Here is a 115343-nt window from a genome sequence, read left to right as displayed (position 1 = left end):
AGGGACCGAATTGAAACCCGGGACGTTGAACAGGATAGAGGCAAGACGCGGCAGCTGAAATCCTTCCGTTGGGAGGGACCGAATTGAAACGGAGCGGATCATTCACCGACTGGAGGAAACGCAATCGCTGAAATCCTTCCGTTGGGAGGGACCGAATTGAAACATCGAGTTAGATCCTAGAGATAAATACCTTGTGTAGCTGAAATCCTTCCGTTGGGAGGGACCGAATTGAAACAAAGAGTCGCTGGAGCTGGGCGAGGAAGACAGGTTGCTGAAATCCTTCCGTTGGGAGGGACCGAATTGAAACTCATTGACAGGTTTTTTTTTACCTCAATGGGAGGCGCTGAAATCCTTCCGTTGGGAGGGACCGAATTGAAACTTTAGAGTTCCATCACTGAGCTTCACTCTAACTTTCGCTGAAATCCTTCCGTTGGGAGGGACCGAATTGAAACAGACGATATGGTAGCAACCCTCGATAAAGTAGCACCTGCTGAAATCCTTCCGTTGGGAGGGACCGAATTGAAACAAGGTTAAGCTTCTGTGTCATACCGCCCACTTCCGCGAGCTGAAATCCTTCCGATGGGAGGGACCGAATTGAAACTAAAAGCTGCTCAATCACTCGCTTAGCTTCTAGCTCGCTGAAATCCTTCCGTTGGGAGGGACCGAATTGAAACATGTTCATCTCCTTATAGCCCACGGTATCGGTGTAATGCTGAAATCCTTCCGTTGGGAGGGACCGAATTGAAACGATGAGTATCGAGGCTCTATCCATGAAGCATTGGGCGGCTGAAATCCTTCCGTTGGGAGGGACCGAATTGAAACCGGAGAATTGCCAATCTGTAGAAGGAATCAGTAAGCCGCTGAAATCCTTCCGTTGGGAGGGACCGAATTGAAACGTCATCCTCGCGTTGAATTGGTACAGCCCCGCTTTGCCGCTGAAATCCTTCCGTTGGGAGGGACCGAATTGAAACGCAGCAAATAATTTCAAGCCATGCCGATCAGAATGAGCTGAAATCCTTCCGTTGGGAGGGACCGAATTGAAACACAGTTCAGCGAGCCTTTGCTTCTTACGCCAGCCAGCTGAAATCCTTCCGATGGGAGGGACCGAATTGAAACATATTCCCAGTACCACTCGGGGGCTTCTAGGTTAAACCGCTGAAATCCTTCCGTTGGGAGGGACCGAATTGAAACAATCGAGGTAAGGGAGATCCCGTTAAACCCTCCGACGCTGAAATCCTTCCGATGGGAGGGACCGAATTGAAACAATGATTGCGAAGGCATTTGAGTACCAGCGGTTGAGCTGAAATCCTTCCGATGGGAGGGACCGAATTGAAACAACGGGGTGCTGAAAGCGAGAACCGCGATCACCGGGTTCACCGGCTGAAATCCTTCCGATGGGAGGGACCGAATTGAAACAGGACACTCAACACCCGGTCAATCTGGAGGAAGTCGCTGAAATCCTTCCGTTGGGAGGGACCGAATTGAAACAACCAGCATTGCCCCCCTGTCAATCATGATTAGAATTGCTAAAATCCTTCCGTTGGGAGGGACCGAATTGAAACCCGTCAGGTTTGTTGTAGTTACAAGGCTTGAGAGAGCTGAAATCCTTCCGATGGGAGGGACCGAATTGAAACGCTTTTACCACTGCTGCGGTGCCAAATATTAGGGTGCTGAAATCCTTCCGATGGGAGGGACCGAATTGAAACTTCTGTAAGAATCCTTCTCGTAACTTTTGGTGATACTCAGGCTGAAATCCTTCCGATGGGAGGGACCGAATTGAAACCTGAGTGTTGTGTATCCTTTAAGGGGCATAGAGCCTTGGGCTGAAATCCTTCCGTTGCGGGGGACCGAATTGAAACACCCAATTCATAACTTGGGTAACTCATATCAAGGTTTGCTAAAATCCTTCCATTGTGAGGGACTGAATTGAAACGAGAAGGAGGTTCAAGTACCAGTCAATACAAAGTGGTTGAAATCCTTCCGTTGCGAGGGGCCGAGTTGAACATGGCATCGACTTAACCATTGGGGCGGTAAGGATGCGATCGCTAAAATTTAATCTCTCTATTGTGGATTCTGGGCTAATCTCAGGGCCTAGCTTTTGTCTGAGCCGTGCAATCCGACTAAAACCTCATAGCTCTCACTCGCCCTCATTAACCCTAGAATTGGCAGGAATGATTTTTTAGACGAGGTCAGAGAAGCGATCGCAATCGCTAAATTACTGCTAACCGAACAAGGATAACTGTGATGTATTTGCTTTTCTATTGCGCTTTATCTTGCTGGCAGGTGCAGGTTTAACGTCCGTAACTAGCTTCACCTCAGAACCGTCTTTTGTATCTTCTTCCGTTTCTAGGGGAGTTCCATCACTAAAGACATCACCGTTGAGTACTGGATCATGACCTGTCCGGATACGGCTCTCATTGCGGGTGATGATCTTCCGCTCAAACAGATTACCTGCTACCTCGGCTTCTTCCTTCTCAGTTCGTGGTTCAGTATCAGCAAGAGCTAGGTGGAAGCCAGGTGCAAAGAAGTCAATCACTTCTATATCTAAATGCTCCTCAATGGTGGTTGCCATCGGTAAAATGGCATCACCAAAGGTGAAGTCTGCGGCAATACCCGCAGTAGCCCTATTGTCCGGTTCGGTGATGTTATAGTCGCGCGTCGTCAAATCGAAAGATAGCGCAATCATCCGTAGCAAGTATTCCGTGAATTTGGGATAAAGCTCTTCATCGTTCTTGGCTCCTAGTTCCGTCTTCTTTACAACACCACCAATGATGGGCACCTTGCCTTTTTGCTCAACGTCAGTTTCCCAATACTGGCGGAAAGACTCTACATCTTCTGGTGAAACATCATCACCCTCAATGCTAATCATGTAGCTTCGCACCGCCCGACTAGTTGTGTTCGACTGGTAGTCTCCGACCCCTAACCAAGCTTCAATCAAACGATAGGCAACTTCTAAGGGACTGGGAGGCACATATTCGTAACTGTTGGTCTCACTTTGAATGATGAACAAGTCCTTGCTCATCAGCGGCACACAGTCTTTGCCGGAACGACTGGAGGAACAATCATAGAACCGCGGCATAATTCCTTCAATCTCTGGCCGCCAATCACTATTTGCCTTAATGCCAGCTCCGTTGGCAATCCACAACCAGAATGGTTGAGTACCTTCTCTGCCTGGTTGCCGTTCCACCGCCGCAAATCCTAGTACCAACATCTCAGTGATGATGGCTCTAACCAGCTTTGAGTAAGTATTATGCTCAGCTCGATTTGGCTTGAGCAGAGCCTTCTTGAGCTCTTCAGCATAGTGCAGCGCATCGTCATCTTTTGCCAGTTCCTTGGGAGGTTGAATCACCCAAGGCATTGCCAGTACCCCGTTGGCAATGCGTCGAATCGCTTTGCGTACAGGAACTGTGCGACTGAAAGCACGCAACTTGTCGAGGGGAACTCGCTCTAGGTTGGAGAGCGATCGCTGCAAATGCCCGTGAACTTCAATGCGAGTATAAGAAGTCTTCAGCCCGCCGCCGGGACGGGCCGAGAAGGAACGAGTTTGCCGAGATGGGTGGACAAGAGCCAAGGTTTTTACTTTAAGTTAAAAAAATAGAGACCAAGGCCGTGCGACGGTGCCTTGGTCTCTGGGTTAGAGGTGACCCTTCCAATATTTGCTTGAAATCATTGTGGCATACGAGCGGGAAAATTCTTACTAGGACTGCGATCTCCCGTCATTCTCTACCTCTTCCGAAGTCAGCCACGCTTCCTTAGTAGTAAATACTTCCTCTATACTCCTGCCGTAAAGGCTGTTGTGTGGAAGACCTACAGGGCGATAGACAATTTCACCGTCAAATTGAAAGACGTCGTATAGTCCCTCTTCTAAGACGCTCTCAGGTTTAAGCTTTTCCAGCACAACTACAACCCCATCACCCCAGTTCTTGATCAATCTACGTCCGATCAACATACTTTCTAACGCCTCCATCTTTGTAGAAAATCGCGATCGCCTTGCTCAAAAATAAGCCCTCTCCTTGAGATGCTAAATCCATGAGGAGAGAGCTTAAGCAATTTTGGGTGTGATGCTAGCCAAACAAGCGGGTGGGAATCGAACCCAGCAGATACCTTCTGCCCCGCTCGAAGATTGATTATCTTATAGTAATAAAATTATTGAATAATTACAGCAACTGGCACTTATGGCTCTCAAGGTTGGTTCCTACGTGAGCTGGAAAGCTTCAGGCGGGGTGGCACGCGGTCGAATCAAGCAAATCGTGACCAATGATGAAGTTCCCAACATTGCTATCAAAATCACAGGGACCAACGCTAATCCAGCTGCTCAGGTTGAGATTTACAAGCAGAGTGGTGACGGCTGGGAGCCTAGCAACCTTTTAGTTGCGCATAGGCTATCAACCTTAACCGAAATCGAACCACTTAAAGCTCCGAGCAAGTCTTCTAGCAAAAAGGCTTCGATGTCCGCTGCTGCGACCCAGGTACAAATCTTGCAGGTGCAATTGGAAGCGTTGCGATCGCGGCTGCTTCTAGAAAGGTCATAGTTTGCTTTTTCAAATTCAGTTTTTGGATTGAGAAACATCATGCCTTTTACTGATTTTTTGGCAATGCTTTGTGCCCCCGACGATTGGACCAGCTTCCAGGCATGGAAACATGCATTCCTGCGAGACAATCCCGATTTCAAGTTTCAGCTCCAAAACCGCTCAGTCTCCATCCAAGAAGCACCTGAGTATTGGCTGCTCAATCACTTTAAGAGCGATCGCAGCTTGAATGACTACTGGCAAACCCCACTAGGACAACTTAACCGCTGGATCGTATTGTTCTGGGTACAAGTGAAGCGTCCAGAGCTCCGGATTTTGCTGTGGCAGGTGTCATGGAAGTGGCGAATGCGAGGTGGTCGCTGATGCAATTAATAATTGACGAACCGTACAGACACATCAAAACAGGTGGTAGTTATTGGGTGTTGGCGATCGCTAGCCCTGTCGAAACACTCCCAGACCTCCCCTCGTATTCTGTGATGCACTCCGAAACCGAGGAGATTTTCCAGGTGTATGGAGTAGGGGAGAACGCAGTTTTTGTTGGTGCCCCTGATTCACCCAAACGGGTTATCTATCAAGCGATCGGAGGGAAGTCCTCAAAAGCTGCTGCTGGCCGTTGGGGTAGGCCCTATGAGATGTTCTGCGATGGCAGGTTCGAGAAAATTGAGCTTGGTAATTACCCACCTCTTCGAGAAGGTCAACCGACCAATACTTTTGAGAGATCGGCTAAGTGGCAATGTACGTTCTCAATCGAGCGCGATAATCTTGCTCAAGGTTACTACCTTAGTTGCAACAACAGAGTTATCCAGGTGTTTCTTGACCAGGCTTATCAAAACGACTCAAAACAAAGCTTAGAAGCATGCCAAATTGAGTTTCACTACATCACTCAATCAGCTCAATCTAGTATTTTGAGCGGCTATCTAGCGCCTAGTATGCGTGAGGAAGAATCAGCCCCTCTTTTTGGATTTTCTTCTTAACCCTCTCTATTCTTCAATTTCAAAGGACACATAGTTGAGTGGGTCTCTCAGGGCAGTCGCTACGGCTGGAGGGACTCCAAACCGACCAATTGAGTCATCGACACGACTCATTACTGTTTGCGCTTCTGGTCTAGGTGTGCGACTAACTGGTTCTGGAACTTTAGGGGTGTAGAGCGGTAATGTTCCACCGCCGGTGGCAATGAGGGTGCGATCGCGGTAAAGAGTCTCACCCGTTGCATATTCATCTTCCTTACCAAAGCGCCAAGTTACCAACGTGTACTCTTCAACTTGGGCATAACCTGTTATTCGGTAAATTAAACCAGGCTTGAGACGTTCAGGATTGGGCATTTGGAAGAAAAAGGGATCTAGCACAGTAGTTCTACCGAAACGTTAAGAAGATAACGATAATAAGTCTGTACTAGTTCAGTGATGATCCTGAATTCTAGATCTGAAGTAGAGTCTAGAGTCATGTCATATTTCTCAACTGAGTACGTTACACACTCAAACTCTCTCAAGCTTAGGTAAATCCATGAAAACTCTACGTGACTACACGCTTAATGTCAGCCTAGGTGCTCCAGTAGCGATCGCAGCAATTGAAAGTAGACTGACTAATGGTTGGTATAGAAATAAAGAAAAGGAAAAATACGGTGATGAATTCATAAGCCACTATAGACCTGGAATTTTATCAATGTATTGTTTCTCATGCACTGAATTTGGCCCACGACAAGCCGCTACCCTCTGGCTTTATGAAACTGGTGGAGGCAAATTGTTCATGTCCGATATTTTTGCAGAAATGGATACAAAGCTATCGAGCGACGAATGTAACTGTATTGCAGAGGAGTTTTACCAACATTGCATTGTACCCGCAGCAGAAATTGTCAGCATGAGTGTTGACTGAAGTTTAGACTAACGGCAGGCAGAAGTAGCCCAATTCCTTGTAAGAGTTGAGCGAGGTAGAAAAGACCGAAGAACTCAGAGATTAAGCGGACTCTTTAGCTCCCACTTTGGGTTTCTTGAAGTGTTTTCTCACCGTTGGATAGCGAATCCGACGAGACCGGGGTTGTCCGGGTATCCACCCCGGCGACTTTCCTCGGGGTTTAGGAGGCGGAGCCGGGGAACCAATCACTGCTAAAACTGCGGCAAAGGCATTGGCTGTTCGACCCGGAGAGAGATTGGCAGAGGACCTTTGCCAAGGGAGTGGGGAGTCTTGGACCTCGCTTCGGGCTAACCAAAGCTGCCAGGTTAAAAGGGGCATTAAGTCGCTCCACCGCTCGGAGGATTCAGGGGTGGCTAACTGGGGCAATGTCCAGTGCAAGCGCTGCTATAGCCCTAACGGGCATTCAAGAAATGCAAAGCGATACCAATGATCAATGGCAAATCGACGCAAGTATTGTTTCCAGAGAGTTTCCAGGGGAGGGCGTTCCAACCCAACCCAAAGGAGCCATAAAGGTTTGAGGGAGGTCGTAGAAGAGTCAGGGAGCCGTTCCACTCGAATTAGAGACAACACCTGACTGGCAGCCTGCCTCAGATGGAGCGAATGCCACATCTGTAAGCGCAGGGTTCCCCACTTCACGTCCTCGACTGACATCTCCTCATCCGGGTGCCACCAAGTGGTCGCATCGTTGAGTTTGAACGGGTTGCCATGCCTTCGAGGTCGTCCTTTGCCAGAGTAGGCAGGAGGAGGACCGTAGAGGACGCGATTGGAGCGCAATCGAATCAGCTTGTCACAGGTGATGTCAGCTGTTTTCTGGAGGAAGGGAGCACACCCATATTCTGCATCCCATAAGGACAACGGACGAGTCGTCAATTTCTGACACACGTGACGCAATTGAGTCGCAGCCTTCTCCATCGGAGTTTCAGCACTGGTAATTCGTTCATGCCGGAGGGGTAAGGCCCAACTTCCTTGCTCTTCGGGAATCCAGGCAATCGTGCTATAGCCTTGTCCTAGCGTGATGGGCTTGGCTCCACTCATTGGATGGGCTTGGTGTTCATAGGTGCGCTCTCGCAGGGTCGCTGCCTGTAAGCGTGACCAGGCCGTATGGTCTCCTGCTAAAACCATTCGCTTTTCTGGGGCGATCTGCTCGATATAGAGTTCCAGGAGTTCCAGGCGAGGGGGTTCGCTATCTTGTAGTGCCTCATACAAACTCGGCCACTGCCGGCGAAAAACTGGCAACAAGGAAAGCTCTGCGAACGAGTAAATGCTCCGACTTACCAACACAGCATCCATCAGGTCGAATAAAGCATCTCGCCCATTTCTGAACAAGGCATAAGCTTCGTGCCGAAACGCTCGAAGCTTGTCAAAATTACTCATAGTCAAGATTTGATATGTCCTTGACTATTAAGCGGCAGATCGTCCGGTCTGTCCCCTTTTCTTCACCGATTAGTCTAAACCCCAGGTGTTGAGGTAAACGAAAAATCTATTAACATCAGAGACACATTGACGTCAACAACTTTTACTTTATTACTTACTTTCTCTTTAGCTGCCAACAAGTCAGCAGCAGCCTCACATCCCTTGGATCGACAGCGTTGGCATAGATTTGTTACTGCTGCACATAAAGAAAACGCTGACCTCGACTCTTTGATATTACAAAACTGGCTTATCAAAGATGAGAATTGGCCTGAAGGTTTAGCTCTAAAGTTATCTAATGAGTACGAATTAAGTAGAGATTTATTAGCATTCTACGATCAGCAGCAATGAGCACTTTTGGCTTCTCTTAATTGACAACTCGGTAAATTGCTTGGGTTGAACCACCATAATAAGAGTCCACTTCACTACGAGCATCTTCCCAAGCAAAAGCGGCTCTAGAGGAGGAGTTTGAAAGTACCCTAGTACATCCCTGTGTTGTGCAGATGCCAACGTGAGCCATATCGTAAGAGATCCAAATATCACCGGGGACCGCCTGAGAGGGGTCTACTTTTTTGCCACGTCCGCCGTCAAGTGCTTCTACCATTGAGGGCACATAGTCGGTATTGCTACCAATTGGCTTCAGACCCGCAGGCGCGATCGCGTACTTATTCACACACCATGCACAGGCCACATTCCCGCCCCCCGGCCCCGCTGCTGAACTTCTACCCTTATTTGATAGTGCCGCCTGGTAAATCTTCTGGGGAATCTCCCCTGCTGGAACATTGCTTATGATGTTTGACTGAGCAGGATTCAGCCCAGCCTGAGAGTCATGCAGAAATGCTTGTACGGGTGGAGCGTTGGGGTCAGGCTTGAAGGCGTGCAGTTCTGCAATCAGCCCCCGTTCGTCCAGAGGATAGAAAACGATTTCATCCGTTGTGAAAGTGCCATCTAAATCAGTTCCAAAACCTTTCACCTCAAACGTTTTCTGGGCATCTAGCTCCAATACTTCTGGCACACTCGCAAGGTTGAGAGTGGCATCAAACTTGTGAGAGCGATCGCGCTCCCTTAGATGCAGACCCAAAGCATAGGACAAGGCATCAGCTTGGGTGGTCGGGTTATGCACTCCCGTTAAGGTGCGACTGCTAGCAATACCCGGATCAGCACAGCCCAAGCCATAACTGCCATCTAGCGGAATCGATCCAATTGCCTTAGGGTCAATGCCTGACTTAAAGACTTGCAGGCCGCGTTCAACTGCTCCTAGGAATTTATCCAGGTGGCGGTAGCCTCCATTCACATGGAGGCGCACTCCCCGCCAATCTCCTTTTTCAGCCGGAATTGAGGGATTGTTACCAGTGTTGCCTTTCCAGAACCAGGTGAGAATCTTAGCAGCGAGATCTGGCTTGAGTGCGAGGTCTGGCTTGCCAACTAAATCAATCCCAAACTTTTTACTGGCTGCTTGGTAATTTGTTAAATGCGTCAGTTGAATAAATCCGCGTCCATAATAAGGAGCGTAGCCTAGCCCAGCACCTCTGCCGTACTCAGGGATCGGGGCAAAGGGAGTGGTTTCCACGTGGATCGTGGCAATAATCGCCACGAGCTGATTCTTGCTAATCAGCCCATCCGTTGCCATCGCCTTAAGGATTAGGGGCAGATAGTTCCTGACGTTGCTGATGTCTGCATCAGGGCAAACTTTCATCACCTCAGCAACTGTTGGAGAAGGGTCTGGAGGCTTAGGTGCAGTGACTTGACCGGGTTGAGTTTGAGGCTGAATAGCTCCCTTGGGCTGAGCTGGATTGTTGACTGGTGATGGAGTTTGAGCACTATTCATAATGGCGATCGCCTCTTACTGTTGGATCATCAATAGTTCCAACGTCTTCCGGGAGGGCCTAAATCGAGATGCATGAAGCCGCGATCGCCATGCTTCATCGCAACTCCGCCCTGCCAAGTGGGTTCTATTTGGCGAAATAAAGCTCTTTCAGAGCCGTTGATGTCATACCAGAAATCAACGGCATCTCCGTAGAGATGACGGCTGTTCGGCCTGCCTTGGGCATCTGCATTGGAAACCGGATCTCGATACCAACTGGTGATATTCCATTTGTTGCCCTTGCCGACCGATTTCTCGATGAGGGGCGTAATGGCTTGAGCGATCGCCGCAATTCGCCCCATAATTTCTTTTGTTGGTACACGGGCACCATTCTTGGTTGCGTCTGCCCAAGTGTAAGGACAACCTGGAAAGATGGGACTATCTAGCTTAATCTGCCCCCAGTCAGGCACCGCAATGATCCCGGTGGGATGCTCTGGTGCTGCCCCCTGCGTCACAACCGTAGCGCCAACAGTTTGCTTACCATTCACATCCCACCCTTTAACAGTGAGTGAGCCCAGACCACTCTGCAATTGCAAGCCAGTGCGCTTAAAAATAATGGGCTTGCCAATGAAGGCAGAGCGATTGCTGTTGTAATCCAACACCACACTGGAAGGATCTCCGGCACCGGGAGCAACTTGACGGACAGTATTGCCTCTCGTCACCACCGTATCTCCCTGCAAAGTTGCCTGCTGAGCCGCAGCCTGCATCTCTGTTTGCTGCACTCGCACTGAGCCAGCAGCACCTGTAGCGGATGGCGTACTCTTGGCAAACTTTAAGCCTAGATGTTTAGAGGCGAACTGCTCAGCCGCTGTAGTTGTTTTCTGGCCCGCCGTTGCAGCCTTACTCACCTGAGCCTGGAGAGCTTTAGGGTCTTTGGTGTTAAGGACATTGCTCTGGTTCTGGGATGGATCTAACTTAGGAACGGTGTCACCTTGAGCCGTTTGCTGAGTCGTTTGTGTTGCTGACTGATTTGGGTTAGCTGTCCCAGAATTTGTAGTAGTACTCGCCGCTTTAACATCGGGCGTTTTCTTCTCTCCAGGTTTCTCCACGGGTTGCTCAGCCGCAAATTGCACCGACGATCCCGTTTGTTGTTGCATCTGAAATGAAGGATCAACTGCTAGGATTTCGGTGCCATCAGGTGGACGACGGCCAATGCTATAGAGCTTGCCGACAAACACATTTTTGCGATCGCCATCCACAAATCCCAGCTCCACTTCCACATCTTGCTGCTTGGCGATTTCAGGACGTAACTTGTCATCCAGGTCGTTAATCACCACTTTGAGCTGAGAGTGCTGATAGGTTGAAAGGCGGATATAAGGCTGTCCCAGAAAGTCACCTTTCAAATTCAAAAACTCAAGCTTGCCAATCTTGACGCGAAACCAAACCTTATAGCGATCGCCATCCTCTTTTTGAGGAGGACTGTGCTTATCTTTGCCTCCCTCAGGAGACTTGGCTTGAGCAGGTTGAGCCTTTGACTGAGCTTTTGGATCAACCTTGAGAGACGGCAATACCTGGATGGGAGTGGTTGGGCTGGGCATATTTAAGACAAAAAAAACCAGAGCGATTAGCCCTGGTTTCCCCTTCGGAACGACCTACATGATATTCTCTGTGTTCTTGCTCTCCGCCTACGGCTTGGCAGGTGAAGCGGGCGGCTGCGGCTCTGGTGTCGTCTTGACGAAACTACCCCAAAGCTTATGCCCTACTATACCAGCACTGAGCTGAGAATTGTGAGCGATGAACTGCTCTTTGGATTGGTATGGAGCCCCGTTTTTGAGAGTTTTTACCTGGGCATCCGTTTGCAGTCCAAACCGCTTCCTGATCTCTTCATCCGATGGCTTTTCGTCACCCAAAACTTGTTGACTCGTAGAAGAACTTCAGGCTCATTTTTAATATTGGCTTCAGGTGCTCCTACTCGCCTCAGGTTGAGTCCACAAGCGCCGAATTGAGTTAGCCGTTCCGAGGCAGTGGGGTACTTGGTGCGATCGAACAGGGGACTCTGCTCATCCAGGGATTGGGTTTGAATTGCCTGCAAGAGCAAGTCATAGTCTGGCTTCGTCAGGTCTAGTTGCTGTTGCAAAGTGGGCTGTTGATTGGACCCAGGCAGGATACCTGTGAGCAGCCCCTCAGCAAACTTGCGAGCTAAGGTAGTACGGCCTACTCCGTCTTGATTCACTGCCATTTCTACCGCGAGGTCTCCTGCTAGCTTCGTCTGCAACTTTGGGTCTTGCAATAGAGAGGGGGAAAACATCCCGGCGATCGCGGCTTGTACAAAAGTAGGTGCATTCAGCTTGGCAATCTCTGCGGGGTCGCTCAGCTTGTTTTGTTCGATTAGCTTCTCCAGATCTGCGCTGCCTTCTGAACCGACACAGGGAGCAAAGAGGGTTTTGACGACATTCTGCAATCCCTTTTTTTGCCGCTCCGCTTCAGTGGCACGAGCCCGTTCATCGCCCAAGGGAGTGCTAGTTAAGGGGCCGCCAAGCGCATAGGAGCTGCTCTTGCCACCGCCTACTAGCAGTTTGATGTCTACATCTGCCCGCCGCAAGCCTTTGCGTTTGGGGTGAGGCTCTGAATACTTATCCTGGATCGAGGTACAAACACATTCAGTGGCCTGGATGCTGCCCTGGGTAAACAATAAAAGTGGGGGTCTGCTCTCACCCTCGGTAATCTCCTTGAGGTGCTTTAAATTTTCCACTAGATGTGAGACATCCTCAACCACACTGCAATAAGTCAAGGTGAGTGAGATATCACGGGGACTCAGACGCTTGAAGTTAATGCCAACCCTAATGCCATCTCCATCTTGACTTTCCCACTCTGCCGTCTCCGAGTGCATCACCTCGTTAATTGCCAATCCTAGATCCAGGGATTTACCTTTATAGGCACCGTTGAGAATGATGATTTGAACCGGAGTATAGTCCGGCTGCCCCCTGGTATCGCGATGCTGCTCTTTCAGGGGTGAGGGCTTTTGATTAATCTGAGGGATTTTGGAGCCTAGTGTTGGTTTGGCCGCAGGTTTAGCGGTGCTAGCGGGTGTTGCTGGGGCGGTAGAAGGCTGAGCCGTTGAGGCGGGCTGTGGAGGAGTGGGCTCAGTCGGCTTGATGGGGTCTCGCGCCATCGTATCTCCTAGTTCTCTACGGGTGGCATGGGAATGCAGAGCTAATGCTGATGATATCCTCTTTCCCTGAGTCCCTCAGATATCTTTTGGTTCTGGGACAATAGGATTTACAGTCGGAGTGTTGGGAGGGCGATCGCTTGGTGGCACACAACCTGCAAACTTTGAGATTTAAAGAATTTTCGATTTTAAGTTAGGTGCTCGGTAAGGTGTGATGCAATGAGAGCGATCACCGCTTAATCCTGCCTCAGCTAGCTGTCTTATTTTTTCGAGTTAACGTGGTAGCTCAGAAACTAAGGACAAAGCCCCCTTAAGGGAGATTTAAGTAATATTAAGAGTTTTGCTACTCATTTAACTCAGAACAGTAAGCAAGAACTTTTCACTTTATAAGTACTTAGATGGTAATAGTGACCAAGGCAGGAATTGCAGGCTATGGATGATCAATTAAAGACGAGTCTTCTTAGCCGAATAGAGCAGCTTCAAGATGCCTGGGAAGTCAAGTGGAAAGAAGCAGAACAAAGAATCTTTGACATCGTAGAGCCACTATTGTCTGATGGTGGCTATCAGGTGAGTTATAAGCAGCGCAAGGTTGGAGACAGCGGCTTCGATATATCTGCAATTCGTGAAGAAACTGATGACCTGTTACCCTACACCCTTGCTGTTGAGTACAAGCACTACAAAAAACCTGTTGGACTCGACGTTGTCAATGCTGCCATTGGTGCTGCAATCACCCAACGTATCAATCGGGTGATACTAATTACTTCTAGTCGTTTCACAAAAGATGCTCTTGAACTGGCAACTCGCGATCTTCCACTGGATCTAGAACTATTCGGTTTCGAAGAACTCAAAGCTTGGGTAGATCGTATCGATGTTGATGACCAAAATGACACTCGTGAAATTCAACAGATCCTAAGCTTTGTCAGCCGTCGATTCGCCGAACTTGTTGCAAAAAATCCACGTTGTCTTGATGAACTCGAATGGCGCGATCTTGAAAGATTGTTGTCTGAGGTATTTGATGCAATCGGGTTTTCTGTAGAACTCACACCAGGCTCAAAAGATGGTGGTAAAGACTTGATTCTGCAATGTGAGGTTGATGGGAATCACTGCACATACATCGTTGAAGTAAAGCACTGGCGTTCAGGTTCACGTGTAGGAAAAGATGCGACGAGAGACTTTCTAAATGTAATTGTGCACGAGGGGCATAACGGTGGGCTCTATCTATCAACGTATGGCTATACCAATACTGCATTTGAATCGCTTTCAGAAATAGAGCGGCGAACACTGCGATTTGGCGATGAGGAAAAAATAGTTAGCCTGTGTAAAACATATTACAAGCTGCGCTCTGGAATTTGGTCGCCTCCCAGTAAGCTCACTGATGTATTGTTTGATGGCACGGAATAAGCAAAACCTAGGTCAAGCCTTGCCATTCAGAAATTTCTGCTTCTTCTAGGCTGTCTTGATTCCATGTTTGCCAAGCAATTCTTACGGGATAATCTTTGTTAATCTCACCTAGCTGGTAAATGCGGTGATGATTCTTCCACCGGGTTAGAAGATTGACTGCCTGGCCTACAAACAAAATTCGGTGATTGGAATCGATCACGAAATAGATGGCCGTGCACCCAGGAAGTTTCCTCAGTTCGGATAGTTGAGCTGATGGCAGTTCTAAGGGCTCAACCAACACGGTTTTGCCAAAAAGCTTGAGCCGCCTACTCAAGGGTTAGATTTATTTAATCTAGGATGCCTAATATCAGCTTAAAGCAGCAGGCAGCGAGCGCAATACATCCTCAAGTAGAACGGGTACAATTTCATAATGAGTTGCAGATTAGCTTGGTCAAAAAACTATTGCCCTAAAAAGTACTGCTTGACAGCATATGAAGTTATTTCATATTTTTCTGAAGAATAAATGTTTATGGCTCTTTAACTAATTAATAGCTAAGATTAATTTTCCGAAGTTTTAATGAAGTCAAACTACTAGATGTATGAGTCTTGCAGGAAAACGTTCTAGCCAGGGTGACGAATATCAACTAAGAATTGCTCTGCATTGGCTCATTCGCCTTTTAGAAGATAATTCTATTCAGAGCATTCAAGTCAACTCAACAGGAATACCGGGGATGGATTTTCCGGTTACTGTTGATGACATAGTTATTTTATTCGAAGAAGAGCGAGTATGCTTTATTCAAGCAAAAAAGAATCAGACTGATCACGAAAGCTGGTCCCTTTCAGACCAAGCTCTATATAAAGAGTTGCAAAAAGCTTGTACACAATTGGAGTCCAGCCAGAATTCAGAAGTTAAGTTTTATTCTCGGTCTCCATTTGGAGAATTTAAATCTTTAGTAGAAGTCTGTAAAAACTTCCCTAACTACTCATCTTTTCTGCAAAGTGCACCAAAAAAGCAATTCGAAGCCTTAAAGCGCTTATCGAAAATCTTTGAGCGTTCGGAGGAAGTAGCTTTTAATTTAGTTCAAAGAATAGGCTTTGGTCCAACTAATGATTTTGAAGACTGGGATCAGCAAAACCAGACGGCTCTGGATCGACTTGTGCCACGATCTGAGCTTGCCATGCGTTTATTAGAACGTTATCTAGTAAGCCACGAAACTAATCTCAGGGATTCGAGGCACTTAATCACCCGTCAAGATATATTAGCTGAGTTGGGTAGACACGGCTTGAGCCCAACGCCCAAGCTAGGTGAAGCAGAAATTCGTAAAACTTTTGAGTTAGCTTCAACAATTGGTCGATATTGGCCGCGTACAATTGACAACAAATCCATTGCTCGGGCTGAGTTATCTCAAGTTATTGAATTAATTGAACGAGGAAGTCGAGCAATCTTACTAGCTGATCGCCCTGGTAGCGGTAAAACCTGTCTGTTGCTAGATCTAGCAGATTACATTGAACAACCGTCTTGTTCCTGGAGCTTGTTGTTTATCAAGGGTGATCAGTTTACTGAGGTGGATAATGAGCAGGAGCTTAATGCAAGAGGTTTGCCAGCTGATATTGTAGGCCAGTGTGCTCGCTTAGCAAGCTTTCGCCGAGTTGTTGTCATCATTGATTCGCTTGATGTTTTGTCTCTAAATCGACAGCATAGTGCTCTTAAGGTTTTTTTGGGGCTAATTGATCGCTTAGAAAAAGTTGATGGACTAACAGTAGTTGCTGGTTGCCGCAGCTTCGATTTGCAATATGATCCTTTGCTTAGAGGACGTTCATGGCAACACACAATTCATTTGCGGCCGCTTGATTTCAACAATGTGGTAAAAGCATTTCTGATTGATTGGGGGATTGATCCTGTTAGTGTTAGCCCTGAGCTTCAACAGTTATTGGAATTACCTCAAAACTTAAGAATGTATGAAAAATTAGCAAAGCTTGGCAGAGCATTATATCCCTCGTCAATTTATGAACTCTATGACAGCTTTCTTGAGGAGGTAGTAGTCCAAAATTCTAATCTAGGTGATGGTGTTATGACTGCATTGCAGGATATGGCAGGACACCTTGTGGAGCATAGAAGCCAATCCTGTCGGAAGGAAGTTTTTCGGTGTGGTGAGGATGTAATTAGGCAGCTAATCAGTCAAGAAGTTCTGTGGAATCCTATTCCTGGTGCTCTGTCTTTTAGTCATCAAACTTTAACAGATTGTCTCATTGTTCGAGCAACCTCAGTGCAGAGGAAAACTCTAGCACAATTCATTCTTGGATATACTCAACTTCCCTTTATTCGACCAATAGTTCGAGCATTCTTCTTCTTCCTACGTACTTATGAAGCAGGTATTTTTAGGCAGCAAGTATGGGAAGTGCTATCACACAAAGAAATTGCATATCACATTAAACGTTTAGTTTGTCAGTCTCTTACTGAAATTGAACCAGGGGCAGAAGATTGGCGACTATTACGCCGAATCTTTCGAAACTATCCCGATCTGTTCCGCCGGCTGCTTTCAAGTGTTTGTGGAAATGCTTGGTTCCAAATTCTTCAACAATACTGGTTGCCAGAAGTCAAAGCCTTGCAGGAACGAGAAGGCTGGTTGCGGCAGTTTTGCTGGCAGCTAGGTGTTTGGGCAAATCGATACCCAACTGAGGTAATTAAGCTATGGCAGGAAGCAATCCTATCTCAATGGGTAGACAACCAATACATTGTTGAAATCATTTGTCACGGCTTAGACAGATTTGATGCTTGGAGTGTCCAGGGTGTCCGAGCACTACTAGAAAGCTTAATTCAACACTCCAACAGCGATCGCGGCTCTTTGCTCGGCCAGTCCCTGAGTCAATGGGTGGAAGCTACGAACTCTGGAGATGATTTGCTATGGAGATATATTACTAAAGATATTTCCTCTGAATATGAAGAACACTTAGACCTGCGTAATAAATTGCGTTGCACGCCTCACATCTTTTGTAAGGAAAATTTCTTGGCAGAGCGCTTGGTCGTATCCGATGAGCTTCTAACGTTGGCTCTAGTTAGCTTAGAGGATTGGAGTACTAACCGCTCTATGAAATGCAATGAGGATAGTCTGCAAAATAAATTTTTGTGTGATACATCATGGATATATAAGCACAGCAGGCAAGATATCCACTTTGGAGACAATCTCAAGGTTCTGTTCAGTGCTTTAGAGAAGGCATTAAAGCAGAGAGCTCAGCAGAATGATGCTTGGTGGAAGGCAAACGAGCCAAACTTACGCGACAGTCAAGAAACCAGCATTCGTTACCTCTTGATTCAAGCTTATAAGGAAAATTCTGAAGAAAATATATCTGGGATAGAGGCTCAACTGCAAGATAAAGCGCTCCTTAACGAGAGCGATCTTAGTTACGAATTAGGGGAGTTAATGCAGATGGCTTACCCCTCCATCTCTGAGCCGGTACAGACAATTAACCAAGAGATAATTTCAGAATCATGCACTGAAACTATTGCCATATATTCTTCTCAATTTCCAACGGAGAGAGTTGACGTGGTAGCTTGGGCTTCTCGCAAGGCATATAATCTTTTCTCCTGGATTCCGTCAATATTTCGAACATCGACAACCCAAGCTTTTATCGACACTTGGGAAAATCATTTGGGCTATAGCCATCCTTCACCAACAATTAAAAGCTCTGGCGGCTTAGTGATGCCGCCATTCTCTTCTCAAGACTTGCTTAGGCTTTCGGATCAAGCTCTTTTGCGTTTATTGCACTACTATGAGCAATACCCAAGTCGAGAGCCGTTTGATCGAGACTTAGTGGGTGGGTTTAGTGAAATAAGAGGTGTTGTAAGTGAAGCCTGTTCACTTGAACCTATGCGCTTTTTAGGCTTATTTCCTTGGTTTATAGAGAAAAATCTGTGTCAGCAGTACATACATGCTCTTATTGAAGGTATTTCATTTCATCTGCGCTACCGATTCAGCAAGCTTAGGCCGAGTAAGCCGTGGGAACCTATAGAGCCATTACCCGAAGGAAGTATGCTTGCATCTGCTTTGCTTTGCTTACTAGAGCGGTATTCCATTATTTGGGAAGATCTTAAAGTAGTTAGTTCAGCCCTAGAAGCCTGCTGTGTCGTTCTAGAAGATTCGATCTCAGCTGAGCGCCTAACATTATTGCTCTTTTGGCTTCGCGCTAAGCTTCCTAGCGATAGGCAGACCAGTAATAATAGTCGAAATCTTCACTCCACGGCTATCAACTCACCTTGTGGTATTGCAGCTGAGAGTGCAATGATTCTTTGTAACAAGCTTTTAGAGCAAGAACAGGAACTACCTGAGTTACTACCATCTCTTCTACACCATTTTGCTCGCGATCCAGCAATCCATGCGCGTGTTCCTGTTCTCGAACGACTTCCTTTTCTTATGTATAAATATCCCAGTCTTGGATGGAGATTGTTAGCCGATGTCTTCCAAGAGCCACAACCTCGTCTGTGGGAGGAGGCAGAACTTTGTCTCTACTACCAATATCGAGAACATTTCAATCTAGTTGAACCATATTTGGAGCGTCTTTTACATGAAGGTATTGAAGAGGCTGGCAATACATGGGGTCGTCTTTCAGCATTAGTTAGCTTGGCAGGATACATTAGCCAAGAACAGCTCTTTAGTATTTTGAGAACAACTAATACTGAAGCTTGGAAGGGAGTTGCCCAGGTTTTCAAAGCTAATTTGGATGAGCGGGGGCATACAACATCCTGTCACTCCGGACTAATTAATATTTTACAACAAGATAATATATCGGACTTGGTTCTACAGGAGATTGAAGAATGCTTTGGCAAGGAGAGTAGTAGGGAAGTTATTCAGCACGAGTTAGCGCTTGCATTCCTGAATGCGTTACCAGTCCTTATAGAGAGACGCAATATTCATGGTTTTCTTGAATGGTTAAGCTATAAAGCCTACCGAAACCCGTTGTCTGCACTAGAATACCTGGAGATATTACTTAAAAAACTACAGGAAGCAAATAATTCTCATAAGATTTGGAATACAAAAGCTCTGATTACTGCGTTGAACGAAATTCTACGCGAAGCTGATGAAGCTAGCGATCCAGAGCTAATTCATCGAGTTATTAATTTGCAAGATGAGTTTTTAAGATTGGACATATCTGGGATAGAAGATTTTTTTATCAATGCTGAACAGCCTTAAATCTGCTACCCCATTCAGAGATGTTACTTCAGTCCAACCTAGGCCAAGAAGATGTCTGAATTCTGGAAAACTGGCAGCGATCGCGCTACTGACACAAATCTCAGGCCAAGATTTGAGATCCAGAAAACTTCTGATTTTGGGCTGAGTGCTTGGTTGGGTAGGGCGATCGCTCCGGTGAAGGGAAGAGAGGCCGAGGGGCGGTCGCGCCACCAAGTCTTTGCCTCCTTAGCCGTGCGATCGCCTTATCTCTAAAATGCCCTCCTGTTCCCACGAAAATTTCTTGAAGTACGTTGTTGCTTGCTGGTTAGGGTGTTTTTTCGTGAGTAAGGAAGTTGCTGGAATCGTGGGTGGAGCGGGCGATCGCGGCGTTGACCCAGCTTATAAACGCAACGCGAGAATCATTTTTCTCACATTGTTTCAGGGTTCTCCTGGAACTTATAACAGCGTCTCTGACGCGCCACCCCTTATGGCTCGCTTACCCGGCTGCTGGATTTCAAGAATGACAATCTAGACTACGACATGAACGCAGACGAGGGAGACGGCACGTGTATTGCAGAAATTATGATGCAGTTTAATGCAAATTTGAGTTGATTGTTGCGATCGCTGTTTGGCAACAAACTGAGAAAGCAGTTACCCTATCACCATTAACTTTTCAAGGATTAATAGGGGATGGCAAGACAGCTCTGGAAGGGTATCTGGAAATTCCTTAATACAGATATTCAATTGTTCTCAACCGAAACTGTAGCTAGTGGCGCTGAAACTGGCAAAGCAGTTTTAGATCTGGCAAAAGCGTTAGATGAACACAAGGCTCTTCCAGAGCTGGTTCCTTTGGTTGGAAACATATCTTCACTTTTAGATGTATTAAACTTGCCTTTAGTACAGGTGGCAGGCGCTACACTACCGTTTGTTTCACTTGCAACTGGAACTTTAAAGCTTTATTTGGAGCACGCGCAACAAGAGCCTTCTTTAGAAGAATGCGTAATGCTAGTGAGTCAAGCAGCTTACTTAGAAAGCTTTCAAGTGTTTCTCAATTCACCAGACAATCAAACTAGACGGGAGCAGCTGTTAGAAGCCCCTGCATCTAAAGCATTTACCAAGGAACTTAACAAGTTAGGTGAAAAGTTAGAGATCAATGGTCAGGAATTTGAATTTGATACTAGGGAAGCAGAAAAAACGTTAATTTGCTTTCATGAATCCAAGCTAGCTGAAGTTTTTAATCCCATCCTGAGCGATCGCCTACAAGAAGCAGGCCTTGATGGGGCTGAAGCTCACATTGCTACAGAGCGAATATCCTGTAGCACTCATCGCTATATGAAGCGAGCTTTTGCTGGCCTTAGAGATTCAGTGAAGCAACTTGCAGCTTTATATGGCTCTGAATGGACGCAGGAGTTAAAAACCTACGACAGCATTGATAGGTACTTAGAAGCTGTGATATCTCAAAAACCATTACAACAGGTTTTTGATGAAAGTTTCACCTTTAAAGATGTCTATGTACCTCTAAAAGTGAGGCCTATAAAGCCAGATGGCCGAACAGACAACCATACTGAGTCGTTGAATATTGAGAGCTGGGCTGAATCTCTGCTTCAAGACCCAAAAAAGCAAGGACAAGTGCTATTTATCGAAGGTGGGCCAGGACGCGGTAAAAGCGTGTTTTGTCGTATGTTTGCAGACCTGGTTCGGAGAAAACTGTATCCAATCTGGATTCCGATCCTAATTCGATTGCGAGACGTTAGAACCTTTGAGCTAAATTTTGAAAAGACGTTACAAGCTGCTGTAGGTTGGGACTTTGCAACTAGTGATAATGGTTGGTTGACCAACCCAAACACACGATTCCTATTCCTACTTGATGGTTTTGATGAGTTATTGCTAGAGAGAGGAATCAGCGATGAGCTAAAAGCATTCTTGCATCAAGTCGGATCATTCCAGTCACGTTGTAAAGAGAATAGCAGTGAGCGAGGACACCGAATCTTAATCACAGGTAGACCTTTTGCTTTGCACGGCATTGAGCGTTTAATGCCACCTAATTTAGAACGGGTAGAGATCATCCCAATGGATCGAGAGCTCCAGGGAAGGTGGTTTGCTAAGTGGGCGCAATTAGCAGGTACGGATACAGCCTTGACATTTCAGCAATTTCTAAAGGCTCCATCGTGTCCAAGTCAAGTACAGCAGTTAGCTCAGGAACCTCTACTGCTCTATTTACTCGCAGCTATGCATCGCGATAATCGCTTGAACCTAGAAATGTTTGAAGGAGCAAGCAGCGCTGGAGCAAAAATTCAAATTTACGAAGAAGCTCTAAATTGGGTGCTAACCAAACAACGAACTGACCAAGGCCATAATCTCAATTTAGAACTTACAAAGTTAGACATAGAAGACCTACGTAGTGTTCTGGCAGAAGCAGGACTTTGTGTGGTTCAAACCAGGCGTGAGTTAGCTCCAATATCTATGATTGAGGAGCGGCTGAAGCAAAAGGGAGATGAAGGTGCTACAGCACTACTTAAGGCAGCCCGTGATCAGCCAGAGGGTGGCTTAAAGAATGCATTAGCTACTTTTTACCTCAACTCTGTGCCTGGAGCAGAAAACTCAGTTGAGTTTCTTCATAAAAGCTTTGGTGAATTTTTATGTGCAGAGCGCTTGCTGGAAAGCTTAGAAGCCTGGACAGATAAAGGTCCACGAGGAAAGGGCTACAACATCACCCAGGAGATTATGAATGGGCAGATTTATGACCTTTTGGGTTACGGAAACCTAACAGAAGAGATCGTGGAATACTTGATGGCTTTGCTGGATAGGAGGCAAATTGACTTCATCATTCTATTTGAACGACTACATGACTTTTACCTGCTTTGGTGTAGTGGAGACTTTATCGATGATTCCAAGTACACCTTGCCTCAAGATAAATCCAGTAAGTTGCAGAAGTATGGCATCAACTTAGGACAAAGACAAGTAGACATTTTTACAGGGCTAAACATACTGATTTTGCTACTAAAGCTCAATAGTTTTGCTCAGCTTAGAGAAGATTTAAAGGGAAAAATTATTTTTTATCCCTGTGGTCAGGCTGGCACTGAAGATTTCGATCAACCTCGGCTATTGCACATTATCAGCTATAGCAACTGTCTGAATCCATCTGCTTTCAGTCAAACAGTAGGACCGTTTTTAGCTGATGCACAGCTTAGTAATGTAACTCTCATGAGTGTAATACTTGGGGGTGCTAACCTTAGCCGCGCCAACCTTAGTGGTGCATATCTAGCTAATGCAGATCTCAGTGGTGCGGACCTTAGCTCTGCAAATCTCACTAATGCTTACCTCAGAGGCGCATCTCTCGACGAGGCCTACCTCGCTGATGCAAATCTCAGCCACGCAGATCTTAGCCGAGTAGACTTATCTAATGCCTCCTTAGATAATGCTAAGTGTGTAGGGGTCGATCTTTCTAATGCAAAACTGACGGCTTTGGAAGCAATTGATGCAAACTTCAGAAATGCCAACCTGAGTGGAGCAGACTTAACTGACGCTACATTCGTAGGAAGTGACTTGAGTGAAGCTGATTGTGCTGGTAGTACTCTAGTTGGTATTTGTCTGCACGGTGCAAACCTAAGTAATGCGAATTTTAGAGATAGCAATTTGTGCTATGCCAGCTTTGATGCTCTTAGCCCACGCGATATAGATCTTAGTAATGCAGACTTTAGGAGTGCAAATTTCCGAGGGGCCATCTTTGATAACGTTTCATTTCGAGAAATTCTTTGGGATAAGTACACAAAATGGGCCCATGCAAGAGGATTGCACAGAGTTACTGATGTACCCGATGCCCTAGGGCAACAGCGAGAGTTTTCCTCAGCGGCCACCCTAAGTAGGGGACTCAGTTCAGCAACGATGGGTCAAATAGAAAAAGCGATCGCGCTTTACGAGGAAGCACAGCAGCTCGATCCTCAGTTAGAAATTGCTGCTGAGTTTTGGCATACTCTTTGTTGGTTCGGCAGTCTCTCTAATCATCCAGAGAAGGTCATTTTTGCGGGTGAGGCTGCTGTGACACTTGTTCCTGAAGACGGAGAGTATAGAGATAGCCTTGGATTAGCTAGGGCTCGGAGTGGGGACATTCAGGGTGCCATTGAAAGTTTGCAGGCGGCTGTAGATCTTGGACTTTCGAGCGAATCTCTACAAGTACAGCGTCAACATTGGATTAGAACCTTAAGGGCAGGTGGAAATCCTTTCACTCCTGAAGAGCTTGAGCTTCTGCACGATCAATATGACGGTCTACAGTTCAGGGAGTAGAGGTGTTGTTGTAGGATGCAGGCGGCACTCAAGAGAAATTATTAAGCCTGCTATAAGTTCATCACTTGTATGAGTAAGGCGATCGCTCTGGTGACACAAAACTGACGAGCTTTAATATTCCGAAAATCTTGGATTTGAGTTAGATGCTCAATGGAGCGATCGCACCACCAAGTTTTTGCCCTCTCAGCAGTGCGATCGCTTTACCTCTAAGGTGCCCTTCTGTCCCTAAGAACTGAAGTTTAGACTAACGGCAAACGAAAGTAGCTCAACTCCTTGCAGAAGTTGAGCGATGTCGGAAAAATCAAACAAGTTAGAGTTTAAGCAGACTTTTCAGCCCCTGCTTTGGGTTTGCGGAAGTGTTTTCTCACCGTTGGATAGCGAATGCGACGAGACCGGGGTTGCCCCGGTGTCCAACCGGGTGACTTTCCGCGAGGTTTGGGAGCAGGTGCAGGAGAACCAATCACTGCTAAAACGGCTGCAAAAGCATTAGCGGTTCGACCGGGAGAGAGAGTGGACGAAGACTTTTGCCAAGGCAGTGGAGAGTCTTGCACTTCGCTTCGAGCTAGCCAAAGTTGCCAGGTTAACAAGGGCATGAGGTCGCTCCAGCGCTGAGAAGCTTCGGGGGTTGCTAGCTGAGGCAAGGTCCAATGTAAACGCTGTTTTGCAAAGCGATACCAGTGGTCAATGGCAAATCGGCGCAAATATTGTTTCCAAAGACTTCCAATGGAGGGGTGTTCCAGCCCAACCCAGAGGAGCCACAACGGTTTAAGGGAAGTTGTAGAAGCCCCAGCGAGCCGTTCGACTCGAATGAGAGACAGCACCTGAGTTGCTGCTTGTCTGAGATGAAGTGAGCACCACATTTGTAAGCGCAATGCTCCCCAGTTTCCGTCCTCAACTTCCATTTCCTCATCAGCTTGCCACCAGGTAGTTGGATCGTTGAGCTTGAATGGTTCACCATGCTTGCGGGGTCGTCCTTTGCCAGAGTAGGTGGGAGGAGGGCCATAAAGGACACGATTGGAGCGCCAGCGGATCAACTTGTCACAAGCAATGTCCGCCGTCTTCTGGAGGAACGGGACGCATCCATACTCCGCATCCCATAGTGATAAGGGCCGAGTCGTTACTTGCTGACAGACCTGACGCAATTGAGCCGCAGCCTTTTCAATCGCAGTCTCAGCACTGGTGATGCGTTCATGCAGTAACGGTAAGGCCCAACTCCCTTGCGCTTCTGGAATCCAGGCAATCGTGCTATAGCCCTGTCCTAGGGTGATCGGCTTGGCTCCACTCATGGGGTTGGCTTGATGTTCATAGGTTCGCTCTCGTAAGGTCCGAGCTTGTAAGCGTGACCAAGCCGTATGGTCTCCTGCTAAAACCAGTTGGTTACTCTGATTAAGCTTCTCCAGGTAGAGTTCCATCAGTTTCAGCCGAGGTGGTTCACTATCTTGCAGCGACTCATACAAACTCGGCCACTGTCTGCGAAAGACGGGGGATAAGGAGAGCTCAGCAAACGAGTAAACGCTACGACTAACGAGAACAGCATCCATGAGGTCAAAGAGTGCATCGCGACCATTGCCTATTAACGCGTAGGCTTTGTGCCGAAATGCCTGAAGCTTGTCAAACTTACTCATAGTCAGGATTTGATATGTCCTTGACTATTAAGCGGTCAGATCATTTGGTCTGGCCGCTTTTCTTCACCGATTAGTCTAAAGTCCAGTAAGAAGATCCCTTGAAGTACCGTCGTTGCTGCTGATTGGGGTGGTTTTTGTGAGCGAGCTGCTGGGATTTTTGGTAGAGCGGGCGATCGGACTTTTGAATTGGTTTGAATTGGGCTTTAACCCTGTACAGGCGGAGTTCGGGGCAAAAGGGGCCAATTCAAAAATTGAGCAGGCGAGCTCTCAGCAATTAATGCCTTGAGCGTTTTCCCATTTTTAGGAAAAGATGAAAGCGCTTCTATGTAGGCTGTCTAAAACTTCGCAATCTGCTAAGATATCTTTGAGATGTGCAGTGTGGTACCGGCAAATCCAATGAATATTTCCCTAAGCCAACGTCTAAAGAAATACCCTCCTCCTTGGCATGCATATCATCACTCTTTCGAGGTTCAAGCAGTTCTACAAAGAGCATCCCAATGCTGAGCCAAGCTTACGAGCTTGGTACAAAATTGCCTCTAAAACACAATGGGGTAACTTTGTTGAGCTGCGTCAAACCTTTGCTTCCGCTGATCAAGTTGGCAGTTTGACCGTCTTCAACATTGGTGGAAACAACTATCGACTGATTACTTACATTGATTACGAAACTAAGAAAATTTTTATCCGGCACGTCCTAACTCATGCCGATTATGACAAGGGGCATTGGAAAGATGACCCGTGGTTCACGTAACCCTGCTTCCTACATGGAACTATTACAATCATTTCCTCCTCGACCGATTAAGTCTGAAGAGGAAATGTTAGCTGCCCAATTGGTGATTGACTCACTCATCGATTGTGGAGAGCTAACACCTGACGAACAAGACTATCTCAATGTCTTGGGCACGCTGGTTTATGAATACGAGCAAACCCAAGAACCAATTCCTGATATCTATGGAGTCGAACTGCTCAAGGTATTGATAGAAGAGCAAGACCTTCGCCAGAAGGACTTAGTCCCTATCTTCAAGACAGAATCTATTGTGTCTGCCGTCCTTAGCGGCCAGCGGAATTTGACGGTCCGCCACATTCAAGAACTGGCAGAATTCTTTCATGTTTCCCCTGCTGCCTTCTTTCCACATTAGAAAGCAGTCGTGAGCTAGCACTCATCTGAGGAGCGATCGCTCTTGATACTCTCTGTCCAAAGACAGCTATAATCGTGGCCCTGAACATGGAAAGTCTTTGAGGGTAACAAAATCTCGAGTTTTGAATTTCAAGGAAATGGAAATGGAAATGGAAGACATATATCAATCCTTTCGGGATGATGTAAAAAGTTCAATATTATTAGCTCATAGTCTGATAGCTATGGGATCTTATGGACAAGAAGGGATCTTGAAGCAAATAGAGCAGTATCCAGAAGCAGGGTATCAATTCGTTGTGCCCGTTCAAGGAACCACTGAAGTAGGCGCTGCCATTGTTAGCCATGCCAGCAATAAAGACATTTTGAGCACTTACTTAAGCAATCCAGGTGCTGTTCAAGAGTTAGTACATGCGCGTTTAGTTCAGCGGTGGTACGACTTTCTTAGCCAAATTTTTGAGCACTTATTTAAGTCTCACTTTCTAGGAACAAAACCTTGCCCATCCACAAGATCAATCAAGTTTGAGGTAGACTTAGATTTTTCTACAGACACGAGCGCAAACTTGATAGATAATCTTCAAGAACGTGCTGTAGAAGGGTTTCGCTTTTTTCAGTCCGAAAAGCAACTTGAAACAGTTGAAAAGATGCTTGGCACAAAAGTTGCTCCTGATTTCAAAAAAGATATCAAGAAACACATTGTTGTTCGAAATATTTTTCAACATGCTAATGGCATAGTACGACCTTCAGACCTTGCACTTTTGGGGTTGACGGGCAAAGGAATTTCCTTGATTGATGAATCAGCTAGAAGCAAAGAGTTTCAAGCCAAATCTCAGCTAAGAATCACCTTCTACGAGCTAGTTAAAGTAGGTAACGATTTTTGTGGAGCAGCCAAGCTTTTAACTACTTCCCCTAGAAGCAACACTAGCCCCTCCTAGGTCTTATCGTCTTATCAATCCTCCAACCTGAATATTTTGAAGAGTGAAGGCGACAACCTTTAATTAACAGTAAGGAGCAAGAGGCGATCGCTTCTTCGCGCTGTACAGGGCTTCAAATTAAAAAGAGCTTCTTGGAGATTAGATAAATTTGCGCCATCTCCACTAACCATTCAAAGTGGTTGCGCTTAAGCTTGGAGCGTTGGATGCTGCTAGCAAAAACGTGATCAGGAGTAGAGCGCTGTGGGATTATTCGATCGCATTAGCCGTGTAGTTCGAGCCGAGCTGAACTCTAGTAAAGGTGCTTACGGGCAAAACTATCTGAATGAAGGAAGGGCTTTAGTTGCTGGTGGAGCAGTTGCAGGTGCTTCGATTGGCAAGGCTGGAATCTTAGCAGGCGGGACAGGTTATAGCCTGGGTGCGGTTCCACTTGCTGCCCTTGGTGCGTTGTCAGGTGCCGCTCTTTACGAAGCCTTGCGATCGCTTCTGGAAAACGATGCTTCCTCTACAGGTGCTGCGGCGATCGGAGCAGTAGCAGGTGCAGCCACTTCAGCGACGATCGGAGGAGTTGGTGTAGCGGTTGGTGGCAGTGCGATTGGAGTTGGGATGGCTTCAATGGCAGCAGGTGGAGCCGTCGTCGGGCTGGGGCTAGTGGGCTTAAATCGCTTACTTCAGCAAGGCATCGATCCAGAGAAGCTTTTAGATAACGCCATCGAGCAGATGGAAGCAGACTCGCAGAAGGCGCGTCAAGCCGTCATCCAGGTAGTCGCTAGCCAAAAGCGACTTCAGCAGCAGTACGGACAGGCGCAGGCGGAAGCCAATCAAGAACCAGCTTCAATAAAAAATCTCAAGCGAAATCTAATCCTTTTAGATGGCAAAATCGCTGAAGCAAAAATGATGAGAACCAGCCTGAAGGCACGGATTGCGATCGCTAAGGTCAATGGGCAACTACCAAGCACAGCAAGTCAGATGAGTGCCGGAATGCCAATGGGTTCCTTTACGCGCAGAGAAGAGGAAGTGCTACAAATGGAGGCGCGATCGCAAGCAGCAGCAGAACTTGCTGGAGCCGATCTGGAAGACCTGCTTGACAGACTGGAGTCAGGCAGCGATGTTGATGATGAGTTGGCGGCAATGAAAGAGGCGTTATTGCAACCATCCCAGCCTCGGTTTCTTCCCGCTTCTCCCAGTTCTACGAACAACCCCCCTCGGGATGCAGCGGTAGATGAGGAACTGGAGGAGCTGAAACGACAGCTTGATTCCCTCTAACTTGCGACAGGTAATTGGGATCGTTAGCTAGCTCAATTGTAGACCTGACATCTGCCTGAGCCGTGCGACCGCTCAGCCGCAGCCAAGAAACCCCAAGACTCCCACTCATCTTCGTTGGTCAGTTGTTCCAATGTATGGTGTGTGGCGATCGCGCTACTGACACAAATCCCAGGCCAAGATTTGAGATTCAGAAAACTTCTGATTTTGGGCTGAGTGCTTGGTTGGGTAGGGCGGTTGGTTTTGGTGGTAGAGGTGGAGGGGCAAGAGGGGGCGATCGCGCCACCAAGTCTTTGCCTCCTTAGCCGTACGATCGCCTTACTCCTAAGGTGCCCTTATGGCCCCATGAAGATCCCTTGAATTGCCGATCTTAGTGCTGGGTGGGGTGGTTTTCGTGAGTGAGTTAGGTGCTGGGATGCTTAGTAGAGCGGGCGGTCGGATTTTTGAATTGGTTTGAATTGGGCTTTTTAGGCTTTGATCCCGTGTAAGTGGGGTTTGGGTTAAAAAAAGCCAATTCAAAAGTTGAGCAGGCGATCCCCTGTGGTCAGATGCTGTGCAGAGCTGTTAGAACCGAGGCAGTTCTAATTCAGCGTTATTTTTATGCTCCGCTCCTTCCTTGCCTACCCTGAGGTTGGAATTGATCCGGATAGTGTTTCTTTGGAGCTAAAGGACCAGGAAATTGTGGCGGTTGTCAGTACAAAACGCTTTGGTAGTCATACCACCACACTCTCGTCTGAACTACCGCTAGATGAGACAACTGCTGAGAAAGCCTATCTCCAAGCACTACAGTTTCGACCTGAAATCGTTTCTGTCTTGGTGCGCTCGGCTAATCCCTTGGACTATCCAAAGGTCGAACGAGAGCGGAGTGATGAAGCCGATGAAATCGCAAACCGAGTTTATGGCTATGGTTACAGTGCTAGACAGTGGAGTTGGGTAAATGACGAGGATGAAGATGATGACGATGACAAGGACGAATACTGGAGGTGAGAACTAGTTGGCTTTAATTAATGAGGTTACTAAACCACTTAGTGACTAAAGCTGTAATTACGTCATAGCCCCCATCTTTGTAAACAGCAGCAACTAAAGCTTCAAAGGTCTCTGCCAGAGCATAGGTAGTCTCATGAACTCCAATGATTCGCTCACCAATTCCTACGATTGGAGCAATACCCATTGTGCGAAGCATTTCGCCTAAAGTTTTTTCATCTTCTAATGTCTGCTTTTTTTGAGTAATGCTTCCACGAGTTGTACAACCGTTCTCAATCAGAAGGTCGGTCAGAATCGCCTTGAGGATTGCATCTCCAAGAGTACGAAAGACTTCTTGGTCCTCACATGATTGCCCTTGCTCACTTTGCTCTTTAGCCGCAGCCTTGCGAGTGAGTGCTCGAAGGAGTAGGCTTTTGTCTTTGAAGATATAGCCTAACCGCCTTTCAATTGCTTCGATGTCTTCTGGATTCATCGTTACTGCTGCCAAACATTGTCTAGAGACTAACGAGTTGTTTCAAGTTGATCAAGCCAGAGCTGAAGGGCGATCGCTCCTCAAAACCAAAACCACCTAAGCAAATGTCCGATTCTGGACAGCTGGTAGGGGCGCTCAGCAGTTTACTCACTTGGCTGCGTTCCCAAATTGGGGAAAAGCTGAAGGGGCGATCGCTCTGGTGACACAAGACCCAGACCAAGCTTTGAGAGTCAGAAAATTTCTGATTTTGAGCTGAGTGCTCGATAGGGCGATCGGGTTTGGTGATGGGAGGAAACCGCACTGAAAGCATCTGGAAATGCTCAACCATGCCTCTGTAGCTATGGATCACTAACCTTGCGATTTGGTGTAATTCAACAGCATGGATGAGTCTCATCAAGATCCGTCCTCGTCTTTATCGTTACAACAGCTGATCGAAGAGCTGGAAAACTTCACAGTCTTTGAATGTCAAAAGAACGGCAACCCTTGGATTAAAGTGACTAGACTCAGCGAGCTATTTTGTGAGAAGTATGGCGTGCTACCGGAAACTGTGGCAAACGCTCAAGGTTGTCGCGACGGTTTACGGAGTTTGATCAAAAGTAGCAAACGCTTTTCCATCTATGGCACTCCAATCCCTCAAGAGTTTTATGTCGCTCTTTTTCAGGTAGTAGCTCCTGCGTTGCAGCAATCTCAGAGCATTCCGCTTCATTGCAGAATCAAGCAACGCTCGGAAGCCGAAAGGCGTTTATCTGAGCCGTTGCAAGTTGGGGGTACTAGAGAAAATCAACTCGATCGAGATCAAAAGATCTCAGAACACCAAGCAAGCTCATTCCCTCCCATTCAATCAGTCAATGACTTGGAGGTCGCTTTGATAGCAATAGCTAAAAGTTTAGTAGCAAATAATCCGCAAAATTCTGTATCGATTGGGCAATTGAGCCAAAAGTTTTGCGACTATTATATGCAACCCATCCGAGTTGCGATGCGAAGCGTTTGCCCGGACTTAAAGCTGATTGAGCTACTTAAGGTGATTCCTAGTCTCCAGGTTCAAAAAGTGGAGGCTGACTGGCAAGTTACTGTAGAGGCTGATTCGATGGAGTGATGCATGAGACGGATGACGTCTACTTGCTTAATAGCTTACTAGTAGCTGTCGCAACCACGCGATCGCTCAGCAGCAGACAAAAAGCCCCAAGCCTCCCACTCATCTTCGTCGGTCAGTTGTCCTAATTTGGGATGTGTAACTTGGGACGTGTGGCGATCGCTCAGCAGGTCACTCACTTGGCTGCGTTCCCCAATTGGGGAAAAGTTGGAGGGGCGATCGCGCTACCAAGTCTTTGCCCCCTTAGTCGTGCGATCGCCTTATCTGTAAGGTGCCCAATCACGCCCTAACCTTAGAACCATACCAGAAGATGTCTGGATTCTGAACAACTGGCGCGATCGCTTTTTCTGAGCCTTGCTAATCATGAGTGCTACCATCGGGCATCTTGGTTCCTGTAAGAATTGCCCCTTGAAAATTTATGCCTTCCAACCTTAATCCCCTAAGATCTGCTCCACTCAGATTTGTGCCATTGAGATTGGCACCGCTTAAAAAGTTGTCGTGGTACCGCGTCCTAAGATCTGCTCCAGAGAAGTCAGCACCCCTGAGGTCAGCACCGCTAAGATCTACCTCGACAAGACTTGCCCCCTTAAGGTTGGCACCCCTGAGGTCAGCACCTTTCAAGCTAGCTCTACTTAGATTGGCCCCTTGCAAGTTAGCACCTATCAGAATTGCGTAGTCAATTGATTTCTCGCTAACGTCTGCTCTAGCTAAATTGGCTCCACTAAGGTTGACGTTTGTCAGCTGTGCTCGACTCAGGATCTCTGTGCCACTGAGATCCAACCCACTGAGATTCGCTCCTGCCAAATTGACTACCTCATGACGATTTCGACTTAAATCTGCATCTCTGAGGTTTGTTCCTCGCAAATCTGCTCCACTGAAATTGGCCTTGAGAATGGCTGTTACCTTGAGGTTTGCTCCGGTGAGCTTAGCTCCAGTGAGATCTACCCATGCTAGATCCGCCCCACTCAAGTCAGCACCAATCAGGTTTGCTCCGACAAGACTTGTGTTGCTAATACATGTACCTTGCCGAAATTTAGCCCTACCTAGGGTTGCTCCGATCAGATCGACTCCACTTAAGTTCGCTTCGCTTAAGTCTAGAGTGCTCAAGTCGGCTCTATTTAGATCTGGTCTTAGAGAGGGATGTTCATCCCTCCACCTATTCCAAGCCTCTACTTCCCGCTTCAATAAAGCTAGCTGTTGCTCCTCTGCCATCCATTCACTCCCTAGGACTTGAATCTCTCAGATCGGAAAGTTATTTTCTACTTTAATAGGCGATCGCTGCTTGCGCTTGAGCACAGCGATCGCTCAGGTTCTTGCCTGGTATAATTACCAAATTAGGTGGGGGCTGGTGCTCAAGCCCTCCCAAAACCTTGGTGATACGGGTGCTTCTAGAAGTACTCAAGGGTTGCTCAACAGTGCATGAATTGTCTCCGTTCCTGATAAATATCAAGGAGAAACTTATGATTGCACCTGTTATCTATACGATTGTCGGTTCATGCGGGGTAGCATTGCTGCGGAGGTCTGGTGACTACCCAAATGCGCTGAGAGCAACGTGAGTTATGGAAGAGGTTCCTTACCAGGATCGATGCTTGGGGGTTCGATTCCCCCACCCCGCACTCTTTTATTCACGCTGTATAACAATTTGGGTGTAGCAGATTGATCAAAGCCACTTGGGTGTCCAAAAAAAAGTTTTTGGCAACAGTTGCCCCGAACTGTTACTCAGCCTCCTCATGAAGCCAACATCTGCCTCAATCGCGCGATCGCGAAAGCAGCAGTCAAGAAACCCCAAAGCTCCCACTCGTCCTCATTGCGGCAAGCATTGCGTTTCAGGCGATGTACAAATTCTAGACCACTAGCAGGGATGAGCAGCGGTTCATTGATGAGGTTGCGTTCCCCAATGGGGAAAAGTTGGAAGGGCGATCGCACTTTGGGGTTCTGATCACTGAGCTATGTAAAGATCACATGTAAAGTATGCGACATGTGAAAGCTCAAACGCTGTGATTCTGACTCCAGAGCTTAGCTCTACCCCGCACCTATAAGCATTGACATGACAGATGCTCCGATTTCTGAACCGAGCCCAGCAATAAGAGTCTTGGTAGTTGAGGATGATGACTCTAATCGATTGCTAATGGATGACTACCTCACTCATCAAGGCTACCAAGTGCTGAGTTTGGCAGAGGGCAGCAGCTTTTTCTCAACTCTGGCTCAGTTTCAGCCGCATGTGGTTTTACTAGACTTGAAGTTACCCAACATCAGTGGCTACCAATTACTAGAAGGACTGCGACAGAATATAGAGTTTCAGCATTTGCCTGTCATCGTGCTTACGGCATCCGCCTTTCGAACCGAGCGTCAACAAGTACTGCAATTGGGAGTACAAGGTTATTTTGTCAAGCCGAGCCACCCAAAAGAGCTAATCGCGGCGATTGAAAAAGTTTGTGCTGGATAGTCTTCTCGCTATCAAGAGAGGCTCAGTTCTGGTCTTGGTCTCGTTTATGCTTTTCGGCAGTAATGAAGTTATCAATAACTTGAGTTAGCTCTTGCAGGCTTTGTCGGGTTGATTCGAGCTGTTGCTCTAGGTTTACAACTAAAAGCGTGACCGTTTGGAGTCGGTTGAGTCCAACTTCAAGCGCATCTTTTACCTGGACCTCAAACTCATCAAGGTTCATAGAGCAATTACGGTTTTTCTTTAGACTACCCAGTTGGGTATAAATTCATACACATACTCAAGGGTTAAACAACCGAAGAGCGATCGCCTTGCTCTAAAGTGCCCATCTGTTCCCATTACCTACCCTTTGCAGCAGCAAGCTAGCGATCGCTCCGTGACACAAAACTGACGAGCGTTGATACTGCGAACCTTTCGGATTTTGGGCTAACTGATTGGGGGTGTTGACAGAAATACCGATTCTAAAGACAAAGGCAAGGCAAAGAGCCAGCATCATCACTCCACATTTCCCCTAATAGCGTGATTGCTGAGGCTCAGCCAAAACACAAAGTCACGATTCCGTACTGCATCTGAGGCATTGAATGCCCAGAATTCTTAATCTTGAAGCATCAGGTTTTAGGGTGCTTTATGCTACGTTCTGTTTTTCTGGTGATGCTCATTACCCTAGTTGCTCTACCCGCTGTTGCAGGAGTCACACCTCCAGTCAAAGACGGTCCAGGTGGACGGACTCCGGGCGGGTCGCGAGTGTCTTCAGGGCTACTTGTTCAAAGTTTGGATATTCGGTAGGAGCGATCGCTCCTACCCAAGTACTGAAGCAAATTTGCTGGAGTTAGAAGGTAGTACAAGGCTGATTAACCCCGATAGGTAGGTATTCATTCAATGAGTCCTCAGCTTCAGAACAAGCACAAGGACGGAAAAGAGTTTGAACAGAAGAACTCTTAAAGGCAAGAACTGTAAAACCGTTGGCCCTCGTCATCGAGACCACGTCATCGGCAGCCTCTATGACTCGATACAAATGCCCAGCTTGCGAGAGTAAACATTCACCTGCTAACACAGCTATTTCCTACTTAACGAGCATTAAGTATATTTTTATACTTAATGCTCGTTAAGTAGCACTGTATTAACAAACTTCTCATTTCTCCATAGAAGTTAAGATTTTTTGAGCAACTACTGCGATCGCGCATCAATCTTCCTTTGCAGCACCTAATTCAGCCGCATCATCTGTGATTTGAGGCGCAGTGTAAGTGTCCAGCAATTCGTAGCCCGAATCGGTTTTTCGGACTGTATAGCCATATTTGCCAGCAATTCTGAGGAAAGAATTCCAGTCATCTGTCAGCCCAGTATATTTAGCTGCTAAGCGTAGGGCGAGACCATCGTCTTTCATCTTTAGCTTAAGCTTCGGACCTTCCTCAGTAAAAGTTGAGGAGATCTCAGCGATCGCCGCCACAGCTTCTTTCGGAACCTTGTTGAGATCTTTGATTGTGAGATCTCCATGTCGCCCTATGTCTGCGACATCAGTAATTCTTACCTCAAGTCGATCCTTTACTTTGCGAAGTACATAATCTAATGTCAATTCAACTCGCTCCGCTGCTTCCACAGATTTAGTGCGTAAATACTCTATAACTTGAGGTCTCTTAAGTAGAGCACTAGCACTAGCAGCTGCAACATTGTCATTTTTGGCAGTATATCCAGCTTCCTTGTAAGCTCGCGTGGCATTGAAATGAGTTAAATAAGCATTGCAAAAACTCCTTTGACGCTCAGTCAGACCTAAGGTTTCCGCCTTTAAAAGAGAGAGATACGCTTGGATCTTAGGATTTCTTAGAAGATTTTCCGCATCCGACGCAGCCTCGCGATCGCTCTTGATGACATAGCCAGCACGCTTGTATGCCTCTGTCGAATCAAAATCAACGAGATACTCCTGGCAAAATCGCTTCTGTTTATCGGTGAGCTTAGGAGGAGACTCAGACACGTTACTCAGGGGCAGCTTTTTGAATTAGCCGCTTGTAATTTATAACTTCCCAGAACTGAATCACCAACGACTACCTGACGCTTGGCCTTTGGGCTTTGCAGCGGCTGCATGCAACTCCGCACGGAGCCCAGTCAATCGGGCTCGAGAAAAGACAAATTTGAGCGTTGTATAGGTGTTCATAGCAATGACTGGAGCCAGATTGTCATACCAACGTTGAATTTCTTCTAGCGCCGTATTGATGCGAATCTCCAGATCGGAAGGGGGCAGTTTAAACTCTTCTGGCTCTATGCTCTTTAAGTCATTGCCATCAAAAACAACGTGGCCATTTTCATTGGAAACGATAGTTCTAACCCGTACGTGTCTGGGCTTTTCGAAAGTCAAAACTAGCTCAATCTCGCGAGGCTCTTGAGTTTGCACTACGGCATCCCTGGCATAGGGGGCGATCGCCTCCAACAGCCAGTTCCTTCGAGGTACAACCTTTACCAATTGTTGTGTCATAGGGTTGGGCAATCAGAACTGAATGGGTTGGTCAGACTACTTACGTTTAGACTTTCGATTCATCTTCTCCATTTCTTCCTTCTGAGTTTTGTACAGATCACTGAGTTTGGTGACCCAGGCTTCGCGTTCTTTTGGTGTAAGCGCATAAACCTCACTGACACTTTTAAACGGCGCTTGCTCGCCAACAGTGAGGAAAAACGCTTCATCCCGCAACCGTTCCTCGTTCTGCCGCCGTTCAGCTTCAGTCGTCGGAATCAGCAGAGAAATACAAAAATTCGCGAAAGGATAACCAAGGTAAGGGCTGCTCCCATGCGTTTTTGCACATTGGATTCACGCAATCCATTTCTATCCACATCGCTGGCCCAGGCTGAATTTTGTTAACTGCTTTGTACAAAGCATTTTTGTTGGGGCTAACCCGCCCACTGGGGCTGGTACAAAGGGCTCGATAAATACTCTCGTCAAAAACTTGTCCCCGAACATTCCGGTAGGCTTCAGAGTCTGGAATCCCTACAACCATTTGATAAATTTGGTCTAAATCCTTAGGATTACCACTCGTCGATTTGAGCAGGCGATCGAACTGGTAAAGTTTGAGTGGCTCCAGCCAGAGGCGGGTTACAGTATCATCAAAAACCTTAAAGCCCTCAGGTAAGGTCAGTTCAATCAAAGGTTTTTGGGTCAAATCCCGAATGACTTTGATTGTCACTGAGCTTAGGTCGTGATAACTCCGTCCTTTTTTAGGGTTATCCTCCGCTAGCGTTCCGCACTTGGGACACTTAGCAGCCATCGCAATTTCAAAACCTTGAGCTTGTAGGCGCAAGGCGAGAAACAACGTGGTCACGTCCCCCCAGTACATGCCTTCAATCAACCGAGAAGTTGATGTAGACAAGTTCTTCGCTAAATCTTTGATTGGCTGCCCGCCGATCGTATTGATGACGTAGGGTAGAAACTCCTTAATGACTTTAACTGGATCTTTAAGATTGCCTTCACGATCCGTATTTGACTCAACCAACCGACCCAAGGCAATTTCGTAATCAGCACTGTACGGATTGAGGGTGAAGTCTTTGAGGCACTCATCTCCACAGATGATACCAACGGGCAAAGTATTGCCCAAGTCGTGTAGTTCAATCTCCTCAATATTCAAATCCGTTAGGGGAATTGCATTGAGTGTAGAAGTACTGTCGTCCGCAGGAGCGATCGCTGAAGACCCAAAACCACCTGAATTTTTTGCTGCCATGTTTACCTACAAAGAGTAGAAAGCAAAAAAGACCAAGGCAAACTCAGCCCCGGTCTCTCTTTCGATTTAACCAGTTCGTCAATAGAAACGTTATTCTTTTTGCATTTTCGTAATTATATTATCGTTATAAGCTAAATCAGCAAGATTAATGGTCACCACAGCCAGTTATCCCTTCTTTGGCCCAGAAATCACCTGCCCCCTTTGCAATAGACCAATGTCAGGATTAGTTCTGACTGAAAGCTACGTGTGCCATTTACATGGCCAATTCGATGCTAAGCCAGACAATCAAGAACTGGAGTTTGCAGACACCAGGAAGTGCTGGCGACGGTTGGAAGACCAATGGTATCGGTGCCATAGACGGTTCGACACGTTGGAATATGAAATTGGTGAGGCTTTAAGTTACGGCAAGTTTAATGGTGGCCTTCACGCCCTTACCAAAAACCCAAAGCACGTCACCAAAATCGTGGTTTCTCGACGGTATGAATCGTTAGTGGAACCATACAGACAATTGCTTGAGGAGCAACGTCTACCTCTTACAATCTTCGGTATTCCAACCGAATTCAGCCCCGATCCTCAAGAAGAGCCTCGATGGAACTTTATAAATTTTGAGCTAGAGAGGCAAACTTCTAAAATTATTATCGAAGGATTGGACGGCTGGACCCAGGAAGAGTGGCAGGAGGCTGAAAAGTCAGGTCGCTTAGAGCTGAAGGTTTTTTACCTTGAGGAATCTAGACTTTGGTATGCAACCCTCAATCGTGACACCCCCAATACCTCTAACTGCACCGCAATGTGCGAAACCTTAGCTGGTGCTCTGGGAAGCTTAGCTAAGTGGGTTGAGCAGAAAACAGTTCCCGGATCAGGCGATCGCAACAATTCCACCAACTAAATCGCGGTTAACCGTTAATGCAGTCGCGATTTAAAGTTTTCACAGGGAATTATAAGTCTTATAAATCACCACTCTTGGAGGTCATAGGTGAAGGCTTTTAAAATCTCTGGTCTAGCAGCACTTACTTGTCTGTCGCTCGCAGTTGGTCAATCCGCTCAAGCTGAAATGCTCAATTTAGGAACAGCTTCTGGCGGGCAGTCGATCAAGCTCGACACCAACTCAATTCAGCGCAACGGACGAGGCATGAGTTGGGGAGCAGCCTTCACCTACTATCTTGGGGGCGAACAGATTAAAACTGGTGCTCACTGTGGCTTAGGCACTTGGGCAGTAGATGGTCAAACTTATAAGCCTCAGTCTCAAGCAACTCGCAACATGATCAGTGTTGTTTGTTCTGCAAGACATATTGACGAAAATAAAGAAGACACAGGCTACATGCTGGTCTTCGCTCCACCTTCTAATGTGCGTTCCTCCCCAGGGGGTTCAATCAAGTGCACACTCAAGAACATGCAAGTCGTTCCGGTCTACGTTGAACCTCGTGGCGACTGGTACTCTACAAGTGCGTGTGGCGATGGTTGGATTCACAAGAGCCAGGTTCGTGCCTTCCGGTAGGTTTTAAGCTGTTTTCTGTAAAACTGGCCACGTTTCCACCGTTGGTCGATTCCACCAATAATCAAATCGAGACTGTTCTACATAACCTTTCAGTTCTGGGTCAGGCCAAATGTGCAGGCGATCGCGCAATTGAGTGGCATCGGCGGCAGCTTCTAGCATGTCCCACTGCTCCACAAACCGACTGGCCCATGACTTTTGAGTCATTACAGACTTAGCCCACTCTAGCCCCGCTGCTAGCATTCGTTTCCCATTTGTCCCACGAGCATTGATCGGCTCCCAAAAAATGATCTCTGGGTTTAGTAGCGCGAGCTGCTCTAGATGATCATTGAAGTCAGAACTCTCCATCATGGGTGGAGTGGGGGCCATCGCAATAAACAATCGACAGCCAGCTCTCTGCCCCCTTGTCAGAGCTTTCAGGCGATCGCTAGGGAAAGGGGCACCGGGTTCGATTTGTCGGCTGAGTTCGTCACTGAGATGGGGCAATGACATGCCAACTGTGACATTGGGATGGACTAGGATATCTAGGTCATTCACCCAAAGGGGTGAGCGAGTCAAAATACGTACGCGCTTGTCGTACTTCAAAAGCACCTTAACGGCTTCGCGTGTGACCTGGGCACACTGGCGATTTTGGTAAGGGTCGGTCGTTGAGCAGAGTAGCACTACACCTTTGCCTGCCGCCGTCTCGTCCCAGCTCCGCTTGCGACTCAGCTTTTGGTCCAAAATTTCAGGAATGCCTTCTCTTACAAATAAGTACTGTCCCCAATCCATTTGTGGGTCCGCTACCCCGCGATCGCGAAGTACTTTTTCCCTCATGCGAATTGTTGGGGTTGAGGTGACATAGCAAAATTTACAACCATGAATGCATCCGGTCGCTACATTGATGACGTAGTCACAAAGCCCCTTCTTACTGAGATTGCTTCTACAGAGCGGATCGATAATAGACTCCTTTCCCTGAACAGCCATAAGCTAAATTAGCTAAAAACGTTATTTTTATAACGTTACTCTAAAAAGGTAAATCAAGTTGTACAGTTTTGATAAGTGAGTGGAGGGACTCACGATAGCGCTTTAGTGACTATCAGGATTAAGAACCGGTTTCTTTCCTAAGGTCCACCTGATCGGGCAAGTCATCTAAAGTGCATTCCAACACTTGACACAATTTTTTTATTTGTCGAAATGTTAGCTTCGGCTCCTCCCTTCCTTTTTCCCAATTACGAACAGTCGTATCTGTAACGCCAAGCAATTGCCCCAGCTTCCTTTGCGTAAGCTTTTGGCGAAGACGGAGTTGACGGAGAGTAGACCCACCATTTGAATTTGCTAGACTCATCAATCGTAAGCACAGTTACGCAAACTGGCTTACGACAAACTAGGGCTAGCCATCGCAAGACCACTTTGCGTTGGTAAACAACAACAACGGGGGTTGAGATTGCCGTCCACCCCCCGTTGCCAAGTATCTATCAGAATTTGCTCACGAGGAAATTCCAAGCCTTCTTTTCAGGAATAGGCTGTGAATCAGAAAGCGTTTTTTCTAAAAATATCATTTTGAAAACGTTATTGTTAATCTTATAATCCGAGCAAAACCTTTGAGCAGCGGTTGTACCCAGACTCGAAGGTTTCAGGCTCTAGGTGTGTCAGCTAACAACAATAGAGGTTTCTTCCCACAGATACTGAGCGGTATTTCGTTGCTTAACAAAGGGTATGCACTTACAAATTGAGGAACTTGTCCTCCAATCATTCATCTCTCTGTATAAAGAGCCACTATTCACATACCGAGGCATTTACCGTGGAGAAACAGCTCTGTGCTTTTCTTGTTTTCACCCAGACACCGTTCAGAATTTGTGGGAGAAACGCAGAGAAATTTCGGACAAAGTGCTGATGCTTGGGCTAGCTCAGTGGGTCATACTGTGCCTGAATGGAGAAATTTTTTGCCCACCGTGGCGAGTCACAGGATACTCTTCTAGAAAGATGATACAAGTAGCAAATTTAACATTGTCTGACGGTGACATTGCTAAACGCATTCTCGATAGCGGCGTAAGCTGTGGAGTTGTCGATTTCAAAACCAACATCCTGCTTTGCGCTAGCCAAGAAGTTATCAAAACTAGCGGACGAAAGGCCTTTTCGATTCAAGGCAAGGACCTAAACGATCTTTGGGACAAGCAAATTTTGGCCGATTTAAATCGGGATTTGCAGCAGCAAGGCAAACTGACCGATGCCTGCTACACAGCTAAAAGCTGGGCCAACAAAGAGGGTACCTGGCAAACAGAGGAGCACAGATTTCGTGCCCAGACTATTGAGGTTGTAAAGTTTCTAGGGCGCTGGTGCCGATTGACCTATGGAATAGAAATTAGCGACGACTAATTAACTCCGGTTTTTACCCAACGGTATGTCCATTGGGTTCTTCTGATTCGTCTGAGAAATCTGGTGGCAAGTCTCCACAAAGAGCATTCCACACATCTGAGTCGTAGATTTTGCCGTCCGGATCTCTCAGAACTCTAGACAAAGGAGCTAGCTCCTTATCAGTATTAATTTCACGGCCTGCCAAAATTTCGCGCAGAGCTTTAGCTGAGAGTCCTTCTTTTTTGGTTCGCTTCTCTAGCTCTTCCTGCGAGACCCCTTCACGCTCCATCCAAGCTTTAATAAAATCAACCAGGCTTTCATAGTCTGGCATGATGGCCTCATTTTGGTCACTATTGTCAGTAGGTTCCCAGTTCCGTAAAAGCGTCATCAAGGTTGAGAGGTAATACTCAAACGCCTCAGGGTGTTCCTCTCGCAATCCGATAATAATGTCTTGGACGCTAGTTGCCCTTAAGTTTTGGTTACCGTTTTTAAATCCTGATATCTGGCTTGAGCTGATTTTACCGATCTTGCTGGCTCGAACCGCAGCAGAGATATTAACTGCCAGTAATTCAGGGAAATTGTCAAACGTTCGTCGCAGAGCTATGCCAAAGAGCGTCAGATCCGACTTAGGCTTTCCATATGATTGCCTTGCAAAACGACGATCATTTAATGATTTTTGACGCACAGCAGCAACCATACTCTTCCCAGTAGTCTCACTAACTCAATAGTATTACCTTTTTTCCGCTTTCGTTAACAACATAACACTTTTAGCATATTGAAGGCTTCCCACTCTATGAGTGCTTGACGCTACAAACTTATTTAAATTTAGTGTGATGCTAGCCTATTTAGTCAAACTGATAATATGATTCGATAAATGTGATCATCTTAACGTTTAAAGTTTTATGCACTATGTGCAGATAAGCTACCAACACTTAAGGGAGGGAAATATCTCACTGCTGGCAGAGCTGACGGGCTTTAACAGTGTTCAGCTCTCAATGTGGTTTAACACCAGTCGGCAACCAAACCGGCAAAGCATTCAAAGGCTCAGTCGGACTACAGGGGTTCCTGAGGCTGATGTCATGCGAGCGATCGATGACCGTCGAGCCGATGTTGCAGCTGCTAAAGAAATTAACGAAGCAATCAGACGAGCTATTGCAGAAAGACAGCTTGCTAAAGCCAAGCATGCTACGGTTCACATCTAACTTTTGGAGTTGGCCACTCCAAAAAAATACCCCCACCGAGCGATCGGCGAGGGCAATTCAAAATTACTTATCTAAATTATGCCTCAAACCACAGAAAACTACAAATCCCGGCCTCACACTGGTCGGGAAATGTGGCTTCAGTTTAGGGTTCCCCCCACTGGAGCACGGACATGAAAATCAGCCAACTCCTAGAAGGGATTGGGAATTCAATCCAGTTCTATCCAGATCTAGTCCCCATCACTGGCAGCCACAACGCCACTACTTTTCTCGGCCAGCTCTGCTACTGGACAGGCAAGGAACGCAAGCCAGACGGTTGGATCTATAAAACCCAAGAAGAGTGGGAATTAGAAACGGAACTTTCACCCAAAGAACAACGGGTAGCTCGCAAGCTACTCAAAGAACGAGGTCTGATTGAAGACCGCTTTATCGGCATTCCTCGCCGGCTGGAATATCGCTTAATTCAAGAAGCTTTAGACACCGCCTGGGAAATGTGGATTCCCGCCATGCGGATTAAAGAACACTTGCGATCGCTCCTAGCTGAAGATGCAGCCCTACTCAAACACGGCATTGCAGATCCAGGTCTCAAAGAAAAAATTACAATCCTCCGCAATGCGCTAAAACGGGCCAGAACGAGTCCGGAAGAGGCTAAAACCATTGAAAAATCCATAAGTGACCAAACGGCACTTATGGAAGTGACTAAACGGCACAACAAGAAGAACCCTCAAGGAACAGCAAGTAGTGCCGATCAGGCACAGCTATCTATACAACCAATAGACTACTCAAAGACTACACAGGAGACTAATGACGCGCGCACGGAAAAAAATTTAGTAGGGGTGAAAACTCAAGAGGAACAGGAAGTAAGTTTGGCATCAACAGCTCCACCTCAAGATTTAAAGAAGCCCCCCTTGTCCAAGGCAACACAAACTGCCAATGACAATTCTTCCGCCCGCCCGTGCAGAAGCTCGAAAAAAACAGAATTGCTAGAATCTGAGCCCTACATACCCCAGTATTTTGCTGAAGAGTTTTGGAAGGCGTGGGAAAGGTATTGCGAATTTTGTGATGAAGTGGGCGCGGACGAAGGATTTTCTGAAATTGCAGCTCGTGTTTGGGATAAGCAGATTGAAGCAGGCGTCAGCGTTGATGACATGGTTGGGCGTGGTATGGACGCTTACATTGAGGGCAAGAAACTTAAAGCTGGTCGTAACGGGGGCCAGTACATTGGGGTTCCCAGGTTTGAAAATTACCTAGGGGCTCGACCCATGCCCTATTGGAAGCAAGCGCTGGAGTGGAAAGACCGTCATGAGTCTCGCCCAGAGCCTGCTGTTGCTAAACCTGTAGGCAAAGAGCCCACACCAGAATTTTTAGGACGGTTTGAGGAAGCCCGATCGCTATTGGGAGCTTCAGTGTCCTGGATGTGGGATGGTAAGCGCGATTGTCGGGTTGTCATCATTGGCGATCGCATTATTCCAGAGCGCGAATTTATGCAAATGCCTTTGGATGTCTATTTGCCGCGAACGTCAGAACAAGTCTTTGCTAGCCGAGTTGCTGTGCTGGGGGCAATGCATGACGAAGGCGATCAAGTGACGCTGCTGAAGCACCTGGATAATTGGTGGAGTGCTGGTTGGTGTGATGAAGTGCTTTCAATGCTTGAAGCCAACCCTCATTGGGGTGTACCACCTTTGCGCTACTTACCTGCTGAAGAAGACGTGTCAGCTCTAATTCAGGCTTCTTTGGCCGAGGCAGAGCAAGCCAACTCTCCGATCCCTCCAGAAACACTGGACTTAAGCGAAGTTATTTCCCAAATCCAAGCTCAGTACCAGCGGATTGGCTGGGGCAGTGATCAGCAAAAAGAGTTTTTGTATAAAAAATTCCGGGTGCGATCGCTTGGACGGTTAAGCGATAAAGATTTATGTTGCTTCTTGCAAGTCCTACGCGAGCAGCCTACAGCCGCAAAATGTGCGGAACTGGCCCACTAAGGTCTGTTCGGAGGTTGTCAATGAGAGCTGTTGTACAATCACAATTATTTGATTGTGATAACGTTATAAAAATAACGTTTCTAAATAAAACTGAGGTGTGCCTATGTTAGCCTCCGCTCGTCCAGCTAAAGAATCGGTGGCAGTTCTGATATCAAGGCAAGCTACTGCAATCCGCCAGGCTTTGGTGCAAAAGGGGTATCGATTCCGTAAATTTCCTAGCCAAGCTGCTTGGAGAATTTTTCTGGGGTCATCTGACGACGACTTTCTTCTCCTCAAGTATCTCGGCTCTGAAAATAGATGGGTGTTGTATAGAGGCAACACAGATCGAAGGAAACAGAAGGAGCTTTGGCAAATTATTCGTGGGGCGATCGCCTACTAGGGGAACTATGAGTGACTGCTACTGCACCTTAAGAGACGATATTCCTACGCCTTTGGATAACCTGCGGCATCTGTTTGAACTCAACCGCATTCCGGTTGTTACCCCTGTTCCGACAGCACTAGTTGATGAGCAGCCCTGTTACGAAATTGACGCTCAGCGGTTAACGGAAGCCCAAGTTCAGGCCTTGGCAGAGAACTTATGCCAGAAGTACAAAGATCATCCTGAGTTGCCAAGCCTTGAAGCTGCGATCGCTGTTGTGCAAGAGGGGTTGCCCATTGGAAAGCAATGGGTTGCTGGGGTTGGCGGAGGTGCTCAGAGCGCTGCTACATTGATGGATTTTGATGAGGATTGGTTCTCGGGAAGCTTTCAAGCCCTGGAATGGTTTGAAGCAGGAGACGAAGAACCCCCTGATTTTGGAGCGTGTTGTGCTTGCCGGCAGGAAGGTTCAACCGTGCGGAATTTTGTTAGCTTAACCAAACGAGCTCTTGTTCCAGGAACTGGGTGGGGCTGCATCGTTTGCAATTTGCCCTCCGACGGAGCGCTCGCGGTAATCTGTGACGAGTGTTTGGCAAAAAGCGCGGAAATTCAGGATACCTGTCATGGCTATGCAGCCACTAAAGAGCGCAGTCCTTTGGCTGCTTTAACAGAAGATTTTGACCACGATCATGCTCTTCATGAAGCAGAAATTGCCGCGTTTGTGGGAGCTGCTCATGACTCCTGAGCAAATCAATAGGCAAATGCAGCGCTGCGAAACGTTGCATGAAATTAAGCAGCTTCTAGAACAACTGCATCTCTCTGGTCTTTCTGCAGCTACTGAGTGTGGAGTGATCTCCATCAAAAACTTAGTTACAGGCGATCGCCTGATTGGTGGCACTCCTTTTCCAGAGGAGGCTTTAAGGATTATTCAAGATCAACTTTCAACCCAAAACCACCCTGATACTGCTCTGCAACAAGCTTGGATTGAGCTTGTTGCAGAGCAGTTTGTTTTGGAAGTACTTGAGCACTGTCATCTCGATCTTTTGGAACAGCGCCTAACTTATTGGCGCACCTTGTTCCAGGCCAGAACCTTTGATTGCACACCTAAGCATGGCAAAAACCAACCCTAGATCTTCCCAATGCCCCAGCACCATAGTGCGATCGCGTTGCATCTACCGGATTCGCGCGCTTAAAGGCAATAAACTTTCAGGACTTGGAAGGTTAGGCTCAAAGAGAGCGGGTGCTAAGCAGGCATAAGTACCTCCAGGACTTGCTGACACGATCGCCCTTGGGCAAACAACCCCTCAATCAGATGCAGCAATTGCTGGTAAGCCTCCCGTGTCAGACTGTAGAGCCGCTGTCCCACCGTTTGCTGATGCTTGGCAAACGCAAATCTTTCCGATTTCTTGCCCTGACAGGTGGCTTGCTGGAGGAGCGACTGCGCTACGCAACTTAAACGAAAGTGGCGTTTGACCGCTTCCTGATTGCGCACCTGAGCCGACTCGAAGCCTGTCACCTGAAGCGCAAAACTCATGAAAGATCTCGCAGGCCCAGCGGTAACTCCAGGTCTGAATCACTCGGGCACTTTCCCAATGCAGTGCATCACTGAGCAAGAAGCGCGGAGGGTCGCTGAGATCGGGTTGCTGATGCACAATGACGAGGCGTTTGCGTCCATAGCGCTTGAGCCGAAGGGTTTTGGTAAAGGCCCAAAAGAATTTGAGTTCTCCGTTGCGAGCGTGCACCTGAAGGGGACGAAAACTCTCTAGGTGCTGTTGGCGCAGTTCGGTGGCAACCGCATCCACCCGCCGCCATTGCCCGTTCCACAGAATGAGTCGAGAGCATTCAATCTCACTGACCCAATGCTTGCCGGAGGCCTCAATCAGCTGCGTCAATTCCAGGGTTAACACCCCATTGTCAAAGGCATAGTCAGCTTGGGGAAACTGCCCCTCTGCCTCAATTTGGCGCACGATGTCCACGACCATCTCGGTGCGCTTGCGATAGGCCAATCGGTTCTTGTGATAGTGCAACAACTCCAGCAACCGTTGCTTCACTTGTTCCATCTGCTCGTAACTGGGTTGAGCCGTCATGCGCAGGTATCCTCTCTCCGCCTCGCTAAAGTCTGGCAACTGCACCTCGACCGCAATCCCATCAATCTGCTGGCCATTCGCAATCACGCCAGTCACCACGCTTTGGTAGCGGCTCATGCAGTGGTTGACATAATCGTAGGCGCGCTTGACCCCATAGATGTGCTCGCCCTCTTCATGATGCGATAGGGTCCAGTCGAGACTAATGATTTCTCGCCCACATCCTTGATGCCGCAGACCGACTTGCCGCCGATGCTGCTGCATCAGAACCTCGCTATCCCATCGAGCCTCAAACACCGCCTCATGCATCGCTCGCCGACTGACGGCTTTGCCTTCCGGATACACCTGCTGAGCGTGAATGCCTTGCAGGGTCTTGTTCTGGCTCAGCAACAGTCCACTGATATAGCGACTGACATGCTCGAATCCGGCTTCCCGACAGAACACGTCTCGATAAGCACTCATCCCTTGGGCAATGGTGGCAGGAACACCGATGAGGGGAATCATTTGCTGCTCCGCTAGCGATTCACCATCACGATACCTTGCTAGCCTCCTCTCCTTCTACTCCTAACCTTCCAAGTCCTGAACTTTGTCTAACCGACCACATTCTAAAATTAATTGCAGTCTCGCCACCGGAGATCGTTAATCGTGGGATTCACTTCTTGGAGAATGCACTGCTGATTGCTGCAATCAAGCAAGACCAGGACGAGTGAACATGCTGAGATTCTTGCGATCGCTTCCGTTATTCTTCTCACCATCTCCCTGGTGGGAGCGCCACTGGATGCGATACAACGATCTAAATGATTTATTTCAAGGCTTAGATTACTTTCTGCTGTGGTGGCGGGAACACCACCCAGAGGATGCACGAGCAGACTCAGATATATTGCTTTCCGAGGACTTTGAGCAAGCGATCCACCAGCTCATGATCCGACATCCTTGGTACTCCCTGAAATGTCTCTTCCGTCAGACTTTTTGGCGCTTGCGAGTCTGGTTCTGGGAAGTCCAGAATTAGAAACTACAATTCAATTATCATGATAAGATAAACGCAATTCCAAAAAATTAGGGACGCGCCAACGTCCCGTTCAGTTAACCAAAAGGGATATTAGGTGGTTAACCGTGATTTCTATTGTAAAGCAAGATTTCACAGGAACAAGAGTTTCTGCTGATTTAGGGTTTGTTTTTCCAACTTCGCCGATCGAACGAAAGTTTGAGGTTGGCGATCGCGTAAAGTTTTTAGATTATTGTTTTGGGGAACGAAGGACGGCAACTGGTATTTTAGTCCAGAGCTACTTCTCAGTTCCTGCTTGTGACCTTGCTGAGCGACCTAGCAAAGGGAAGTGTAAAGGCCAGTACCTTCAAAGCCCTAACGGATTGATTGCAGAATACGAAGTTGTTCTACCTGCGATCGCCCAAATTGACCTCTCCTATCACAGTGCCTACCCCAAAGATGGGATTTTTCGGGGACGGTTAGTCGTTAATGAGTGGGCGAGGAAAAACTTTCAACTAATTACGGCTGCACCCCAGCAACCAGCACCCGGAACTCTAGTGCGAGTTTGCAAAGCTGAGATTGGGCTTGAAGACGACCTTGATCGCCAAGGAACGGTGCAACCTGCTTCTGTTGTACCTGAGTTGCAAGGAGAAGTCAGGGTGCTCTTGCAAGGAGATACTTGTGTTCGGCGCTTTGACCTCAATCAGTTAGAGGTTGTGAATGCTAAGTCGGAGATGGCTGAGCCATTTTTGCTAGAGTCGCAGGAATTTGCCCAGGCTGAACCCATTAAAGTAGGCGATCGCGTGCGGGTGATTGGTGAAACTCCTGAAGGCTATGTATTTGGGAATGTAGGGACAGTGAGACAGGTGCGAGTTGAGGATTGGCAATCCCGAAAGCGCACGGCATCTGTTGAACTTGATAACCCAACAGGCGGGGTGGCAATTCAAGCGAGTTTGCCACTCAGTGCCATTGAAAAGATTGAAAAACCGCCTGTAATTTTCAATTACCCAGAACCAATTTTGACAGAAGCACAGCGGCAAGCGATCGCTGCTTGGGAAGCGCAGGGGTGGACAGTAACTCAGCAGCCAGAGCATGAGCACCGAATGCCGAGCGAGATGGCCATTCAAATTTCCAGGCAAGATGACAGCAGTAAAGGAACTCTCACAATTGAGCGGGTTCTCTTTATTGCAGGTGATGGCTGGACCAACACTGAGCAGCAGCGCCAAACCATCATGAGTTGGTATAACGATGGTTGGACGGTAACCCAACGAGCAGCTCAGCACGGATTGCCGTTAGAGATTGAAGTAGAACTGTCCAAGGCAGTGGAATTGCCTTACGGAGAGTTGCGTCAACTGTATCTGCTCTCTAGTATCGGTTGGGCTTGTTTGCTCAGTCAGCCAGCGGATGGAGCTTACTGTCGTTGGCCTAAAGTTGAACCCGTAACGCCTGAACTCACGGTAATTGAAGGTGCTCCATTAGAACGGCGACGGCAAGCTCTACTCATTCAGAGACGGCACGTAGAAGCTGATCTGATTGAGCTGAAAGCGGAGCAAGCAGTAGCGGTACGGGCGGGCGGCATGGTATGGCCAAAGGAATGGGCCAGCGCTGGGATTGAAGACTATACCGTTGTCAAAAAGCTACAGAAGACAGGGTTCTATACCAAGTTCTGGTATCACCGACTTTACGCACCAACCAAGCTTTTTGCGGCTAAACGCACTACTAAGGATGACAGCGGTAAAACCAATCGTCACCATTTAACGAAGGTGGAGTATGCCCGCTACAGAGCCGCAAAGTATCGCTATGACCGTATCCAAGCGCTGGAGTCTCAGCTAGATCAAGCCTCGCAGGCGATCGCGGATATTGAGCGCGGCAAGCAGCACCGCAAACCCAGCGCTGAGGGCAAGGTTGAGGGGCAGTGGGAGATTTGGGATACTCGCAATACTTATGCGCCTGGTTCCTATCCCAGCAAAACCTTTGCTTTCATCGTTTACCAGTGGGTATTCAAGAACGGGCGGCTACAATGCCGATCTCAAAAACGCTTTGGAGAGATCCCCGTAGACGAACCTGCTGCAATCGAACGGGCTCATGCACGAGCTGAGCAATGGCTAGAGAAAAATGGTAACTAATGCGATCGCCGATCCTTGAAACAACTCCGCCTCGTCCGTTTTTGAAGTGGGCTGGAGGCAAAGGCCAACTGATTGCAAAATATTTGCCCTACCAGCCGCAAAAATTTCAAACTTACTATGAGCCATTTCTGGGCGGTGGGGCAGTCTTCTTTCATCTCCTGCCAAAGCGTGCAGTGTTAAGTGACATCAATCCTGAGCTGATCAATGTTTATCACTGTGTCCGTGAGCAAGTGGAGCTGCTTATCGAGCACTTATCTATACATCAGCAAAAACATAGCCGTGATTACTTCCACCAAGTACGGGCGAAACCAGGGACGACTGACTTGGAGCGGGCAGCTCGCTTTGTCTATTTGAACCGGGTTTGCTTCAACGGTCTCTGGCGCGAAAACTCCAAAGGAGAATTTAATACTTCCTTCGGTCGTTACAAGAATCCGCTGATTTGCAATGCAGAATTGCTGCGATCGGTATCGGCAGCGCTACAACCTGTGGTCCTCAAAGCTCAACCTTTTGAATCGGTCTTAGATGCTGCTGACAATGACTTTGTCTACCTCGATCCGCCCTATCATCCGCTCAATCCAACCAGCAGTTTTACTTCTTATAGCCGTAATGGTTTTACCGAGCATGACCAAATCAGACTCAGAGAGCTATTTGTGAACTTAGCTGAGCGTGGGGTTCAGGTAACGCTTTCAAACTCTGATTGTCCTTTTATTCGTGAGCTTTATAGCGATTTCCGAGTCTACACTGTTCCTGCTAGAAGAGCGATTAATTCGAAGGCTAACAATCGAGGTGAGGTCAACGAGGTTTTGATTGTGTCATAGGTTGAGCGATCGCTCTGCTCTCAAAATTAGAAGCATGTGAGAGACTGTAGTACAAGGGATCTATTAGTGCCGTTTTTATGAATCCTCCTCTAACTCCACCACAGCAAGAACTTCTGGAGTGGCTTGAGTCCTACATTCAAGAGCATCAGACTTGTCCATCCTACCGAGAGATGACAGTAGCAATGGGGTTAAGGTCTGCGGCTCCAGTTCAACAAAGGCTGGCTCAACTTCGGGATAAAGGGTATGTGACTTGGAAGCAAGGCTGTGCGCGATCGCTGCGGGTTTTAAAGCCATTGAAGCCCAAGGGTATCCCTATTGTGGGTGCGATCGCGGCAGGGGAGGTGGTAACACCTTTTGCTGATGTAGTTGAGCACTTAGACCTGGCTGGAATTGCGCTTCAACCCGGTTGCTTTGCTCTCCAAGTGCGAGGAGATAGCATGATCGGGGCCATGATCAACAATGGTGATGTCGTCATTATGATGCCAGTACCCGATCCACAAGCCTTGAAGAACGGTGCGATCGTGGCAGCTTTGGTGCAGGGGGAGGGCACAACCCTCAAATACTTTCATCGAGACGGTAAGCAAGTGGTTCTCAAGCCTGCCAACCCACGTTATGAACCTATCCGAGTTCTTGCCTCTGACGTAGTGCTGCAAGGTCTATTAGTTGGGGTTTGGCGAGGTTGCTTGAGCTAGGCTGGGTTAGTAAAAAATAGCTGAATTGGAAGAAGAAACTCAGTATGTTACTTAACGGTAAACCCATAAGCTCACTCACTGAGGCTGATCTTCAGGCATTAATAGACAACGCCAATGCCTTTCCTGAGGGGAAGATCATTGATTATAAGAGAGATCGCCTAGCTAGCAGCGATGAGAAAAAGAAAGAATTTCTTTATGATGTTTCCTCGTTCGCCAATACAGTAGGTGGGCATCTAATCTTCGGAATGGGTGAAGATGCGGGGCTACCTACTCAGCTCTGCGGCTTAGAGCTCGACAATCCAGATGCAGAAAAGCTCAGAATGGAGAACATGATTCGGGATGGGATTTCTCCTAGAATTCCAGGACTGAATATTGAGGTTGTTACTCTTCAAAACCAGCGAGTGGTTATAGTTCTACAAATACCTAGAAGCTGGGTAGCACCTCATATGGTGACCTTTGGAAACGCTGCAAGATTCTATGTTCGCAATTCAGGGGGAAAGCACCAAATGGATGTAGGAGAAATTCGGGCTGCTTTCAGCCGCTCAGAGTCCCTTGTAGAACGTATTAGATCTTTTCGCCGAGAGCGGCTTGATTTGATTTCGTCTGATGAAAGCCCAGTACCCATGATATCTGGAGCAAAATTAGTGTTTCACATTATTCCACTTGAGGCGTTTGACCTAGTAAACCAGCTTGATGTGATGCTGCTAGAAAATAAAACGCCAGGACCATTGGGAAGTTCCGGCTGGGATGGCAGGTACAACCTTGACGGATATCTAACTTCTGTAAGTGCCTTGAGGAATCGACAAGAGAAACATGCTTTCGGCTATCTTCAGTTTTTTAGAAACGGGATTTTTGAAATTGTTGATGCTTCTACAGTAGCGCCGCAGCCTGATGAGAGCTTATATATTCGTCCTTACTACGAAGGAGAGCTCATCAAGAAATTGGAACGAATTTTTGATATTCAGCAAGAGCTTGGTATAGAACCACCATTAGTGCTCATGCTAAGTTTTGTCGGTGTGAAAGGTTATCAGATCATCTCTAATTCTTACGGACCTTCTGGACGTGTGCATCCCATTGATAGGAATAGGCTTTTAATTCCAGAAATCTTAGTTGATAGTTTTGATGTTCACCTTCTTTCAATTATGAAACCAGCGTTTGATGCGGTTTGGAATGCAGGGGGCTGGAGTGGATCGCAAAACTATGACGAGCAGGGAAGTTGGATTGGTAGCAACCGATAGGTTACTGATGGAAATCTTGATCGTTTTTCCTAAAAGACTTCCGTTTTGGGACTAAAATCCTTTTCAATCTCCATTAAAGTTGGCACGTCCCTAACCGTTTCACCCTCAGTCATGTTAAGCAGGACCACCCGTAAAGTGAGGGTGATCAAGTTATTTTGCTCCAACACGTCACCTGAGCGAATGCCTTGAGTCAGGTGCAGGGGAATTTCTAGGGCTGAAGGAGGTGCGTCAATGTGCCCCATAGAACTGACCCGCTGCATGAGTTGGTTGGCGATCGCCCTTGCATCTTCCATTTCTGATGCAATTACCAGCACTTCAAGAGGCTGATTATAGAGATAAGTTGTTTGCCATAGCCGCGATTGACCATCTGGCAGGCGAATAGAATCTTCAGCGGTCATACGACGATAGTTCGTGCCGTCGAGTAAGCGCAGAACGATGCAAGGTAGCTCAGTAATTTGATAAACCCCTGGCTGGTGCGCAGCCTTGGGTTTGAACTTGAAGATTAGGCGGCTAGGCTGTTGGGGGATCGGGTTGCTGAGTGTGATTCTAGGGGTTGGCGTGGTGACCACTGTTCCGGGTTGTGGTCTCAGTTCTGGGGAAAGAACTTTTACGCTCGACAAGCGATCGGGTGTGAAGCTGGAGGGAAGTGGTACCGATAGACCGTCTGGCGAAGGACGTACCCAGCGGGTGAGCTGCACGGGCACTGAGAAGAAGTTGGGCAGGGCAATATCTATTAAGTAGCTAAGGCGATCGCCTGGTACCTCATACCCCACCTTTAGCTCCTGCAATTTTGGAGACTCGCCGTTGCTATAGCGTTGCAGCCTCAAGCGGAATTGTAGAGGGCCAGCCCAAGCAGATAAGGTTTGGCGAATTTGGTCAGGTGTGTAGAACGTTGGGTCGGGACTAGGCACCCAACTGTTGCCATTAAAGCTATAGGAATGATTGGGAGACCGGTGCAGTGCCACAGTGATGTTCTGCTCATTAGGCCGTAACTCAAACCCTAAGTAGTCGCTTGCCATACGCGGTGTTAGCAAAGGAGTCAGCAGCTCACCTTGAGATTGGTCAGCAACGATCACCAATGCACCTTGCGATCGCACAATATTGTTCACTTCTGGTAAAGCTGTTTTGCGGCTGAGTTCTAGGGTTTGAATGATGAACACTGGTGACATACTCCCACGCTCTATGCGTCAGTATAGGACGTGGGCTTCTCAGTGACTCCTGCTACTGCATCGGACGTTACCTGAGCTTTATTGACGGAATGCCCTACCGCCAAATGTTTGATGTTGATTGCTGCATTATGGTCACGGTCAATCGTTAGCTCACACTTAGGACAGGCGTGAAGTCTGTCCTTTAATGTTTTTGGAACTTTCGTGCCGCATCCAGAACAGTTCTGACTTGTGCCACTTGGATTCACTGCAATTGCCATCAACCCAGCTCTTTCAGCCTTGATTGAGAGAATTTGCAGGAATTGACCCCATCCAGCATCATGCGTTGATTTTGCCAGTCTGCCTCTGGCAATCCCTTTGATGTTTAACTTTTCGTGAGCAACATGCTTTCCTTGAGATAAAAGCTTTTTCGCGGTTTTGTAGTGAAAGTCTTTCCGTTGATTTGATACTTTCAGATGCGCCTTAGAGACTCGCTTAATCGCCTTCTTACGACGGCTAGAACCCTTCTTTTTGCGAGACAGTGAACGCTGCAATCGTTTCAGCCGCTTCTCCGCTTTCCGGTAGTGTTGGGGGATGGGCTCGTCTTTCCCCGAATCGTCTACCAGAAACGCCTTAAGTCCCATGTCAATTCCGATGGTATTTTCCAGTGTTGGAACATCAGGCGTGAGTACGGGCACAGACAAATCTTGCAAAGACAGCGTGATGTAATAGCCATCCACCTTCTTGATAATTGCAGCCGTTTTCACCTTGAATCCATCCGGCATGGGACGGTGCAGAATCATCTTGAGTTTGCCGATTTTCGGAAGCTGGATGAATCGCCCGTCGATGTGTTCTGGCTTCACTGGATCTGGAAATGCAATAGAACGGAATCGCCCTTGACCCTTGAATCGAGGTTTACCGTTTCGCCTTCCATTGCTATCACCGCTCAGCCATCGGTCGAACGCCTTCTCCACTCGTGCAATCACATCTTGCAGAGTATGGGAAGGAAGCTCTTTATATTCAGGAAAAAGCTTTTTTGAGTTCACCAGATCCCGTTTCTGGCTGTAGAAGTCAGGACGATCTTTTAACTCTGGCAGATGACAGACGAGTGGACAGGCATTGACATCACAACGATTTTTCTCGTACCAATTGAATCGCTCGGCTAGCCGATAGTTGTATTGACGACGGCAAAGCTCAAGCCACCGATCGATTGTGGTTTTCTGTTGTGTGGTCAATCGCAGTCGGTACTGGTAAGCGAGTCTCATAGTTCTGGGATAGATGAGATTACGAGCGATGGAAGAATGTGCCCTGCCTTAGCAGGGGTCTTCTGTGCCTCATCTAAAGGCAGCTTCACCGCTTTGGTAGCACTCAGTGCCTCCTGCACAATGCCTAGCTTCTCAGCGCACTCAACGGCTGTAAACTCCTCGGAGGCGATCGCCATGCATTTAATGAAGTTACGGTTGAGGGATAGCTTGAACCTCCCTCCTTGGCTCAGGTCATTGCCGTAGAACACAACAATCGCTTCCTTGACCGGATCATAGTCGGCTACCTTCACCATGATTTCACTTCTGATTGGCTCTTCAGCTTGAGGTTCAATACTGCTCAAATCTAAGTAGGAGCTTTGGACTTGATGCTTTAGAAGTCCTTGTTGAAAGCTCCAGTAGCAGCCGATAAATACCGCTCCTGGCCCTAATTGCGTCCATCCCTGCCAAGCTTGGGCTAGTAGTGGTATTAGGTTGGTAGACGCAAAGCAACGGGTCCAAACATCAATATGGAGGTTGTGACTGGTAACGATAGCAGCTTTCTGTTTCTCCTGCTTTGGTGCCTGCTCTAGCTGAGCCAACTTATGCAGCAGGCGATCGCATTTTTGTAGAACTGCTTGAGCTCGCTGGCCACAGTCATGCTCCCATCCAAACAGAATTGAGTGTCCCGCAATGCCATCTTCGTTGTAGTTGTCGGGACTGGCATAGAAGGTCAACACCTTCTGAATTTCCTCAAGATCAGAATAGAGGCTCATGAGCACCTCGATTCAAGTTTACTAGTGGTCAGTCAATAAAAGCTTGACGGGCTTCTGGAGTAGGATAGAGCCAGTTGATCAAGTTACCAAGGCAATGCCCAAGAAATACGTTGTGCGTCTCACTGAAATAGAACGGCAGTATCTGGAGCGCTTTATAACCACTGGCAAGCATGCGGCTTACAGCAATTCTCGGATTGGTAAGCCACAGGGAAACGCGAGCAGTAAACTTTTAAGCTGGTAGCTGTGTGGCTTACTCAAATGGCAACCGCTGTATCAGATCAATCATGCTCGAATTCTTCTCAAGGCAGACTGCAATCAACCCAACGGAAGTTGGCGCGATGGGGATATCAAAGAGGCATTCGATGTGAGTATCAGAACGGTTGAGCGCGTGCGTCAACGCTTTGTCGAAGAGGGCATGGAAGCGGCCTTAAAGGTTCGTCCAGGAGCCGGACGAAAACACAAATTAACAGGCGACTTAGAGGCGCATTTGATTGCCTTACGTTGCAGTGAGGTTCCTCAGGGAAGAGGACGGTGGACAGTCCGATTGTTAGCCGACCAGATGGTTGAACTCGGGTATGTCGAAGAACTCAGCCATGAGTGTGTGCGACAAGTTTTAAAAAAACGAACTGCAACCTTGGAAGCAAGAATGTTGGGTGATTCCACCAGAACAAAATGCTGAATTTGTTTGGCGCATGGAGGCGGTGTTAGAGGTGTATCAAAGTGCCTATCATTCAGCCTTCCCGGTGGTTTGCATTGATGAGGCTACCAAACAATTAGTCAAAGAAACCGTCAGACCCATTCCAGCTCAGCCCGGTCAGCCCGAACGAGTGGACTATGAGTTTGAACGCAACGGCACCGCGAACTTGTTTATGATTTGTGAGCCGATAGTCGGGTGGCGACGAGTGGAAGTGACGGAACGGCGAACCGCGATTGATTATGCCCATTTACTGAAAGCACTGGTCGATGAGGACTATCCTGAGGCTGTTAAGATTACCGTGGTACAAGATAACCTCAACACCCATTCTCCCGCTTCGTTGTACAAAGCGTTTGAGCCTGCTGAAGCTCAACGGATTCTCAGTCGTTTAGAGTTTTGTCCGACACCAAAGCATGGAAGTTGGTTAAACATGGCTGAAATTGAACTGAGCGTTTTGAGCCGTCAATGTTTAGATCGTCGGATTGGCGACCTCAGCGTGTTAAAGACAGAAGTAGAAGCTTGGCAAGAGCAGCGCAATCAAGAGAAGACCTGGATTGATTGGCGATTTACGACCGCAGATGCCAGGATAAAACTGCATCGACTTTACCCATCAACTAATAATTGACTGACCACTAGTGCATGGGCAAGCATCTCGATCGCGATTTCTTGAGCAGTGTTGCGGGCAGAATTAGTTAAGTCCATGAATGGGTCAAAGTGTAGGTGCAGCAGTTCATGGACTAAGGTTTCCTCATGGTCTGCTGCTATCATTCGATCGCCATCTTGCTGATCAATGGGGTCGAGCAGTTTGATCCAAGCCGCTTTGTGGGTGGAATTAATGTGGGCTTGACCTAGATTAGTAGGCCTAGCGAGTTCGGAAGCACGTGCAAACTTGAGCTCAACTTGCCAGTCTTGCAAGCGCAAAGTTTTTTGCCAGTACTCACATTTTTTCTGAAGCTCTTGCAGAGTAAAGAATGCGGACTGTTCTTGAACCTTTATCCTGGAGTTTCTGGAGGTGGAAACCAAACCTTGGGTGATTGAGTGAACAGCTTGGCATTGAGCAATTTCGGCGATTGTGTCTTCTTCGACCAAAAACAGCGAGAAGTGTAACCAGACCAACTGCTTGACCAACTCAAAAGTGGAATCAAAACGATCTTCCTCTCGCAAATCAATCGCTTCTAGAATGCTGATTTGGGCGGTCTTATTTTGTATGTTCCAATCAACCTTGCTTTTAGCTTTCGGATTAGGAAGCTCCCAGCGGCGGATCATTGAAATTTCAGTAATGGTCCAGTCTTGCAACCGCAAAACTTTTTGCCACCAAGCACACTCGCGTTCTAGATCCTCAATGATGGTGTCACCTGCGGTCGGGCTAGGCCTAGGGGCGATCGCGATTTCCGAACTGTTCATACCGCCTTCTCCATCTGATCGTCATCCTCTTCTTTTGGTTCTGGGGCAAGTAAATTTAGCAACGATTGCACCCGTATTCCTTTGACCCCAACTCTCTCGATCCGGTAGTTGGTCACCGGGTCACCTCTCTGAAAAACCGCTTCAGTTCACGCATCGCTTTAGATCGCCCACGTCGGAGCGATCGCTCCCAAAAGTGTCGGCCTGGAATGTTGATGTGGGTAGTCTCTTGCCGCAGGTGAATGCCATAACGAGCCGATAAGAAACCGCGCATCTTCTCAGTTACGCGCACCGTGGTTCCTCGGTCCTGCACTTTGGCAATCATGGCAGGCTTACCGTTAGGAATGCCAAGGGTGGCGTAGAACTTGTCACCTCGTTTCCGGAACTCCAAAGTGAGGTGATCCACGATGCCAGAACCATCCGGTTCTCCGTCCTTGGCGTAAATTTGCCGCGTCATGCTGCTTAACGGCGGTGGCGTTCCACCCCGCCCTTGAGTTTCTAAGTGATCGCGACAGCTTTGATCTACAGCTTTGGCATTGTCCATGGCCCAACGAATTCCTTGCCGTGGAACTCGCTGCTGCATGGCTTCCATCTTGGTGATCAGCTTGTTGTAACTGCTGCGATAACTTAGCTTCAATTTCCTAATAAGATTATTGTTATTAGATTAATATAATGCTCATCAATCAAAGCGAGGCTAAATAAATGAGAGCTAGTTGATTTCTCGGAAGCATCTCAAAGCGGCGATCGCTCAATTTTGTAGTCATAGGGTTATCCATAACTGGAGACCGCAGTCCAATCGGGGTGCGGTCTTGTTTTTTAGCTAACTTGATAGCGCATGCCTTCTCTCTCCCGCATATTTACACCAGAGCGCCCGGAAGGGCTGGCGAGTCATTTAGAAGAGGGCTTCATCATTGGATGGGTGCCCGGTGAAATTACTTCGCTTAATGATCCAGAGAAGCTTGGTCGCGTCCGGGTTCGTTGCGATTTGATTCAACAAGATACGGACTTGCCCAATGCTAATGATGGTTGGGTCTGGGTGCTTGAGGAATTTGTCGCGAATGCTGTTCCGGGAGGTACCCATCGCTTGTTGAAGGTGGGATCTCAAGTAGCGCTACTGCCAATGATGGGTGATCCTCGACAAATGATTTTGTTGGGTTGCATTCCCAGCCGTGTTGATAGCCCTTGGCCTGAGATGGACCGTTCCAAAGAGGTGTATGGATCAGCAACACCAGGACAAGTATTTGAGATCAAGAATGATGCTGATGCCAGCCAGTTAAACGCCTATCCTCATGGAGTGTTGCAGCATGTCTCTGGTAAGGGAGACATTACCCAGCAAACTGCTCAGAATGCTCGCTTACAACTGCTGCAAGATGGTACCTCCCGCATTGAAAATGACAAAGCTTTCACAACCCATTCACCCGATGGGACAGTGGTGCAGCGCAATGCAGAGGGAGCTCAGTCAACGCTCAAGGCTGATGGAAAAGTTGAACTGAAGTCATCTGCGATCGCCTCTCTTTTGTTGGATGGAGCTGAGGCCAAGCTAGAAGGACCAGTTAATCAGATTTCTCAAGCCCTGACGAAAGCGCGATCGTTTTTAGGTGGACACCTGAACCTTGGCCGCAAGCTGCTGAAGCAAGCTAGCCGTATCGCGGGAGACTTTGTTCCAGGAAGTGACATTGAGGAGTTCATTAGTGGAGCAGATTCAGTTCTGGGAAAATTGCAAACAGGACTGGGTAGCTATCTCCCTCAAGGGCTGGAGCAATTAGCGACGCTGCAAACAGTCTCCCCACAACTCCTAGGGGCTGCACTGTTTCCCCAAATGGGGGCCGTTAGCGCGATCGCGACTCTGGTACCCCAAGTGGAAAAGATTTTGCAACAGCCTACCAATCTTGGCGCAATCGCTGGCCAGGTTAAGGCTCTGCTACCTGAGGAGCTAGCAAAAGGATTTGATCTAGAAAAGATTACGCCTATCCTCACAAGCCTTGGCCATGACTCTGAAATACAACTACAGGCGGTGCTAGGTGCGATCGCGCCCGGTGGCTTTCCAGCAATTCAAAACATAGTTGGCTTGGGCCTGCACAAGAATCTCGATCAGATTCAATCGCTCCTAAATTTAGATTTCCCAGAACTAGAAAGCGACCGGGCGCAAGCCATTCAGCAGCGTGTCCGTGATCTGCGAAAGCTTCTACCAGCACCCCAGCAAAAGCTGCTCAGTGACGAGACACTGCGAGCAGTGCTCACAATGCCAAGGGATGACTTTGACTCTCCTTTAGAGACATTAGTTGGGCATATGAGTCGCGGTTTGGTAGATCAGGCTGTCACCCAATTGGAAGCCGCATCGCCTTGGGTCGGGGCCATTGGCCCGCTGGCGGAGTTGTCCCAGTCCCTAATTAAAGGTGGGGATGTGGGAGCTGCGCTCAAAAAATTGGCAGGTCATGGATTTCAAGGCTTGATCAATGCTCAAGCGTCCAATCTTGCAGAACATGCCGCTAAGGAGGTGTTGCCGCAAGCTATCGCCAAACTCTCCAAGCAGTTATCGCCTGCGTTACAGCAAGGTCAATCTAGCCTGAATCAAGTTGTGAACGCTATTCCCGCTAAGGGACAGAGCGCGGTTGTTCGCGCAACTCAAGCCACGGCTGAGATGGCGGCTGATGCCACGGGCAAAGGGGCGATCGCTCGCATTAGCAAGTTGTCGGCTGAAATGCTAGGTCCTAGTCTTGGCGGTAAGCGCAGTGGCATCTTTGCAGGCTTGGGCGGCGCTGGTATCAAAACTCCTTTTGGCCAGTTCAGCTTGGGAGGTAAGGGTGGCAATTTGTTTATGCAGGGGCCGCTGGCGATGCGCGTAGCTCAAAGTGTGGGCCGCTCTGTGGGGTTACGGCTTGATCCGAAACAAGGCGTTGCACTGAGCAGTTTTTTTGATGGCAATTGGTCTGCGGATAGTGATGACCCGGACTGGGGGAATGAGAGTGCTCGGATCTCAGTGGATGAGCAGTTCGTGCGAGTTCAATCCCTAGACACAAAGGGCGGTGTTTCTCACGAGTTAATGGTGGGACCAAACGGAATTTTTGTAGATGGCTTCTTGTTGAAAGACCTTTTGGAAAGACTGAACAGTTTAACTGTGATTGAGACAAGGCTGACGGCCATAGAAGAGAGTCTAGAACCTGATTCTGATCCCAATTTTGAACCTGCTACATTCCACCTGGATGGAGGAATTTTCTGATGGTGGAAACGATTTTTCAGCTTAAGCGTTCACCTGGCAATTTGCCTCCTACTGCTTTAAAGTTTGGTGAACCTGCCTGGGTCGAAGAGACCAACACACTTTATATCGGCAAGGCTGATGAGACGGTTATCGGTATTCCGTTTAATGCAAGCTATCAGCCTCTAAATTCTAGGTTGAATGAGCTTGCTGCCCTGTCGCCAGCTAATAGTGCGTTTATTGTTGGCAATGGTAGTAGTTTCGTTTTGCAATCTGGATCAGGGGCTCGATCGCTCCTGGGGTTAGGGTCAGCAGCGCTCGCTTCTGTCAATGATTTTGTGGGTGCTACGGAAAAGGGAGTAGCCGGTGGCGTTGCCACACTGGACGGTACAGGCAAGGTTGCCGCTTCTCAGTTGCCAGCTTTTAATGTTCCGGTGCAGTCAGTTTTTGGCCGCACTGGTGCGGTTGTCGCACAGCTAGGAGATTACACCGCTGCTCAGGTTGGGGCACTGGCGATCGCCAATAACTTGAGTGATATCGCCAATGTAGCAACAGCCAGAGCGAATCTAGGTTTAGGAACTGCGGCGATTGCTAACACTGCCAGTTTGCTCGATCGGGCTAATCATGAGGGTACTCAGGCGATCGTCACTATCACTGGATTAGAAGCAAGCTTAAATAGCAAGTTGTCAGGACAGGAGCTGGCAAACCACCAGTCAGCAGCAGTTTTGGATCACCCTGATAGCAGTGTGACCGACATCAAAATTGGCAATCGCACTGCTTCTGATACCACTGCACCAACTAATCTCGGTCCTGGCAGTTTGACTCAATGGTTTGGCTGGCTCGCCAATCGCATCAAGAGCATCACAGGCAAAACAAATTGGTGGGAGACTCCAGCGACGACGCTAGAAGCAACAGCCAGTCACCTAGCTAACACCAGTAATCCCCACAATGTGACCGCTGACCAGGTTGGAGCAATTCCAGTAGCACAGAAGGGGATAGCTAACGGGGTAGCAACGTTAGATGGCGCAGGAAAAGTCCCGACCGCTCAAATTCCGCCGATCGCCATTAATGACACCTTTCCTGTTAATTCTGAAGCGGAAATGTTGGCGTTAACTGCTGAGGTGGGGGATGTTGCTGTCCGTTTGGATTCTCTAAAAACTTACATCTTGCGGATACCAGGACCATCTACTCTGTCTCATTGGCAGGAGATATTAACTCCAACCACAGGTGTAACTTCTGTGTTTGGTCGTAGTGGTGTGGTTAATGCTCAGTCGGGTGACTACACCGCTGCTCAGGTGGGAGCCTTGGCGATCGCCAATAACCTCAGCGACCTTAATAGTGCGGCAACCGCGAGAAACAACTTAGGCTTGGGTAGTTTAGCGGTTAAAAATAGCCTGGTTGCAATTGATATCCCTGACTTGGACGCTGCCAAAATCACGACGGGTGTCTTTACGGATAGTCAAATTCCGGCCAGTATTGCACGAGATAGCGAGGTAACAACTGCTATCTCTACCAAAATTAATGCGGCCGAAAAAGGTGTGCCCAACGGTGTTGCCACGCTGGATGGTACGGGGAAAGTCCCAGCTGCTCAATTGCCAAGACTCACCCGCTCTAGCGTTTCGGCTACCACCACGGCGATCGCTGCCAAGGCCAGTGATAGTTTATCGCTCCCTGACTTAGAGAATGTTTGCCTGTTGCTCAATGTCACTAGTTCTGCCCCTGTCAGAATTCGTCTCTATCGATCAGAAGCTTATCGTGTTGCAGATCTAAATCGAGCAATCGGTACTGATCCGTCTGGTGAGCATGGGTTGATTTTAGATTTGGTGTTACAAGCCGGAAATCTCGATTGGGATTTAGCCCCTGTGGTTTGGGCTGCTGCTATCAGTGGCAATGCGATCGCGGCAACCATTACCAATTTGGATATCACATCTCAGGCGATCGCTGTTACTTTCACTCAATTATTATTAGAGGCTTAGTTAATGGTTGCCACAAGAACTCAGCAGATAATTCCCGCACCTGTAGATACCACTTCATTTGGAAATGTAATCAAACAAGCATTCCTTGATATGGGCTTCACTCTGGTTGATGATTATGTTTCAGGCGATCGCTTTTTAGTGTTTTCCTACACCTTTGATGCCACTAAAACCTATGGAACTGCATTTTTTAGGGTACGTTTTTATTACGGCACCTATACCGTTACTCAAGCCGTGGGAACAGCATGGAATGCATCAACTAAAGTCTTGGCCAACGAGGGAACAGGAAGCACTTTTGTAAACATGCTTAGTTCTATTGAGCTATATGTAACTACCTATGTTAATGGCGATCGATATCGTCTACTTTATTTGTCGCAAGGAAATAGTAATAACAACGTTGTTGTACTTGGTTTTATTCGCCCTAGCAATAAGCCGAGTTGGTGGAATGAAAATCAATCTCCTTATGTTTTTTATCCTCGCAACCAGAGTGGCCTAAGTCTTAATTCTTTTTATGTGCCTCTGCCAGCAGTCTATACGGGGTTGTCGGAAGCAGTTTTAGAACTAAGTGCTACTAGAATGCAAAACCCCAATCCGATTACTGGAAAGCGGGATTTGATTAGCAATTTGCCGATCTACTCAAGCCTAAATAATGCTGTCTTAGGCACTCTACCCGAAGATATTTCTGCTCTATATGGTTCTGGAACAAATAAGCTTGATGTTGTAGAAGTTAGCGAAACTGAGAAGTATGAAATTATCTATGGAAGTGCTGCTTGTATTGCCATAAGGATTGTTTGACGTATGGCTGTTTTGCAGGGAAATAAAGATGCTACATACAATTTACCCAAGACGGGTAGGATAATTTATCAGGGCTTGATTTTGTATAAGAAAAATTCCGGCCCTGAAATTCCACTGGTGGGCCAGTTATGGCCTCGCAATTAACTCATGTCTCTCTCTCAACTCTCACAATCTCAATCGCGAATTCCCTCGCCGATCTCTCGATATGGTTACGCGATCGCTCGACCTGAGACTAAAACCATAGTCTACGACGGGCAACCTCTACCAAAATTTTTGCTGGACCACGGCGCTGATCCAAGCAGTTATCCTGAATTTCTGAAGCTCAATCGTATTGGTTCTGCGTTTGAAGAATTGCAGGTCGGTAGAGTCGTTACAATTCCTGACCCCAATAACTTTTTAGCCCATCCAGAAGCTTAAAGATAAACCCGCAGGTATGGTCGGACTGTGACTGGCACTGGATTACGATTTTCAATCACCAGACCATTGGCCCATTTTTGGGCGATCGCCACCTTATCGACTGGATTGAGCAAGCCAGCAAAGTAGTTAGCGGGTGAAATGATTAGCTCATTGAAAGGCTGTTGAATCACGTTACCTACAGCGATGTTCGTTACGTTATCGACAAAGAGGTAGCCATTAGTGTTGTCAATATTTTTGATGATCACCTCTGCAATGTCCTGATACAGGGGGATTGTGATGAAGGCTCTCTGCTTCGTAAAAGAGAGGGTAGAGGCAACCGTTAAGCGCTTAGTTGCCACATCGATCGCAGTGATAATCTGCTGATCCACGGGATCAAACGGGAAGCGCACAGAAGCGTGTCCGGCTTGATCCACGTTTCCATAAATCAGTAGGTCACCGATGACAATGCCGGCAGTTGTATTCAGAGTGATATTGGCTCCACTGATATTAGTCACAGTGGCCCGCACAATAATAATGTTGCCGCGCATCGCAGTGACTGGCTTGCTAATTATGAAACCAGTGCCATCCCCAACAGTGACAACATTTGTAGCAGTGTTAATTGCGGTGATCGGGCTCTTCGCGATCGGTGCTTCTGGAGCTGGGACAGTGACCGGAGGCAAATTTAGAAGTGGAGCGTGAGCAGAGATGGCCGTTGCATCAATTAGCAAAATGCTTTTGAACATCTCGCCTACATCTTGTCCTGCTAAGCTTCCTACCGTCGGTTGCCCATCTAAGAGTAATTGATCTGTGGTGAGGAATCGTTGGAAAGCTCTCACTCCATCAGATGTAAATGTCAAATTGGCATTGAGATCGGCGACAAACCCAGTGAGAGCAGAGCGAGCTTTCAAGATGCCATTGACGTACAGCGATAAGCTAGAACTGCCCTCAGCAACTTGAGCAAAGATTTTGGCCCCTTGCCCTGGTAAGTTATCAGGCGTGCTGATTGTGGTCGCACCAGCTTGCACAAAAAGTTTATTTTGGGCAATCCAAGCCTTAAAGTTACCGAAATCCCATAAGTTGCCGTCGCCGCGCCAAAGTTTTAGTTCCGCAAAGACTCCAAAAGTTCGTAAGTTAGCGACCGGGCTGTTACGAAAGGATAGCTGAGTTGCAGCTCGTACATTCAGCTCTCCTTCTTGATAGATCATGGATGACCTAAAAGGCCGTTCTTCCAGTTGAATTCCACCCCAATCAACCGCAGCTGTAGATTCACAGTAAAACTCAATCGTGACATTTTGCTTGGGAGCTGCCGCCAAGATGACGCGGGACGCGGTGCTGACGCCTTCAGCAACTAGATTGGCTACATCCAGAGTCAACGTGACAGCACCGCCTGATCCTCCTGTGTTGGCCGTAATCTTGAAGAAGCGATTGACCACGTTGTTGAAGAAGGCTTGGCCTCCAACCAGGTCGTTAACCCCAATGCTGTTAGCGGTAATAAATGTAATCGTATTGTTCGTAACTGCCGTCACCGCATAGTCCGTTGCTTCATGAGGATTATTGGGTAACTTTGGCTCTTGCCCTGTGGCTTTAAAGGTGAGGGTCAGTTCCTCCAAGCGGTAGCGATTAGGGAATTGATTTAGCACTGATAGGCTAATCGCTGGGGTGCCAACAACATCACCCGTGACCCGCAAAACATCTGCGTTGGTGAAAGTAGCGCCCCGCGATCGCAAGAAAATAGATAGGGTATAGCTCTTGCTTGCGTCAAGCTGCAATGTACGTTTGAGCAATTGAGTCGCTCCATTGCCAGGTGCCCAAATGACGCGATCGGCTAAATGCGATGAATCTGGAGCAACGGACTCGTCTGGCTGAATTATCACGTTGCTGCCCTTAAGCCACACGTTCTGATTCAGTGCTAAAGGCCAGGTCAATAAGTTAATTCCTGCTGGCTCCAGTAGAAAAGCTCCATCTTCAGAATAGAAGGCAGGCGCATGAGCTGGAATCGGATAGAGCTGTACCCCACCGTCTACCTCGCGCTCTAGATGCACCATGCTAGAGCGGCTAAAGTTGCCGACAGCATTGCTGTTGAGATCTACGAAGGAAGCCTCTAAAGAAAAGTTGGTGGCGTTGTTATTCATGGGTCAAGGCAGAAGAGTTCATAACAGTTTGGGCTGCTTGCAGAAGAACTTGCTTTTGTGTCTCTGGAGATAAGGTGGCTAGAACTTGAGCAGCATGAGCGATCGCTTCACCCACCTTCACGCCGTTTCTCAGTTCCATTTCCCGGGCTAGGACGTAGTCTCTATCTGCTGGAGACAAGTCAAATAGCAAATGTCCAACAGAGACAGGGAGAGCATTGTGACTGGCCCAGATTTCGGCGGCAGTGACATGAGCTTGCTTTTCCAAAAGAGCAACTGCGCTGTACCGGGTTTGCAACTCAATGTAAGAAAGGTCGATTGCTTCTGGATGTGCCTGTAAGATTCTCTGCTTTTGATCTTCAGCGCTATGCAATTCCATCCCACAATCTCGGATCAAAGGCTGCAAATTTTCCTGACTGCTCTTGGCCGCAGCGATGTCATCCTGCAACGCCTCAATTTGATCCAGTTGTTCTAGGCTGGGCTGCTCAAGCTCTTGCAGAGTTTGCAACTCTTTCTCCCAAGTCTTAACCTGCCGGCTATGTTTTCGTTGCAAATGATAATTAGTTTCTAGAGCTGCTCTTTTCTCTTGAATGAACAGCTCTGCTTGACGCAAACCCAAAAACCAATGAACCCGCTCCTGTCGTTGAATTTCATGCTCTACCCCTGCTTTGGAATTAATTGACAGATTAGTCAGAGGTTCTTTAGTAGGAGAATCCAGCCCCATAATCGCTCACAGCTCCTTGATCTGATTGAGGTTGAGAAAGCTGAGCACCCAAGCGGGCGGTGGTCTCATTGTTATAGGTCAACTTGTCCGCTGTGGTTGTACCTTGCCAGTTGGCTGCAACAGTGTCACCTCCTACGAAGTACCCTGCAACACTGCTACCAGTGCCATCCAAGCACACCTTTCCCTCTACCAGGGTCGCTGATAGAGGAGCCGATGTTTCACCAGAATAAGTAAAAGCTGTGATGGTGTTCGTAAACCAATTCCAACTAGCAGGAGGATTTGTATTGCCTCCAGCAAGGTATCCTTTGATATCACTGCCACAAGTGCCATGAACGACGTGAGCATGGGCAAGAGTGGTTCCAATTGTTGTAATAGCTTCAGTTGTAAGTGTGATTCGCTCAATTGAAAAGAGCGGCCCTCCCAGCCACGCGACGGGCGAGCCCCCATAGATATACCCGGAGAACTTATTGCAAGTGCCGTTGTGCGGGGCAATCCGGTCTGTGAGCAGGAAATTGCCAAGCCCTGCAATGGTATTGGTGGCATAAGTGAGGCGATCGCCCGTTCGGACCGCACTAACTGAGCCTACTGCTACTCCACCTAGGAGAAACCCTTTCGTCTTATCACCAATTCCTCCAGCTAAGCCAAATCGGGCTTGGCTCAGTTGAGCGCCTAGTCGTTGAACTGATTCCTTTAAATAAGTAAACTCATCCAGGCTGGTAACTGAAGTTCCAAATTTGGAGTTGAACCCACCACAAAATCTGCCAGCACTTGCATCCCCGACCGTCCCGCAATACATCCGGGCTTCAGTTAAACGCACTCCCATATCAGCGAAGGTTTCGTTGGAAAAGGGAAGCTGGTACATCGCATCAAAGGTGCTGGTGTAGCCACGTCCCCCACCCAAGTAAGCCGCAGTTCCCAAAAAGGGAGGGGCCTGGATGACAGGGCCAATTTGATAAAGCGGCATCAGGAATTGTGACGCACTGACCAGCTTATTTTGGTTGCCGATTGAATTCTGTCCGCCAATCCGCCGCGTATGAGCCTGCCGGACTGCTGTGTCTCGTGCTTGCCGCTGGATGGTTGTGACTGCATTTTCTAATGCAAACTCTTCTGAGCCAACCCCCGGTATGGTGGCAGGAAAGTCAGTGGGAAAAAGTTGAGGATTTCTTGCCATACCCTAAAGCCTGAATGTGTCAAAAGCAGTTTGCTGGTCAGAGTCAATGGGGATGTTCTCTCCTCCACTCGTATTGCGAGCAATCATTACAAGTCGGCGATCGCCCCCTTTCTCAACGACAAACATCAACACTGCTTGAAACTCAGCTCGGCTGGCCAAGATGGGGGATCGAAAGCCCATCAACTGACCATCCACCATGATGCGAGCTCGCAGCGATCGCGATTGCACTTGAGTTGCTGCCTCTAAGGAGAGCGTTTGACCGGGGGCGGGTAGCGCCAAGCCAGGGGCAGGCAAGAGGGGATACTCTCGCAGGGTGATGGGGCCTGGATACGGCTCACCTAGAATTTGCACCGGTGCATTGAAGCGATAGGGAGGCATGGCTGGAGCCGCGATCGCGGGCAAATGCATCGCGATTGGTGCCAACTGAGTATCCGACTCACCCTGATGAACTGCGCTCCCCCCACCTTGCGTGTGAATGAAAAACAGAGGCTTAGAAACAACAGTTGCACCTGAAAGAAATTGAGGTTCCAGCGTACCAATGCCTGCATACTCCGCATAGGCCATCAGCAGCTGCCAAGTTTCATCAGCCCGAGGTGGGTAGTAGACCAGCGCCTTGTAAGTTGTGTTGGCAGCTAACCCAGTTTTAACAGGTGTGTCAATGCGGCTTGCTACCCCTTGAATGAACGCGAAGCAGCCCCGCTCTGTTGCTGGGATTACTGTGACACCGTTAGCATCGGTCGTGATTGTGACCCGTTTGAGGATATAGTGCAGAGCCGCTCGCTCCTTGCCCACTACTACAAAGAAGTCTTCGTTATTAGCTGGGTCTGCGTAAGCATCTAAATCAGCTGAGTCAGCGGCTCGAATATTCGCTGAAGAAATCTGAGTTGCGTTTCGCCAAACCTGTAACACGGCATCAAATGGAATACTGAATCCCGAGCCAGCTGGATAGTACATCCCTGGAACAACATAGACTGTAGAGCCAGGTGTGATGGTGGTATTGGCATCTCCGACCCAAATCAGCGATCCGGTCCCGCCAAGGTTACTCCAGGCTCCGCGCTCTGATTGATCCACACCATTGGCAGAATAGATGCGATGATCAAGGCGATTGCCACTGAAGAACTTCCCAGTGGGAGAACTCGTATTCAAGCTAACTGTTACCAATGGGCTACCAGAGCCATTGTTAGTGGCAGTTACAACTTGGCAACTATATTTCTGAATAATGGCTTGGTTGGTAAAGCTGACGCGCTGATCGTCGGCCAAGCAAACAGAACCATTGGGGCTACCTGCCGACTCTCCTGGGTAGCCTGGATTGCCCCCCACTGAACTGGCAATCAGGTTTTGAACGGTTAAAGCGTAGCCAGAACCAGACCCAGAATTGCCCGCAAATATTTCTCGACACCGCTGCCTTATTGCATTTTCTAGGTCGCGGTTGTCGATCCGAGGAGCGGTTGAAATCAGATGATACTCAGCACTCAGTGCCCCCTCCCCACCATAACCCCAGATGTAGCCGCGTTCAGTGTAGTTTTGCAGTCGCCGCACCTGGCACACTTCAACCAGATTGATGGAATTACTAAAAATGGTGTATCCAGCGTTCAGGGTGAGATTAGGGTCTCTGGCGTAGAACCTGGCTGAGCCGATATTGAAACCTAGATCGGAGGTATCAGCGATCGCTAGCCTACGGTTGTCGCCCTCCAACGTTAGTAAGTTGAGAAAATCTGTTGTTGATAAAGGGTTAGGACTCAGAACGATCGCCCAAAAAGCTCGCAGTCGTCGAGTGTTCTCCTTGGTGATGGTAGCAATCTGATTCGTACCGCGATCGCGGTACTGGAAAGCGTATTCTCCTAAGACTGGGTCTTGAGCAGCTCCTACCTCGGCCTCAAAGCCAGCTAAGTAAACCCAGTCGGACTGCTTAATGGTGCTAGCGCTACTGCTTAGAACTGGAACAGTGATCGTTGTGTTGAGCAGCAAGATGCCTGGATACACAGGCAAAAGGGCCTTACCGTTGGCGATCGCTAATCGTCGGTTCTGGGAAAAACTTAATTGCGGAAGCTGTTGCCACCCCTGTTGAATTCGGGAGCGGCTGATCACCGAACTTGTAATTTGCTGCCCCAACGTCAACTCTTCCGCTGTGGGTACGCGCGGATCAGTGGGTGAAGCAGGTGGAACAAAGACAATTCCTAAGTCGTGATCTTTACGTTCAAGTGGATCAGGCATAGAGGTAGGAGTTAAAAACAAAGAGACCGCCACTCTCTGATTGAGTCGCGGTCTCCGATTAGGGTTAACCTTTGCAGTGATGGATTGTTGATATTGGCTCAATCCTACAGTTCTTGGACTGGAACTGTAAACCTAAGCCCATAAGCAGCTTGCTGAGGCAAATTCAAAGGGGTAGCAAACTGGGAAACTTTCACTAGCTTAGCCGCAAAGTCACTATCTTTGTCTCCTAAATCCGCCGGAGTTGGATAGCTCAGTTGAGATTTGTGTTTTAGCACCAAAGCTAAGGCTTCGATTGTTTCCGCTACTTCATATCCAGTAATAGCTCCTGGCGGATTTGCTAGGGGGAACTCGGCATTTTCCAATAAATAATTCAAACTTTTACTCAACACCCGATAAGTGAGAGTGCGATCGCCTCCTGCCAAATTGGCATAGACAGCTGCTTGGGCATATAAAGCCACTATTGCCACATCGCCACCGGCGACGGGTCGTTCTTGTTCAGAAAATCTTACCCAAGCGATGGCTCCGCTGCCCCAACTATCATCTAAAAATTTTAGAAAGCGGAGTGTGATATCTTGAGCCAGTCCCGAGGCATCGGGTTCTAGATACCAGCCATAAGCGGTGGAAACGGCTGCTTTTGCCTGCCATCCCCCCCATGTCAAATCAAAATTAGTATCTGTCCAAGTAAACTCATTACCTTCCTCTTGGAAATTAGAACGGTTGGGCCAAATATAGGCAGGTGCAAAAGGACCATCAATTCCTGTTTTTAAGGCGTAGGTATTCTGAGCGTCTGAGAGGAATTGGTAAACCTGCTCTGCTGCCTCTGATTGACCGACTAGTGACCAAATTGCCAGTTGCTGATTACCCACAATCGGAAGCGATCGCCAATCCTGAACTTGCTCTCCTTGGATCGAGACAGCGTGAGGAGTAACACCGGGTGTATATTTTGGTTGTTCGCTTGGGAGCAGTTGTACATCTCCTACCAACAAGCTATGAAAGGCTGACTCACGACTGACAATGCTACAGCCTTTAATCGTGACGGGGGGAAGTAATCTTTGAGGAGATGCGCCCAAGTAGTGAATTGCAAGGAGTGAAGTATCCCGCCCCGCCACGAATTCAACGGCTTGAATGGGTCCATCAATGGATGGTATCCCTGGTGTTGGTCCCACGTTAGTCTGCTCGGCTGCCAGCTGAAATTCGCTCCAAGCTAGGACCAAGGTGACAAATTGACCACCTGTAACTGGCAACAGTTTTTCCCAGTACCATCCCGCTTGATCCTGTAGTCTCAGCTGTACGGGATTATTGCTGAGTGCATAGGTAAGAGGGCTAGGAACTTCTTTGAAGCTGCCCTTCAAGCCAGCCCCTGCAAAGTCGAAATTTCCTGCGAGTTCAAAAGTAGCAACCACTGAGTTGCCAGCGGCGATCGCCACGTTTCTTACAGATGAACTAGCGAGTCCTGTAGCTCCCCGAAAAGTATAGAACGGCAACCCAGCGTGCCAAGTTGTCTCATTAGTCCATTGCAAGAAATCAGGAGTTCCAAAAGATTGCTCCACAACTGAGTTGTTCCCTTCACAAACAAACCCTGCCTCCCAGCGGTTGTCGTCAGTTGTGGTAAGGACAATAGCGACACTACCAGCAGTGCTCAAGCCAATTTCTGCTTGAATTCGAGATTCAGCAGCTAACTCCACTGCAATCCGTTGCTGCTTGAGCTCCGTTTCAGTTCCTTGATTTAACGGAATATCTAATCTGACCAAGCCATTGGGCAGTCGTAGCGCCAATACAGGGTTAGGATTGCTAGTGCGAATCCTAGTGCCCCAGTGCGAAAGCACTTGTCCCGTTGTCTCGCGTCTAAAAAAATAAACAGTGTTTCGGAGTCTTGCAACTGATTGAAAGGTTGAGAGCGTTGCCTGATAAGCTCTATTCCACTGTTCCTCCCTCGTTACCTCATAAAGCAACCTGAAGGTATCAGCTGCTTGAGCCAAAGACTCAAAAGTGACAATTGTCTCTGTTGGTTGCAGCGATCGCCACATAGGCTCAATGTCAAAGGCTTGCCCATTTTGAATGTTAGGTCCTGAAAAACTGGAATAAGCAACCTTCAAAATCCCTGAAAAGGCTTTGTTTTTGAGAACAATTTGGCCTGGAATGCCTGGCATCAGGGCCACCCACGCTGGAAGTTGTAACTCAGGATTTCATTAACAGTATGAAGCTGTTCTATGACCGCTTTATGCTGCCATGCCGCCCCATAGCACCGCTTAACGTGAGTTCGAACCGCCGCCGCCATTTCAAGCAGCTGGGCATTCGTTAAGAAAATATTTTCATTGTTTCCCATTCGCCAGATTTCACCGTCTTGCCGAGCACCTGTCTGAGTTGCCAAGACTTCGGCATTGAGGTTATTGACATCCATCGGACGGGTCTGGACCGGATGGCTATTCCAAACAACTCCGGCTTGCTCCTTCTCGATTCTTAACGTATTGATTTTCCCCCCGATGTACGTTCTTGCTTCTTCAACGGTAGTCGGTGATGGCTCTAAACGAGCTGCTAGGCGGGCTTCCCAATCTGCTTGGTACTTGGCGATGTTGGCCAGATAGCGATCGCCTTCTTGCCAAGGGACCTCTCCCGCCCATTGACTATCTTTGCTGTAGAGCAGATGGCGATCGCCTGTATAGAGGCGGTGGGTTGCTCCCTTAGGCAGTGAATAGTCTGGCTCTTGTTTCTGGAAAACCTCCAGTGGCAAACGCAGGTCATTCAGGTAAATGAAGTTGTCCGGATGATGCTGAAATTTCATACTCTTCCTGCCAAAATTAATTTTCCGCCCGTGACGTAATACGGTTGCATGATGTTGTGGGCATTCCCAGAACCTTGCAAATCGGTTCCCGCGTTAAACCCGTAGTACGTGGGGTTGAGCGAAACGTTCTCTCCCGCTCCACCAGCCCCAAGCTTGTAGACCTCATTGTTGTGGTACGCCCCGTGCCCGTGAGTGGGCATCTCACCGGTGCTCATTGTATGGGTTTCCGCCCCTCCGGTTTGGCCTCTAGCGCGGTTAGTCAGTCCAGATCCTTGACCAGCAGAAATCACAGCTCGCCCACGCGGATCGGGAAGAGATAGCCGTTTGCCAGCATCAAAATCAGCGTCTGCCGTTGCCCCTCTAGTGCTGGGGACACCAGTGTTTGTGAAAATCACTAGATTTACGTTGTTCCACAACTTTTTGAACAGCTCGCGCGCTTTGTCCGTGGCATATCGGGCAGCACCACTACTCGCGCTACCAATTGTTGCTCCATCAAGTAGGAGCCAAGTTAATCCACTCTCTTGAATAATGCCGTTTCCCGGAATATCTCCCTCATAGTCTTGCATTGAGCCAATCGGCACAACTAGAACACTGGCAGCTCCACGAATGGTCCCCATCTTTTACACCTCATACCAGGTAACAAATCCGTTGACTGCAACAGCTGAGCCTAGACTTAGCCTGAAAGGTTGATCAATTGCTAGCCCAAGAGGTGGATTGAATGCTTCTGAATAATCTGTCAGCTGCATTGCGCCGGAAATTGCTGTGGTTCCACCCTTAAAAGTGACAGTGACAAGGCTTGCGGCTGTAAAACTAATGGCACAGATGCGAAGAGCCTTTCCTGTGGTAGGGCTAACGATCGGAGAATCGCCAGCACCACTAATGCTAATTGGCGTGGGAGTTGTAGTGCGAGAGAGGATGGTGACAAGTTTGCCAATTTCTGTTTTGACATCATTTAATCTGTCATGAGCAATCTTATCTGCGCGGGCTAGCCGGTAAGGAGCTTGCTCTGTCCCATCCCCTTGAAAAGTTTCAAGAAAAATCGGTTCTCCTGAGACTGCATCTAATCCTCGAATTGGCATCAATAAACCCCCAAAATAAATGCTGAATAAGTTGGGGAGACGAATTGAGTCTCCTGACTTGTGACATAAAAGATAGAACCTTCCGTCTGTACGTCTTCCTCCTCCTGTGAGTTAGGAAATCGTTGTTGGCTGTCCGCATCAACCCAGTAATCGATCGCGTAGCTTTTGCCCTCTGCCAACTCAGCTGAGGCATTTACCCAAGTCAGTTCCCCGGTATACACCTTGTAAACTTCAGCTATGTTTTCTGGAAGTTGGCCGACTCCATTGAAAAACTCGATCGCTACATCAAAAGCTCCATAGTTGTTTGGTTGTGGAGCAACGGGTCCTTGGCCAGCAAAAGAATCACCAGCGTTCACTAACCAGTGAGGTGCCCATAGAGTTTGAGTATCTATAGGAATTGGTTCTGGGTAGAAGTAATTTAGCAACGCCTCTGTTAATGTCAGCGACCGTTCTCGATATTGAGCCAGGTTTGTTGTCAAGTACGCTTGCAGGCAAGCATGTATCAACCTCAACTGTCCCGAACTCGTACTTACTTGAGAGGGTAAAGTATTGGATTCAGTCACAATTTGAGCAATCCCTTGCCCATTAATGACAAACGGCAACTCAGTGCGACTGTAAAAACTCAACCACTGATTGATTTGGAATAGTTTGCCTTGAATAGCAGATTCGCTCAATTGGGCCGCTAGTGACTCATCTGGCGCCTCTTTCAAAATCAGGTTTGCTGAGCGCAAAGTCGTGGGCTGTGAGGATTGGAAGACAAACTCTAGTAACAGGCGATCGCGCCCCTGCTCCAAGTCAACGGAGGTGAAGCGTCTCCCTAGTTCATCTGTCCAAAACAATGTCACCGGTGAGAGCACCGTCACTCCGGTATCTGTTTCTAGCAGAAGTTGCCAATTCTCACCTGTGCTCATTCGAGCTAAGGTGGGATAGATTTCAAAAAGAGATTGAGCCGTAGGAACTGGAGTTGGCAAATCAATTCCCTCTGCCTGTCTTCGGCTAAATTGATCAACAACATTGCAGAGTTGAACTCGTTCAAGCACAGGCACATTAACGACATCACCGGGCACTGCTGGAATACCTGCAAAATAAAACCAATCTCCTTGCTCAAAACTGCTGAAATGAGTGGCGATCGCTACTGGTTCCTCTAGCCGAAACTCACCTGCTATAACCGTAAAAAATTGGTTGGTAGGGATTGCAGGTACGTCGGGAATTACCTGTTGAGAATTGCCAACTACAACTTCTGTCTCAAATCCGGGATTGCAGCGTTCCATTAAGGCATCCTCAATAGTCCATTTGTTGCACCAATTTCAGCGGTGAAGTTTGAGCCGTTAGTGACATAACCAGTTGGAAACTGAGTTGAATTAAGGGGCTTGTAGCAAATGAGTGCGTCAGTGGGAGCTGGGGTAGCTCCTAACTGTCTACAAATCGCTGCGCCTTTAATGGTGGCTGCATTATCGGTTGTTAAGTTACTCCAAGTTGGGTTGGTTGCCTGCCACAACGCAGCATTGCCATTAGTGCCAAATCCCAACCCTGATAGGAGAACCGGAGCATAATTGCCTCCAGTTGCCAGTGTTAGTTGCGATACAGCAGTGAATGCTGGGGCTGTGGGTGCAGTGGTAACTAGATGAGCGTAGAAGGTACCGCTGGTTAAATTCAGGGCTCGGTTTAGCAGGCCTAGTAAGGTTTGAGTAAAAACTAATCCTTCCGAGAATAGAAGTCGAAGGACACCTGTGTTAGCAAGGATGGCACGGAAGTTTGCTGTGCCGTTCGGACTGAAGGGAATCGCCAAGTCGTTGTAGCAAAGGATAGGATCAGAAGGAGATGGGCCTCCACCAACCTGCTTGCAGAGTACCGATCCCTTGATACTGGCAGCGCCATTGGTTGCTAACTGAGGCCAGTAAGGGACTGTGTCAAAGGAGGCGATCGCCGCATCACCGCTAGTTGAAAGAACTGGTAGGTTATTGAATATAAAAGGGGCATAGTTACCGCCAGTTGCTGTGAATAGCTGCGCCACGCTGGTGATAGCAGGGTCTGTAGGCACAACAGTAACTAGCTGCAAGTAGAAGGTACCGCTGGTTAGGTCCAGCGATCGATTAAGGAGACCGAGTTTGGTTTGGTTGAATACCAGGGTCATAAGTTACAGGCAGGCGGTAGAGAAGAACCAGTCATAGATACGAGCGTTGAATGAAGAGGTGTTCACCGCTTGGTCAGCAGTGGACAGAGCAAGGCTGTCAGTACCACTGAGCGATCGCGCCTCAGCTGCTTGGTCAGCAGTGGATAGAGCAAGGCTGTCAGTACCACCGAGCGATCGCGCCTCAGCTGCTTGGTCAGCAGTGGACAGAGCAAGGCTATCAGTACCACCGAGCGATCGCGCCTCAGCTGGTTGGTCAGCCGTTAGTAATTCTTCTTCTAGGTCACCTACTTGCCCGCCGATCGCTGAGGCTTCAATTACTAACTCTGCTGTCTGTAGCTCTATTGCAGAAGTGCCTCCGATCGCTGGGGCCTCAATCACCGAGCTAACTGTTTCCAGAGCTAACTCAAGTTCGGCTGCACCTTGGAGGGGTGAGGCTTGGACATAGAGATTAGCCGTTGGCGATTCCGTAGTAATCGTCTGAATGGTGATGAGTCGCGGCGCTGTATACCACCAACCATCTTCATAGGTATCTCCCCAGCCAAGCTCTCCCCAGATACCAAACTCGACTTGTTCCTCAGCAATACTGAATGGCTCTGGTTGCACATCCAAAGCTGAGAAAGGCAGCAGGTCATCGTATTGAAACCCAAGAATTTCAAACTCTCGGACTGTTTGTTGCTGCGGTAGATTAGCATTGCGCTGTAACAGAACAGGAGAAGTTTCCTCAAAGTCCAGCCAGCCAAAGGTAGTGGGTTGAGTTTGAGCACTCCAAATTTCAAGATTGAGATCTAGGACATCAGGAAATAGGCGGTTCCAGTCCTGAACCTCTGGGTGCAAGTGCATCCAAGGACGATCTGGACCTAAAGCTGAGCCTGGTGAATCAATGGGGTTTGCATTAACCTGATCGAGTGTTCGATCCGTCCATACCTTGCCATATTCCCAGAACCAATCTGAACTTTCTAAAGAGAACCAATCTGGCTTGTAGGTTTGAGGATAATCACCGCTGCCAAACTGCTGCCGCTCTTCCCAAGTCTGAGTCAGCCAAGCATCATAGGTTGTAACGTAATCCCACCACTTAGGCGGGTGAGCAGTCGGTGATTTTCCAAAAGGTAAGTTGATAGCGAGGCGATCGCGGCTGTGAGATTCCTCCCATTGCAACCACAGGGCTAAAGCTTCGCGCACGCCCCACTCAGTGCCCTTGAGTTGCCAATAGCGCCAAGCTCGCGCGATAACGGTACGCTTTTGTTGAGCAGGCCAGTCAGGATTCAGGCCTAATCCCAACCAGTGCTCTCCTATGGGAGCTAGTCCTACAAACTGTCCTAACCAATCTAAAAAGCGTTCCGGCGTGAGGTCTGGATTGTAGAAAAACTCCTGCCGCTCTAAGCGGGAAAGGATAGCATCCAGCTCTGGTTGATAGGCTTCACAGACGTGCGCTAGCACCCCTTGCTCATCGGCAAGACGGGCATACAGTGGAAGTTCGTCGTAGATTCGGGTGCTGTAGGGCATAAAAATTAAAAAGGAGCCACGACCTTATCGGTACATGGCTCCCCTTTCGGAATGGCCTTCAATATTGCTTTGTGCGAATCTTAGCATTGCCAGCGCGATCGGAGGATCAGGGAAGTGGGGATGAAGCCGAGCCGAATGTCTCTCAAGAAACTAAGCTGTCAAAGCAGGACGAGTTTGACAATTGGTATCTCGAAGTCGTACGCGCTAGGTTTTGTCTCGATATTCCCGAGCGACATTTAGGTACAGTAGGAAATGAATTAGTCGTAAAAATTATTTCGTCTAGAAGCCTAAGTGATTATGAGGCGATTCCTTAGCAAGAGGCTAAGAAGTTAATGCATAAGAATCTGTAGTTAAAAAGACCTGTGACTACTATTTATTTGTCTTTGATTACACAGATAAGACAAATCCTAAAGGTAGGAATTATTCGCCAACACACAATTTTTAGCGCTACACTTTCTGGCCTGCATTAGGGGCATTGCCTTCCTGCAAGGTTGGATATAGCATGCCTAAAAAATTAATCGCTTTAAGTATCTTAATGTTTGGCATGTCTCTTAAGCTACTGATATAACTTAGAAGGCTATGTATCAATTCCTCACCTACTATCAATCGCATGCATCTTAAAACAGTCTTTGTCCGGTTCTACAAGTCTTTCAATGATGACTTCTTAAGGAAAAATGATAGTAGTGTGTTACCTAAACCTTGGGAAATGATAGATGGCGCTTTCTATCCATACATTACTATTCCTATTGAAAGCAAGATCACAACTGTTGTTGGCGCTAACGAATCCGGTAAATCTCATTTATTGAGCGCTATTGAGAAAGCTATAACTGGCAAAGGAATCGAGCGAAGTGATTTTTGCCGTTATTCGCCTTTCTTCACAGTTAAGCAGAATGAATTGAAATATCCTGACTTTGGTATGGAGTGGTCTAATTTTTCTGATTTAGAAAAACTAAATCTACAGAAGATATTAGATATTCCCGAGAACGTTATTTTTGATAGTCTTTTTCTGTTTCGCCAAAACATTAGTGACTTAACAGTTTACCTACCTGAGAAAGGAGACTATAGACTTTATAAAATCAATGGAAAGAAACATGAAGATTTGCAAAACCTACTTCCTGAAATACTGAAAATTGAATCTGAAATAGCTCTCCCATCTAGTGTACCTATCAAGATTTTAGTTGAGATAGATCAGGAAAAAGTTTTTGACAATCGAAAGTTTGAACTTCTTGATAGAGCACAAAGAAATGAAATTGTAGATTCACTTGATGATTTCAGTGGTGATTTAGACTTGGTTACCAGGGTTCGTTCTTTTCAGGGTGAAGACATAGAACGAGTGGATTCTAAAGCAATCCGACCATTGAAATCTATCATCAAAGCTTTAGACAAATTTGATTCTTATTATGAAGACAAAGCAAAACAATTTCAATTAGCTCATAAGTTAATTTGCAAGATTGCTCTGGTTGATTCTAATGCCTTACTTGATTTGGCTCAAGCAATTAACGATGATAGACAAGGATATGCTAATGGAATAGTTGAGAAAATAAATCGCCAGCTTGCTATTCATCTAAACTTTCCAAATTATTGGGTTCAAGACCGAAACTTCTGCCTGAAGGTAATGGCAAGGGATTACGATTTAGTTTTTACAATAACTGACCGAACTGGAACTGAGTACTCTTTCAATGAACGAAGCCAAGGGCTAAGGTATTTTCTTAGCTATTATATCCAGTACAGATCACATGAACCTCACTTCAGCAAATCTGAAATACTGTTGATGGATGAGCCAGATACGTATTTGTCTAGTCAGGCTCAACAGGATCTACTTAAAATATTTGATTTATTTGCAGAACCTCAATATGGTTCCCACTTAAAGCATCCAATTCAAGTAGTTTATGTGACTCACTCTCCTTTCCTAATTGATAAGAATCATGCTGAACGTATTCGAGTTTTACAGAAAGGAAATGAGGATGAAGGGACTCGAATCGTTAAAGACGCAGCAAGAAATCATTATGAACCTTTAAGATCTTCTGTAGGTCCTTATGTTGGAGAAACTACTTTTATTGGTAACTGTAATTTAATGGTTGAGGGTATTTCTGATCAAATTATTATTGCAGGGGCTACAGCCTACCTACGAGAAAAAAATATTCCTAACTTAGAAACTTTAGATTTGAATAAAATTACTATCGTTCCATCAGGGTCAGCATCGCATATTCCATACCTAGTTTATTTAGCGCGTGGAAGAGATATAGAACAACCAGCAGTAATTGTTTTATTGGATAGTGACAAAAGTGGAAAGGAAGCTAGAAGGCAATTACTAGGTAAAGGAGGACAGCATAGAAGACCTCTGCTTAAAGAAGCATTTGTACTTCAATTAGGTGATCTTAAAGAAGAGTTGAGCTTTATACCAGATAGCTTAATTGACGAAATTGAAATAGAAGACATCATTCCATTACCAATTTGTGTGCAAGCAACAAAATTGTATTTGCAGGAATTTTTACAAAAAGATGCAACGGAAATTTCCTTTTTAACGGAAGAAGTTGTTTTGGAGGAAATTTCTAATAAAACTATGCTTGATGCCTTAGAAGCAGGTTTGCAAAAGTCTTATGCCAGCTTAGAAATTAATAAAGTAGGATTCGCCCGTAATGTTATTCGAGTAGTTAATGAGTGGGGGCGAAAGCAAGAGCTTCCTCCTCAACAGAATGATGCCATTCAACTTTTTGAGAAAAATTTTAGAGTTTTGTTCAAAAAGTTGAATGTAATGCAGCGTCGTGCTCAACAAAAGTTGACTGATGAAAAACTATCCCAGAAAATAGAGCGCTTAAAAAAGAGCTTTAATGCACGCCATCCCATTTCAGCTAGACGTGAGGATGGAGTTATTTTGTTAGATGAGATTGAAGCTATCTTAGAAACTAATATAGAGATTGATTCAGATAAAGCAATTGAGGCAACCAAGAATGCAATTCAGAACTTACGTCGTGACTACAAACTTGAAGTTGATATGAATAAGGCTATTGATGATTATATTGGATTTCAAATGGGTTTAGAAAGAATAAAGTACGCAGGACTGTTAGCAAGTCAGGAGAAAGAAGATAGCAATATCTTATTGGAAGAAGTTTCTGAGTTAACCCAAGTAAATGAGACCGCTGTAGACGGAGAAGTTTCGAATGGCGACTCTCAAACCTCTAATGAGACTACTCACACTACTGATAGCGATGCTAAGGGTGATATGAAAAGAAGACCAAATCAACGTAAATAGTTAACCTGCAAGAGCAAATTTATTGTTGTGGCGTTATGTTTCCCGTGCACTAATACTTCTGACGAGTCAATCAGTGATTAGCTTCTGAAGAAGTGAGGAAATAAATCTCCACCACTTTGGTCGTCGTTCTTTAAATTCAATTCGGACAGAAACACGGGTATTGAATTCCAAGGCATTGTGTTGTCCTGCCAACATTCTGTTTGACTCCACTGGAGCAGCCCCATCTATCCAAGAAACTGTGATATGTGGATGCTTGTTGCAACAGGGCACCCATTCTGGCAATTGGACGGCGATCGCTTCAATGCGGTCATTCCAGCAAAGATGAGTTGTGACTACCTCAAACTCTCTGCCTTCTAAATGCTTCCAAGCCTTACGCTCAACTTTGTATTGAAGGGTGACATGATGAGGCTTGCCATTAGAGTAAAGAGGTTGCACCAATAGTGGGGTTTGCAACACTGCCTGAAGATTACCTTTGGGCATTGTGAAACTACTTGAGATTGTTTAGCTCTGTTCCCACGTTCTACGAAAGAGCTGCCAGGCTTCTTGAAATTTCGCTAAATTCTCAGGAGATTGATTCTCATTGAATTCATAAAAAGCCTGGTCAACTTTTAGTCCGAGTTGTTCTATGGATACCTGATCAGAGTCAAGGACAATCCTCAAAATCATTTCGGACCGCTCAACTCCTTGGTTGAACACCGTTAAAGATTGACCTACCTTTACTTGAGTGCGGCGATCGAGTAGATGTCCAGCTAGTCTTGCTGTCTCCTCCGGGGTGGTAAACATCCAGATGGTTTTGTTGATTTCGTCGTATTGGAGTTTCATGAGCGGTTGTCGCAAAATTTTGTGATTGTGTCAGGCCCTACTACCCATGACTGTATTCAGCTGCTCTGTCACATCCATAGTGGGTGGCCATAGACGCTGCCTGCCTTGTGCAGGAATTGGAGTAGGTAAGCTAATGAAATCGTCAAACTTCCAGGCAAAACGTCCCTCCTGCCAGTTGCCAACCGCTTTTTCTAGGGGGTCAACACTAGCAATATCAATTCCCCGTCGATCGGGAGGCATGAGAGGGCCATAAACGGTCGAATCCCACATCTCTAAGCAGTCAACTAATTTAGTGAGGGTAACAATTTGACCAAGCGGGAGACCTTCCCCTTTTGCTAAGTAGTCTCCCAAGACTTGATCTAGTTGTTGGATCAGTTTGGGATCAGTGTTTTGGCATCGAACTGCCTCGTAGATAACTTCGACTTCAGCCCCTACCACCGGGCGCTGAGCAGCATGAATCGCTAGCCAACCTCGCCATTGTGTGGACCAATGACGAGTCTCGTTTTTCTTCAATCCAACCAACGAAGCCCAAGGTTGCCAAAGTGTAATGCATCTTACAATTCTCATTCTTTGATACCAATAGAGGCGGCAACTTTCGGTCCTATAAATGCTCCCCATCTTCGGCGGTGGTGGGTGACATACATTGCCTCCAGTTCACCGCTATAAAGACGCTCCCAGGTATAACCAATCTCATTTCGAAAGGTTTGAGCTGTCCGATCCTCGGTTTTAGTGAGATTGAGTTTGTCTAGCTTGTTAGGTGCAACAAAGTATCCAACCACCTCGCCGTAGCGTTTAATTACAAGCGTTTTGTTCTCAAACCTGACTAATTGTGCGTATCGGGTATAGCTACGGCGAAATTCATTAATTGCAACGGCTTGGATCGATGATGCTTCTGACATGCTTGGGTGGACGTGAAGGTCTGACACGCTTACTCCTTCTTACAAAAAGCTTTGGTAACCGCCAAAGCTGAAGGATTGCTCCAGTGATGAAAATAACTGGACCGATGAAGAAGCTCAAACCAAGAGCTACTACACCAGCAACTGCGAATAATACTCCACCCACGATCATTGCTGGCCCTGCCAAGAGGAAAAATGGGTCATTGAGTGCTCGGTAACGTAACAAACGCCAAAAATTTTGGCTGAACGATGGTTGGGTAGTGGTCCGTCGTTGTCTACGCTTCATGGGTTTACCTGGCTTGAAGTAAGGAATTGGCTGGGACAAGAGACTCTCGAATCCATGCGATTGGCACTTCACCAATTTGACGAACAACAAAGCCATCTCCTCGGCCTGGTCCATCGAAAAGGTAGGGAGTGCCATCCATTGCTAGAACTTCCCAAATTTCATCAATTTGGAGGTATGCATTCTCAGTGAAACAATCGGGTAAATCATCCACCGATCGCAGCTCTCGCCGTTCAAATACTGGGAAATTGACCTCTGGTACCAATCGGATACAGCGCTCATCTTTGTAAGCCGCAGGTTCGCCAGGATGCTGAAATTGTTTCTCAGGCAGAAGTTTTAAGTAACCATCATTGTCAACGCGATCGCTCAGGCTCCAGCCAGAAGCGTAACTGAAGCAGCTCTCCCCATCTTTATCTCGGTAGCCACCGTTGAACCACTCCACCTTGTAAAGAACGAGTACTTTACCTTGGGGCCACTGCCAGAGCTTCTGCTGTGCTTCATTAACCTTGCGATCAATTTGAACTCGGATTCGCTGATCGACTGCCCCTAGTTGATTCTTTTCTAATTCGAGTACTCGTTGGTATTCTGACTGTTGGCGCTCTTGGGATGCGCGTTCTAATTCCTGCCGTTTTTGGGTTTCGTACTGCTCCTGTTGTTGCTTGGCTTGTTTCTCCCGCTCGCGCCCAATTAGCAGCAACAACCCCTGACCCAAACACTCATCACTAAGGTCATCTTCATGAATAGGCTTATATTGTTCTTTGCGAATTTTGTAGCCCCTTGAGTAAGGACGAGTGAGAATCCATATTTGACCATCGGCTTCGAGTTTGACAGCTGGCTTGGCATCATCGGCTAGCCAAATTCCTTCCATTTTGAGCTCATCAAAAAGGTTGATGATGCCGTTAATGGCAATGCTGTCTGGGCCGTGCAAGTCGTGTTTTACTTGGGTAGCGAAGTCCGCGATCGCTTGCTGAATTCTTTGCTGCTCAGCTCGCATCACTGAGGTGATTGCTGCTTCCAAATCTAAAGCCATAACTGATACGCTGTTGTCATGAATTTTGACGGTGGGGTACTTCGGTGCCCCTTTTTCTTTTAGAAATCTAGCACAGACCACACAGATTTATACGAAAATAATAATTTAATTAAATAAATCGGCTATTTTGATTGTATGCCACCCATTATTCCGCTCGACTTCATCGGCTCTGCTTGGTCGTTGTGGCCACCCCACAGCGATCGCGAAGGCTTGAACTTAGTATCTGGTACCCGCAAAATTGCATCAGACATTCTCTCTGTTTGTCTGATTCGGAAAGGGGAAGATCCCATTCACCCCAGTTTGGGTTTGGCCCCAGATTTATTTGAACCGCTCTCCAACTATGCACCGCAATACTGGGTCTACCACGTCCAAGATGAAATCAGCCGTTGGGTTGCAGGCATTGAGCGCTTGTCAGTAGATGTGGTGGACTACGAAGATTACAAAAACCGTCTGGTCACCGAAGTTCGCTTTGTACCGAAGCAAGAAGCAGATAATCACATCCTGACCTTTGGTTGGTACGCCTACCAAGGAGCAATTTGGGATCGGGATTTCGATACCTTCTTAGACGAAATTACCCTGGACGGCTCACCATTCAAAGCGCTCCGCTAGGAGAAGAAAGACAATGGCTTACGACCAGCATTACGACCTAATAGCGCGACTTGAAGTTGAATCTCGCCTCATTGAAGCAGATGACCTCTATAACTTTGATGATGGCGCTGTTTATGCAGCGCATATGGATCGGCTGGCACAACCTTTGCCCAACGGAGAAGAAAGCCCGTTTAGCTCTCGAAGTCCTACGAGTGCCCATGCGATCCTCACCGCTAGACAGGTTCACCTGCAAAGGCTAATTGCCCACCAGTTCAATCTGACTAAGGATCGTACTTGGGTTCAACAGTTCCGCATGCTGGGAGTAGAGTTACAGCCTGCGAAATATCCTGTCATCAATATTGTCTTCCGCCGTTCTACAGAAGCAGTTTTCAACAATATTCCAGTTGAAATTCCGTTGAACACAGAAGTTAGAAGTCGTATTGATCCTGGGTTGTCGGTTTACACGCTTTACACTGCCAGGATCGAAGGGTTGGGCGAGACAGTAACTGTCCCAGCCCGCTTAAACCAATTAGGTGCTTTACCAAACTTACGGCGCGGCGAGTTCTCTGATATCCCTCGTCTGCTCAGCTTTGTGGAATCTGCTGAAAATGATGGCACAGTCGTTTCGGCTGGCCGTCCTGCCGAAACGCTAGTTGAAGCAATGCTCCGCGCTAGGGAAGGAATTCGCTCTGGCAGCTTGGGCCGCTCAACGATTGATGGCACATTTGACCCTGAAAATGTTGCCTTTCAAGGCCGTTGCGTCACCGATCGCGACTATTACTACTGGGCTAGCCAGCTTGGAGCTGATAAGGTCAATGTCTTAAAAGGGATACAGTACGGCTCAGAAGGTACCTTCCGCGATTTAGTGACGGTTGTGGTTTACCCTACGGACGTTCGAGATCTAATCTTTTCCCTAATGCTCCCGATGAGTCTCGATCGCTTCGATGTGATTCCTGCTGAAGTGATTCCGATTGATGGCAAGATTCAGGTGCGAGTGACCCCTCAAATTGCAGACTTCCAAGTGTTCAACTTAGTAGCTGGCGCGATCGCGTCGCAGGTGAACCCACCCTACGGGACATGGGGCGATCGTAATTTTCCAGCGACTCTGGCAACTGCTTTGGAGCAAGCAGAAGGTATCTATGCCATCCCACTCATTCAGCTTAAGCATGCGGAAACTGGACAACCTCTGTCGGAGTTAGATATCAAACCGTGGAACTTATTAGAAATTCAAAATACCCTGGAAATAGAAGCTCTGCGGTAGTATATGACAGATATTCACTTTAATTCTGCATGTCTGCCGCTCGGCTTTCTCCTCAGAAACGTTATCAACGTAATCAATCCATTATTGAAGCTTATAAGCACAAGGACAAGACAAAAGAGTCTGTTCTTGAGATTGCACAGCGACATTTTGTTAGTGTGCCTTTGCTATACAAAATCGTAGATAAAGCCTCAGAGGAACTACCTATCAATGCAACCTGTATAGAGCCAGGATGCCAAGAGTTAGCAAAAGCAAGAGGTTGGTGCGGGAAACATTATCAACAATGGTGGAAAGCAAATTTAGCCCCCACAAAAAAAAAGTCTTTTGCAAAAGCACGTCGGGCTAGCCAGAAGAAATATTACGACAAAGGTCTAGCTCAAGAAGTTTATGCAAGCTATGCTGATACTCCCAAGGGAAAGGCAGCGCGATCACGTTCTCAGTATTGGTTCAAAGTCTTACATTTTTTAAATCGAGCAGAACTAAAGGCGATCGCTCAGAGCTTTTCCAATATTCCGCAGGAATCTATTCAAAAACTAGTTGATAATCGGTTACTAACTTGGGAAAAAATTAGAACCTTGCTGCCAGAGTCAGAAGTTGAAATACTTAGAGATTTGGGATTGGATACGCAGCAAGCTAAGACTATAAATCGACAGCGTAAGTATGAAGTCTAATAAATTTTGATATCATCAAATATATAATTAATTCTTATGTGTATATTGACTTTTAATTTGTTTTTGATTAAAATTAAATAAAGTCTTAAGCATTTTATTCTCTTCATTTGAACGCTTGAGTCTACTTCTATTTAGGTAGCTTTTTGACGCAAGCCATCAGCAATTTTCTGCTTGTTAAATAGGCGTGATGTTACTGCTGTCTAACATCAAAATCTTTAAAGAATTTCTATGGATTTATTACTAATTGGCTTGGGCCTAGGATTTGTCTTTGGCCTCATTATTGCGGATATTATTCGCCTAATTGTTAGTACCACGCTACACGTACTACTCTCTCCGTTCCGGTGGGTAATTGAAGCTGTTTTCGCAATCGTATGGCTGGTACTTCAAGGGTTGGCGCTTGTGGGACTGATAACCTTGTTGCTTCTGGTTCTGGGATAGAAGGAGTTACGAGTATGGTTGCGATCGCCGCATTGCACTTTTGAAATCTTGACACTCCCACGGCTAAAGCACGTGGGATTCTTGGCTCTACGAAGTCACTTGCTCAGGCAGGATTGCTCCAGCCAGAGTAGCGGTGTCTTCTCCCCAAGCGTTGCTTGCGTCTAGCGCAAAAGTTCCGACATGCCCTGCCGTACTCAATCCTCGACTTAGGATGTTTCTAGCCGCATTGTGGTCACGATCTAGCACAGTCCCGCACTGGCAAACGTGCGTTCTGGTACTGAGCGATTTCTTGACCACAGTTCCACAACTAGAGCACTCTTGGCTCGTTCCGTTAGGTGTTACAGCGATAGTGATCTTCCCGAACACTTTGCCGAAATACTCCAAATAGACGCGGAACTGATACCAGGATGCGTCGTTGATCGACTTGGCAAGACAATGATTCCGCACCATGTTTTTGATTCTCAAGTCTTCGTAGGCGATCAGGTCGTTAGACCGAACTACGCACCTCGCCAACTTCACGGCGAAGTCTTTACGCTGCCTACTTATCTTGAGGTGGCGCTTACCTAAAATCTGCCTCGCTTTGCCTCTGTTCTTTGACCCTTTGACCCGCTTCGATACGCGCCTTTGAGCCTGTTTCAACCTGCGTTCACTCTTGCGGAGGAAACGCGGATTCTCAACGGTCATACCCTTGGAGTCGGTGTAGAACTCCTGTAGTCCCACATCGAGTCCGATGGCACTTCCGAAGGGTTCAATCTTCTCGCGACGTTCCACACTGACGCAGAGGTGCACATAGTACCCGTCGGCCCTTTTTACTAACCTGATTCGTTTGATTTGGTCAGGTTGATAGAAGTTCAAATCACGAGTGCCTTTCAGCTTTAATGTGCCGATCCCTTTCTTGTCAGTGAAGGTGATGGACTTCCGATTTTCAGCCAGCTTCCACCCGGATGATTTATATTCAACCGAGCGATTGTCTTTCTGAAACCGTGGAAACCCCTTCTTGCCAGGAATTTGCTTCTTGCAGTTGTCGTAAAAACGACTGATTGCGCTCCATGCCCGTTCAGCCGCAGCTTGACGGGCCATTGAGTTGAGTTCATTGGCAAAGGGAAACTCTTTCGCTAGTACAGCACAGTATTTATTGAGGTCGTATTGAGACTTGCCCAACCCATCCATCCAAAAGCGTAAAGCCTTGTTACGAATGAATTGAACTGCTCTCAGAGCCTCATCAATGGCGCTGAACTGCTTTGATTTACCGTAAGCCCTAAACTCTAGTACAATCATGATCTTATGTTAACATGACTGACATAAGATTATTCGTTTTAGCGGCATCGAGCTGCACAACTCACCGCCTTATATCCCACCAAAGACAGCATGTGGGTTTTACGGCCTTTTCTATAAACAACCGAATATGTTATCCAATGGACTAGCCAGCGATAGTGCTGAGCTAATGCGGATGCGTAATGCCAAACGAGTCCGCCTCATTAAACTTTCTGGTGCCGGGGCTGGTATGCCTGACCAGTACACCGTTGCGATCGGTAATGACAGCAGCATTGTCACCTTCGTCGCAGGCACATTACCAGGCTCGGTTACAGATGAAGCTCTGATTGAAAACTCTGATTATGGTACAGCCCGTTCTGTGGCTGAGCGGCTTGCTGCCGCCCTTGATACCCATGTCTATGAGGAGCATATAGCAGCCCAGGAGTATCTGAGCTACATTGACTGGTCAAATTCAGAATCTCCAGAGTTGTTGAAGGTATCAAACTGGCTCCTCAACCGCTGCCAAGGGCAATTGATTCAGATGCAGCCAGATAGCCAAGGCATGCTTCAACCGCAGAGCAATTGGAATCTCTCCGATCCTTGGTCTGATACAGCTAGTTCTAAATCATCAAACTTTTTGTTGAACCCTAGCCCCTTTGAGGAGCCTAAGAACTTGCTGGCCCGACTGGCAACTGATCCAGAAGTTCTTCAAATTGATGCTTTTCGTTACTCTAGCTTGCAAGAGACGGCAGCAACTTGCGGGAAGTCTTTGTCTGAAAATGAATTGAAGCATTTAGCTCTTACGGTGCAGGCTCAAATTAAGCAGTTAGAGCAGGATTTTTTCAAGCAGATAGAAGACTCAATTACTGCTCCAGATAACCCTTTGGGCTTAGATACTACCCCTCACTCATCTACTTGGATGGCAGGTAGTGAACAAAGCATCCGTAAGGTTAGCGAGCTGCGGAAGCATCCAGACATTTTTGCTGTTATTGCAATTTATCGCTCAACAATTACAGCTTGCCTTTTGAAGGCACATTACCCCACTACTCAAGCGAACGTCGATAAAGTTATTCAGTTTATTTCCCCGCTACTCTCTGAATTATTTCTCAACTGTATTCGGCTAATTCCCGCTGCTTTGGAGGATTAGCCCTGTGGATAGCGCAGTAGAGTACGCAAATCGAGTAGAGCAGTGTCGGCTGCTCTTGAGCGCGATCGCCCCACAGCAAATTGTAGAAGTTCTACAAGAGCAAATGGCTTTTGAAGCAGAGGAGATGGAAGAATCGGAGCTGGAGGAGGGGATCACCGAAATGCTCTGGGATTATCCCTGTTTCATCACTTCTGCTAAAGTGAATTCTAAAACCCAGTCTATGTTTCGATCGAGCCTTAACTCCAACAAATCGAGCAAACAATTAGAAAATTGAGTTTCAAAGATAGGCAGAGCAAGCGCTTTCAGTTTCCACTCAATTTTTTCTTTGCCAGAGTGATGAATGAGGGTTATGACGTGATGACCGCTCATGTTGCTGGCAGTACCCAAATTGACTCAGCAGCTTTAATTGAAGCAATGAATTTCCGTACTGATGTGGTGGTTCTGACCGCCTTGGTTGATGAGGAGTGGCGATCGCCAGCTGTTGAAGGTTCAAGAGAAGAGTCGTTGCCTCTCGCTGTTCATTTGGAACTTCTAAGCAAGTTGCTTGGAGACATCGAAACAAAGGATGTTTGTCACCTCTTAAAGCCCTATATCTTACAGCCCCATACAGGCAGCGACCAATTTTTAGTACAACCGTTAGGGCTGATGTTAGCCGAGGTGTTCTACTCGGAAGAGTATCTGTACGAGGCCATTTCTCAGGGGGGCTTTTTAGATGCTGACCCTCTAAAACTCTCGATTGAGCAACGCCCCGATATCCTGCTTTTAGCGGCTTTGACACTAGACGAGACGTTTGCTGATATCTGTTTGCAGCCTTATATTCAGCGGCTACTCAACATCGAGCCAGATCAGATTAAGCACCATGCCAAAATTTATGGCATTGAATTAGACAAAGCCCACTGGGCACCTATTAATACCCTGTTGCAACAGAAGATTCGAGAGCTTCAAGTACAGATTGAAGTTGCTTACCGCAGTTCGCTAAACCCTTGCAGCAGTAGGTCTTTTGAATCAATCCTCGTCCTGCAAGTCACTCAGTTTCGGCTTAATCTGGACATCGCTTTAGGAGATCTATTCTCTAGCCTGACTTAATTAAAGCTTTCAAGAAGTTTAAGTATATGACAAATAAAAACAATAAATCAATGCTTGTATCTGCTAAATTATATAAAAATTATATCGCTATTAAATAATTTATGAGCGTTGAAGCCAGAGAAGCTCTCAGGGCGCTATCCTTTCCCGGATATTGTTCAGCGGGTTCAAAGTTTGGATCGACGGCGAGGTTGGCCTATTCGTACAGAAGCTGCCCTTGAGTCACAGTTCAACTACCCCGTCGCGAGCGGACGGGGATTGACTGAACCAATTCGGTTGACGCAAGTGTTGAATAGCCCATTGAGCCGCTAACTGGTACAGACTTCCGAATGTCTCCCTAGTTCGGATTATTTCTAAGGCTGATTGGTTCAGTCGTTGGGAAAGCCAAGACATCCTGTTAGCGGTGGGCGAAGGGACTAAAACAAAGCAATTTGGGTTATACCAATGCGAATTCCAGTCATATCTCACGACAATCAACCGCTCATGCCAACCACTCCAGCCAGAGCGAGAAAGTGGCTTGCCAGTGGCAAAGCCATTAAACGTTGGTCTGACTTGGGTTTGTTCTATGTGCAATTGACTCAGGAGCCATCAGGCCGTGACACTCAACCCATTGCCGTTGGTGTCGATCCAGGCAAATTGTATTCCGGCATCGGAGTGCAATCTGCCCAAGCGACTCTGTTTCTAGCTCATTTGATATTGCCATTTCAAACGGTCAAAGACCGGATGGAGCAACGCCGTATGATGCGACGGGGCCGCAGAGGGCGGAGAATTAACCGCAAGGTTGCCTACTCCCAACGCGCCCATCGTCAAGTCAGATTTGATAATCGCAAGCAACGTAAATTACCCGCTAGCGTCAGAGCTAATCGCCAGCTTGAATTGCGAGTGGTAACTGAATTGTGCAAGCTCTTTCCAGTCAGCCAGATTGTCTACGAATACGTGGAGGCAAGGGGTTCTAAATCCTTCTCTCCGGTGATGGTAGGTCAACGGGTGATGCTGGATTGGCTGTCAAAGCTGGCTCCCGTTAAAACGCAGCTTGGCTATGAAACAGCTAAGCTCCGAACTCAGCTAGGGCTAGTTAAGACCAAGGCCAAAGCATCTCAATCACCTGAAAGTCATGCTGTGGATGGTTTGGCCTTAGCTTGTTCCGAGTTTATTCAGTACGAATCATTTCACACTGCTAATACTCATGGACATCAGTGGATGGGTTCTGTTCAAATCACCGCCTCGCTATTTCGAGTCATTCGCCGTCCACCCATATCAAAGCGGCAATTGCATTTGATGGTGCCTGCTAAAGGTGGGGTGCGTCGCAGATATGGGGGCACCGTGACCCGTCATGGATTCCGCAAAGGTGATCTAGTCCAAGCGGAAATGGCTGGCAGAGTGTCAATCGGTTGGGTGAGTGGTGACACTCAAAAGCATGTTTCAGTGAGCGATTGCAACTGGAAACGATTAGGGCAGTTTGCGGCATCTAAAGTCATGCTGATTGCCCGAAATACTGGGGTGGTCGCTTCGGGGGCATCGAACCCCACTCAGCCACCCCTCCTATCCCTCCCTGCCTCAAGAGGACGGGGTTTCTCGGAGGAATTATGAATTTCAAGACCAGCTAGAGCAACAAACTATTGCTCTGACCAATGACGGCAAGCCCTTTTAGCGGAAGCGATCATAATGCTGACAGAAAATAAAAGCTGCCTATCCTATTGGTTCCCAAAGCTTGAAGTTGAAGGGATTCCAGTCCCTAAAACCGAAATCATCACCACAGATATTGACCTGGATCAGCTTTTAGAAAACACGGTTCCAGAAGGGTTCTCACAGTTCGTTTCCGCAATTCAGGCGGCGGGCGATCGCTTAGGGTATCCCTGCTTTCTTCGTACTGGACATACGTCTGGCAAGCATGACTGGCTCCGCACCTGTTATCTTGACCATCCGTGTTCGAATGTCATTGGTCAACACATTGTTGATCTCGTTGAGTTCTCAGTCTGCGTAGACTTCTTTGGCCTGCCTACCCGTGTTTGGGCCGTGCGTGAGTTGCTCAAAACAGAGCCCGCATTTCACGCTTTTCATGGTCTACCTATTACCAAAGAACGGCGATATTTCATCCGTGACGGCAAGGTAGAACACCACCAGCCCTACTGGCCTCCAGGCGCGATCGCTGGGCATACGGAAGAACCTCTTTGGCAAGAACTGCTAGCAGAGCTGAATGACGAAACCCCAGAAACACTCACAGCTTTAACCCACCTGAGTGAGCAAGTAGCAGCCGTGATGGACGGTTACTGGTCAGTGGATTGGTTGTAAACCCGCGATCGCGGCTGGGTCTGCATTGATATGGCGGAGGGCGAAAGATCTTACCGCTACACACCAAATTCAGAGGAGAGCAATAAGGCTCTATGAGTGATCGCCCTTATCCTGAATTCTTCAAGCCTCGCCAAGACCAACGACAGCGGGACTGGAATGAGTGCAAGCTCATTGAAGGCCCTGTAAAGAGCCGATATTTCAATGACTTTGAAAAGGCCTTGGCTGATGCTGATTTGCTAACCATTCAGAGCGCTATCCAAGCGTTAGAGCAACAACAATCAGGGAAAACCAAAATCAAGATTTTGCAGCGACGGCAGAAACAGCTTGAATCGGAGTTAGAGAAGGTAGAAATTCAGGACGGGAATTGGAGGGGAGTTCTCACTCCTGATCTTAGAGATGGTATCCATTTAACCTTTGAATCGCCGTTTGGTTCTAAGTGGATGCATTATGTCATTGACTCAGAATCGATCTGGGAAGTAGCAGACTATTTTCATGCGCGAATGCAGCGCCATTTCAGTGGTGATGATACTTTTGTTGGCAGCAAGGATTGGAACATTGTAGTTAGGCTTCACGAAAATTCCACTCCCCCAGTCAATAGGGTTCAAGTTAAGGCAGGCGATCGCGTCCGACTCCACAAGGAGTTTCTACCTGAAATGCTGGAATGGAATGGCGGTGTCAAGGGCGAAGTTGGAGAATGTGTTGTCTACTCAGCTCAAACGGCTGATGGCCTTTACTTCGGAAAGCGTGGTGTCATTGTTGAGGTGCTTGGCGAAGATACATTTAACGCAACCTTTGACGGAACGATAGAAGGCTACTCAGGTCACTGCTTCACTATCCCCGTGAGTCGGTCTGCTCTTGATCGCAGGCTTAAACCTAGGGAAATAAATGAAGACATCGTGTTTGATGTTCTGCTGGTTCACTCGTTGGGAATCGAGCTTTCCTACGATGGGAGTAGGGAATATCGAGTGTTGTCAAATGCAATTCGCGAGGTTCTTCCTGAACCTTCTTCGGATTCTTTGGCCACCAATGATTTGTATGGAGATGAAGATTGCCAGGAAGAGCTAGAGGCTGAGGTACCCAAAGAGGAAGTAATCTTTGAGTCTGACAGTGACTACTCAGATGCTCAATACCACCAGGTTAAAGCGACATCTCTAGAAACTTCCATCACTCTGAAAGAGCGTCAATACAAGGTTGGTGAACCTCAATTTTGTTGGATTGGCTATGACCCTAATAAAGCTCATAAGCGGGGCTGGACAGCGGAAGAACTGTCAGAAATGGACACAGCAACTACCATAATCACTACTGATGGGGTAGCAGTGTCCTTGCGGGACGAATCATCCAAGCCCCCTTGGCTGTTTGTGTATTTGGCAGCTTGGGCGTACACGGAGGATGAGCTAAGGAAATTTGGGGTAGATACTTCCGGTATTGATGTTCAGATGGTTGAGTGTGCTCCTTCTAATTGGAAGATTAATCAGGAGATAAAAGGCAAGCGTATAACGGCATCTGAAAAAGTTCAGAAGCAAATTGTTAGGCTTCGCTCAGCAGCCGACAACCTCAGTAGTGATATTGAAATTACTCAAAAAATAATTTCTGGCTCAACCATTGTTTGTCGCAGGGGCAAGCATCCAGCGCAGCACCCCGAAGCCTATGCGGAACGGATGATCCGGGTGCAGGCTGGACTGAGAGCGATCGCTGACCATCTGGAGGCTGGTACCTGCCCAGAGACTCTACAGGGCATTTATGCAAAGGTGCATGCAGAAGAACTGCTATTTCCCCACTCAAGCTACTCTGACAGCTCGGTGCTGTCGAACATCTTCAAAGGCGATCGCACGAAATTTGAAGCGGCTCAACACAAACTAGCCGCTCTCATATCCAATGCCAGTCAATCGCCAGATGAAGCAACACCGCCAGAGCTGAAGGGTAAGTGCAAGGCCTGCTGGTGTGCAGAGGCTGGGGAAATGTTGAGCCCGGATGACCCAGTGAAGTGCCACGGGCAGATATTGGATAAGGCGCAACGTGGTGACTATGACGCCTTAGTCCCTAAAACACTTTGCTTCCTGCCAGTACTGATCTCGCCTAGTTCTACTTTGTCATCAAGGATTGAACTCTCAGTAGGCGATCGCGTTCGAGATACTCGTGCTGCCAAGTGCAATCAGGGAGCGGGTGTCGTTCGTTGGTTCTCTCCTCATCGCGATCGCCCCAATGATTGGCTGGAGCCGTGGGTAACTGTAGAGTGGGACAACAGCAAAGCTGAGCAGGTGCTTGCTTGCCAGCTGGAGCTGGAACAAGTTGATTCAGGTTTAGAACCCCCTCCACCTCCACAGCCAATACCCGCAGACCTGTCTAGTGGTGACCATTTAGCAGACTTCCCTGAAGATGACGATGCCGCTCAACTCACTCCTTTTACGGCGCTATGCGGCGAACAGACAACTGATGCCATCAGTACTACCTGCTTCAGGCTGAGTCACTTAGCAGGTATCTGCTCTGCTTGTATTCAGGTGTACCAAGCAAGGAGGTCAAAACTTCTGGCAGGAACAAACAAGTTACTAATCATTGGTTGCTCCCAATCCAAAGATGATTGTGAGGCTCCTATTCCTGCCATTTGCCGCTACACGGGACCCATGTACAAGATGTTGGCAAAGTTTCAGGAGCGCGATCGCTTACCTAAAGACTTGTCTATTTGGATTTTGTCAGCAGAGTTTGGGTTGATCTCTCACAGCCATAAAATTCCCAATTACGATCGCCGGATGTCTAAAGCCAGGGCAGACGACCTGCGCCTTCAGGTTCGAGCTAACCTTAAAGCGCTGGCTCAGCACCCTTATCAGGAAATTTATGTTGACTTGGGTAAGGACTATCTAGAAGCGATCGCTGATCACTCAACATCAGCAGAAACTTTTCTCAACGAACTATTTCCCACCACACGTGTTCACTTTGGCAGTGGTGGCATTGGACAGCGGGTATCCCAGGTTAAGCAATGGATTGAGTCGGGTAAACCCCCTATTCAAGCGGGTCAGGCTACTACACGGCACGTTGGGTTATCTAAACAGCAGCCTCGCTTATGTGGAGCTTTGGAAGGGGCATACTACTTGGCGTCGCATTTAACGCCGTGGCAGGCTGAAGGGAGGTCCTTACTCTGCCCTGAGTGCTTTACAGCTTGGCAATCGACCCTTAGCCCCCACTCCTCACTCCCCACTTCTCACCCTTCATCCCTCATCCCTCACCCTTCCCCTGCCGAAGCTGCTGAAGTGACTGTTAAGGATCTGGATGAAGGAAGTGGAGATCCGATCGTGAAAGTCTGGCGACGGTTTGGTGAGGTTTGGTCCTACATTGGTCAGATGGGATATCGATCCAAGGTAACTCTTCGCCCAGGCGACATTACTTGTCTACCAGACATAAACCCCAACGAGGAGCCTCCAACCTCTTCGGCGCAAGAGTTACCAAAGATTGAGCAACAGCCCGTTCCAACTCCTCAAGTAGTTCCTGAACAGGCGATCGCCTCAGCAGAGCCTAAGCCGTCACAACTACCCTGTCAGCATCTAAGAGTTGTGATTGGACTCGATAGTGCCACATGTCCGGATTGCAAACAAACTTTCAACGAAGGCACCCGAGGATATGCCAAGCTATTGGGCCGCGAGCCAGAGGCTAACTCCAAGTCTCCTCCTAAAGTCGAGCCTCAAGCGATCGCACCGTCCGCTAAGTCTGGCCCCGGGAAAAGCAAAATTACAAACACTATTGAGCCAACAGGGCAACTAAGCCTGTTTTAGCGGCGTTGTTGACAGACTCTCTAGAATCCCCTGACCAGCCTTCTACATGTTGCAGGATCGGGTATGTTCAGCAATGGGGCTGAATTTAAACTAAATCACCGTTTAGTTATGGTCTGAAACCCTTGATTTCTCGTTGAGCCAAAAATCTAGAACTACGCAAAATCGTTTGATTAGTTGCGGTGTCTGGCAACTATGCAGACTTCATTAAGCTATTAATTAGAACCTATAAATTGACTGATTAATCGGGAATCTCGATAAGCATTTATACTTGTTGTGAGCAAATGGCCCTTTTTTACACGAATCGTTGCCATACCCCTCTACTGCTTAACTACGGACTGAGCGCTAGGAATTTGGATGATAAACTCAGTTCCTTCACCCGCAGCAGAGCAGCAGATGAGGTTGCCCCTGTGTTTTTCCATGATAATTTGATGGCTGATTGCCATCCCCATGCCGATGCCCTTCCCCAGTGGTTTGGTGGTGAAAAAGGGGTCAAAGAGCTGCTTTTGCACGTCCAATGGTATGCCTGGTCCATTGTCCGCGATCGCAATTCTCACCCATTCGCAGTTCACCCGTTCTGTGCAAATGGTAATCGTAGGAGCTTTATCGAGGATGCGTTTGCTAAAACTTTCCTCTAGAGCATCGATTGCATTCGCCAAGATATTCATAAATACTTGGTTTAGTTGCCCAGCGTAGCATTCCACCCTCATCGGGCTGATGTACTGCTTAATCACCTGAATTTCCGGGCGATCCGACTTGGCCTTGAGACGGTTCTGCAAAATCATCAAGGTGCTGTCAATGCCTTCATGAATATCCACCTCCTTCATCTCGGCCTCGTCCATACGCGAGAAGGTGCGGAGCGAAGTAACAATTTTTTGAATGCGATCCGCTCCTACTCGCATAGAGGTGAGGAGTTTGGGTAGGTCTGCCTGGAGAAATTCCAGGTCTATTGTCTCTGCCTCGTCTCGAATTTCTGGATGGGGTGCGGAGTAATGCTTTTGATACAGATGCAACAACCTCAACAAATCTTGGGTGTAGTCCTCCGCATGGGTGAGATTGCCGTAGATGAAGTTCACCGGATTGTTGATTTCGTGGGCCACCCCCGCCACCAATTGACCCAAGCTAGACATCTTTTCGCTGTGGAGCATCTGGGACTGGGTGCGCTGGAGTTCTTGCAGAGTCTGGGCGAGTTCTTGGGCTTTGGTTTGGCTCTGCTGATACAGTTCTGCTTGGTTGAGGGCGATCGCCAGTTGGTCGATTACAGCTTGCAGAAGTTCTATCTCACTGGCTGTCCAGCTATGAGCCTGGCTGAGATGATAACAAGCCAAGCAACCGATACGCTCCGAGTTGGTGGGAATCGGCAGTAGAATTGCAGATTTGATCCCTAAGCTTCGCAAGCGTGAACGGTAAATCGGATCACTAAACTGTGCAACCGTGTCAATTTGGATAACTGGCTGTTCGCGAATCAATCGGGTTACCGAACCAACGATATCAGCTGGGTAAAGTCCTAAAAAGCTGGAATAGCTCTTCCGTTTCGATTCCTTGACGACTTCCCAAGTCGGTGGCTCCACCTCAGGGTTGAACCAGCAAAAGGTACAGTGGTCAGCCTCTAGCAAGTCCCGAACGGCTCGAAGCGTGGTTGCAATCACGATATCTAAATTCAGGGACTGACGGATCTGAGTGGCTAAGCGATTGAGCATTGCCTGACGCTCTGCATAGTCCTGGAGTTGGGCTTCAGTCGCCTTGCGATCGCTGACATCGCGACAGACAATCATGCCGCCTTTTAAGTTGCCTGTGGCATCTTTGAGCGGTTTGCCACTAATGAGCAACCAGAGCCCCGCTGGTGCTTGAGCATGGCGAATAAACATCTCGACATTCTGTGGCTCCTCACCCTGGAGTGTCCGGACCAAGGGCAGGGCTTCTATTGGAAACGGCGTTACGGTGTCTGGAAGGAACAGCCCGTAGTGCTCCGACCAATCTGCTTGATCAATCTCCATGGCTCCATTGCCAAAGAGCTTCTCTGCGGCTGGGTTGAAGACCAAAAACTTGCCTGCTTCATCAGCCACAATCACCCCATCATTCATCGAGTTCAGAATGAGCTGGGATAGCTCCTGTTGCGCTTGCAGTTCTGCTTGGGTCTGATCTTGTGCCTCTTCTGCCTGTCTACGACGAGTCACATCCATCAACATGCCGTCCCAGACGATATCACCATTCGGGTAGCGCTCTGGACGAGAAGCAGCCTCAATCCACTTAATTTGTCCTGAGGGTAAGCAAAAGCGTCCTTCCCAGCGCCAGGGGTTGAGGGTTTGAGCAGAGTGAGCCACCGATTGGTCAAAGCCAGGGAGATCTTCTGGATGAATCAGACTCACCAGCCGCAGGCCATTTTCTCGAATTTCATGGGGTTCCAGCTCAAATAATTCTTGACAGCCCAAGCTCACAAAGGGAAAGCTAAACGCCCCATCGGGAGACAAGCGAAACTGATAGATCATTCCCGGCAAATTATCGGCTAGCTTACGAAACCAGGCTTCGCCATGCTCAGTGGCTGGTGATTGCTGAGATGGAACTGCGAGCTTCAGTTCTTCCTGGGATACCATGCTACAGCAGATCCTTGGTACGAGGGGACGAGATTGAAATTAGCCTGCCAAACCTACAGGCTTGGCAGGATTAGCACAGCCGTCAGACGTAGAGTTAGTCGTTCGTTCCACTCATCAGGCACACTGCTCCATCTTACAGAGGCGATCGCGGGCGATCCGATGAGGAGGACAATAGCACCACAATTTCCCTTCCAACCATGCAAGCTTCAGCAATTAGAACTGGCCCTTCAAGCAGCCACTGGCATGGGTTGAGCCACAGGAGCAATAGCGGAACTCAGAGGTAGCGTTCTCAAGCTCACCCAAATCTTATACTCTGCTCTCATACAAGTGATGCACACTTGACTGCCTTGCTCTGCCAAGTCCATTGCTACGGCAAAAGCTTTTTGTCTGCTACTAGCAGGAAAGCTGTCCCAAAGGCAGTACAGCTCTTTTTCAGAACACATCCCTTCGCGAATCTCGTGGTCATACAAAAACTTAAAGAAGTGGACCAGCTCGTGAGACACCACTAAGGGCAACATAAAACATCTATCAGAAGTAATAACTTTATTTTCCTTAATTTCTCATCACAAAAATGTGTTCTTCCTTACTTGAATGAAAATCATTAAAATCTTTATTTTAATGAATAGCTACAAATTTCAATTCACCAGAGATAGTTAGCACTAACCCTAAATTCTCAGTTTGCTAGAAGGCGATCGCCTGAAAAAATGTAGTTCGCCACACCATTAGGTTGCGCTTGCTTGTAAAGCTGATTGACTTACTTCAGGTAGAACCAAGGTGGGTGGAATGAAGGTAGACGGCCACGGTCAAGCCAAGGTGTTAACACCCCACGAAATTGGGAAATTATTTAAGGCGTTTGGCAGCGATCGCGACCGTGCTTGTTTGGTTATCTGCCTCTACACCGGATGCCGCATCAGTGAAGCTTGCTCGATGCTCACTACCGATGCTTACGACGCAGCCGGGGTCAGGATGAAGATTACCTTGCGTAAGGCCAACACTAAAGGAAAACAGGAGACGCGGCAGATTCCGGTCAATTCGGTTCTCAGGGGATACCTGGAGATTTACCGGAGTAGGGCGGGTAAGCAGTATCTTTTCCCCAGACGGCACGGGCGTGAGCATATCAATCCGAAGTCAGCCGATGAGATTCTTAGGGAGACGTGCGATCGTCTGGGGCTGGTGGGAGTGAGTACGCACAGTTTTAGAAGAACTGCTTTGACCCAGATGAGTAGTGCAGGGATACCGCTGCGGGTGATTCAGGAGATATCCGGGCACAGGAGCTTACAGGCGCTTCAACGGTATCTAGAAGTGTCGAAGTTGCAATTGGAGGGGGCGATCGCGTCGTTATTTTGTTTCGGCTTTATGTTTTTTCCCTTCAGAAATTGAAGTTTCGACTAAGTGTGACTTTAGACACACGGTGTTCTCAAAACTTAACAAATAATGAGTTTGTGACACCACAGGTTTCTCATGTACCCCCTAGTGCTCTCCCATGACCTCGTTCAACCCTTCAAGTTTTGGCACCAGAACCAACTCCTTGAGGGTATGTGCTCTGACAAGGAAATCTATCGCCTTTGTGTGGCATACGGGGCTGAAGATAGGCAAAGAGCTTTTGCTTTGGCAGTGTCGTTAACCGAGCATGGCGCTGAAGTTTGCATCACTTGTAAGAGAACTGAGTACAAGGTGTGGGTCAGCTTAAGAACTCAGCATCTAGCAACCTCTGCCCCTTCCTCAGAAGCAATCACCTCTGAATCTCACTACACTGCATTGGCTAGCTAACTAGATTGAGCCGCATCGCCTCTCCCCAAGAGCTAACACAAAAGGCCTAAGCCTGGAGGCAGCGATCGCTTAAGAGTCGTTTTCAAGACGCATTTTTCCAGCAATACCGCCGGAACTTAACGAGTTCAAACTAGCTCAGAAGCCTTTGAACCTGGAACTTAGTTAGGCCCTAGGCAAAGTGGACAACGTCAATCATCATTGACTCCCAAGCTGTGAAGAATACTTGCAATGCCAGTGTCGACTCAAAGGGGTTTTGTTTTGACAAAGCGACCAATGGCATTAAAAGGCATTTAGCCGTTGATACGCTTGGGTTTTCCTTATTCGCCCATTGCACTCCAGCTAATGTCTCAGATGATGCGGGATTGGTTGAAATGTTGAGGCTCCACATCGACTACTTCAAGTCAAAACCGGTCAATATTCCCAAGATTACCCTCCTCCTAGACCACGGCTATCACATTGATTATTTGATTGAAGAATTGGAGAAGATTTATCCTCAGATCATGACAAAAATCAGGTTTGTAGCTTGCTTCCCAAAGGGTACTTTCGAGCACGCCCTCGAAACCAGAGAAGGCAGCGCAAGGAAAATCTGGATTTGTCCCAGCAGTAGCGAGATGGGTCATCGAACGATCCAATGCTTGGATGGAGCGGTGTAAAAGTTTGGTAAAAAACTTTGAGCGAACTCTATCTCATGCAAAAACTAAAATTAACCTCTGCTTTGCCAGGCTAATGCTGAAGCGGCTTGCAGCCACTTCCTGAGATCTCAAATCGGTTCTATAAAAGCTCTGCGTGGCGTGTTGGGTGCTGATGACACAATCACCCTCAAACCCCTGCAATGAAATAACTTACCCACCTGGCTAAGCTAAACAAAGTATTAATGTTGGGTTATAGACCTATAATAGGTATAAATACCTGTATTCGACCGATGACCGACCATTCCAGACTGCTGTAGAGGGCGTGTTCTGAAGTGAAGGATCGTCAAAGCAATGCAGCTAGGAGAGCGCTGGTTAGGTTCACTCCAATGAACTCAAAGCCAGCGTTTCTCTTCAATACTAACCATTGTAGTCTAAGTCAGCCCCAGCACCAGGTAAAAACTACTTATAGGGCTTGCCAGTTTCAGGTTACTGATGGGGTAATGTTGGTATTCCAATAACGGATAGCCTAACGACTGAGGCAATTTTGTCCTCATCCATTTTTGTCTGCTCACTTGAGTAGGAAAAGGGCTCCCGCGATCTCCAACCGCAAAATTTAAGGCTTGACTCCCAAGACGGTATCTGTACTTAGGTGCTGCGCAATCATTCTGATTCGGAACCTTGCTGCGATCGATGTTCCAAAACCCAGGCCAGTTTAAGCTTTCCAGCTCATCTTGCACTTCTTTGCCCTATATCAGCTCCGCTCCTCATTCAAAACTGTAACTTTCTGTTCAACCGCGCCCGCTGGTCCAACCCAGGCGGGGCGGGCGCTACTAAAAAAACGATCGCTCCCTCTTCTACCTAGAGGAGCGATCGCTTACCTTTTGGAACTTGATTTTACTTTGCTTTGTCTCACACTATACCTAACAGACCTGCGGTTGAGTCAATATCACCCCGTCATTGCCCCTTTTCGTCGCTGTCGGATGTGGCTGTTGAGTCCTTCTCAGGGCGCTGGGTTGCTGTTTGGTAATCCTCCCAGCTGAGTTGTTCAAGACTTGTACCATACTGAGCCATGACTTGCTTGAACTGTTCCCACTGCTTCCGTTTCTCAAACCACTTTTTGCAGACTTCCTCAACCAGTTCGACTTCACTGGCACTCAAGTTTTCGTTGGGAATGTTTAAGGCCAGAATTCTGGCAACTTGGATCGCTTTTTCAAGCTCTATTCCCCACTTAACCAACTCTGCGCGATAGCTTTGTTCTTGCTTCTGCGTGGGTGAGAACTGTTCTTCCACAGAGACTCATCATAACAACTGCTTTATTTAAGTACCTTAAGATACAAAACTACCCTAGCTAAAGGTAGAGTCTGCTTATTTCTATTTCCCAGATGTCTAATCCCTAAGTATTAGTGCTTAAATACACTAGTAGATTGCAGGTGCTTACAGGAGCAGCAGAAAAATGAGCCAGCGGTCACTGCTGCTGGGGCAACGAATCCTTGTGGTTGATGATGATATTGACACCCTGCTTCTGCTAACTTTTACGCTTGAGGAATGTGGGGCCAATGTGTCTTCTGCACTCTCCGCTTCAGAAGCGATTAAGCTGTTTAAGGAGTTGCATCCCACCCTGCTCATTAGCGACATTGGGCTCCCGTTTGAGGATGGTTTCTCACTCATTCGAGAATTACGCACCTTAGAAGCAGATTTAGGATGGCAGGTGCCCGCGATCGCTTTGACGGGTTATGCCGGAAAGGAATGGCGGGAGCGATCGCTAGAACTGGGCTTTCAGCAATACCTCACGAAGCCAGTCCTGCTAGATGCACTGATAGAAATTGTTATCCAGCTTCTAGGGCCGTCTGAGTAGGGGGCGATCGCTGTTAGTTGCCAGTCTCCGCAACCTGGTTGATCAAGGTTAATCCTTTTTGACTGGCTAATTGCAGGGCAAATTCATAAGCCATTTGATAGTCTGCTTGGCTAGAGAGAAAACGGCCTCGTCTGTCATCCAATCCATTGTCGAGGTACAGCACAACGGCACTTTGTTCAACGTAGATGGAGTAAAGTGCCACTTGTGTCGTCTTGGTGCTCATGGCAGTAGAAAAGCTGGTAGGGAATGGCTGTATTTTCTACACCGAGAGGCATAGATGAAAACTACAAACAGAAGTATTTATTGCTTGTAGCTGTGAAAACATGAGTGGTGAATGCTGGCTAGGCTGGCAGGAGCGCGATCGCCCTGAGTAGTGCAGTCGTAATCACTCATTATCCCTTGCCTTTGGTGGCGCTGGTACTACTATCAATTCCCCCGCCCCAATCTTGGCTAGCAGTCCTGCAATCCAAGGCTTGCTCCTATGCAGCCGTACTGCTCAGCGATCGCTTTGGTTCAGATGCCTGATGGAATGAACGTCAATATACAGTTGCTTAGCTTTGCACAACTTTCGATCTCGCACTTAGTGATAACTCCACCTATCCTCAATCTTTTTGAGGTTCACTTCCATTCAGTGCTTGTCGACACTGAAAACCTAGGTGAAATTATGGCACCCTCCGCTCAGGCAGCATCAAGCTGACTTTTAAGCGATGGGTTTGATTGTTTTCAGCCACTACATCACCGTGAAATCAAGGCTGTTGATGAGGTTGCTGATGCAATTGTTGATAGAGTTCAGCCCGCTCAATTGCTACGCCCAGTTGCACGGCTAAGCGATTAAGCAGCACAAGCTCTGTTTGTTGCCAGTGTCGCGGTTGCTGGCATTGGTGAGCAATGAGCAACCCCCATAAGGTTTCACATTGCAGAATCGGTACGACCATGTTGGAACGAACCTCAAAGCGGGCAAGCAAATCAATGTGGCACGGTGCCAGCATGCCCTCGTAAATATCATCAACGGTTCGCGTCCGTCCCTCTCGATAATATTGAACGTACTGTTCCTGAAAACAGCAATCATCAATGGCAAGACCCAGCAGTGATGACCAAGGCTCTGTCACAGCTTCGGCTACAACCGTGCCCCTCCAATTAGGGTCAAAGCGGTAAACAATCAGGCGATCGACCTGCAAGAGTTGGTGCGCCTGAGCCACCGTGAAATTGAGAATCTCCTCAACCTGTCGTAATCGGCTCAGTTGCTCAGCGATTTTACTCGCAAGTTTTTCTTGCTGCACTTGCAGCCCCAACGCCTCTTTAATTTGCTTTTGCTTCGCAATCTGCTGTTCTTGGTCTCGAATCGTCAGTTCTAATGTTTGCGTTTGCCGCACCATCATGTCTAATGGCTGCTCGATCGATTCAGCTATGGCGGAGTGCACCACGTCTGCTAAGGCGATCGCTACAGCAGACTGTCCTTCTTTGGGTCGAGTGGATGACTCCAATTGAATTGGGATCGTCTTCTCTCGCAGTAACTGAGTGATGGCAACAGGGGGTAAAGGCTTGCTAAAGAGATATCCTTGAGCACTCTGGCATCCCAGGGTTCGCAAAAACTCAAGTTGTTCAACGGTTTCTACTCCCTCAGCTAGAACCTTCAAATGAAGCCCTTGCCCTAAAGCAATGACGGCTCTAGCAATGGCTGCGTCACTGGGATCAATCAGCAGATCCCGCACAAAGGACTGGTCAATTTTGAGAGTGTGTGGGGGGAAATGCTTGATTGAGTTCAGCGAGGAGTAACCCGTGCCAAAATCATCCATCGCAATTTGGATACCCATCTGTCTTAGTTCTTGCAAGACTGCCACCGTAAACTCGACATCTTGCATAGCAATGCTCTCAGTAATTTCCAATTCGAGATAGCACGGCTGCGTCTGGGTTTCCTGCAAAATTTGCACAATCGTCTTGACCAAATCGCGCTGCTGAAACTGCCGCGCCGAGAGATTCACAGCGATCCGCATGAGCGGGAGACCCGCTGCATACCAGGCTTGATGCTGCTCGCAGGCGGTTCTAATCACCCATTCCCCGATCGGACAAATTAAGCCCGTTTCTTCAGCGAGCGGAATAAACTGATTGGGGGGTATCACCCCAATCTGGGGGTGCTGCCAGCGGAGTAGCGCTTCCAGTCCGATGATCTCACCCGTGTTAATGTCCACTTGAGGCTGGTAGTACAGCAACAGTTCATCTTTAGTCAGCGCTTTGCGTAAGTCGGTTTCCAGTTCCAATTGCTCGCGCGCCGTCGTGTTCATCTCTGGCGAGTAGAACTGATAGTTGTTTCGCCCTTGCTGTTTAGCGCGGTACATCGCCGTATCAGAATTCTTCAGGAGGGTTGCCGCATTTTCACCATCGTAGGGAAATAAAGCAATGCCCAGACTGCCACTGATATACAGCTCTTGCTGCTCCAGAAAAAAGGGTGCCTTCAACACTTCCAGAATTCTGTGAGCCATTTTGCTGATGTCCTCAACGTAGGCAATGTCCGGGAAGAGCAGGGTAAATTCATCGCCACCCCAACGCGCCACAATGTCCCCTTTGCGCAAACCGGCTTGCAGTCGCTGCGTGACTTGCTTCAGCAATTGGTCTCCTACTACATGACCTAACGTGTCGTTGACAATTTTGAAGCGGTCTAAGTCCAGAAAAGCAACCGCCAGCATCTCACCCTGCTGTTGGGCATGCAGCAGCGCCAAGGAGAGTTGTTCATCAAACAGGAGCCGATTGGGTAGCTCGGTGAGGCGATCGTGGGATGCTTCATGCCGCAGCAGCGCCTCAACCCGCTTTCGCATTGCTGCCATGTAGAGGTGAATGCCGAGCGTCTGCGCTAATTTAATTTCATTTTGCTGCCAAAGCGGACTTTGCTTCGTCTTAACTTCGCGCCAAGCCTCAAACGACCGTCGCGGCAGTTGATTGCGTTCATCGGGATGACAGCGACCCGCCCAAAGAATTTCGGTATCGTAGCCATTTCGGAAGATAGTTAACCAGCCCACACATTGATGCTGACACTGAAGCGGCACAATCAAGGCAGTACGGATGAGTGTCTCTGTAAATGCCTCTGCCAGTTCATCCTGTAGGACAGCCTGAGCTAGATCTAGAACGTAAGGTGAGGGAATGCCATTGGCAGTTGAGCCATGCTGATGAACTGTGTGGGATGGGATGAGCGCCCGCCCAGCTTGCTCCCAAGCGGTAATGACTTCTTCATAGGTTGGCTTGGCGCTGCTTGGCTCTGCTGACCAGTTCATCAACGCTTTCCAGCCCTCGCTTTCTTCTAAACGAGCGTGAGTGGGTTGCACGCCGATCGTATAGAGTTGTGCTGCACTACTGACAGGTTCCGCAGCAAAGTAGAGCCGACCGCCTGATCCGCCCAACGCTTTCACCGTTTCCTCTAAAACTGTTTGCTGAATTTCCGCCAGGTCGAGTGGGTTATACAACAAACTGCTGATCCGATTGACCGTCAGTTCATAGTGGGCTTGCGGCTGCACTTGCTTCAGGAGATTGGACTGAGCAATGGCGATCGAGACTTGATCTACCAGCATTTGTACAATCTGTAGTTCCCGCTCCGAGAAGGAATAGGGTTCAGTATGATGAACGACTAGCAAGCCCCAGAGGTGGTTTTGATGGAGAATTGGCACTGTTAAAGAAGCCATCACACCCATGCCCAGCATGTACTGGATATGACAAGGGTCAACCGGAGCGTAACGCACATCTTCAACCGTTAACGGCTCTCTAGTGGCGGAGTCGTCTAGCTGGCTTGAGATTTTATGTTGAGTTGCTACGTTAATAATGACTCTCTGGCGGACTTTCAGAAACAGTTCATAAGCAGAGTCAGGAATGTCGCTGGCGGGAAAGTGTAAGCCCAGCAGTGAAGGCAACCGTTGATCGGCGATCGACTCTGCAATCACTGCCCCACTCCCATCTGACTCAAAGTGATAGATCTTGACCCGATCGATCTTGAGAAAGGCGCGGATTTCCTCTACGGCAGTTGAGACAATATCTTGAAGCTCTAGCGATTGACGAATCCGATCACAAATTCCATAGAGCATTTGCTCTTGCTGCAAACTTTGCTCAAAGCCTTGTTGGTCCATTTCCCTACTTTTGATGACCCAATTGCTACACCGAGCGCCCTTATATTCTCTGTACCTAGTATGATGATGTAGGAGATAGAACTAATCGGCTTCCCAGAATCTTCATAATTCTTAATCGGAATAGGCGTTTCGGTTATGTCGATAGAAGCTTTAACCCATTAATTTTCAGCCTTAAGAACCAAAAATTCTCCGGTAGTGGTATTGGAGGTAATGATTTTTTGAAGCGCGGGCTTTGCCCGCGCTTCAAAAAATCATTACTAGTTTAGGACTACCATTTTTCTGCTACTACTCTTTTAGTCGTACAGGAATCTGAATCACAAATTCACAACCCTTTCCAGGAGTTGAGAAACAGCTTAGTTTACCGCCATGTTTCTCGGTGATGATTTGATAACTGATCGACATGCCCATACCGGTGCCTTTCCCTATAGGCTTGGTGGTAAAAAATGGGTCAAAAATGTATTGATGGATCTCCTCCGGCATTCCAGAACCATTGTCGGCGATCGCAATTTCCACCCACTCTGCATCAATCACGGCAGTGCGAATTGTAATCTGATTGGGATTATCCTTAATCTCTTGGTAGGTTCGCTTGGCGTTGCCCTCTTCCAAAGCATCGATCGCGTTGACCAAAATATTCATAAACACTTGGTTAAGCTGGCCAGGGTGGCACTCCACCAGAGGCAAGTCACCGTAAGCTCGGATCAGCGCAGTTGTTGGAGAGTTCACCTTGGCTTTCAAGCGATGCTGCAAAATCATTATCGTGCTTTCAATGCCTTCGTGAATATCGACCTCTTTCACCTGCGCTTCATCCAGCCGGGAAAAGTTCCGCAAAGAATGAACAATTTCTCGAATCCGCTCTGTGCCAAGCTTCATGGATGCAAGTAGCTTCAGGGAGTCTTCATTCACAAACTCCAAGTCAATCTCATCAATCTTGTTTTGAATCTCTGGAGTGGAGTTTGGAAACTCAGCTTGATAGAGATGGACCAGTGCCAAGAGATTTTGAGTGTATTCACTTACATGCACCACGTTCCCATGAATGAAGTTCACAGGATTGTTAATCTCATGCGCGACCCCAGCCACTAACTGCCCTAGACTCGACATTTTTTCGGCTTGAATCATCTGATTTTGAGTGCGTTGCAGTTCTTGCAGCGTATCTTTTAGATCCGCTGTTCGCTCTTCCACCCGCTCCTCTAGCTGTTCATTGGTTTGTGCTAATTTGGTAAACGACTCGCGTAGCTGCTGCGTCATCCGATTAAACGAACAAGCCAGCACATTTAGCTCTCGCACGTTTGAGAGTTCGACGTTTTGATCCAGTGTCCCATCCGCCACTGCTTCAGATGATTGGCTTAAACGCTTAAGAGGCTGAGCGATCCACTGCGCTGTGTAAATCCCCAAAACGCTTGCAATAACCAGTGCAGCCAGACAAAGCAAAATAGTCGTACGCGTGTTGGCATCAATTTCTGCCGTGAAGTCAGCCTCAGGCACCACGACAACGCTGAACCAATCAATTCCTTGTTCGTCGTAAATCGGTGAAACCTGCACAAAATGGCGATCGCCGTCTACCACAACATCAAGCTGCTGGCTCTGATTATTGCTGACATCACTATTGCTGCTGACATCGCCCAAGCGCTCAAGTACAGCCTTGGCTACGGCACGAGTAACAGGATTTTCACTGTCTGTCGCTGGAATTTGCTCTAGTTCTTTGTCCTGAATAGTGTAGGGTTTCTCAATCAGCGAGCTAGCAATTAAGTGTCCAGAGCGATCGACAATAAACGTTTGTCCAGTCTGTCCTACCTTCACGCTTTTCAAAAAATCGTGAATCCGTGAAGGGCGAAAATTACTATGTTGCACACCCAAAAGGTTGCCGGTCTTGCCGTAAATCGGTTGAGACAGAGAAAGTGTCGCTTTTCCTGAAGCCCCGACATACATTTTGCTCCAGATTGGCTCACCCGCTTCCACTGCCGCTTCGTACCAGGGGCGAGTTCGTGGGTCAAACTTTTTAGTTTCCAGCAGTTCAGCTCGCTTCCCCTGACTATCGAGGCGGTGGCTCTGGCGATTAGGTAGATCGGTGTTTCCGGCCCGCGCCACAATAAACCCCTCCTCTAACCTTTCAACAAGAACGCTAGTTCCTTGAGGAGTACCAGTTTGGAGGAAGTCTACCGTGTTTTTATCCACCAGACGCCAGGAAAAATGCTCTAACGCTTCAATATCTTTGATGTCAATTTGTCCTTCCGAAATTCCAGCTGCAATCGTTTGATTAATCAGGTAGGGCTTTTCTAGGTAAAACAGAATTTGCTGATTGATCCGGTTGCTGGTCTCGCTGCGCAGTTGAGAGACAACGTTGTTAATCGACTTTTGACCATTGCGAATCCCCAGATACCCTGTCAAGCCTACTGCTACAAAAATTTGCAGCACAAATGGCACGACTAGAATTAGACGCAATGGCACCTGCTTAGTCACGGAATATCGACTTACAGCTTTTAACAACATTCTTAGGAAGGGAACTTCACAGCTCGCTGAGCAAGGGGATACGTCTACTATTCCCTGTAGTTAACAAACCTCAACAATTGCGCCTCCTTTAATGTCAGGAGTCCAATATTAAATGTCAAGAGGATAGGGCTCTTCCAAGCTTTTGGTGAAGCCGAGAGATAGTGAGGAAACTGTAGATCACCCCTTTCAGTGATCTGCCCATGGAATTCCTTCAAGCTCTGTTGCCCAGTACCAGTCTGCTACGTTTGGAAAGCTACGCCATTGAGTCAGGCGATTGCCTCTTGCTGAATCTTTCCTCTACACAAACGGTAGTCCCCTGCCCGCTATGCGGTGGTCTGACTCACCATATCCATAGTCACTATGAGCGAACGCTAGCTGACCTACCCTGCGTCCATTTCAGGCTGAGACTAATTCTTCAAGTGTGTAAGTTTTTCTGCCCAAACGCTGAGTGTCGTCGCCGCATCTTCACAGAGCGCCTGCCTGAAGTGGCTGCCCCTTGGGCGAGAAAGACTGTGCGATTGATACAGCGCTTACAGTCAATTGGCTTAGCGCTGGGGGGTGCTACAGGTGCTCGATTAGGCGATTGCCTAGGTTATGCTGTCTGCGGCAGTACCCTGCTGAACCAGCTTCAGCGACTTTCGCTGCCGAACTTTACAACCCCCAAGGTATTGGGCGTCGATGACTTTGCTTTCCGCAAAGGCCACAATTACGGCACTATCTTGGTTGACCTGGAAACGCATCAACCGATTGCCTTACTGGCAGACCGTAAGGCAGAAAGCTTGGTCGAATGGCTACAGGCCCGCCCTGGTATAGAAGTGCTCTCACGCGACCGCTCCAAAACCTACAAAAGTGCGATGACCGCAGGCGCACCTGAGGCCATTCAAGTCGCAGATCGTTTTCACTTGGTCAAGAACTTGAGTGAAACCTTAGAGCAAGCTTTTGGGAGCTACCGCAGCGAGCTAAAAGCGGCTGAACAATCACAGCATCAATCTACCGTCGCAGACGCTCCTGAAGAAACCGTCTGGGCTATCCCAAAACCAACCGCTACGGAGAAGTCGCAAGAACAAATACGACAGAATCAACAACGAAAAATAGACCAACAGAAGACTATCAAATCCTTGCGAGCCCAGGGATGGCTTCAAACCGCGATTGCTCAGACGTTAGGCATTAGCCTCAAGAGCATTGAACGCTACAGTCGCTTACCAGACTTTCCAGAGATACCCCCTCGCCGGCCCACGTTCGGACACAGTCTACTCGATCCCTACAAACCACAGCTTTTAGACTGGTGGAACTCAGGTATTAGAGAGCCTAGCATCCTGATGAAATTGCTCAAACCTTGTGGCTTTGAAGGCTCTCTTCGTACTCTACAACGCTACATTAGCGGACTGCGCGAAGCACAGGGTCTACCGCCAGTGAGGATTAAAGTCGCTCAAGCGTTGCCAAAAGTCGTTGACCCGCAGTCGCCACCCTTCACCCCGCGTCAAGCCGCCTACTTGGTCGTACTCAATCGAGAAAATCGTCAGCCAGAAGAGACTGATCTACTAGAGCGAGTCGTCCAGCAGCATCCCGACTTGTTGCTGCTGGTTGAGTTGGCCGATGAGTTCTTGCAACTGTTCAGACAACGGCAGGCAGACGCCTTTGATGACTGGCTGCTAAAGGCAGTAAGCTGCGCTCTCAAACCTTTGCAAACGTTTGCTAAAGGGTTATTTGATGACTATGCTGCGGTCAAAGCGAGCCTCATGACAGAGTTTAGCAACGGCCCTGTCGAAGGCTTGAACAACAAGTTGAAAATGCTAAAGCGACAGATGTACGGCAGGGCTAACTTAGAGCTACTCGCCAAGCGCTTCATTATGGCTGCATAACGGCAAAATCATTTTCTCGGCTTCACCAAAAGCTTGGAAGAGCCGAGGATAGACATGTCGCGACAGAGACTTGGTGAGTGGGTGTCGTCAATCGAGACCTCAGATCGCAACGACAATCAGGGATCGCGACGACAACTACAGATCGAAATGACAACCCGAGATCGCAACGACAACCGAGGAATCGCTGTGAGTGAAGAGTTTGTAGTTGAGATTGGAGAAGGGTCAGGTTGTCGGAGAGCGCTGAGAGGCAACCTGTCTGCGGTAGCTCTGAGACTTGATTTCCAAGATGACCGCATGATGAATCAGCCTATCGACGGCAGCCACCGTCATCATCAAGTCGCTGAAGATCGCATCCCATTGACTGAAGGGCTGATTGGCTGTTATCAGGAGACTTCTACGTTCATAACGATGGGCAATGAGTTCAAAGAGGACAGAGGTCTCCACTTCAGACTTCTTGACATAGCCCAAGTCATCGAGCACCAAGAGGTCAAAGATGACTCACTGCGAAGCGAAGAGGACTCTGACCAGTGGATTCGTAAGGCGATCGCTCACCTCAGTTAACTTATGCAAAACACTTCATCACTCAGGTTTAGACTAAATGGTTAAGAAAAGCGGCCGGATCGCTGATCTGACCGCTTAATAGTCAAGGACGTATCAAATCACTTGACTATGAGTCATTTTGCCAAGCTTCGGGAATTTCGGCACCAAGCTTACGCCCTGATGAGCAATGGACGAGATGCCCTGTTCGACTTGATGGATGCGGTATTGGTAAGTCGGAGCGTCTCCTCGTTCGCGGAACTGTCCGTATCACCTGTCTTTCGACGGCGATGGCCAAGTTTGTATGAGGCGCTGCAAGACGGTCAGCCTCCTCGAGAGGAATGGATGGAACTCTACAGCAAAGAGATCAGATCACAACCACAAATCGTGATCGCCGGAGACCATACCGCTTGGTCACGATTACAGGCCCAGACCTTGCGAGAGCGGACCTATGAACATCAAGCTAACCCGATGAGTGGAGCCAAGCCAATTACACTAGGGCATGGCTACAGCACGATGGCCTGGATTCCTGAAGCAGAAGGGAGTTGGGCCTTACCGCTGCTGCATGAGCGCATTACCAGTGCCGAAACTCCAATTGAAAAGGCTGCAGCTCAATTACGCCAGGTGTGCCAGAAGCTCAACGTTCGTCCCCTGTCGTTGTGGGATGCCGAGTATGGCTGTGCTCCGTTCCTGCAGAAAACCGCTGACATTGCCTGTGACAAGCTGATTCGATTGCGCTCCAATAGAGTTCTCTACGGTCCTCCTCCGGCTTACGCTGGCAAAGGACGACCTCGAAAACATGGAGAGGTCTTCAAGCTCAACGATGCGACGACTTGGTGGCCACCGGATGAGGAACAGACAGTCGAGGAGGTCAAGAGGGGAACTCTGCGCTTACAGATATGGCATTCGCTCCACCTCAAACAAGCGCCCACTCAGGTGCTGTCTGTGATTCGAGTAGAGCGAACGTCTACCTCTTCTACGACCCCACTCAAGCCCTTGTGGCTGATTTGGATTGGGGTGGAACAGCCCCCGCTCAAAACAATCTGGAAACAATACTTGCGTCGATTTTCGATTGACCATTGGTATCGGTTCGCAAAACAGCGCTTACATTGGACTCTGCCCCAGCTGGCAACGCCTGAAGCGTCCCAGCGTTGGAGTGACTTAATGCCGTTGTTGACCTGGCAACTCTGGTTAGCAAGACCTGAGGTACACGATTCTCCTCTACCTTGGCAACGCTCCTCTACCACTCTCTCTCCCGGCCGAGTAGCCAATGCCTTTGCCACTGTTTTAGCGGTGATTGGCACACCAGCACCTGAGCCAAAACCTCGCGGAAAGTCGCCGGGTTGGACTCCAGGGCAACCCCGTTCTCGTCGCATTCGCTATCCAACTGTCAAAAAAGGCTTCCGAAAACCCAAAGCAGGGGCTAAAAAGTCTGCTTAATCTCTGCCCCCTTTGATGGTGCCAGGTTGCTCAAGTCCGGCGCGGAGGTGGCCTATCTCCACCTGCCGTTAGTCTAAACTTCAGTCATCAGTTCATGCCCCGCCCTTGGCAATACCTGCTTTGCTCTTTCACAAGCTGGTATCTCTTGAACCCAGAGCTTGCGATCCAATAGGCGCTGATCCCTTTGAGTTTGGAGATGAAAAATTTGTTTTAGCAGTCTATGACCCTAGTAAGCCAGAATATTTAGCTCGTGTTGAGATTGATATGACAGCTGGTATTGCCACTGTCCTTACTGTCCTTTCGGATGACGATGAGGCGAGGCTGTTGTTAATTCTGACTCGACGATTAGAAGCTCTAAAGTACGGGTACGATGTCGGTCCATACATTGAACAAGGCTGTAAAGAATACAATGCTCAGCTCTATGCTGGCGAACACATGTTGTTCAATGCTGCTTTTGTTGGGCCTTCCTTGATAGAAGTTCTTCTAAGAGCTTACGTCGAGGTTCTCTCCCGCCCCAATGGAGATCTTTCATGAGTCAATGGCGATCGCTCCCTCTCCGCATTCTGCCCCATCATTTGACTCGGCAGCGCCAGCAATGGGCACAAGGTAAAGATCCGATAGTTCTCACCCATAGAAACCATGAACTGGGTTGCATCGTACCTTTGGTGATGTTAGAGAACTTCCCTCTGAATGAGTTTATTGTTCTACCCCTTTGCGGCTTGGCTAGTTGGATGCTGCAAGGAGAGCACGTTCAAATTTGGCTAGAGAGTTCCGTTGACTTCATTAGGCTTACATACAACGGTCAGGAAGTAGCTGCCTTGGTTCACCCGCAATCCGCAGCGTGGCTACCCACACTAGCCCTAGCACCTTCTCCAGAAGAACTCCTTAGTTGGAGACGGCAATTACTCGGAGGGGGCGATCGCCACATCTAAGCCAATTGTGATGACTGTATTCAGCTGAAAAATTCTCAAACTTATCTTTTCAATTTCTATGAAGCTACATCTCAACCAGTATCCTCAAGCTATCTTTAATGCCGCTGAAGCTGTGAACAATTTGGAAGCTGATATTGCTCGTTTGAGACTACGAATGACTCGGATTGAAGCTGCCGCAGATTTTACGGTTGCCTTTGACGGGTCCTTAAAAAACGATGGGCACCGCAAAGCTGAGCGCTTCAGCCAGCTCGAAAAGCATCCAGATTATCATCATTTGCAAGCTGCTTGACTGACAAAACTAAGAAGCTGGGATATGGCTAAGGACAATGAATTCACGCTTTAGGGACTCATCGTATTGGCGCTTGGAAGCAATGGCAGGTTGAGGGTCAGGTGG

Annotated in this window: 111 protein-coding genes, 2 pseudogenes and 1 CRISPR repeat array (1 of these 114 running past the window's edge); of the genes and pseudogenes, 60 read left to right on the top strand and 53 right to left on the bottom strand. The window is 47.7% G+C overall.

What is annotated here, in order from left to right; translation table 11 throughout:
* Window positions 1–2005: direct repeats of the CRISPR family, unit length 37 nt; unit sequence GCTGAAATCCTTCCGTTGGGAGGGACCGAATTGAAAC (it extends 1412 nt beyond the left edge of the window).
* 216 nt (window positions 2006–2221) lie between these two features.
* Entirely contained in the window at window positions 2222–3571 is a 1350-nt protein-coding gene (locus H6F72_RS21585) for a phage portal protein (protein ID WP_190440632.1), read from the bottom strand.
* 604 nt (window positions 3572–4175) lie between these two features.
* Between H6F72_RS21585 and H6F72_RS21580 the strand changes: the two genes are divergently transcribed.
* From H6F72_RS21580 to H6F72_RS21570, 3 genes are read left to right on the top strand one after another with little or no spacing between them, the layout of a single operon-like run.
* Entirely contained in the window at window positions 4176–4532 is a 357-nt protein-coding gene (locus tag H6F72_RS21580) for a DUF2945 domain-containing protein (protein ID WP_190440630.1), read from the top strand.
* A gap of 39 nt (window positions 4533–4571) precedes the next feature.
* Window positions 4572–4892, top strand: coding sequence for a hypothetical protein (locus H6F72_RS21575; protein ID WP_190440628.1), 321 nt, complete (start codon window positions 4572–4574; stop codon window positions 4890–4892).
* Window positions 4892–5503 carry a hypothetical protein gene (locus H6F72_RS21570; RefSeq protein ID WP_190440626.1) on the top strand — a complete coding sequence of 204 codons (612 nt, stop codon included), beginning with the start codon at window positions 4892–4894 and terminating at the stop codon, window positions 5501–5503. The genes H6F72_RS21575 and H6F72_RS21570 overlap by 1 nt, the downstream gene beginning before the upstream one ends.
* A 6-nt stretch (window positions 5504–5509) precedes the next feature.
* Here the strand turns inward: H6F72_RS21570 and H6F72_RS21565 are convergent, their stop codons facing one another.
* Entirely contained in the window at window positions 5510–5875 is a 366-nt protein-coding gene (locus tag H6F72_RS21565; protein ID WP_190440622.1) for a hypothetical protein, read from the bottom strand.
* Window positions 5876–6032: 157 nt separating this feature from the next.
* On the opposite strand from H6F72_RS21565, the gene H6F72_RS21560 reads away from it, so the two are divergent.
* Complete coding sequence (locus tag H6F72_RS21560) at window positions 6033–6401, top strand: hypothetical protein (protein WP_190440620.1); 369 nt, start codon at window positions 6033–6035, stop codon at window positions 6399–6401.
* Window positions 6402–6482: 81 nt separating this feature from the next.
* Here the strand turns inward: H6F72_RS21560 and H6F72_RS30370 are convergent, their stop codons facing one another.
* Window positions 6483–6758, bottom strand: a complete 276-nt coding sequence (locus H6F72_RS30370) for a hypothetical protein (protein ID WP_242017059.1) — start codon at window positions 6756–6758, stop codon at window positions 6483–6485.
* A 66-nt stretch (window positions 6759–6824) separates the two neighbouring features.
* Window positions 6825–7814 carry a transposase gene (locus H6F72_RS21555; RefSeq protein ID WP_242017058.1) on the bottom strand — a complete coding sequence of 330 codons (990 nt, stop codon included), beginning with the start codon at window positions 7812–7814 and terminating at the stop codon, window positions 6825–6827.
* Between the two features lie 126 nt (window positions 7815–7940).
* On the opposite strand from H6F72_RS21555, the gene H6F72_RS21550 reads away from it, so the two are divergent.
* Entirely contained in the window at window positions 7941–8201 is a 261-nt protein-coding gene (locus H6F72_RS21550) for a hypothetical protein (protein ID WP_190440617.1), read from the top strand.
* Window positions 8202–8217: 16 nt separating this feature from the next.
* Here the strand turns inward: H6F72_RS21550 and H6F72_RS21545 are convergent, their stop codons facing one another.
* Window positions 8218–9678: a glycoside hydrolase family 19 protein gene (locus tag H6F72_RS21545; RefSeq protein WP_190440614.1), complete on the bottom strand. Its 1461-nt coding sequence runs from the start codon at window positions 9676–9678 to the stop codon at window positions 8218–8220.
* Window positions 9679–9707: 29 nt separating this feature from the next.
* Window positions 9708–11252: a D-Ala-D-Ala carboxypeptidase family metallohydrolase gene (locus H6F72_RS21540; RefSeq protein ID WP_190440612.1), complete on the bottom strand. Its 1545-nt coding sequence runs from the start codon at window positions 11250–11252 to the stop codon at window positions 9708–9710.
* Between the two features lie 58 nt (window positions 11253–11310).
* On the opposite strand from H6F72_RS21540, the gene H6F72_RS30840 reads away from it, so the two are divergent.
* Window positions 11311–11436, top strand: coding sequence for a hypothetical protein (locus tag H6F72_RS30840; RefSeq protein WP_255527361.1), 126 nt, complete (start codon window positions 11311–11313; stop codon window positions 11434–11436).
* Window positions 11437–11494: 58 nt separating this feature from the next.
* On the opposite strand, the gene H6F72_RS21535 is transcribed toward H6F72_RS30840, so the two are convergent.
* Entirely contained in the window at window positions 11495–12826 is a 1332-nt protein-coding gene (locus H6F72_RS21535; protein WP_190440611.1) for a hypothetical protein, read from the bottom strand.
* Between the two features lie 429 nt (window positions 12827–13255).
* On the opposite strand from H6F72_RS21535, the gene H6F72_RS21530 reads away from it, so the two are divergent.
* Window positions 13256–14224 carry a restriction endonuclease gene (locus H6F72_RS21530; protein ID WP_190440608.1) on the top strand — a complete coding sequence of 323 codons (969 nt, stop codon included), beginning with the start codon at window positions 13256–13258 and terminating at the stop codon, window positions 14222–14224.
* Between the two features lie 7 nt (window positions 14225–14231).
* On the opposite strand, the gene H6F72_RS21525 is transcribed toward H6F72_RS21530, so the two are convergent.
* Entirely contained in the window at window positions 14232–14504 is a 273-nt protein-coding gene (locus tag H6F72_RS21525) for a GIY-YIG nuclease family protein (protein ID WP_199299228.1), read from the bottom strand.
* Between the two features lie 298 nt (window positions 14505–14802).
* Between H6F72_RS21525 and H6F72_RS21520 the strand changes: the two genes are divergently transcribed.
* The 4 genes from H6F72_RS21520 (at window position 14803) to H6F72_RS21505 (ending at window position 23655) form a co-directional block, all read left to right on the top strand.
* A complete protein-coding gene (locus H6F72_RS21520) occupies window positions 14803–19392 on the top strand; it encodes an ATP-binding protein (RefSeq protein WP_190440605.1) in 4590 nt (1529 codons plus the stop codon).
* A 51-nt stretch (window positions 19393–19443) separates the two neighbouring features.
* The gene (locus H6F72_RS21515; protein ID WP_190440602.1) at window positions 19444–19644 is read left to right on the top strand and encodes a hypothetical protein; all 201 of its coding nucleotides are present in this window, start codon (window positions 19444–19446) and stop codon (window positions 19642–19644) included.
* A gap of 67 nt (window positions 19645–19711) precedes the next feature.
* Window positions 19712–19903, top strand: a complete 192-nt coding sequence (locus tag H6F72_RS21510) for a hypothetical protein (RefSeq protein ID WP_190440598.1) — start codon at window positions 19712–19714, stop codon at window positions 19901–19903.
* 158 nt (window positions 19904–20061) lie between these two features.
* The gene (locus H6F72_RS21505; RefSeq protein WP_190440595.1) at window positions 20062–23655 is read left to right on the top strand and encodes a pentapeptide repeat-containing protein; all 3594 of its coding nucleotides are present in this window, start codon (window positions 20062–20064) and stop codon (window positions 23653–23655) included.
* 317 nt (window positions 23656–23972) lie between these two features.
* Here H6F72_RS21505 and H6F72_RS21500 read toward each other — a convergent pair whose 3' ends face one another.
* A complete protein-coding gene (locus H6F72_RS21500; protein ID WP_190440591.1) occupies window positions 23973–25280 on the bottom strand; it encodes an NF041680 family putative transposase in 1308 nt (435 codons plus the stop codon).
* Window positions 25281–25392: 112 nt separating this feature from the next.
* On the opposite strand from H6F72_RS21500, the gene H6F72_RS21495 reads away from it, so the two are divergent.
* From H6F72_RS21495 to H6F72_RS21465, 7 genes are all read left to right on the top strand, one after another.
* Window positions 25393–25566 carry a hypothetical protein gene (locus tag H6F72_RS21495; RefSeq protein ID WP_190440588.1) on the top strand — a complete coding sequence of 58 codons (174 nt, stop codon included), beginning with the start codon at window positions 25393–25395 and terminating at the stop codon, window positions 25564–25566.
* 159 nt (window positions 25567–25725) lie between these two features.
* The gene (locus tag H6F72_RS21490; protein WP_190440585.1) at window positions 25726–26028 is read left to right on the top strand and encodes a type II toxin-antitoxin system HigB family toxin; all 303 of its coding nucleotides are present in this window, start codon (window positions 25726–25728) and stop codon (window positions 26026–26028) included.
* A complete protein-coding gene (locus tag H6F72_RS21485) occupies window positions 26009–26416 on the top strand; it encodes a type II toxin-antitoxin system HigA family antitoxin (RefSeq protein WP_190440583.1) in 408 nt (135 codons plus the stop codon). Before H6F72_RS21490 ends, H6F72_RS21485 begins: the two co-directional genes overlap by 20 nt.
* 142 nt (window positions 26417–26558) lie before the next feature.
* The gene (locus H6F72_RS21480; RefSeq protein ID WP_190440580.1) at window positions 26559–27344 is read left to right on the top strand and encodes a hypothetical protein; all 786 of its coding nucleotides are present in this window, start codon (window positions 26559–26561) and stop codon (window positions 27342–27344) included.
* A 240-nt stretch (window positions 27345–27584) separates the two neighbouring features.
* On the top strand, window positions 27585–28607 hold the full coding sequence (locus tag H6F72_RS31200; protein ID WP_348252448.1) for a PspA/IM30 family protein: 1023 nt from the start codon (window positions 27585–27587) through the stop codon (window positions 28605–28607).
* 62 nt (window positions 28608–28669) lie between these two features.
* Window positions 28670–28909, top strand: coding sequence for a hypothetical protein (locus tag H6F72_RS21470; protein WP_190440576.1), 240 nt, complete (start codon window positions 28670–28672; stop codon window positions 28907–28909).
* 295 nt (window positions 28910–29204) lie between these two features.
* Window positions 29205–29591 (top strand): hypothetical protein, encoded by a 387-nt coding sequence (locus tag H6F72_RS21465; protein WP_190440573.1) that lies wholly within the window; start codon window positions 29205–29207, stop codon window positions 29589–29591.
* A gap of 13 nt (window positions 29592–29604) precedes the next feature.
* On the opposite strand, the gene H6F72_RS21460 is transcribed toward H6F72_RS21465, so the two are convergent.
* The gene (locus tag H6F72_RS21460) at window positions 29605–30060 is read right to left on the bottom strand and encodes a ribonuclease III domain-containing protein (RefSeq protein ID WP_190440569.1); all 456 of its coding nucleotides are present in this window, start codon (window positions 30058–30060) and stop codon (window positions 29605–29607) included.
* A gap of 22 nt (window positions 30061–30082) precedes the next feature.
* Window positions 30083–30370 carry a hypothetical protein gene (locus H6F72_RS21455; protein ID WP_206755455.1) on the bottom strand — a complete coding sequence of 96 codons (288 nt, stop codon included), beginning with the start codon at window positions 30368–30370 and terminating at the stop codon, window positions 30083–30085.
* A gap of 69 nt (window positions 30371–30439) precedes the next feature.
* Here H6F72_RS21455 and H6F72_RS21450 point away from each other — a divergent pair, with 69 nt between their 5' ends.
* Complete coding sequence (locus H6F72_RS21450; RefSeq protein ID WP_190440563.1) at window positions 30440–31156, top strand: hypothetical protein; 717 nt, start codon at window positions 30440–30442, stop codon at window positions 31154–31156.
* A 38-nt stretch (window positions 31157–31194) separates the two neighbouring features.
* On the opposite strand, the gene H6F72_RS21445 is transcribed toward H6F72_RS21450, so the two are convergent.
* The 4 genes from H6F72_RS21445 to H6F72_RS21430 form a co-directional block, all read right to left on the bottom strand.
* Window positions 31195–31332 (bottom strand): hypothetical protein, encoded by a 138-nt coding sequence (locus tag H6F72_RS21445; protein ID WP_190440558.1) that lies wholly within the window; start codon window positions 31330–31332, stop codon window positions 31195–31197.
* Between the two features lie 178 nt (window positions 31333–31510).
* Window positions 31511–32365, bottom strand: a complete 855-nt coding sequence (locus H6F72_RS21440; RefSeq protein WP_190440556.1) for a pentapeptide repeat-containing protein — start codon at window positions 32363–32365, stop codon at window positions 31511–31513.
* Window positions 32366–32417: 52 nt separating this feature from the next.
* Window positions 32418–32555, bottom strand: coding sequence for a hypothetical protein (locus H6F72_RS21435; RefSeq protein ID WP_190440554.1), 138 nt, complete (start codon window positions 32553–32555; stop codon window positions 32418–32420).
* A gap of 326 nt (window positions 32556–32881) precedes the next feature.
* Window positions 32882–33079: a hypothetical protein gene (locus H6F72_RS21430; protein WP_190440552.1), complete on the bottom strand. Its 198-nt coding sequence runs from the start codon at window positions 33077–33079 to the stop codon at window positions 32882–32884.
* A gap of 121 nt (window positions 33080–33200) precedes the next feature.
* Here H6F72_RS21430 and H6F72_RS21425 point away from each other — a divergent pair, with 121 nt between their 5' ends.
* Window positions 33201–33599, top strand: coding sequence for a PleD family two-component system response regulator (locus H6F72_RS21425; protein ID WP_190440550.1), 399 nt, complete (start codon window positions 33201–33203; stop codon window positions 33597–33599).
* Window positions 33600–33621: 22 nt separating this feature from the next.
* On the opposite strand, the gene H6F72_RS21420 is transcribed toward H6F72_RS21425, so the two are convergent.
* Complete coding sequence (locus H6F72_RS21420) at window positions 33622–33819, bottom strand: hypothetical protein (protein ID WP_190440548.1); 198 nt, start codon at window positions 33817–33819, stop codon at window positions 33622–33624.
* Between the two features lie 404 nt (window positions 33820–34223).
* On the opposite strand from H6F72_RS21420, the gene H6F72_RS21415 reads away from it, so the two are divergent.
* On the top strand, window positions 34224–34382 hold the full coding sequence (locus H6F72_RS21415) for a hypothetical protein (protein WP_190440547.1): 159 nt from the start codon (window positions 34224–34226) through the stop codon (window positions 34380–34382).
* A 397-nt stretch (window positions 34383–34779) separates the two neighbouring features.
* On the opposite strand, the gene H6F72_RS21410 is transcribed toward H6F72_RS21415, so the two are convergent.
* Genes H6F72_RS21410 through H6F72_RS21395 form a run of 4 tightly spaced genes read right to left on the bottom strand, consistent with a single transcriptional unit; the run spans window position 34780 to window position 37297 of the window.
* A complete protein-coding gene (locus H6F72_RS21410; RefSeq protein ID WP_190440546.1) occupies window positions 34780–35565 on the bottom strand; it encodes a terminase small subunit in 786 nt (261 codons plus the stop codon).
* A gap of 60 nt (window positions 35566–35625) precedes the next feature.
* Window positions 35626–36063 carry a hypothetical protein gene (locus H6F72_RS21405; RefSeq protein WP_190440543.1) on the bottom strand — a complete coding sequence of 146 codons (438 nt, stop codon included), beginning with the start codon at window positions 36061–36063 and terminating at the stop codon, window positions 35626–35628.
* A 36-nt stretch (window positions 36064–36099) separates the two neighbouring features.
* Entirely contained in the window at window positions 36100–36276 is a 177-nt protein-coding gene (locus H6F72_RS21400) for a hypothetical protein (protein WP_190440540.1), read from the bottom strand.
* A gap of 28 nt (window positions 36277–36304) precedes the next feature.
* Window positions 36305–37297, bottom strand: a complete 993-nt coding sequence (locus H6F72_RS21395; RefSeq protein ID WP_190440536.1) for a hypothetical protein — start codon at window positions 37295–37297, stop codon at window positions 36305–36307.
* Window positions 37298–37445: 148 nt separating this feature from the next.
* On the opposite strand from H6F72_RS21395, the gene H6F72_RS21390 reads away from it, so the two are divergent.
* Both H6F72_RS21390 and H6F72_RS21385 read left to right on the top strand, forming a co-directional pair.
* Window positions 37446–38183 carry a TIGR02652 family protein gene (locus H6F72_RS21390; protein ID WP_190440533.1) on the top strand — a complete coding sequence of 246 codons (738 nt, stop codon included), beginning with the start codon at window positions 37446–37448 and terminating at the stop codon, window positions 38181–38183.
* An 87-nt stretch (window positions 38184–38270) separates the two neighbouring features.
* Window positions 38271–38792 (top strand): hypothetical protein, encoded by a 522-nt coding sequence (locus tag H6F72_RS21385; protein ID WP_190440530.1) that lies wholly within the window; start codon window positions 38271–38273, stop codon window positions 38790–38792.
* Between the two features lie 3 nt (window positions 38793–38795).
* On the opposite strand, the gene H6F72_RS21380 is transcribed toward H6F72_RS21385, so the two are convergent.
* Window positions 38796–39755 carry a radical SAM protein gene (locus H6F72_RS21380; RefSeq protein ID WP_190440528.1) on the bottom strand — a complete coding sequence of 320 codons (960 nt, stop codon included), beginning with the start codon at window positions 39753–39755 and terminating at the stop codon, window positions 38796–38798.
* Between the two features lie 118 nt (window positions 39756–39873).
* Window positions 39874–40116 (bottom strand): helix-turn-helix transcriptional regulator, encoded by a 243-nt coding sequence (locus H6F72_RS21375; RefSeq protein WP_190440524.1) that lies wholly within the window; start codon window positions 40114–40116, stop codon window positions 39874–39876.
* A 662-nt stretch (window positions 40117–40778) separates the two neighbouring features.
* Here H6F72_RS21375 and H6F72_RS21370 point away from each other — a divergent pair.
* Window positions 40779–41147 carry a hypothetical protein gene (locus H6F72_RS21370; RefSeq protein WP_190440521.1) on the top strand — a complete coding sequence of 123 codons (369 nt, stop codon included), beginning with the start codon at window positions 40779–40781 and terminating at the stop codon, window positions 41145–41147.
* Window positions 41148–41160: 13 nt separating this feature from the next.
* Here the strand turns inward: H6F72_RS21370 and H6F72_RS21365 are convergent, their stop codons facing one another.
* Complete coding sequence (locus H6F72_RS21365) at window positions 41161–41823, bottom strand: helix-turn-helix transcriptional regulator (RefSeq protein WP_190440519.1); 663 nt, start codon at window positions 41821–41823, stop codon at window positions 41161–41163.
* Window positions 41824–42028: 205 nt separating this feature from the next.
* Between H6F72_RS21365 and H6F72_RS21360 the strand changes: the two genes are divergently transcribed.
* From H6F72_RS21360 to H6F72_RS21340, 5 genes are all read left to right on the top strand, one after another.
* A complete protein-coding gene (locus tag H6F72_RS21360) occupies window positions 42029–42328 on the top strand; it encodes a hypothetical protein (protein WP_190440516.1) in 300 nt (99 codons plus the stop codon).
* A 170-nt stretch (window positions 42329–42498) separates the two neighbouring features.
* On the top strand, window positions 42499–44304 hold the full coding sequence (locus tag H6F72_RS21355; RefSeq protein ID WP_190440513.1) for a hypothetical protein: 1806 nt from the start codon (window positions 42499–42501) through the stop codon (window positions 44302–44304).
* 103 nt (window positions 44305–44407) lie between these two features.
* Window positions 44408–44683 carry a hypothetical protein gene (locus tag H6F72_RS21350; protein ID WP_190440509.1) on the top strand — a complete coding sequence of 92 codons (276 nt, stop codon included), beginning with the start codon at window positions 44408–44410 and terminating at the stop codon, window positions 44681–44683.
* Window positions 44684–44690: 7 nt separating this feature from the next.
* The gene (locus H6F72_RS21345; protein WP_190440506.1) at window positions 44691–45404 is read left to right on the top strand and encodes a hypothetical protein; all 714 of its coding nucleotides are present in this window, start codon (window positions 44691–44693) and stop codon (window positions 45402–45404) included.
* Window positions 45394–45789: a hypothetical protein gene (locus H6F72_RS21340; RefSeq protein WP_190440502.1), complete on the top strand. Its 396-nt coding sequence runs from the start codon at window positions 45394–45396 to the stop codon at window positions 45787–45789. The genes H6F72_RS21345 and H6F72_RS21340 overlap by 11 nt, the downstream gene beginning before the upstream one ends.
* A gap of 174 nt (window positions 45790–45963) precedes the next feature.
* On the opposite strand, the gene H6F72_RS21335 is transcribed toward H6F72_RS21340, so the two are convergent.
* Complete coding sequence (locus H6F72_RS21335; RefSeq protein ID WP_242017056.1) at window positions 45964–47247, bottom strand: hypothetical protein; 1284 nt, start codon at window positions 47245–47247, stop codon at window positions 45964–45966.
* A gap of 208 nt (window positions 47248–47455) precedes the next feature.
* Here H6F72_RS21335 and H6F72_RS21330 point away from each other — a divergent pair, with 208 nt between their 5' ends.
* The 5 genes from H6F72_RS21330 to H6F72_RS21310 all read left to right on the top strand — a co-directional run bounded on the left by H6F72_RS21330 (window position 47456) and on the right by H6F72_RS21310 (window position 52602).
* Window positions 47456–47752, top strand: a complete 297-nt coding sequence (locus H6F72_RS21330) for a hypothetical protein (RefSeq protein WP_190440499.1) — start codon at window positions 47456–47458, stop codon at window positions 47750–47752.
* Window positions 47753–47856: 104 nt separating this feature from the next.
* Entirely contained in the window at window positions 47857–49854 is a 1998-nt protein-coding gene (locus H6F72_RS21325; protein WP_190440496.1) for a hypothetical protein, read from the top strand.
* On the top strand, window positions 49854–50672 hold the full coding sequence (locus tag H6F72_RS21320; RefSeq protein WP_190440494.1) for a DNA adenine methylase: 819 nt from the start codon (window positions 49854–49856) through the stop codon (window positions 50670–50672). The genes H6F72_RS21325 and H6F72_RS21320 overlap by 1 nt, the downstream gene beginning before the upstream one ends.
* 77 nt (window positions 50673–50749) lie before the next feature.
* A complete protein-coding gene (gene lexA, locus H6F72_RS21315) occupies window positions 50750–51364 on the top strand; it encodes a transcriptional repressor LexA (RefSeq protein WP_190440491.1) in 615 nt (204 codons plus the stop codon).
* 44 nt (window positions 51365–51408) lie between these two features.
* Window positions 51409–52602: a helix-turn-helix domain-containing protein gene (locus H6F72_RS21310; RefSeq protein WP_190440488.1), complete on the top strand. Its 1194-nt coding sequence runs from the start codon at window positions 51409–51411 to the stop codon at window positions 52600–52602.
* Window positions 52603–52631: 29 nt separating this feature from the next.
* Here H6F72_RS21310 and H6F72_RS21305 read toward each other — a convergent pair whose 3' ends face one another.
* From H6F72_RS21305 to H6F72_RS21295, 3 genes are read right to left on the bottom strand one after another with little or no spacing between them, the layout of a single operon-like run.
* Window positions 52632–53771 (bottom strand): hypothetical protein, encoded by a 1140-nt coding sequence (locus H6F72_RS21305; protein ID WP_190440485.1) that lies wholly within the window; start codon window positions 53769–53771, stop codon window positions 52632–52634.
* Between the two features lie 11 nt (window positions 53772–53782).
* Complete coding sequence (locus H6F72_RS21300; RefSeq protein ID WP_190440483.1) at window positions 53783–55012, bottom strand: RNA-guided endonuclease TnpB family protein; 1230 nt, start codon at window positions 55010–55012, stop codon at window positions 53783–53785.
* On the bottom strand, window positions 55009–55764 hold the full coding sequence (locus H6F72_RS21295) for a hypothetical protein (RefSeq protein ID WP_190440481.1): 756 nt from the start codon (window positions 55762–55764) through the stop codon (window positions 55009–55011). The genes H6F72_RS21300 and H6F72_RS21295 overlap by 4 nt, the downstream gene beginning before the upstream one ends.
* Before the next feature lie 94 nt (window positions 55765–55858).
* Between H6F72_RS21295 and H6F72_RS21290 the strand changes: the two are divergent.
* Window positions 55859–57083: pseudogene (locus H6F72_RS21290) on the top strand (IS630 family transposase).
* Here H6F72_RS21290 and H6F72_RS21285 read toward each other — a convergent pair.
* The gene (locus tag H6F72_RS21285) at window positions 57062–57862 is read right to left on the bottom strand and encodes a hypothetical protein (RefSeq protein ID WP_190440478.1); all 801 of its coding nucleotides are present in this window, start codon (window positions 57860–57862) and stop codon (window positions 57062–57064) included. The pseudogene H6F72_RS21290 and the gene H6F72_RS21285 sit on opposite strands and share 22 nt — an antisense overlap.
* 112 nt (window positions 57863–57974) lie before the next feature.
* Window positions 57975–58451: a hypothetical protein gene (locus H6F72_RS21280; RefSeq protein ID WP_190440475.1), complete on the bottom strand. Its 477-nt coding sequence runs from the start codon at window positions 58449–58451 to the stop codon at window positions 57975–57977.
* Between the two features lie 243 nt (window positions 58452–58694).
* On the opposite strand from H6F72_RS21280, the gene H6F72_RS21275 reads away from it, so the two are divergent.
* From H6F72_RS21275 to H6F72_RS21260, 4 genes are all read left to right on the top strand, one after another.
* Window positions 58695–61079: a phage baseplate assembly protein V gene (locus tag H6F72_RS21275; protein WP_190440473.1), complete on the top strand. Its 2385-nt coding sequence runs from the start codon at window positions 58695–58697 to the stop codon at window positions 61077–61079.
* A complete protein-coding gene (locus H6F72_RS21270; RefSeq protein ID WP_190440470.1) occupies window positions 61079–63031 on the top strand; it encodes a hypothetical protein in 1953 nt (650 codons plus the stop codon). Before H6F72_RS21275 ends, H6F72_RS21270 begins: the two co-directional genes overlap by 1 nt.
* Window positions 63032–63034: 3 nt before the next feature.
* Window positions 63035–63823 carry a hypothetical protein gene (locus H6F72_RS21265; RefSeq protein ID WP_190440467.1) on the top strand — a complete coding sequence of 263 codons (789 nt, stop codon included), beginning with the start codon at window positions 63035–63037 and terminating at the stop codon, window positions 63821–63823.
* A 147-nt stretch (window positions 63824–63970) separates the two neighbouring features.
* The gene (locus tag H6F72_RS21260) at window positions 63971–64240 is read left to right on the top strand and encodes a hypothetical protein (protein WP_190440465.1); all 270 of its coding nucleotides are present in this window, start codon (window positions 63971–63973) and stop codon (window positions 64238–64240) included.
* On the opposite strand, the gene H6F72_RS21255 is transcribed toward H6F72_RS21260, so the two are convergent.
* The 11 genes from H6F72_RS21255 to H6F72_RS21205 form a co-directional block, all read right to left on the bottom strand.
* Entirely contained in the window at window positions 64237–66351 is a 2115-nt protein-coding gene (locus H6F72_RS21255) for a hypothetical protein (RefSeq protein ID WP_190440460.1), read from the bottom strand. The genes H6F72_RS21260 and H6F72_RS21255 overlap by 4 nt on opposite strands.
* The gene (locus H6F72_RS21250; protein ID WP_190440457.1) at window positions 66344–67072 is read right to left on the bottom strand and encodes a hypothetical protein; all 729 of its coding nucleotides are present in this window, start codon (window positions 67070–67072) and stop codon (window positions 66344–66346) included. The genes H6F72_RS21255 and H6F72_RS21250 overlap by 8 nt, the downstream gene beginning before the upstream one ends.
* Window positions 67050–68243: a hypothetical protein gene (locus H6F72_RS21245; RefSeq protein WP_190440454.1), complete on the bottom strand. Its 1194-nt coding sequence runs from the start codon at window positions 68241–68243 to the stop codon at window positions 67050–67052. The genes H6F72_RS21250 and H6F72_RS21245 overlap by 23 nt, the downstream gene beginning before the upstream one ends.
* A 3-nt stretch (window positions 68244–68246) precedes the next feature.
* Window positions 68247–70457, bottom strand: a complete 2211-nt coding sequence (locus tag H6F72_RS21240) for a hypothetical protein (RefSeq protein ID WP_190440452.1) — start codon at window positions 70455–70457, stop codon at window positions 68247–68249.
* A gap of 104 nt (window positions 70458–70561) precedes the next feature.
* Window positions 70562–72607 carry a hypothetical protein gene (locus H6F72_RS21235; protein ID WP_190440449.1) on the bottom strand — a complete coding sequence of 682 codons (2046 nt, stop codon included), beginning with the start codon at window positions 72605–72607 and terminating at the stop codon, window positions 70562–70564.
* A complete protein-coding gene (locus H6F72_RS21230) occupies window positions 72607–73239 on the bottom strand; it encodes a DUF4376 domain-containing protein (protein ID WP_190440447.1) in 633 nt (210 codons plus the stop codon). Before H6F72_RS21230 ends, H6F72_RS21235 begins: the two co-directional genes overlap by 1 nt.
* On the bottom strand, window positions 73236–73856 hold the full coding sequence (locus H6F72_RS21225; RefSeq protein ID WP_190440445.1) for a phage tail protein: 621 nt from the start codon (window positions 73854–73856) through the stop codon (window positions 73236–73238). Before H6F72_RS21225 ends, H6F72_RS21230 begins: the two co-directional genes overlap by 4 nt.
* A 3-nt stretch (window positions 73857–73859) precedes the next feature.
* Window positions 73860–74318, bottom strand: a complete 459-nt coding sequence (locus H6F72_RS21220; RefSeq protein WP_190440439.1) for a hypothetical protein — start codon at window positions 74316–74318, stop codon at window positions 73860–73862.
* The gene (locus tag H6F72_RS21215) at window positions 74318–75589 is read right to left on the bottom strand and encodes a hypothetical protein (RefSeq protein ID WP_190440435.1); all 1272 of its coding nucleotides are present in this window, start codon (window positions 75587–75589) and stop codon (window positions 74318–74320) included. The genes H6F72_RS21220 and H6F72_RS21215 overlap by 1 nt, the downstream gene beginning before the upstream one ends.
* A complete protein-coding gene (locus H6F72_RS21210; RefSeq protein WP_190440432.1) occupies window positions 75589–76452 on the bottom strand; it encodes a hypothetical protein in 864 nt (287 codons plus the stop codon). The genes H6F72_RS21215 and H6F72_RS21210 overlap by 1 nt, the downstream gene beginning before the upstream one ends.
* A 3-nt stretch (window positions 76453–76455) precedes the next feature.
* Window positions 76456–77955 carry a phage tail protein gene (locus tag H6F72_RS21205; protein ID WP_190440429.1) on the bottom strand — a complete coding sequence of 500 codons (1500 nt, stop codon included), beginning with the start codon at window positions 77953–77955 and terminating at the stop codon, window positions 76456–76458.
* 71 nt (window positions 77956–78026) lie between these two features.
* On the opposite strand from H6F72_RS21205, the gene H6F72_RS21200 reads away from it, so the two are divergent.
* Window positions 78027–78269, top strand: coding sequence for a hypothetical protein (locus tag H6F72_RS21200; protein ID WP_190440426.1), 243 nt, complete (start codon window positions 78027–78029; stop codon window positions 78267–78269).
* A gap of 371 nt (window positions 78270–78640) precedes the next feature.
* Window positions 78641–81208 (top strand): AAA family ATPase, encoded by a 2568-nt coding sequence (locus H6F72_RS21195; protein WP_348252439.1) that lies wholly within the window; start codon window positions 78641–78643, stop codon window positions 81206–81208.
* A gap of 66 nt (window positions 81209–81274) precedes the next feature.
* Here the strand turns inward: H6F72_RS21195 and H6F72_RS21190 are convergent, their stop codons facing one another.
* The 5 genes from H6F72_RS21190 to H6F72_RS21170 all read right to left on the bottom strand — a co-directional run bounded on the left by H6F72_RS21190 (window position 81275) and on the right by H6F72_RS21170 (window position 84239).
* Window positions 81275–81688, bottom strand: a complete 414-nt coding sequence (locus tag H6F72_RS21190; protein WP_190440420.1) for a hypothetical protein — start codon at window positions 81686–81688, stop codon at window positions 81275–81277.
* A gap of 21 nt (window positions 81689–81709) precedes the next feature.
* The gene (locus H6F72_RS21185) at window positions 81710–82030 is read right to left on the bottom strand and encodes a hypothetical protein (protein ID WP_190440417.1); all 321 of its coding nucleotides are present in this window, start codon (window positions 82028–82030) and stop codon (window positions 81710–81712) included.
* Between the two features lie 30 nt (window positions 82031–82060).
* On the bottom strand, window positions 82061–82597 hold the full coding sequence (locus tag H6F72_RS21180; protein WP_190440415.1) for a hypothetical protein: 537 nt from the start codon (window positions 82595–82597) through the stop codon (window positions 82061–82063).
* A complete protein-coding gene (locus H6F72_RS21175) occupies window positions 82594–82929 on the bottom strand; it encodes a hypothetical protein (RefSeq protein WP_190440411.1) in 336 nt (111 codons plus the stop codon). Before H6F72_RS21175 ends, H6F72_RS21180 begins: the two co-directional genes overlap by 4 nt.
* Before the next feature lie 287 nt (window positions 82930–83216).
* The gene (locus tag H6F72_RS21170; protein WP_190440409.1) at window positions 83217–84239 is read right to left on the bottom strand and encodes a hypothetical protein; all 1023 of its coding nucleotides are present in this window, start codon (window positions 84237–84239) and stop codon (window positions 83217–83219) included.
* A 135-nt stretch (window positions 84240–84374) separates the two neighbouring features.
* Here H6F72_RS21170 and H6F72_RS21165 point away from each other — a divergent pair, with 135 nt between their 5' ends.
* The 4 genes from H6F72_RS21165 (at window position 84375) to H6F72_RS21150 (ending at window position 87194) form a co-directional block, all read left to right on the top strand.
* Entirely contained in the window at window positions 84375–84848 is a 474-nt protein-coding gene (locus H6F72_RS21165) for a hypothetical protein (RefSeq protein WP_190440407.1), read from the top strand.
* A 13-nt stretch (window positions 84849–84861) separates the two neighbouring features.
* The gene (locus H6F72_RS21160) at window positions 84862–86088 is read left to right on the top strand and encodes a hypothetical protein (RefSeq protein ID WP_190440405.1); all 1227 of its coding nucleotides are present in this window, start codon (window positions 84862–84864) and stop codon (window positions 86086–86088) included.
* A gap of 29 nt (window positions 86089–86117) precedes the next feature.
* Entirely contained in the window at window positions 86118–86756 is a 639-nt protein-coding gene (locus H6F72_RS21155; RefSeq protein ID WP_190440403.1) for a hypothetical protein, read from the top strand.
* A gap of 228 nt (window positions 86757–86984) precedes the next feature.
* Window positions 86985–87194: a hypothetical protein gene (locus H6F72_RS21150; RefSeq protein WP_190440401.1), complete on the top strand. Its 210-nt coding sequence runs from the start codon at window positions 86985–86987 to the stop codon at window positions 87192–87194.
* Window positions 87195–87281: 87 nt separating this feature from the next.
* Here H6F72_RS21150 and H6F72_RS21145 read toward each other — a convergent pair whose 3' ends face one another.
* Entirely contained in the window at window positions 87282–88472 is a 1191-nt protein-coding gene (locus H6F72_RS21145) for an RNA-guided endonuclease TnpB family protein (protein ID WP_190440399.1), read from the bottom strand.
* Window positions 88473–88599: 127 nt separating this feature from the next.
* Here H6F72_RS21145 and H6F72_RS21140 point away from each other — a divergent pair, with 127 nt between their 5' ends.
* The 7 genes from H6F72_RS21140 (at window position 88600) to H6F72_RS21110 (ending at window position 96734) form a co-directional block, all read left to right on the top strand.
* The gene (locus H6F72_RS21140) at window positions 88600–89595 is read left to right on the top strand and encodes a hypothetical protein (RefSeq protein WP_190440396.1); all 996 of its coding nucleotides are present in this window, start codon (window positions 88600–88602) and stop codon (window positions 89593–89595) included.
* Between the two features lie 4 nt (window positions 89596–89599).
* Complete coding sequence (locus H6F72_RS21135; RefSeq protein WP_190440392.1) at window positions 89600–89869, top strand: hypothetical protein; 270 nt, start codon at window positions 89600–89602, stop codon at window positions 89867–89869.
* A gap of 62 nt (window positions 89870–89931) precedes the next feature.
* Window positions 89932–90681, top strand: coding sequence for a hypothetical protein (locus H6F72_RS21130; protein WP_190440388.1), 750 nt, complete (start codon window positions 89932–89934; stop codon window positions 90679–90681).
* Between the two features lie 108 nt (window positions 90682–90789).
* Complete coding sequence (locus tag H6F72_RS21125; RefSeq protein WP_190440383.1) at window positions 90790–90990, top strand: hypothetical protein; 201 nt, start codon at window positions 90790–90792, stop codon at window positions 90988–90990.
* Between the two features lie 132 nt (window positions 90991–91122).
* Window positions 91123–92268 (top strand): RRXRR domain-containing protein, encoded by a 1146-nt coding sequence (locus H6F72_RS21120; protein ID WP_190440380.1) that lies wholly within the window; start codon window positions 91123–91125, stop codon window positions 92266–92268.
* Between the two features lie 75 nt (window positions 92269–92343).
* On the top strand, window positions 92344–92970 hold the full coding sequence (locus H6F72_RS21115; RefSeq protein WP_190440377.1) for a hypothetical protein: 627 nt from the start codon (window positions 92344–92346) through the stop codon (window positions 92968–92970).
* Window positions 92971–93062: 92 nt separating this feature from the next.
* Window positions 93063–96734: a DUF6884 domain-containing protein gene (locus H6F72_RS21110; RefSeq protein WP_190440374.1), complete on the top strand. Its 3672-nt coding sequence runs from the start codon at window positions 93063–93065 to the stop codon at window positions 96732–96734.
* Window positions 96735–97051: 317 nt separating this feature from the next.
* On the opposite strand, the gene H6F72_RS21105 is transcribed toward H6F72_RS21110, so the two are convergent.
* Together H6F72_RS21105 and H6F72_RS21100 are read right to left on the bottom strand one after the other, a co-directional pair.
* Window positions 97052–99325: an ATP-binding protein gene (locus H6F72_RS21105; RefSeq protein WP_190440371.1), complete on the bottom strand. Its 2274-nt coding sequence runs from the start codon at window positions 99323–99325 to the stop codon at window positions 97052–97054.
* Window positions 99326–99552: 227 nt separating this feature from the next.
* Complete coding sequence (locus H6F72_RS21100; RefSeq protein WP_190440368.1) at window positions 99553–99843, bottom strand: hypothetical protein; 291 nt, start codon at window positions 99841–99843, stop codon at window positions 99553–99555.
* Between the two features lie 265 nt (window positions 99844–100108).
* Between H6F72_RS21100 and H6F72_RS21095 the strand changes: the two genes are divergently transcribed.
* The gene (locus H6F72_RS21095) at window positions 100109–100705 is read left to right on the top strand and encodes a site-specific integrase (protein ID WP_190440807.1); all 597 of its coding nucleotides are present in this window, start codon (window positions 100109–100111) and stop codon (window positions 100703–100705) included.
* 602 nt (window positions 100706–101307) lie between these two features.
* Entirely contained in the window at window positions 101308–101748 is a 441-nt protein-coding gene (locus tag H6F72_RS21085; RefSeq protein ID WP_370527545.1) for a transposase, read from the top strand.
* A 933-nt stretch (window positions 101749–102681) separates the two neighbouring features.
* On the opposite strand, the gene H6F72_RS21080 is transcribed toward H6F72_RS21085, so the two are convergent.
* Window positions 102682–103017, bottom strand: coding sequence for a hypothetical protein (locus H6F72_RS21080; RefSeq protein ID WP_190440364.1), 336 nt, complete (start codon window positions 103015–103017; stop codon window positions 102682–102684).
* Between the two features lie 163 nt (window positions 103018–103180).
* Here H6F72_RS21080 and H6F72_RS21075 point away from each other — a divergent pair, with 163 nt between their 5' ends.
* On the top strand, window positions 103181–103582 hold the full coding sequence (locus tag H6F72_RS21075; protein ID WP_190440361.1) for a response regulator: 402 nt from the start codon (window positions 103181–103183) through the stop codon (window positions 103580–103582).
* A gap of 13 nt (window positions 103583–103595) precedes the next feature.
* On the opposite strand, the gene H6F72_RS21070 is transcribed toward H6F72_RS21075, so the two are convergent.
* The 3 genes from H6F72_RS21070 to H6F72_RS21060 all read right to left on the bottom strand — a co-directional run bounded on the left by H6F72_RS21070 (window position 103596) and on the right by H6F72_RS21060 (window position 110148).
* The gene (locus H6F72_RS21070; protein WP_190440358.1) at window positions 103596–103805 is read right to left on the bottom strand and encodes a hypothetical protein; all 210 of its coding nucleotides are present in this window, start codon (window positions 103803–103805) and stop codon (window positions 103596–103598) included.
* 523 nt (window positions 103806–104328) lie between these two features.
* Window positions 104329–107691 (bottom strand): EAL domain-containing protein, encoded by a 3363-nt coding sequence (locus H6F72_RS21065; protein ID WP_190440353.1) that lies wholly within the window; start codon window positions 107689–107691, stop codon window positions 104329–104331.
* A 285-nt stretch (window positions 107692–107976) separates the two neighbouring features.
* On the bottom strand, window positions 107977–110148 hold the full coding sequence (locus tag H6F72_RS21060) for an ATP-binding protein (RefSeq protein WP_199299227.1): 2172 nt from the start codon (window positions 110146–110148) through the stop codon (window positions 107977–107979).
* 230 nt (window positions 110149–110378) lie between these two features.
* Here H6F72_RS21060 and H6F72_RS21055 point away from each other — a divergent pair, with 230 nt between their 5' ends.
* The gene (locus tag H6F72_RS21055; protein ID WP_190440348.1) at window positions 110379–112040 is read left to right on the top strand and encodes an ISL3 family transposase; all 1662 of its coding nucleotides are present in this window, start codon (window positions 110379–110381) and stop codon (window positions 112038–112040) included.
* Window positions 112041–112262: 222 nt separating this feature from the next.
* Here H6F72_RS21055 and H6F72_RS21050 read toward each other — a convergent pair.
* Window positions 112263–112532 (bottom strand): annotated as a pseudogene (locus H6F72_RS21050) (ATP-binding protein); the annotation flags it as partial.
* 177 nt (window positions 112533–112709) lie between these two features.
* Between H6F72_RS21050 and H6F72_RS21045 the strand changes: the two are divergent.
* From H6F72_RS21045 to H6F72_RS21030, 4 genes are all read left to right on the top strand, one after another.
* Complete coding sequence (locus H6F72_RS21045) at window positions 112710–114017, top strand: NF041680 family putative transposase (protein ID WP_190440346.1); 1308 nt, start codon at window positions 112710–112712, stop codon at window positions 114015–114017.
* Window positions 114018–114137: 120 nt separating this feature from the next.
* Window positions 114138–114551 carry a hypothetical protein gene (locus H6F72_RS21040; protein ID WP_190440343.1) on the top strand — a complete coding sequence of 138 codons (414 nt, stop codon included), beginning with the start codon at window positions 114138–114140 and terminating at the stop codon, window positions 114549–114551.
* Window positions 114548–114949 (top strand): hypothetical protein, encoded by a 402-nt coding sequence (locus H6F72_RS21035; protein ID WP_190440341.1) that lies wholly within the window; start codon window positions 114548–114550, stop codon window positions 114947–114949. Before H6F72_RS21040 ends, H6F72_RS21035 begins: the two co-directional genes overlap by 4 nt.
* 58 nt (window positions 114950–115007) lie before the next feature.
* Window positions 115008–115238 (top strand): hypothetical protein, encoded by a 231-nt coding sequence (locus H6F72_RS21030; RefSeq protein ID WP_190440339.1) that lies wholly within the window; start codon window positions 115008–115010, stop codon window positions 115236–115238.
* The last annotated feature ends 105 nt before the right edge of the window (window positions 115239–115343 follow it).

The sequence above is a fragment of the Trichocoleus sp. FACHB-46 genome, from assembly GCF_014695385.1.
Taxonomy (GTDB): domain Bacteria; phylum Cyanobacteriota; class Cyanobacteriia; order FACHB-46; family FACHB-46; genus Trichocoleus.
This window is presented reverse-complemented; position numbering and strand designations above follow the sequence as displayed.

Bases quoted from the DNA above. Each gene is read 5' to 3' on its own strand.
- H6F72_RS21165 (WP_190440407.1), top strand. From the start codon at position 84,375: ATGCCACCCATTATTCCGCTCGACTTCATCGGCTCTGCTTGGTCGTTG.
- H6F72_RS21175 (WP_190440411.1), bottom strand. From the start codon at position 82,929: ATGTCAGAAGCATCATCGATCCAAGCCGTTGCAATTAATGAATTTCGC.
- H6F72_RS21055 (WP_190440348.1), top strand. From the start codon at position 110,379: ATGGAATTCCTTCAAGCTCTGTTGCCCAGTACCAGTCTGCTACGTTTG.
- H6F72_RS21540 (WP_190440612.1), bottom strand. From the start codon at position 11,252: ATGCCCAGCCCAACCACTCCCATCCAGGTATTGCCGTCTCTCAAGGTT.
- H6F72_RS21500 (WP_190440591.1), bottom strand. From the start codon at position 25,280: ATGAGTAAGTTTGACAAGCTTCAGGCATTTCGGCACAAAGCCTACGCG.
- H6F72_RS21405 (WP_190440543.1), bottom strand. From the start codon at position 36,063: ATGACACAACAATTGGTAAAGGTTGTACCTCGAAGGAACTGGCTGTTG.
- H6F72_RS21030 (WP_190440339.1), top strand. From the start codon at position 115,008: ATGAAGCTACATCTCAACCAGTATCCTCAAGCTATCTTTAATGCCGCT.
- H6F72_RS21360 (WP_190440516.1), top strand. From the start codon at position 42,029: ATGCACTATGTGCAGATAAGCTACCAACACTTAAGGGAGGGAAATATC.
- H6F72_RS21285 (WP_190440478.1), bottom strand. From the start codon at position 57,862: ATGAACAGTTCGGAAATCGCGATCGCCCCTAGGCCTAGCCCGACCGCA.
- H6F72_RS21230 (WP_190440447.1), bottom strand. From the start codon at position 73,239: ATGAAATTTCAGCATCATCCGGACAACTTCATTTACCTGAATGACCTG.
- H6F72_RS21110 (WP_190440374.1), top strand. From the start codon at position 93,063: ATGAGTGATCGCCCTTATCCTGAATTCTTCAAGCCTCGCCAAGACCAA.
- H6F72_RS21465 (WP_190440573.1), top strand. From the start codon at position 29,205: ATGCTCCGCTCCTTCCTTGCCTACCCTGAGGTTGGAATTGATCCGGAT.
- H6F72_RS21555 (WP_242017058.1), bottom strand. From the start codon at position 7,814: ATGAGTAATTTTGACAAGCTTCGAGCGTTTCGGCACGAAGCTTATGCC.
- H6F72_RS21350 (WP_190440509.1), top strand. From the start codon at position 44,408: ATGTTAGCCTCCGCTCGTCCAGCTAAAGAATCGGTGGCAGTTCTGATA.
- H6F72_RS21065 (WP_190440353.1), bottom strand. From the start codon at position 107,691: ATGGACCAACAAGGCTTTGAGCAAAGTTTGCAGCAAGAGCAAATGCTC.
- H6F72_RS21170 (WP_190440409.1), bottom strand. From the start codon at position 84,239: ATGGCTTTAGATTTGGAAGCAGCAATCACCTCAGTGATGCGAGCTGAG.
- H6F72_RS21310 (WP_190440488.1), top strand. From the start codon at position 51,409: ATGTTACTTAACGGTAAACCCATAAGCTCACTCACTGAGGCTGATCTT.
- H6F72_RS21560 (WP_190440620.1), top strand. From the start codon at position 6,033: ATGAAAACTCTACGTGACTACACGCTTAATGTCAGCCTAGGTGCTCCA.
- H6F72_RS21440 (WP_190440556.1), bottom strand. From the start codon at position 32,365: ATGGCAGAGGAGCAACAGCTAGCTTTATTGAAGCGGGAAGTAGAGGCT.
- H6F72_RS21250 (WP_190440457.1), bottom strand. From the start codon at position 67,072: ATGGGGCTGGATTCTCCTACTAAAGAACCTCTGACTAATCTGTCAATT.
- H6F72_RS21215 (WP_190440435.1), bottom strand. From the start codon at position 75,589: ATGGAACGCTGCAATCCCGGATTTGAGACAGAAGTTGTAGTTGGCAAT.
- H6F72_RS21460 (WP_190440569.1), bottom strand. From the start codon at position 30,060: ATGAATCCAGAAGACATCGAAGCAATTGAAAGGCGGTTAGGCTATATC.
- H6F72_RS21155 (WP_190440403.1), top strand. From the start codon at position 86,118: ATGTCTGCCGCTCGGCTTTCTCCTCAGAAACGTTATCAACGTAATCAA.
- H6F72_RS21455 (WP_206755455.1), bottom strand. From the start codon at position 30,370: ATGCTTTCAGTGCGGTTTCCTCCCATCACCAAACCCGATCGCCCTATC.
- H6F72_RS21340 (WP_190440502.1), top strand. From the start codon at position 45,394: ATGACTCCTGAGCAAATCAATAGGCAAATGCAGCGCTGCGAAACGTTG.
- H6F72_RS21190 (WP_190440420.1), bottom strand. From the start codon at position 81,688: ATGCCCAAAGGTAATCTTCAGGCAGTGTTGCAAACCCCACTATTGGTG.
- H6F72_RS21330 (WP_190440499.1), top strand. From the start codon at position 47,456: ATGCTGAGATTCTTGCGATCGCTTCCGTTATTCTTCTCACCATCTCCC.
- H6F72_RS21220 (WP_190440439.1), bottom strand. From the start codon at position 74,318: ATGCCAATTCGAGGATTAGATGCAGTCTCAGGAGAACCGATTTTTCTT.
- H6F72_RS21505 (WP_190440595.1), top strand. From the start codon at position 20,062: ATGGCAAGACAGCTCTGGAAGGGTATCTGGAAATTCCTTAATACAGAT.
- H6F72_RS21075 (WP_190440361.1), top strand. From the start codon at position 103,181: ATGAGCCAGCGGTCACTGCTGCTGGGGCAACGAATCCTTGTGGTTGAT.
- H6F72_RS21305 (WP_190440485.1), bottom strand. From the start codon at position 53,771: ATGTCACCAGTGTTCATCATTCAAACCCTAGAACTCAGCCGCAAAACA.
- H6F72_RS21395 (WP_190440536.1), bottom strand. From the start codon at position 37,297: ATGGCAGCAAAAAATTCAGGTGGTTTTGGGTCTTCAGCGATCGCTCCT.
- H6F72_RS21275 (WP_190440473.1), top strand. From the start codon at position 58,695: ATGCCTTCTCTCTCCCGCATATTTACACCAGAGCGCCCGGAAGGGCTG.
- H6F72_RS21235 (WP_190440449.1), bottom strand. From the start codon at position 72,607: ATGCCAGGCATTCCAGGCCAAATTGTTCTCAAAAACAAAGCCTTTTCA.
- H6F72_RS21490 (WP_190440585.1), top strand. From the start codon at position 25,726: ATGCATATCATCACTCTTTCGAGGTTCAAGCAGTTCTACAAAGAGCAT.
- H6F72_RS21365 (WP_190440519.1), bottom strand. From the start codon at position 41,823: ATGGTTGCTGCTGTGCGTCAAAAATCATTAAATGATCGTCGTTTTGCA.
- H6F72_RS21160 (WP_190440405.1), top strand. From the start codon at position 84,862: ATGGCTTACGACCAGCATTACGACCTAATAGCGCGACTTGAAGTTGAA.
- H6F72_RS21115 (WP_190440377.1), top strand. From the start codon at position 92,344: ATGCTGACAGAAAATAAAAGCTGCCTATCCTATTGGTTCCCAAAGCTT.
- H6F72_RS21300 (WP_190440483.1), bottom strand. From the start codon at position 55,012: ATGAGACTCGCTTACCAGTACCGACTGCGATTGACCACACAACAGAAA.
- H6F72_RS30370 (WP_242017059.1), bottom strand. From the start codon at position 6,758: ATGCCCCTTTTAACCTGGCAGCTTTGGTTAGCCCGAAGCGAGGTCCAA.
- H6F72_RS21255 (WP_190440460.1), bottom strand. From the start codon at position 66,351: ATGAATAACAACGCCACCAACTTTTCTTTAGAGGCTTCCTTCGTAGAT.
- H6F72_RS21210 (WP_190440432.1), bottom strand. From the start codon at position 76,452: ATGACCCTGGTATTCAACCAAACCAAACTCGGTCTCCTTAATCGATCG.
- H6F72_RS21240 (WP_190440452.1), bottom strand. From the start codon at position 70,457: ATGCCTGATCCACTTGAACGTAAAGATCACGACTTAGGAATTGTCTTT.
- H6F72_RS21425 (WP_190440550.1), top strand. From the start codon at position 33,201: ATGACAGATGCTCCGATTTCTGAACCGAGCCCAGCAATAAGAGTCTTG.
- H6F72_RS21575 (WP_190440628.1), top strand. From the start codon at position 4,572: ATGCCTTTTACTGATTTTTTGGCAATGCTTTGTGCCCCCGACGATTGG.
- H6F72_RS30840 (WP_255527361.1), top strand. From the start codon at position 11,311: ATGATATTCTCTGTGTTCTTGCTCTCCGCCTACGGCTTGGCAGGTGAA.
- H6F72_RS21265 (WP_190440467.1), top strand. From the start codon at position 63,035: ATGGTTGCCACAAGAACTCAGCAGATAATTCCCGCACCTGTAGATACC.
- H6F72_RS21070 (WP_190440358.1), bottom strand. From the start codon at position 103,805: ATGAGCACCAAGACGACACAAGTGGCACTTTACTCCATCTACGTTGAA.
- H6F72_RS21205 (WP_190440429.1), bottom strand. From the start codon at position 77,955: ATGCCCTACAGCACCCGAATCTACGACGAACTTCCACTGTATGCCCGT.
- H6F72_RS21320 (WP_190440494.1), top strand. From the start codon at position 49,854: ATGCGATCGCCGATCCTTGAAACAACTCCGCCTCGTCCGTTTTTGAAG.
- H6F72_RS21480 (WP_190440580.1), top strand. From the start codon at position 26,559: ATGGAAATGGAAGACATATATCAATCCTTTCGGGATGATGTAAAAAGT.
- H6F72_RS21185 (WP_190440417.1), bottom strand. From the start codon at position 82,030: ATGAAACTCCAATACGACGAAATCAACAAAACCATCTGGATGTTTACC.
- H6F72_RS21045 (WP_190440346.1), top strand. From the start codon at position 112,710: ATGAGTCATTTTGCCAAGCTTCGGGAATTTCGGCACCAAGCTTACGCC.
- H6F72_RS21120 (WP_190440380.1), top strand. From the start codon at position 91,123: ATGCGAATTCCAGTCATATCTCACGACAATCAACCGCTCATGCCAACC.
- lexA (WP_190440491.1), top strand. From the start codon at position 50,750: ATGAATCCTCCTCTAACTCCACCACAGCAAGAACTTCTGGAGTGGCTT.
- H6F72_RS21380 (WP_190440528.1), bottom strand. From the start codon at position 39,755: ATGGCTGTTCAGGGAAAGGAGTCTATTATCGATCCGCTCTGTAGAAGC.
- H6F72_RS21105 (WP_190440371.1), bottom strand. From the start codon at position 99,325: ATGGTATCCCAGGAAGAACTGAAGCTCGCAGTTCCATCTCAGCAATCA.
- H6F72_RS21095 (WP_190440807.1), top strand. From the start codon at position 100,109: ATGAAGGTAGACGGCCACGGTCAAGCCAAGGTGTTAACACCCCACGAA.
- H6F72_RS21580 (WP_190440630.1), top strand. From the start codon at position 4,176: ATGGCTCTCAAGGTTGGTTCCTACGTGAGCTGGAAAGCTTCAGGCGGG.
- H6F72_RS21420 (WP_190440548.1), bottom strand. From the start codon at position 33,819: ATGAACCTTGATGAGTTTGAGGTCCAGGTAAAAGATGCGCTTGAAGTT.
- H6F72_RS21245 (WP_190440454.1), bottom strand. From the start codon at position 68,243: ATGGCAAGAAATCCTCAACTTTTTCCCACTGACTTTCCTGCCACCATA.
- H6F72_RS21035 (WP_190440341.1), top strand. From the start codon at position 114,548: ATGAGTCAATGGCGATCGCTCCCTCTCCGCATTCTGCCCCATCATTTG.
- H6F72_RS21145 (WP_190440399.1), bottom strand. From the start codon at position 88,472: ATGATTGTACTAGAGTTTAGGGCTTACGGTAAATCAAAGCAGTTCAGC.
- H6F72_RS21515 (WP_190440602.1), top strand. From the start codon at position 19,444: ATGTCTGAATTCTGGAAAACTGGCAGCGATCGCGCTACTGACACAAAT.
- H6F72_RS21450 (WP_190440563.1), top strand. From the start codon at position 30,440: ATGGATGAGTCTCATCAAGATCCGTCCTCGTCTTTATCGTTACAACAG.
- H6F72_RS21130 (WP_190440388.1), top strand. From the start codon at position 89,932: ATGAATGAGGGTTATGACGTGATGACCGCTCATGTTGCTGGCAGTACC.
- H6F72_RS21270 (WP_190440470.1), top strand. From the start codon at position 61,079: ATGGTGGAAACGATTTTTCAGCTTAAGCGTTCACCTGGCAATTTGCCT.
- H6F72_RS21535 (WP_190440611.1), bottom strand. From the start codon at position 12,826: ATGGCGCGAGACCCCATCAAGCCGACTGAGCCCACTCCTCCACAGCCC.
- H6F72_RS21485 (WP_190440583.1), top strand. From the start codon at position 26,009: ATGACCCGTGGTTCACGTAACCCTGCTTCCTACATGGAACTATTACAA.
- H6F72_RS21180 (WP_190440415.1), bottom strand. From the start codon at position 82,597: ATGAGAATTGTAAGATGCATTACACTTTGGCAACCTTGGGCTTCGTTG.
- H6F72_RS21355 (WP_190440513.1), top strand. From the start codon at position 42,499: ATGAAAATCAGCCAACTCCTAGAAGGGATTGGGAATTCAATCCAGTTC.
- H6F72_RS21520 (WP_190440605.1), top strand. From the start codon at position 14,803: ATGAGTCTTGCAGGAAAACGTTCTAGCCAGGGTGACGAATATCAACTA.
- H6F72_RS21570 (WP_190440626.1), top strand. From the start codon at position 4,892: ATGCAATTAATAATTGACGAACCGTACAGACACATCAAAACAGGTGGT.
- H6F72_RS21335 (WP_242017056.1), bottom strand. From the start codon at position 47,247: ATGATTCCCCTCATCGGTGTTCCTGCCACCATTGCCCAAGGGATGAGT.
- H6F72_RS21260 (WP_190440465.1), top strand. From the start codon at position 63,971: ATGTCTCTCTCTCAACTCTCACAATCTCAATCGCGAATTCCCTCGCCG.
- H6F72_RS21530 (WP_190440608.1), top strand. From the start codon at position 13,256: ATGGATGATCAATTAAAGACGAGTCTTCTTAGCCGAATAGAGCAGCTT.
- H6F72_RS21415 (WP_190440547.1), top strand. From the start codon at position 34,224: ATGCTACGTTCTGTTTTTCTGGTGATGCTCATTACCCTAGTTGCTCTA.
- H6F72_RS21345 (WP_190440506.1), top strand. From the start codon at position 44,691: ATGAGTGACTGCTACTGCACCTTAAGAGACGATATTCCTACGCCTTTG.
- H6F72_RS21150 (WP_190440401.1), top strand. From the start codon at position 86,985: ATGGATTTATTACTAATTGGCTTGGGCCTAGGATTTGTCTTTGGCCTC.
- H6F72_RS21295 (WP_190440481.1), bottom strand. From the start codon at position 55,764: ATGAGCCTCTATTCTGATCTTGAGGAAATTCAGAAGGTGTTGACCTTC.
- H6F72_RS21390 (WP_190440533.1), top strand. From the start codon at position 37,446: ATGGTCACCACAGCCAGTTATCCCTTCTTTGGCCCAGAAATCACCTGC.
- H6F72_RS21140 (WP_190440396.1), top strand. From the start codon at position 88,600: ATGTTATCCAATGGACTAGCCAGCGATAGTGCTGAGCTAATGCGGATG.
- H6F72_RS21100 (WP_190440368.1), bottom strand. From the start codon at position 99,843: ATGTTGCCCTTAGTGGTGTCTCACGAGCTGGTCCACTTCTTTAAGTTT.
- H6F72_RS21375 (WP_190440524.1), bottom strand. From the start codon at position 40,116: ATGAGTCTAGCAAATTCAAATGGTGGGTCTACTCTCCGTCAACTCCGT.
- H6F72_RS21225 (WP_190440445.1), bottom strand. From the start codon at position 73,856: ATGGGGACCATTCGTGGAGCTGCCAGTGTTCTAGTTGTGCCGATTGGC.
- H6F72_RS21545 (WP_190440614.1), bottom strand. From the start codon at position 9,678: ATGAATAGTGCTCAAACTCCATCACCAGTCAACAATCCAGCTCAGCCC.
- H6F72_RS21280 (WP_190440475.1), bottom strand. From the start codon at position 58,451: ATGGAAGCCATGCAGCAGCGAGTTCCACGGCAAGGAATTCGTTGGGCC.